At 72.7% G+C, this 97,553-nt stretch carries 91 protein-coding genes, 1 pseudogene and 1 riboswitch (1 of these 93 only partly in view); of the genes and pseudogenes, 30 read left to right on the forward strand and 62 right to left on the reverse strand.

All coding sequences use genetic code 11. The annotated features are described in order from the left end of the window. The 3 genes from Q9250_RS07210 to Q9250_RS07220 form a co-directional block, all read right to left on the reverse strand. Positions 1-235, reverse strand: the start of a protein-coding gene (locus Q9250_RS07210) for an energy-coupling factor transporter transmembrane component T family protein (protein WP_306231184.1). The gene continues 521 nt to the left of window position 1, outside the view; only the first 235 of its 756 coding nucleotides appear in the window; it begins with the start codon at positions 233-235; its stop codon lies beyond the left edge, outside the window. 131 nt (positions 236-366) lie between these two features. Beyond that, the gene (locus Q9250_RS07215; protein ID WP_306231185.1) at positions 367-1,827 is read right to left on the reverse strand and encodes an ABC transporter ATP-binding protein; all 1,461 of its coding nucleotides are present in this window, start codon (positions 1,825-1,827) and stop codon (positions 367-369) included. Further along, positions 1,824-2,492 (reverse strand): ECF transporter S component, encoded by a 669-nt coding sequence (locus tag Q9250_RS07220; RefSeq protein ID WP_306231186.1) that lies wholly within the window; start codon positions 2,490-2,492, stop codon positions 1,824-1,826. Before Q9250_RS07220 ends, Q9250_RS07215 begins: the two co-directional genes overlap by 4 nt. A 22-nt stretch (positions 2,493-2,514) precedes the next feature. Further along, positions 2,515-2,624: riboswitch (TPP riboswitch) on the reverse strand. 45 nt (positions 2,625-2,669) lie between these two features. Between Q9250_RS07220 and Q9250_RS07225 the strand changes: the two genes are divergently transcribed. Further along, on the forward strand, positions 2,670-3,431 hold the full coding sequence (locus Q9250_RS07225) for an SGNH/GDSL hydrolase family protein (protein ID WP_306231187.1): 762 nt from the start codon (positions 2,670-2,672) through the stop codon (positions 3,429-3,431). A gap of 15 nt (positions 3,432-3,446) precedes the next feature. On the opposite strand, the gene Q9250_RS07230 is transcribed toward Q9250_RS07225, so the two are convergent. Beyond that, a complete protein-coding gene (locus tag Q9250_RS07230; protein WP_306233945.1) occupies positions 3,447-4,292 on the reverse strand; it encodes a DUF3097 domain-containing protein in 846 nt (281 codons plus the stop codon). 38 nt (positions 4,293-4,330) lie between these two features. Next, positions 4,331-5,365 (reverse strand): LLM class F420-dependent oxidoreductase, encoded by a 1,035-nt coding sequence (locus tag Q9250_RS07235; protein WP_306231188.1) that lies wholly within the window; start codon positions 5,363-5,365, stop codon positions 4,331-4,333. A gap of 95 nt (positions 5,366-5,460) precedes the next feature. Here Q9250_RS07235 and Q9250_RS07240 point away from each other — a divergent pair, with 95 nt between their 5' ends. Next, on the forward strand, positions 5,461-6,387 hold the full coding sequence (locus tag Q9250_RS07240) for an LLM class F420-dependent oxidoreductase (RefSeq protein ID WP_306231189.1): 927 nt from the start codon (positions 5,461-5,463) through the stop codon (positions 6,385-6,387). 73 nt (positions 6,388-6,460) lie between these two features. On the opposite strand, the gene Q9250_RS07245 is transcribed toward Q9250_RS07240, so the two are convergent. The 5 genes from Q9250_RS07245 to Q9250_RS07265 form a co-directional block, all read right to left on the reverse strand. Next, positions 6,461-6,733, reverse strand: a complete 273-nt coding sequence (locus Q9250_RS07245) for a GlsB/YeaQ/YmgE family stress response membrane protein (protein ID WP_306233946.1) — start codon at positions 6,731-6,733, stop codon at positions 6,461-6,463. A gap of 126 nt (positions 6,734-6,859) precedes the next feature. Then, positions 6,860-8,371 (reverse strand): Asp-tRNA(Asn)/Glu-tRNA(Gln) amidotransferase subunit GatB, encoded by a 1,512-nt coding sequence (gatB, locus tag Q9250_RS07250; RefSeq protein WP_306231190.1) that lies wholly within the window; start codon positions 8,369-8,371, stop codon positions 6,860-6,862. Further along, positions 8,368-9,882, reverse strand: a complete 1,515-nt coding sequence (gene gatA, locus Q9250_RS07255; protein WP_306231191.1) for an Asp-tRNA(Asn)/Glu-tRNA(Gln) amidotransferase subunit GatA — start codon at positions 9,880-9,882, stop codon at positions 8,368-8,370. Before gatA ends, gatB begins: the two co-directional genes overlap by 4 nt. After that, positions 9,879-10,178 (reverse strand): Asp-tRNA(Asn)/Glu-tRNA(Gln) amidotransferase subunit GatC, encoded by a 300-nt coding sequence (gene gatC / locus Q9250_RS07260; RefSeq protein ID WP_306231192.1) that lies wholly within the window; start codon positions 10,176-10,178, stop codon positions 9,879-9,881. Before gatC ends, gatA begins: the two co-directional genes overlap by 4 nt. Positions 10,179-10,213: 35 nt before the next feature. Next, on the reverse strand, positions 10,214-11,146 hold the full coding sequence (locus tag Q9250_RS07265; RefSeq protein WP_306231194.1) for a YdcF family protein: 933 nt from the start codon (positions 11,144-11,146) through the stop codon (positions 10,214-10,216). A gap of 66 nt (positions 11,147-11,212) precedes the next feature. On the opposite strand from Q9250_RS07265, the gene Q9250_RS07270 reads away from it, so the two are divergent. Continuing rightward, positions 11,213-12,259 carry an Rv2578c family radical SAM protein gene (locus tag Q9250_RS07270; protein ID WP_306231195.1) on the forward strand — a complete coding sequence of 349 codons (1,047 nt, stop codon included), beginning with the start codon at positions 11,213-11,215 and terminating at the stop codon, positions 12,257-12,259. A gap of 2 nt (positions 12,260-12,261) precedes the next feature. Here Q9250_RS07270 and Q9250_RS07275 read toward each other — a convergent pair whose 3' ends face one another. The 4 genes from Q9250_RS07275 to ligA are packed head-to-tail and all read right to left on the reverse strand — an operon-like array spanning position 12,262 to position 16,520. After that, positions 12,262-12,648 (reverse strand): type II toxin-antitoxin system VapC family toxin, encoded by a 387-nt coding sequence (locus Q9250_RS07275; RefSeq protein ID WP_306231196.1) that lies wholly within the window; start codon positions 12,646-12,648, stop codon positions 12,262-12,264. A 17-nt stretch (positions 12,649-12,665) separates the two neighbouring features. Next, the gene (locus Q9250_RS07280; RefSeq protein ID WP_306231197.1) at positions 12,666-12,935 is read right to left on the reverse strand and encodes a hypothetical protein; all 270 of its coding nucleotides are present in this window, start codon (positions 12,933-12,935) and stop codon (positions 12,666-12,668) included. Between the two features lie 58 nt (positions 12,936-12,993). Continuing rightward, entirely contained in the window at positions 12,994-14,133 is a 1,140-nt protein-coding gene (locus Q9250_RS07285) for an AAA family ATPase (protein ID WP_306231198.1), read from the reverse strand. Further along, positions 14,130-16,520 carry an NAD-dependent DNA ligase LigA gene (ligA, locus tag Q9250_RS07290; RefSeq protein ID WP_306231199.1) on the reverse strand — a complete coding sequence of 797 codons (2,391 nt, stop codon included), beginning with the start codon at positions 16,518-16,520 and terminating at the stop codon, positions 14,130-14,132. The genes Q9250_RS07285 and ligA overlap by 4 nt, the downstream gene beginning before the upstream one ends. Before the next feature lie 189 nt (positions 16,521-16,709). On the opposite strand from ligA, the gene Q9250_RS07295 reads away from it, so the two are divergent. Both Q9250_RS07295 and Q9250_RS07300 read left to right on the forward strand, forming a co-directional pair. Next, positions 16,710-17,120, forward strand: coding sequence for a DUF4383 domain-containing protein (locus Q9250_RS07295; protein WP_306231200.1), 411 nt, complete (start codon positions 16,710-16,712; stop codon positions 17,118-17,120). An 8-nt stretch (positions 17,121-17,128) separates the two neighbouring features. Next, positions 17,129-17,620, forward strand: a complete 492-nt coding sequence (locus Q9250_RS07300) for a hypothetical protein (RefSeq protein ID WP_306231201.1) — start codon at positions 17,129-17,131, stop codon at positions 17,618-17,620. 15 nt (positions 17,621-17,635) lie between these two features. On the opposite strand, the gene mnmA is transcribed toward Q9250_RS07300, so the two are convergent. Then, positions 17,636-18,757 (reverse strand): tRNA 2-thiouridine(34) synthase MnmA, encoded by a 1,122-nt coding sequence (gene mnmA / locus Q9250_RS07305; RefSeq protein WP_306231202.1) that lies wholly within the window; start codon positions 18,755-18,757, stop codon positions 17,636-17,638. 70 nt (positions 18,758-18,827) lie between these two features. Between mnmA and Q9250_RS07310 the strand changes: the two genes are divergently transcribed. Both Q9250_RS07310 and Q9250_RS07315 read left to right on the forward strand, forming a co-directional pair. Next, positions 18,828-19,610, forward strand: coding sequence for a glycosyltransferase family A protein (locus Q9250_RS07310; protein ID WP_306231203.1), 783 nt, complete (start codon positions 18,828-18,830; stop codon positions 19,608-19,610). Continuing rightward, positions 19,607-20,170, forward strand: a complete 564-nt coding sequence (locus Q9250_RS07315) for a DUF2238 domain-containing protein (protein WP_306231204.1) — start codon at positions 19,607-19,609, stop codon at positions 20,168-20,170. The genes Q9250_RS07310 and Q9250_RS07315 overlap by 4 nt, the downstream gene beginning before the upstream one ends. On the opposite strand, the gene Q9250_RS07320 is transcribed toward Q9250_RS07315, so the two are convergent. After that, complete coding sequence (locus Q9250_RS07320) at positions 20,167-21,294, reverse strand: cysteine desulfurase family protein (RefSeq protein ID WP_306231205.1); 1,128 nt, start codon at positions 21,292-21,294, stop codon at positions 20,167-20,169. The genes Q9250_RS07315 and Q9250_RS07320 overlap by 4 nt on opposite strands. Positions 21,295-21,314: 20 nt before the next feature. Here Q9250_RS07320 and glgX point away from each other — a divergent pair, with 20 nt between their 5' ends. Further along, on the forward strand, positions 21,315-23,423 hold the full coding sequence (gene glgX / locus Q9250_RS07325) for a glycogen debranching protein GlgX (RefSeq protein WP_306231206.1): 2,109 nt from the start codon (positions 21,315-21,317) through the stop codon (positions 23,421-23,423). Positions 23,424-23,456: 33 nt separating this feature from the next. Here glgX and glgP read toward each other — a convergent pair whose 3' ends face one another. Then, positions 23,457-25,997 carry an alpha-glucan family phosphorylase gene (gene glgP, locus Q9250_RS07330; RefSeq protein ID WP_306231207.1) on the reverse strand — a complete coding sequence of 847 codons (2,541 nt, stop codon included), beginning with the start codon at positions 25,995-25,997 and terminating at the stop codon, positions 23,457-23,459. Between the two features lie 119 nt (positions 25,998-26,116). Between glgP and Q9250_RS07335 the strand changes: the two genes are divergently transcribed. Together Q9250_RS07335 and glgB are read left to right on the forward strand one after the other, a co-directional pair. Next, the gene (locus Q9250_RS07335) at positions 26,117-28,108 is read left to right on the forward strand and encodes an alpha-1,4-glucan--maltose-1-phosphate maltosyltransferase (RefSeq protein WP_306233947.1); all 1,992 of its coding nucleotides are present in this window, start codon (positions 26,117-26,119) and stop codon (positions 28,106-28,108) included. Next, positions 28,105-30,288: a 1,4-alpha-glucan branching protein GlgB gene (gene glgB, locus Q9250_RS07340; protein ID WP_306231208.1), complete on the forward strand. Its 2,184-nt coding sequence runs from the start codon at positions 28,105-28,107 to the stop codon at positions 30,286-30,288. Before Q9250_RS07335 ends, glgB begins: the two co-directional genes overlap by 4 nt. Here the strand turns inward: glgB and Q9250_RS07345 are convergent. Further along, complete coding sequence (locus tag Q9250_RS07345; RefSeq protein WP_306231209.1) at positions 30,282-31,226, reverse strand: tetratricopeptide repeat protein; 945 nt, start codon at positions 31,224-31,226, stop codon at positions 30,282-30,284. The genes glgB and Q9250_RS07345 overlap by 7 nt on opposite strands. Next, complete coding sequence (locus Q9250_RS07350) at positions 31,226-33,112, reverse strand: DUF8094 domain-containing protein (protein WP_306231210.1); 1,887 nt, start codon at positions 33,110-33,112, stop codon at positions 31,226-31,228. Before Q9250_RS07350 ends, Q9250_RS07345 begins: the two co-directional genes overlap by 1 nt. 177 nt (positions 33,113-33,289) lie before the next feature. Here Q9250_RS07350 and Q9250_RS07355 point away from each other — a divergent pair, with 177 nt between their 5' ends. Continuing rightward, the gene (locus Q9250_RS07355; RefSeq protein WP_422665028.1) at positions 33,290-34,366 is read left to right on the forward strand and encodes an AI-2E family transporter; all 1,077 of its coding nucleotides are present in this window, start codon (positions 33,290-33,292) and stop codon (positions 34,364-34,366) included. 16 nt (positions 34,367-34,382) lie between these two features. Here the strand turns inward: Q9250_RS07355 and Q9250_RS07360 are convergent, their stop codons facing one another. The 8 genes from Q9250_RS07360 to rpsB form a co-directional block, all read right to left on the reverse strand. Next, positions 34,383-34,667 carry a hypothetical protein gene (locus Q9250_RS07360; protein WP_306231212.1) on the reverse strand — a complete coding sequence of 95 codons (285 nt, stop codon included), beginning with the start codon at positions 34,665-34,667 and terminating at the stop codon, positions 34,383-34,385. After that, positions 34,667-35,341, reverse strand: a complete 675-nt coding sequence (locus Q9250_RS07365; protein WP_306231213.1) for an aggregation-promoting factor C-terminal-like domain-containing protein — start codon at positions 35,339-35,341, stop codon at positions 34,667-34,669. The genes Q9250_RS07360 and Q9250_RS07365 overlap by 1 nt, the downstream gene beginning before the upstream one ends. A 49-nt stretch (positions 35,342-35,390) precedes the next feature. Next, positions 35,391-35,939, reverse strand: coding sequence for a DivIVA domain-containing protein (locus Q9250_RS07370; protein ID WP_306231214.1), 549 nt, complete (start codon positions 35,937-35,939; stop codon positions 35,391-35,393). Between the two features lie 31 nt (positions 35,940-35,970). Next, positions 35,971-36,900, reverse strand: a complete 930-nt coding sequence (locus Q9250_RS07375; protein ID WP_306231215.1) for a phosphatidate cytidylyltransferase — start codon at positions 36,898-36,900, stop codon at positions 35,971-35,973. A gap of 21 nt (positions 36,901-36,921) precedes the next feature. Then, positions 36,922-37,473, reverse strand: coding sequence for a ribosome recycling factor (frr, locus tag Q9250_RS07380; protein ID WP_306231216.1), 552 nt, complete (start codon positions 37,471-37,473; stop codon positions 36,922-36,924). A 34-nt stretch (positions 37,474-37,507) separates the two neighbouring features. Beyond that, the gene (pyrH, locus tag Q9250_RS07385; RefSeq protein ID WP_306231217.1) at positions 37,508-38,221 is read right to left on the reverse strand and encodes a UMP kinase; all 714 of its coding nucleotides are present in this window, start codon (positions 38,219-38,221) and stop codon (positions 37,508-37,510) included. Between the two features lie 121 nt (positions 38,222-38,342). Continuing rightward, entirely contained in the window at positions 38,343-39,170 is an 828-nt protein-coding gene (gene tsf, locus Q9250_RS07390; protein WP_306231218.1) for a translation elongation factor Ts, read from the reverse strand. A 10-nt stretch (positions 39,171-39,180) separates the two neighbouring features. After that, complete coding sequence (gene rpsB, locus Q9250_RS07395) at positions 39,181-40,110, reverse strand: 30S ribosomal protein S2 (protein WP_306231219.1); 930 nt, start codon at positions 40,108-40,110, stop codon at positions 39,181-39,183. A gap of 260 nt (positions 40,111-40,370) precedes the next feature. Between rpsB and Q9250_RS07400 the strand changes: the two genes are divergently transcribed. Continuing rightward, positions 40,371-40,898: a murein hydrolase activator EnvC family protein gene (locus tag Q9250_RS07400; protein WP_306231220.1), complete on the forward strand. Its 528-nt coding sequence runs from the start codon at positions 40,371-40,373 to the stop codon at positions 40,896-40,898. Here the strand turns inward: Q9250_RS07400 and Q9250_RS07405 are convergent. The 6 genes from Q9250_RS07405 to Q9250_RS07430 all read right to left on the reverse strand — a co-directional run bounded on the left by Q9250_RS07405 (position 40,861) and on the right by Q9250_RS07430 (position 46,236). Continuing rightward, the gene (locus Q9250_RS07405; protein WP_306231221.1) at positions 40,861-41,763 is read right to left on the reverse strand and encodes a tyrosine recombinase XerC; all 903 of its coding nucleotides are present in this window, start codon (positions 41,761-41,763) and stop codon (positions 40,861-40,863) included. The genes Q9250_RS07400 and Q9250_RS07405 overlap by 38 nt on opposite strands. Positions 41,764-41,766: 3 nt before the next feature. Beyond that, entirely contained in the window at positions 41,767-42,660 is an 894-nt protein-coding gene (locus tag Q9250_RS07410; protein WP_306231222.1) for a metallophosphoesterase family protein, read from the reverse strand. Between the two features lie 88 nt (positions 42,661-42,748). Then, complete coding sequence (dprA, locus tag Q9250_RS07415) at positions 42,749-43,954, reverse strand: DNA-processing protein DprA (protein ID WP_306231223.1); 1,206 nt, start codon at positions 43,952-43,954, stop codon at positions 42,749-42,751. Then, a complete protein-coding gene (locus tag Q9250_RS07420) occupies positions 43,951-45,435 on the reverse strand; it encodes a YifB family Mg chelatase-like AAA ATPase (RefSeq protein WP_306233949.1) in 1,485 nt (494 codons plus the stop codon). Before Q9250_RS07420 ends, dprA begins: the two co-directional genes overlap by 4 nt. Before the next feature lie 23 nt (positions 45,436-45,458). Then, positions 45,459-45,812, reverse strand: coding sequence for a YraN family protein (locus tag Q9250_RS07425; RefSeq protein ID WP_306231224.1), 354 nt, complete (start codon positions 45,810-45,812; stop codon positions 45,459-45,461). Positions 45,813-45,912: 100 nt separating this feature from the next. After that, complete coding sequence (locus tag Q9250_RS07430) at positions 45,913-46,236, reverse strand: DUF2469 domain-containing protein (RefSeq protein ID WP_306231226.1); 324 nt, start codon at positions 46,234-46,236, stop codon at positions 45,913-45,915. Positions 46,237-46,344: 108 nt separating this feature from the next. Between Q9250_RS07430 and Q9250_RS07435 the strand changes: the two genes are divergently transcribed. After that, on the forward strand, positions 46,345-48,201 hold the full coding sequence (locus Q9250_RS07435) for a VWA domain-containing protein (RefSeq protein ID WP_306231227.1): 1,857 nt from the start codon (positions 46,345-46,347) through the stop codon (positions 48,199-48,201). Between the two features lie 40 nt (positions 48,202-48,241). On the opposite strand, the gene Q9250_RS07440 is transcribed toward Q9250_RS07435, so the two are convergent. From Q9250_RS07440 to rpsP, 8 genes are all read right to left on the reverse strand, one after another. Continuing rightward, a complete protein-coding gene (locus tag Q9250_RS07440) occupies positions 48,242-48,868 on the reverse strand; it encodes a ribonuclease HII (protein WP_306231228.1) in 627 nt (208 codons plus the stop codon). Beyond that, positions 48,865-49,644: a signal peptidase I gene (lepB, locus tag Q9250_RS07445; protein WP_306231229.1), complete on the reverse strand. Its 780-nt coding sequence runs from the start codon at positions 49,642-49,644 to the stop codon at positions 48,865-48,867. The genes Q9250_RS07440 and lepB overlap by 4 nt, the downstream gene beginning before the upstream one ends. 133 nt (positions 49,645-49,777) lie before the next feature. Continuing rightward, entirely contained in the window at positions 49,778-50,128 is a 351-nt protein-coding gene (gene rplS / locus Q9250_RS07450; protein WP_306233950.1) for a 50S ribosomal protein L19, read from the reverse strand. Positions 50,129-50,348: 220 nt separating this feature from the next. Further along, positions 50,349-50,981: a hypothetical protein gene (locus Q9250_RS07455; RefSeq protein WP_306231230.1), complete on the reverse strand. Its 633-nt coding sequence runs from the start codon at positions 50,979-50,981 to the stop codon at positions 50,349-50,351. Positions 50,982-51,032: 51 nt separating this feature from the next. Beyond that, entirely contained in the window at positions 51,033-51,767 is a 735-nt protein-coding gene (gene trmD / locus Q9250_RS07460; protein ID WP_306231231.1) for a tRNA (guanosine(37)-N1)-methyltransferase TrmD, read from the reverse strand. A gap of 3 nt (positions 51,768-51,770) precedes the next feature. Then, complete coding sequence (gene rimM, locus Q9250_RS07465; RefSeq protein WP_306231232.1) at positions 51,771-52,445, reverse strand: ribosome maturation factor RimM; 675 nt, start codon at positions 52,443-52,445, stop codon at positions 51,771-51,773. Between the two features lie 7 nt (positions 52,446-52,452). Further along, the gene (locus Q9250_RS07470) at positions 52,453-52,689 is read right to left on the reverse strand and encodes an RNA-binding protein (protein ID WP_306231233.1); all 237 of its coding nucleotides are present in this window, start codon (positions 52,687-52,689) and stop codon (positions 52,453-52,455) included. 2 nt (positions 52,690-52,691) lie between these two features. Next, positions 52,692-53,117, reverse strand: a complete 426-nt coding sequence (gene rpsP / locus Q9250_RS07475; RefSeq protein ID WP_306231234.1) for a 30S ribosomal protein S16 — start codon at positions 53,115-53,117, stop codon at positions 52,692-52,694. Positions 53,118-53,299: 182 nt separating this feature from the next. Here rpsP and Q9250_RS07480 point away from each other — a divergent pair, with 182 nt between their 5' ends. Next, complete coding sequence (locus Q9250_RS07480; protein WP_306231235.1) at positions 53,300-54,394, forward strand: carboxylate-amine ligase; 1,095 nt, start codon at positions 53,300-53,302, stop codon at positions 54,392-54,394. On the opposite strand, the gene Q9250_RS07485 is transcribed toward Q9250_RS07480, so the two are convergent. Then, complete coding sequence (locus Q9250_RS07485; protein WP_306231237.1) at positions 54,391-55,200, reverse strand: LLM class F420-dependent oxidoreductase; 810 nt, start codon at positions 55,198-55,200, stop codon at positions 54,391-54,393. The two genes, Q9250_RS07480 and Q9250_RS07485, sit on opposite strands and share 4 nt — an antisense overlap. Before the next feature lie 39 nt (positions 55,201-55,239). On the opposite strand from Q9250_RS07485, the gene Q9250_RS07490 reads away from it, so the two are divergent. After that, positions 55,240-56,337: a GNAT family N-acetyltransferase gene (locus Q9250_RS07490; protein ID WP_306231238.1), complete on the forward strand. Its 1,098-nt coding sequence runs from the start codon at positions 55,240-55,242 to the stop codon at positions 56,335-56,337. 1,180 nt (positions 56,338-57,517) lie between these two features. On the opposite strand, the gene Q9250_RS07495 is transcribed toward Q9250_RS07490, so the two are convergent. The 6 genes from Q9250_RS07495 to ffh all read right to left on the reverse strand — a co-directional run bounded on the left by Q9250_RS07495 (position 57,518) and on the right by ffh (position 63,618). Further along, positions 57,518-58,177 carry an NAD(P)H-binding protein gene (locus tag Q9250_RS07495; RefSeq protein WP_306231239.1) on the reverse strand — a complete coding sequence of 220 codons (660 nt, stop codon included), beginning with the start codon at positions 58,175-58,177 and terminating at the stop codon, positions 57,518-57,520. A 47-nt stretch (positions 58,178-58,224) separates the two neighbouring features. After that, complete coding sequence (locus tag Q9250_RS07500; protein ID WP_306231241.1) at positions 58,225-58,983, reverse strand: iron ABC transporter ATP-binding protein; 759 nt, start codon at positions 58,981-58,983, stop codon at positions 58,225-58,227. Then, a complete protein-coding gene (locus tag Q9250_RS07505) occupies positions 58,980-59,996 on the reverse strand; it encodes an iron chelate uptake ABC transporter family permease subunit (RefSeq protein WP_306231242.1) in 1,017 nt (338 codons plus the stop codon). The genes Q9250_RS07500 and Q9250_RS07505 overlap by 4 nt, the downstream gene beginning before the upstream one ends. Next, on the reverse strand, positions 59,989-60,963 hold the full coding sequence (locus Q9250_RS07510) for an ABC transporter permease (RefSeq protein ID WP_306231244.1): 975 nt from the start codon (positions 60,961-60,963) through the stop codon (positions 59,989-59,991). The genes Q9250_RS07505 and Q9250_RS07510 overlap by 8 nt, the downstream gene beginning before the upstream one ends. Before the next feature lie 6 nt (positions 60,964-60,969). Continuing rightward, positions 60,970-61,917: an ABC transporter substrate-binding protein gene (locus Q9250_RS07515; RefSeq protein ID WP_306231246.1), complete on the reverse strand. Its 948-nt coding sequence runs from the start codon at positions 61,915-61,917 to the stop codon at positions 60,970-60,972. A gap of 156 nt (positions 61,918-62,073) precedes the next feature. After that, positions 62,074-63,618, reverse strand: coding sequence for a signal recognition particle protein (ffh, locus tag Q9250_RS07520; protein WP_306231248.1), 1,545 nt, complete (start codon positions 63,616-63,618; stop codon positions 62,074-62,076). Between the two features lie 99 nt (positions 63,619-63,717). On the opposite strand from ffh, the gene Q9250_RS07525 reads away from it, so the two are divergent. Continuing rightward, a complete protein-coding gene (locus Q9250_RS07525; protein WP_306231249.1) occupies positions 63,718-64,881 on the forward strand; it encodes an AMP-binding protein in 1,164 nt (387 codons plus the stop codon). Between the two features lie 18 nt (positions 64,882-64,899). On the opposite strand, the gene ftsY is transcribed toward Q9250_RS07525, so the two are convergent. After that, positions 64,900-65,769, reverse strand: a complete 870-nt coding sequence (gene ftsY / locus Q9250_RS07530; RefSeq protein WP_306231251.1) for a signal recognition particle-docking protein FtsY — start codon at positions 65,767-65,769, stop codon at positions 64,900-64,902. Between the two features lie 170 nt (positions 65,770-65,939). Here ftsY and Q9250_RS07535 point away from each other — a divergent pair, with 170 nt between their 5' ends. Beyond that, positions 65,940-67,226: a TerC family protein gene (locus Q9250_RS07535; protein ID WP_422665029.1), complete on the forward strand. Its 1,287-nt coding sequence runs from the start codon at positions 65,940-65,942 to the stop codon at positions 67,224-67,226. A 7-nt stretch (positions 67,227-67,233) separates the two neighbouring features. Beyond that, complete coding sequence (locus tag Q9250_RS07540) at positions 67,234-68,067, forward strand: DNA glycosylase family protein (RefSeq protein ID WP_306231252.1); 834 nt, start codon at positions 67,234-67,236, stop codon at positions 68,065-68,067. Between the two features lie 3 nt (positions 68,068-68,070). Here the strand turns inward: Q9250_RS07540 and Q9250_RS07545 are convergent, their stop codons facing one another. Beyond that, positions 68,071-69,204 carry a class I SAM-dependent methyltransferase gene (locus Q9250_RS07545; RefSeq protein WP_306231254.1) on the reverse strand — a complete coding sequence of 378 codons (1,134 nt, stop codon included), beginning with the start codon at positions 69,202-69,204 and terminating at the stop codon, positions 68,071-68,073. Positions 69,205-69,357: 153 nt separating this feature from the next. On the opposite strand from Q9250_RS07545, the gene Q9250_RS07550 reads away from it, so the two are divergent. Continuing rightward, on the forward strand, positions 69,358-70,035 hold the full coding sequence (locus Q9250_RS07550; RefSeq protein ID WP_306231257.1) for a hypothetical protein: 678 nt from the start codon (positions 69,358-69,360) through the stop codon (positions 70,033-70,035). Between the two features lie 11 nt (positions 70,036-70,046). Then, the gene (locus Q9250_RS07555; protein ID WP_306231258.1) at positions 70,047-70,718 is read left to right on the forward strand and encodes a hypothetical protein; all 672 of its coding nucleotides are present in this window, start codon (positions 70,047-70,049) and stop codon (positions 70,716-70,718) included. Positions 70,719-70,945: 227 nt separating this feature from the next. Here the strand turns inward: Q9250_RS07555 and Q9250_RS14180 are convergent. Continuing rightward, positions 70,946-74,610, reverse strand: a pseudogene (locus tag Q9250_RS14180) (AAA family ATPase). A gap of 152 nt (positions 74,611-74,762) precedes the next feature. Here Q9250_RS14180 and Q9250_RS07570 point away from each other — a divergent pair. The 3 genes from Q9250_RS07570 to Q9250_RS07580 are packed head-to-tail and all read left to right on the forward strand — an operon-like array spanning position 74,763 to position 78,389. After that, the gene (locus Q9250_RS07570) at positions 74,763-75,839 is read left to right on the forward strand and encodes a hypothetical protein (protein ID WP_306231260.1); all 1,077 of its coding nucleotides are present in this window, start codon (positions 74,763-74,765) and stop codon (positions 75,837-75,839) included. Positions 75,840-75,852: 13 nt separating this feature from the next. Continuing rightward, a complete protein-coding gene (locus Q9250_RS07575; protein ID WP_306231261.1) occupies positions 75,853-76,983 on the forward strand; it encodes a GNAT family N-acetyltransferase in 1,131 nt (376 codons plus the stop codon). Next, positions 76,980-78,389 (forward strand): aldehyde dehydrogenase family protein, encoded by a 1,410-nt coding sequence (locus Q9250_RS07580; RefSeq protein WP_306231262.1) that lies wholly within the window; start codon positions 76,980-76,982, stop codon positions 78,387-78,389. Before Q9250_RS07575 ends, Q9250_RS07580 begins: the two co-directional genes overlap by 4 nt. Before the next feature lie 325 nt (positions 78,390-78,714). Here the strand turns inward: Q9250_RS07580 and Q9250_RS07585 are convergent, their stop codons facing one another. Next, on the reverse strand, positions 78,715-79,347 hold the full coding sequence (locus Q9250_RS07585) for a DUF2461 domain-containing protein (RefSeq protein WP_306231263.1): 633 nt from the start codon (positions 79,345-79,347) through the stop codon (positions 78,715-78,717). A 127-nt stretch (positions 79,348-79,474) separates the two neighbouring features. Between Q9250_RS07585 and Q9250_RS07590 the strand changes: the two genes are divergently transcribed. Further along, entirely contained in the window at positions 79,475-82,075 is a 2,601-nt protein-coding gene (locus tag Q9250_RS07590) for a TrlF family AAA-like ATPase (protein WP_306231264.1), read from the forward strand. 79 nt (positions 82,076-82,154) lie between these two features. Here Q9250_RS07590 and mutM read toward each other — a convergent pair whose 3' ends face one another. From mutM to Q9250_RS07615, 5 genes are read right to left on the reverse strand one after another with little or no spacing between them, the layout of a single operon-like run. After that, positions 82,155-83,075, reverse strand: a complete 921-nt coding sequence (gene mutM, locus Q9250_RS07595) for a bifunctional DNA-formamidopyrimidine glycosylase/DNA-(apurinic or apyrimidinic site) lyase (RefSeq protein ID WP_306231265.1) — start codon at positions 83,073-83,075, stop codon at positions 82,155-82,157. A gap of 1 nt (position 83,076) precedes the next feature. Further along, entirely contained in the window at positions 83,077-83,793 is a 717-nt protein-coding gene (gene rnc, locus Q9250_RS07600; protein ID WP_422665030.1) for a ribonuclease III, read from the reverse strand. Positions 83,794-83,818: 25 nt separating this feature from the next. After that, complete coding sequence (gene rpmF, locus Q9250_RS07605) at positions 83,819-84,022, reverse strand: 50S ribosomal protein L32 (RefSeq protein WP_306231266.1); 204 nt, start codon at positions 84,020-84,022, stop codon at positions 83,819-83,821. A 3-nt stretch (positions 84,023-84,025) separates the two neighbouring features. Next, positions 84,026-84,589 carry a YceD family protein gene (locus tag Q9250_RS07610; protein ID WP_306231267.1) on the reverse strand — a complete coding sequence of 188 codons (564 nt, stop codon included), beginning with the start codon at positions 84,587-84,589 and terminating at the stop codon, positions 84,026-84,028. Between the two features lie 46 nt (positions 84,590-84,635). After that, entirely contained in the window at positions 84,636-85,424 is a 789-nt protein-coding gene (locus Q9250_RS07615; RefSeq protein ID WP_306231268.1) for a ZIP family metal transporter, read from the reverse strand. Positions 85,425-85,579: 155 nt separating this feature from the next. Here Q9250_RS07615 and Q9250_RS07620 point away from each other — a divergent pair, with 155 nt between their 5' ends. The 3 genes from Q9250_RS07620 (at position 85,580) to secA (ending at position 89,967) form a co-directional block, all read left to right on the forward strand. Next, positions 85,580-86,284 carry a ComF family protein gene (locus Q9250_RS07620; protein WP_306231269.1) on the forward strand — a complete coding sequence of 235 codons (705 nt, stop codon included), beginning with the start codon at positions 85,580-85,582 and terminating at the stop codon, positions 86,282-86,284. Between the two features lie 69 nt (positions 86,285-86,353). Beyond that, positions 86,354-87,046: a ribosome hibernation-promoting factor, HPF/YfiA family gene (gene hpf / locus Q9250_RS07625; protein ID WP_306231270.1), complete on the forward strand. Its 693-nt coding sequence runs from the start codon at positions 86,354-86,356 to the stop codon at positions 87,044-87,046. 122 nt (positions 87,047-87,168) lie between these two features. Continuing rightward, a complete protein-coding gene (gene secA, locus Q9250_RS07630) occupies positions 87,169-89,967 on the forward strand; it encodes a preprotein translocase subunit SecA (RefSeq protein WP_306231271.1) in 2,799 nt (932 codons plus the stop codon). Between the two features lie 21 nt (positions 89,968-89,988). Here the strand turns inward: secA and Q9250_RS07635 are convergent, their stop codons facing one another. Both Q9250_RS07635 and trhA read right to left on the reverse strand, forming a co-directional pair. Then, a complete protein-coding gene (locus Q9250_RS07635) occupies positions 89,989-91,062 on the reverse strand; it encodes a trypsin-like serine peptidase (protein ID WP_306231272.1) in 1,074 nt (357 codons plus the stop codon). A 58-nt stretch (positions 91,063-91,120) separates the two neighbouring features. Beyond that, on the reverse strand, positions 91,121-91,876 hold the full coding sequence (gene trhA / locus Q9250_RS07640) for a PAQR family membrane homeostasis protein TrhA (protein ID WP_306231273.1): 756 nt from the start codon (positions 91,874-91,876) through the stop codon (positions 91,121-91,123). Between the two features lie 71 nt (positions 91,877-91,947). On the opposite strand from trhA, the gene uppS reads away from it, so the two are divergent. From uppS to Q9250_RS07655, 3 genes are all read left to right on the forward strand, one after another. Next, on the forward strand, positions 91,948-92,724 hold the full coding sequence (gene uppS / locus Q9250_RS07645) for a polyprenyl diphosphate synthase (RefSeq protein ID WP_306231274.1): 777 nt from the start codon (positions 91,948-91,950) through the stop codon (positions 92,722-92,724). A 191-nt stretch (positions 92,725-92,915) separates the two neighbouring features. Next, positions 92,916-94,253, forward strand: a complete 1,338-nt coding sequence (locus tag Q9250_RS07650; protein WP_306231275.1) for an RNA 5'-3' helicase PhoH2 — start codon at positions 92,916-92,918, stop codon at positions 94,251-94,253. 107 nt (positions 94,254-94,360) lie between these two features. Continuing rightward, a complete protein-coding gene (locus Q9250_RS07655) occupies positions 94,361-95,434 on the forward strand; it encodes a winged helix DNA-binding domain-containing protein (protein ID WP_306231276.1) in 1,074 nt (357 codons plus the stop codon). A 21-nt stretch (positions 95,435-95,455) separates the two neighbouring features. Here Q9250_RS07655 and Q9250_RS07660 read toward each other — a convergent pair whose 3' ends face one another. The 3 genes from Q9250_RS07660 to Q9250_RS07670 all read right to left on the reverse strand — a co-directional run. Then, positions 95,456-96,244 (reverse strand): anti-sigma factor, encoded by a 789-nt coding sequence (locus Q9250_RS07660; protein ID WP_306231277.1) that lies wholly within the window; start codon positions 96,242-96,244, stop codon positions 95,456-95,458. Beyond that, positions 96,228-96,830 carry an RNA polymerase sigma factor gene (locus Q9250_RS07665; protein ID WP_306231278.1) on the reverse strand — a complete coding sequence of 201 codons (603 nt, stop codon included), beginning with the start codon at positions 96,828-96,830 and terminating at the stop codon, positions 96,228-96,230. Before Q9250_RS07665 ends, Q9250_RS07660 begins: the two co-directional genes overlap by 17 nt. After that, a partial coding sequence (locus tag Q9250_RS07670; protein ID WP_306231279.1) for a class F sortase occupies positions 96,827-97,553 on the reverse strand: 727 nt, incomplete at its 5' end. The genes Q9250_RS07670 and Q9250_RS07665, both read right to left, overlap by 4 nt.

Raw genomic sequence — 97,553 nt, forward strand, 5'->3', positions numbered from 1 at the left:
TGCGTCCGCCCGGCTCGGCGTAGAGCAGCATGCTCACCGCCGACAGCGGTGCCGCGATCAGCAGCGGCCACGATCGGCGCAGGACCGTGCGCGGCCCGATGCCGACCGCAGCGAAGACGAGCAGCCAGGCGCCGAGCGCGACCGCCGCGGTGACGACGTCGATCGTCAGCAGCATCGGGATGGAGTACAGCACCGCGGCCGCGATCGGCGTGACGGGATTCAGTCGGTCGATCACGGTGGTGCGACGCTGCGACGTCCCGGGCGCGGCCACGACGGTCGATGGCCGCGAACGTCCTCCGCGCGTGCGATGCGCACGTGCACCAGAGTCGGTCGCGCGCGCCTTCGCGCCGTCGGAAGACGATTGCCTCACGATGCACCGCCCAGCCGCAGCACCCGGTCGCCGAGCACCCGCTCGACATCCGCGTCGTGCGTGACCGCGACCACCGCGCATCCCTGGTCGTCGACCAGCGAGGCGATGAGCCGCACCATCTCCTGCCAGGTGCGGCGATCCTGCCCGAAGGTCGGTTCGTCGAGCACCATCACGCGCGGCGCCGGCGCGAGCACCGTCGCCACGGAGAGCCGGCGCTGCTCGCCGCCCGAGAGCGTGAACGGGTTGGCGTCGGCGAGCGCCTCGAGCCGCAGCGCCGCGAGCAGGGCGCCGACGCGCGCGTCGACCTCAGGCTGCGGCAGCGCCAGCGCCAGCAGGCCCGCTGCGATCTCGTCGCGCACCCGCGCGGCGACGAACTGGTGCTCGGGCTGCTGGAAGACGGTGCCGATGCGCCGCGACAGCTGCTTCGGCCGCCATCGGATCGGCTCCGGCGCCGCCACGTCGCTGCGCAGTGCTTCGGTCGCCACCACCCGGCCCGAGACCGGCGGCAGCAGACCGCCCAGCGTGAGCGCCAGCGTCGACTTGCCGGCGCCGTTCGGGCCGGTCACGACCAGCGCCTCCCCCGCCCGGATCGACAGCTCGACCGCCTCGTGCACCGCGACCCGACCGCGTCCTGAGCGCAGCGCATCCGTCGTCAGGAGCGCATCGCGCGGCGCACCCTGCTCGACCGAGCGGCGCCCGCGCGCGACATCGACCGGCAGGCCCGGCACCCAGACGCCGTCGTGCGCGAGCTGCTCTCGGTGGCGGTCGAGCACCTCGTGCGGCGAGCCGTCGGCCGCTGCTCCCCCGCCTGCCTCGAGCACCACGACGCGGTCGACCACTGGCAGCCAGGTGTCGACGCGGTGCTCGACGACCACGAGCGTCGCGCCGGTGTCGGCGGCGACGCGCGCCACCGCATCCCGCACCTCGACGACCCCGACGGGGTCGAGGTTGGCGGTCGGCTCGTCGAGCAGGATGAGCCCCGGCCGCATCGCGATGACGCCGGCGAGCGCCAGCCGCTGCCGCTGCCCGCCCGAGAGCGCCGCGGTCGATCGGTCGAGGCCGACGTCGAGGCCGACCGCGTCGAGCGCCGCCCGCACCCGCAGCCAGATCTCGTCGCGCGGCACCGCCAGGTTCTCGCAGCCGAAGGCCACGTCGTCGCCGACGCGCGACATGATCGTGTTCGCCTGCGGATCCTGCAGCACCAGCCCGGCGGTGCCGCGCAGCCGCGTCGGGTGCGCGCCGTCGACGGTCAGCTCTCCCGACTCGTCGCCCTCGTCCTCGCCGCCGAGCACGCCGGCGAGCGCGGCGAGCAGGGTCGACTTGCCCGCGCCGGAGGGCCCGAGCAGCAGCACGCGCTCGCCGGGCTCGATGTCGAGGTCGAGCCCGGCGACAGCGGGCGCCTGGCGGCTCGCGTGCCGCCAGCCCCAGCCGCGGGCCCGGATGCGGGAGCCGGTCACCGGGTGCGCGACCGCCCCGACGCGAAGCGGTCGAGCACGCCCGTCGCGGCGAGCGCACGCGTCAGCAGCCAGCCGAGCAGGCCGGCCAGCAGCGCGCCCGAGACGATGAGGCAGGCGAGGTAGATGACGAGGAATTCGCCGCTCATGGCCAGGTTGCCGGAGGTGAAGAGCTCGAGGGTCCAGGCGAAGACGCCCGAGGCGGCGCCCGCGAGCATCGCGACGAGCACGCCGAAGCGGCGGTACGCGAAGAGCAGGAAGATCAACTCGGCGCCGAGTCCCTGCGCGACGCCGGAGTAGACGGTCTCGATCGACCACTGCGCACCGAGCAGCATCGAGACGCTGGCGGCGAGCAGCTCGACGAAGAGCGCGGCGCCGGGCTTGCGGATGATGAGCCCGCCGAGCACGCCGCCGATCAGCCAGATGCCGACGGCGAGGCCGCCGAAGCCGGGCGTCAGCGCGTCCATCGCGCTGAACCAGACGAAGCCGACGCCGTTCCAGACGACGAACAGCAGGCCGGTCGCGACGCCGAGCACGGCGGCGACGACGATGTCGACGACCCGCCAGCGAACCAGTCGACGAGCGGGTGCGGTGGCATCCGACAGGGCGGATGCGGTGGGTGCGGTGCCGTCGACGGTGGCGCCGACGGGCTGGGATGCGTTGTGCATGAGTGCCTTCCTCGAACGAGACGGCACGGGTGATGTGTCCTCCCTGCGCTGGCATGATCCAGATCAGGTTTGACGGTCGAAGACTTCGGTCTTCCTCTCAGCCCGGCGCACCGGACTCCCGTGTCGCAGAGAGTCTAGCCCGGTTGCGCCGCACGCGTCGGCACCTAGGCTGGTCGCGTGCAGGGCATCGGATCGTTCGTGGCCATCGGCGACAGCTTCACGGAGGGCGTCGGCGACGAGCTGCCCGACGGCTCCGTGCGGGGCTGGGCCGACTTCGTCGCCGCGGGCCTCGCGACCGCGCAGGGCGGGCCGGTGCGCTACGCGAACCTCGCGATCCGCGGCCGGAAGCTCGGCGGCATCCTGCACGAGCAGCTCGAGGCCGCCATCGCCCTCGGGCCCGACGCGATCAGCATCAACGGCGGCGGCAACGACATCCTGCGCCCGCGCGTCGCGATCGACCACGTCGGCGAGCGCCTGGCCGAGGCCGCGCACCGCATCGCTGCCGCCGGCATCCGCCCGATCATGCTCTCGGGCGGCAACCCGAGCGCCGTGATGCCGATCGGCGCGGTCATGCAGCGGCGCGGCGACGCGCTCGCCCGGGCGGTGCGGGCGCGCGTCGCCGACCTCGACGCGCCCTACGTCGACAACTGGAGCGACCCCGAGCTGCGCGCGCCGCGCTTCTGGTCGCGCGACCGGCTGCACCTGAACGCCGCCGGCCACGCGCACGTGGCGCGCAACGTGCTGCGCGCGCTCGGCTACGACGCGCCGGAGGGCTGGCGCGACCTCGCGGGCACCTCGACCGCCGAGGGCATGCGCGACATCGGCTACTACCGCGAGTTCGTGCTGCCGTGGCTCGGCCGCCGCTTCACCGGCCGCTCCTCCGGCGACGGCCGCGACCCGAAGCTGCCCGGCTTCGTCGAGGTGCCGCCGATCGGCTGAGCGGTCAGCGGGCGGTCAGGCCGCGGGGGCCGTCACGAAGTCGATCAGCTCCTCGACGCGCCCCAGCAGCTCGGGCTCGAGGTCGTTCCAATCGCGCACGCGGGAGCGCATGCGCTGCCACGCCCTCCCGACGTCCTCCTGGCTGCCATGGGGCATGCCGAGCCGCTGGAGCGTGCCGCGCTTCCAGTCCTCGCCGCGCGGCACCTCTGGCCAGGCCGCGATGCCCAGCCGCGCCGGCTTGATCGCCTGCCAGATGTCGATGAACGGATGCCCGACGATGCGCACGTGCGCACCGTGCGGCCCGCTCGTCACGGCCTCGGCGATGCGGGTCTCCTTCGAGCCGCGCACGAGGTGGTCGAGCAGGATGCCGAGCCGCCGCTCGCGGGTCGGCCGGAACTCCGCCACGATCGCGGCCAGGTCGTCGGCGCCGTGCAGCGGCTCGACCACGACGCCCTCGACGCGCAGGTCGTGGCCCCACACCTGCTCGACCAGCTCAGCGTCGTGCACGCCCTCGACGAGGATGCGGCTCGGCAGCGCCACGCGCGCCTTCAGGTCGGCGACGGCGCGAGAGCCCGATGCGGTGCGGGTGGGACCTGCGGCCGCCTTCGCCGCGGCCGGCACCAGCTCGACCTCGACGCCGTCGACGAAGAAGCCACGGCCGAGCGGGAACGCCCGCACCTTGCCGCGCCGATCCTCGAGGTGCACGTTGCCCGACTCGACGCCGACGACAGCGCCGACGTAGCCGTCGTGCCGCTCGACGACCAGCTCGCGCTCGGCCGGCACCCGCCTGGGCGGAGCGGGCGTGCGTGCCGCCCTCGCCTCCGCGGAGAGCACGTCTCCGCCCCAGGAGCCCCAGTCCATCCCGATGCCGTTCGCCACCGGATGAGCCTACGTCGAGGTCACTCCCGCAGCCGTGCGACGGCCCGGAGCGCCTCGAGATCGCCCTGCACGAGGATGCGCGTGACGACCGACTCCTCCCAGCGCGCGAGCCCGTCGCGCACCCGATCGATCGGCCCGATCAGCGCGATCTCGTCGACGAGCCGCGTCGGCACGGCGGCGATCGCCTCGGCCTTGCGGCCCGCGAGGTAGAGCTCCTGGATCGCGAGGCACTCCGCCTCGAACCCGAGCCGCGCGACCGCGTCGAAGTGGAAGTTCGCGCCCTTCGCCCCCATGCCGCCGACGTAGAGCGCGATCATCGGCCGCAGCCGATCGGCGGCCGCCTCGACGTCGTCGTCGACGACGATCGGCACCGGCACCGACACCTCGAAGGCATCCGCCGGCGGCAGCGCCGCGTCGCGCTTGGCGAAGCCCTCCGCGAGCAGCGCCCGCGCGTCGGCGTCGTTCGCGGGCGAGAACAGGAACGGCAGCCAGCCGTCGGCGATCTCAGCGGCCAGGGCGGTGTTCTTCGGGCCCTCGGCCGCGAGGTGGATCGGGATGTGCGGGCGCACCGGGTGGAGCGTCGACATCAGCGGCTTGCCGAGCCCGGTCGTGCCCTCGCCCGTCAGCGGCAGCGGCAGCTGCGGCCCCGCGGCCGTCACCGGCGCCTCGCGCGCCATGATGCTGCGCAGGATCGCGACGTACTCGCGGGTGCGCGCCAGCGGCTTCGGGAACGGCTGGCCGTACCAGCCCTCCACCACCTGCGGGCCGCTGACGCCGAGCCCCAGGATCACCCGGCCGCCCGAGAGGTGGTCGAGCGTCATCGCGGTCATCGCCGTCGAGGCGGGCGTGCGCGCCGACAGCTGCGCGATGCCGGTGGCGAGACCGATGGTCGTCGTCGACGCTCCCCACCATGCCAGCGGCGTGAACGCATCCGACCCGTAGGCCTCGGCCGTCCACACCGAGTCGAAGCCGAGCCGCTCGGCCTCCTGCACCGCCTCGAGCGCGCCTGCCGGCGGGCCGGCCTTCCAGTAGCCGAGCATGTAGCCGTAGTCCATGCAGCGATCGTGGCATCCCCACGGGCCGCAGCGGCGCCGGTTGTCGGCGATCCACGACGCGGCCGCGATCGGCGCGGGCTCCTTAGGCTGGCCGCATGGACTTCCGCATCTTCACCGAGCCCCAGCAGGGCGCCTCCTACGACGAGCTGCTCGCGGTCGCGCTGCGCACCGAGCAGCTCGGCTTCGACGGCTTCTTCCGCTCCGACCACTACCTGCGCATGGGCGACGGCGACCCGGGTTACGGGCCGACGGATGCGTGGACGACGCTGGCAGGGCTCGCTCGCGACACCGAGCGGGTGCGGCTGGGCACGCTCGTCTCCTCCGTCACCTACCGGCTGCCGGGGATCCTCGCCGTGCAGGCGGCGAACGTCGACCAGATGTCGGGCGGCCGCGTCGAGCTGGGCCTCGGCACCGGCTGGTTCGAGCGGGAGCACACCGCGTTCGGCATCCCCTTCCCCGAGCGGCGCTTCGACCTGCTCGAGGAGCAGCTGGCGATCGTCACCGGGCTGTGGGCGACCCCCGCAGGGGCGCGCTTCACCTTCGAGGGCGACCACTACCGGCTCGAGGACTCCCCGGCCCTGCCGAAGCCGACGCAGGCGCGGCTGCCGGTGATCGTCGGAGGCCTGGGCGAGCGGCGCACTCCGCGACTGGCGGCCGAGTTCGCCGACGAGCACAACCTGCCGTTCCCCGCCTTCGACCGCATCCGTCCGCTGTTCGCCGCGCTCGATCGCGCCGTCGAGCAGGCCGAGCGCAGCCGGCCGATCGTGCGCTCGGCAGCGCTCGTGACGGTGGTCGGCGACGACCCGGCGACATTCGCCCGCCGCGCGGCGGCGATCGGCCGGGAGCCGGCGGAGCTGCGCGAGCACGGCGTCGCGGGCACCCGTGCAGAGGTCGAGGACCGGATCGGAGCGCTCGCCGAGGCGGGCGTCGAGCGGCTCTACCTGCAGGTGCTCGACACGACCGACCTCGACCACCTCGACGAGATCGCGTCCATGGTGGGTGTGCGCGCCGCGGCAGCCTGAGCGCGGACGCCGGAGTCCGGGGACGCGAAAGGGGGCTGCCCGCAGGCAGCCCCCTTCGTGCGTCCGTCGAGCGTCAAGCGCTGGCGCGACCGCGGTTCTTGGTCAGCAGGCCGTAGATCAGCAGCACGATGATCGCACCACCGATGGCCAGCAGCCACGTCGAGATGTCGAAGAAACCCTCGATGCCGGTGTTGAACAGCACCGAGCCGATGAAGCCTCCGAGCAGCGCTCCGACGACACCGAGGATGAGGGTCATGATCCAGCCACCGCCCTGACGGCCGGGGAGGATCAGCTTTGCGATAGCACCGGCGATGAGGCCGAGGACGATCCAACCGAGAATGCCCATGTGTTGTGGTCCCTTCTCTGTGCAGCGGTGCAAGGTGACTCCGCTGGGCCCCGCCGTTGCGGAACCAGGAATACCTTGGCGCAGATTCCTGGTGGATTCCTGCACGGCACCTGAGTGACGCATAGGTCAGCCGGCTGCGCGCTCCAGTACGATCTCGCGCACCCGCGCCGCGTCCGCCTGGCCGCGCATCGCCTTCATGACGGCACCGATGACCGCACCCGCGGCCTGCACCTTGCCGTCGCGGATCTTCGCGAGCACGTCGGGCTGGGCGGCGAGCGCCTGGTCGACGGCCGCCACGAGCGCGGTCTCGTCGGTGACCACCTGCAGGCCGCGCGCGGCGGCCACCTCGCTCGGGCTGCCCTCGCCGGCGATGACGCCCTCGAGCGCCTGGCGCGCCAGTCGGTCGTTGAGCGTGCCCGCGTCGATGAGCTGCTGCAGCTCGGCGACGTGCGCCGGCTCGACCAGCGACTCGGCCTCGACGCCGCGCTCGTTGGCGACGCGGGCGATCTCGCCCGTCCACCACTTGCGCGCCGACTGGGGCGATGCGCCGGCGGCCACCGTGGCCTCGAGCAGGTGCAGCATGTCGCCGTTCACGACGTCCTGGAACTCGAGGTCGGTGAAGCCCCAGTCGCCCTTGAGACGGCGACGACGGGCGACGGGCTGCTCGGGCAGCTCGGCGCGCAGCTCCTCGACCAGCGCTCGGCTCGGCTGCACGGGCAGCAGGTCGGGCTCGGGGAAGTAGCGGTAGTCGTCGGCATCCGACTTGGGGCGTCCCGGGCTGGTGGTGCCGGTGTCCTCGTGCCAGTGGCGCGTCTCTTGCGTGATCGTGCCGCCGGCGTCGAGGATCGCCGCCTGGCGCTGGATCTCGTAGCGCACGGCGCGCTCGACCGAGCGCAGCGAGTTGACGTTCTTCGTCTCGGTGCGGGTGCCGAGCTTCGCGTCGCCGCGCGGGCGCAGGCTCACGTTGGCGTCGCAGCGCAGGTTGCCGCGCTCCATCCGCGCCTCGGAGATGCCGAGCGACAGCACGATGTCGCGGATGGTGGCGACGTAGCGCTTCGCGATCTCCGGTGCGTCGTGCTCGGCGCCGAAGATCATGTTCGTGACGATCTCCACCAGTGGCACGCCCGCCCGGTTGTAGTCGACCAGCGAGTACTCGGCGCCCTGGATCCGGCCGGTCGAGCCGCCCACGTGCGTGAGCTTGCCGGCGTCCTCCTCCATGTGGGCGCGCTCGATCGGGATGGTGACGATGCGGCCGTCGGCCAGCTCGATCTCGACCTGCCCGTCGAAGGCGATGGGCTCGTCGTACTGCGAGATCTGGTAGTTCTTCGGGGTGTCCGGGTAGAAGTAGTTCTTGCGCGCGAAGCGGCTCGACTCGGCGATCTGGCAGCCGAGCGCGAGGCCCAGCGAGATCGACGAGCGCACCGCCTGCTGGTTGACCACCGGCAGACTGCCGGGCAGGCCGAGGCTCAGCGGGTCGATCAGCGTGTTGGGCGCGGCGTCGTGGAACTCCGGATTAGCGGGGTTCGGCGCGGCGGAGAACATCTTCGTGCGGGTGCCGAGCTCGACGTGCACCTCGAAGCCGAGCACGGGCTCGAACAGCTCGAGGGCCTTGTCGAAGTCCATCAGCCTGTCCTTCATCGGGTCGCCTCCGCAAGCTCCGGTGCCTTCGTCGTCAGGATGCCGCCCCAGCGGTCGGCGAGCAGCGCCTCGATGGTGGCGCCGGCGCGGTAGAGCCGCTCGTCCTCGAACATCGGCGCCAGCAGCTGCAGGCCGACGGGCAGGCCGTCGTCGCCGAGCCCCATCGGCAGCCCCATGCCGGGGATGCCGGCGAGGTTGGCCGGGATCGTCGTGATGTCGTTGGCGTACATCGCGAGCGGGTCGTCGAGCTTCTCGCCGAGCTTGAACGCCGTGGTGGGCGCGGCCGGGCTGATGAGGATGTCGGCCTGCTCGAACGCGGCGTCGAAGTCGCGCTGGATGAGCGTGCGCACCTTCTGCGCGGAGCCGTAGTAGGCGTCGTAGTAGCCGGCGGAGAGGGCGTAGGTGCCGAGGATGATGCGGCGCTTCACCTCGGAGCCGAAGCCAGCCTCGCGCGATGCCGCCATGACGTCCTCGACGGTCTGGCCGGGTCGCTCGACGCGCAGGCCGAACCGCACGGAGTCGAAGCGTGCGAGGTTCGACGAGGCCTCCGCCGGGAGGATCAGGTAGTAGGCGGCGACCGAGTACGCGAACGACGGGCACGAGACCTCGACGACGTCAGCACCCGCATCCGTCATGAGCTGCACCGCCTCCTGGAAGCGGGCGTCGACGTCGGCGGCGATGCCGTCGCTGTCGAGCTCCTTGACCACGCCGACCTTCATGCCCTGCAGGCTGCCGGCCGCCGCGCCCTCTCGGGCGGCGGCGGCGAACGACGGCCAGGCGCGGTCGAGGCTGGTGGAGTCGTGCGGGTCGTAGCCGCCGATGACGTCGTGGATGAGCGCCGAGTCGAGCACGGTGCGCGTGACGGGGCCGACCTGGTCGAGGCTCGACGCCAGCGCGATCGAGCCGTAGCGGCTGACGCCGCCGTAGGTGGGCTTGACGCCGACGGTGCCGGTGACGGATGCGGGCTGGCGGATCGAGCCGCCGGTGTCGGACCCGAGCGCGAAGGGCGCCTCGAACGCGGCCACCGCAGCGGCCGAGCCGCCGCCGGAGCCGCCGGGGATGCGGTCGGTGTCCCAGGGGTTGCGAGTGGGGCCGTAGGCGGAGTGCTCGGTCGACGAGCCCATCGCGAACTCGTCCATGTTGGTCTTGCCGAGCGGCACGAGGCCCGCGGCCTTCAGGCGCGCGACGGGCGTGGCGTCGTACGGGGGCACCCAGCCCTCGAGGATGCGCGAGCCCGAGGTCGAGGGCATGCCGATCGTGCAGAGCACATCCTTGATGGCGACCGGCGCTCCGGCGAGCGCGTGCAGCTGCTCGCCCGCGGCGCGGCGCTCGTCGACGGCGCGCGCCTGGTCGAGCGCGCCGGCGTTGATGTGGAGGAAGGCGTGGATCTCGCCGTCGACCGCGGCGATCCGGTCGAGGTGCGCCTGGGTCGCCTCGACGCTCGAGACCTCGCCGCTCGTGAGCAGGCCTGCGAGCTCGTGGCCCGCGAGGCGCGTGAGGTCGCCGCTCACTGCTCCTCCCCCAGGATCGCCGAGACGCGGAAGCGCTCGCCGTCGTGGCTGGGGGCGCCGCGCAGCGCCTGCTCGGTGGTCAGCGTGTCGCCCACGATGTCGTCGCGCATGACGTTGGCCATCGGCACCGGGTGGCTCGTCGCCGGCACGTCGTCGCCGGCGACCCGGTTGACGGTGGCGATCGCGTCGACGATCTTCGCCAGCTCGCTCGTGAGGCTCGTCACCTCGTCGTCGGTGAGCGCGATGCGGGCCAGTCCAGCCAGGTGCTGGACCTCCTCGCGGGTGATCTCGGACATGCGTCTCCTCGTCGGCTGCGGGGGTTCGCTCAATCCTACGGCTGTGCGATCAGGGCCCAGACCGCCAGGGCCTCGAGCAGCACGGCCGCCACGACGCAGCTCCAGCGGTGGTCGGCCGCGATCGCGAGCGCTTCCCGCACGATCGCGCCCGGCCGGTACGAGGGCCGCGTCCAGGCGCCGACGACCGTGCCGTCGATGCCCGCCTCGGCGAGCAGCCAGGCCGTGCGGTAGGCGTGATACTCGCTCGTGACCACCGCGAGCGGCAGCTCGGTGACCAGCGACCTCGAGAGCGCGAGGTTCTCGCGGGTGCTCGTCGACCGCTCCTCGAGATCGATGGCTGCGGCCGGCACACCCAGGTGCTGCTGGAGATGCTCGGCCATCGCCGACGCCTCGGTGCGCACCTCGTCGTTGCCCTGGCCTCCCGAGACCAGGATGCGGGCGCCGGGTCGGGCATCGAGCGCCTCGCGCCAGAGCTCGGCCCCGCGCTCGACCCGACGGCGCAGCAGCGGGCCGACGGCGCGCCCGCGCAGGCCCGCGCCCAGGATCAGCACCGTGCCGGGCGCAGGCTCGGCGCGCGAGCGGCGCGCGTAGAGCGCCATCGCCGTCAGCAGCACGGCGAAGGCGAGGCCCGCGGCCCACAGAGGGAGCGCGAGCAGCAGCAGCGCGCGGGCGACGGCCGGGGCCGGCACAGCCGCGAGCGCGATGCCGGCGGCGAGCAGCAGCATGCCCGCGCCGAGCAGCGCGATGAGCACGTCGGTCGCGCGCACCCGCACCAGCCGGGTCAGCACCAGCGCGTGCCAGAGCGAGCCGCCGCCGAGTCCGGCGGTCGCGATGGCGGCGGCGCTCACCAGCAGCGGCTCGGGCACGGCCGGGGCGAGCACGAGCGCGAGCAGGCAGGTGGCGGCCGTGACGAGCGCGACGGCGCCGAGCGCGGGGCGGAGCACCCGCATCCGCCGCCCGTCTGCCACGCTCAGCACCCTACAAGCGGCGCGTCGCGCTTGCGCCGCGATCGAACGTGTGTTCGAATGTCGGGCATGCGATGGGAAGGCCAGACCGCGACGCACATCGACGCCGACGCCCTGCCCGGTCTCGAGGAGCGCGCGAGCGTGCTCGAGTCGTGGCCGACGCCGGGCTTCGACGGCATGTCGTTCCTCGAGATCACCGCGAAGAGCGCGCTGAACCACGTGCCGGGCGACGGCTTCATGGGCGGCACGTGGACGATCAACCCCTACCGCGGCTGCCAGCACGCGTGCCGCTACTGCTTCGCGCGCAACACCCACACCTATCTCGACCTCGACGCGGGCGCCGACTTCGACTCGCGCATCGTCGTGAAGGCCAACCTGGTCGACGTGCTGGAGCGCGAGCTCGCCGGGCCGCGGCGCGACGTGCAGGCGGTGCAGCTGGGCACGAACACCGACCCGTATCAGCGCGCCGAGGGCCGCTACCGGCTCATGCCCGGCGTGCTGCGGGCGCTCGCTCGGCACGGCGCCTCGATCTCGATCCTCACGAAGGGCACGCTGCTGCGCCGCGACCTGCCGCTCTTGGCCGAGATCGCGAAGGAGGTGCCGGTCTCGGTGGCGATGTCGATCGCGATCTTCGACGACGAGCTGCAGCAGCAGGTGGAGCCGGGCACCCCGACGACGCGCTCACGGCTCGAGACGGTTCGGGCCGTGCGCGAGGCCGGGCTCGACTGCGCCGTCTTCGCGATGCCGATCCTGCCCGGGCTCACCGACACCCGCGCGCATCTCGAGGGCGCGTTCGCGGCGATCGCCGAGGCGGGCGCGACGAGCGCGATCGCCAGCGCCCTGCACCTGCGGCCCGGCGCGCGCGAGTGGTACACGGCCTGGCTGCGGCAGGAGCATCCGGAGCTCGTGCCGCTCTACGGCCGCGTGTACGGGGGCGGCACCTACGCGCATCCGGAGTACCGCGCGTGGTTGCGCGAGCGCATCCGCCCGCTCGTGCGCCGCCACCGGCTCGCGCCCGTGCGCACGACCGCGGGCACCGGGCTCGCCGCTCCCCCGCCGCGCGCGCGGCAGCTGCCGTCGACGAGCGAGCCGCTGCCGGCGACGACGCTGTTCTGAGCTCAGACCTCGTGCGCGCGCAGTCCCCTGTGGCGCGCCGCTCTCGCGACCGCACGGTCGGTCGTCGCGAGCTGGGCACCGAGAAGCTCTGCAGTGTGCACCACGACCGCGTCGGGCATTCGGAGGCCCGTTTCACTGCGGATGGTCGCGATCGCCGCCGCGCCGTCCGCAGAGAGCGCGATTCGTGCCACACCGAGCTGTTCGATAGCCCGCTCGGCGCGGCTCAGGATGCCTCTGCTGGCCGGGTGCGCGAGACATTCAGCGATCGTCAGCACACTCGCAGCCAGCGGCGCGGGCGCGAGACTGTTGAGGAGCTCCTCGGTTCGTGCGTGCAGCGCGTCATCCCCGTCGAGGTGCGCGATGATCACGCCGGCGTCGAGCACGACCACCGCCGGAGAGGCTTGGCTCACGCGGGCCACTCCGCACGCAGACGCTCGCGTTCGCCGGGCTCGTACACGCCGGAGAGCGCGCCCGCAGTCGTACGGATTGCCTCGAGTCGCTCGGCGATCGCCTGCTCGACGGCGCTCTCAGCGTGTTCTGCGCCACGTTCGATGAGCTTGCGCAGCAGCGCCGGCCGGTCGTCGCGCAGTTCGGGCCAGGCGCGAGCCGCGATGTCGAGCGCGTGCTCGATCGCCTCGGTCTCCGTGATGGAATGTCGCGGCCTTGTCGTCGGCATGGCTTGAGTGTAGCACCGGCCACTCGGTGCAGCACTGACCCTGTGGCGCCTGGGCCGGTCAGCGGCTCGGCCAGTGCCAGCCCGGCTGGTCGAGCGGGCCCTCGCGGCCCGCGACGACCGTCTCGCCCGACTGCTTCTCGAGCTCGATCCGCAGGCCCCCGAGCTCCTCGGCCAGCCGCGGGTGGTGGGTCACGACGATCACCTGGGTCGACGCGGCCGCCGAGCGGATGCGCTCGGCGAGGGCAGGCAGCAGATCGGCGTGGAGGCTGCGCTCGGGCTCGTTCAGCACGATGAGGCTCGGCTTCTCGGCCGACAGCATCGCGGCGGTCAGCAGCAGGTACTGCAGCGTGCCGTCCGAGAGCTCCGGCGCCGTCAGCGGCCGCAGCATGCCCGGCTGCGCCAGCGCAACCGTCATGCGCCCGTCGACGACCGGCAGATGCAGGGCCGAGCCCGGGAACGCATCCTCGATCGCCCTCGAGAGCTCGCGGTCCCATCCCAGCTCGACCGCCGTCTGCAGCACCGCCGCGAGGTTGGCGCCGTCGTCGTCGAGCCGCGAGGCGCGCGTCGCGACCTGCGGCTGGCGGGCGGGAGCGGTGAGGTCGGTGCGCAGGGCGTCGTGGAGGCGCCAGCCGCGCAGCATGCGCCGGGCGCCGGCGAGCTCCGCGGCCTCCTGGTGGCCGGCGAGCTCGTCGAGCACCGACGCCCACGGGTGGAGCCCGGCGGCGAGGTCGACCCAGCCCGCGTCGGTGCGCGTGCGAGCGAGTCCGCGCCTGCGCTCGACCAGCACGCCCGCGGGGCGCGGGTCGGCGCCGGCGAAGACGTGCTCCTGCTTGATCTCCGGATCACGATCGAAGGCGCTCTGCAGCGCCACCGGCAGCCCCAGGTCGATCGCGTAGCCCAGCTCGTCGGTGGCGACGCCGAGCCGCAGTGACACCGGGCCGCTGCGCACGGTGCCCTCGGTGGGCTGGCCGCGGCGCGTGCCCCGCTCGGGCCCCGCCCACCGCACCGCATCGAGGCCACCGAGCTCGGCGAGCGAGCCCACGATGCGTCCGTCGCCGCAGTCGGCGAGCAGCCGCAGCGCCCGGTACAGGCTCGACTTGCCCGAGCCGTTCGCGCCCGTGACGACCGTGAGCGGCGCCAGGTCGACCACCAGCGAGCGGATCGAGCGGTAGCCCTCGATCGCGAGGCGCGTGATCACGCTGGGAGCGCAGGCGCGGCGGGCAGCGCGTCGGGCCCCTGCTCGACGAGGACGCGGAAGCCCTCCGCGTCGAGGATGCGGATGCCCAGCTCCTCGGCCTTCGCGAGCTTCGAGCCGGCACCGGGGCCCGCCGCGACGAAGTCGGTCTTCTTCGACACGCTCGACGCCGCCTTGCCGCCGGCGGCGATGATCGCCTCCTGCGCGCCCTCGCGGGTGTAGCCCTCGAGGGTGCCGGTGGCGACGACCGTCAGCCCGGCGAGCACGCCGCCGCGCTCGGCAGCCGCACCGGGACCGGGGTGGCCGGGCGTCGCGAACCGCACCCCGGCATCCCGCCACGCCTGCACGATGTCGCGGTGCCAGTCGACGGCCAGCCACTCGAGCACGGCGTCGGCGATCGTCGGGCCGACGCCCTCGACCTGCGCGAGCTCCTCGGGGCTGGCCGCCTCGATCGCCGACAGCGAGCCGAACCAGTCGGCGAGGGCGCGCGCGGCGACCGGGCCGACGTGGCGGATGTTGAGGGAGACCAGCTGCCGCCAGAGATCCTTGGTCTTCGCGCGCTCGAGCTCGGCGAGCAGCGTCTCGGCCTGCTTCGAGGGGTGGGCGACCCGTGTCTTGGTGATGCCCGCCTTGCGGCGCTCCGCGGCGGTCAGGCCCTCCGCCTCGGCCGGGTACTCGTCGCGCAGCACCTGGAACGGCCGCCGCACCACGGGCGCGCCGTCGTCGTCGAGCTTCGGCTGCCCCGTCTCGGCGTCGCGCACGACCACCTCGATCGGCACGAGCGTGTCGAGCGTGAGCGCGAACAGGCCCGCCTCGGTGGGCAGCGGCGGCTCGGCCGGCACGCTCGGCTGCGTGAGCGCCGCGGCGGTCACCTCGCCGAGCGCCTCGACGTCGAGCGCGCCGCGGCTGCCGATGTGCTCGACCCGCCCGCGCACCTGCGCCGGGCAGTCCTTGGCGTTGGGGCAGCGCAGGTCGACGTCGCCCTCCTTCATCGGCCGCAGCGTCGTGCCGCACTCGGGGCAGGCCTCCGGCATCACGAACGCGCGCTCGCTGCCGTCGCGCAGCTCGACGACGGGCCCCAGCACCTCGGGGATCACGTCGCCGGCCTTGCGCAGCACCACGGTGTCGCCGATCAGCACGCCCTTGACGCGCACCACATCCTGGTTGTGGAGCGTCGCCTGCCGCACCACGGAGCCCGCCACCTGCACGGGCGCCATGTTGGCGTACGGGGTCGCCCTGCCGGTGCGGCCGACGCTGACCACGATGTCGAGCAGCGTCGTGTGCACCTCCTCGGGCGGGTACTTGTAGGCGATCGCCCAGCGGGGCGCGCGGCTCGTCATGCCCAGCTCGGCGTGCAGCGCCAGCTCGTCGACCTTCACGACGATGCCGTCGAGCTGGTGCTCGACCGCGTGCCGCCGCTCGCCGAAGCGCTCGACGTACGCGACCACGTCATCGACGCCCCGCAGCACCTCGACGTGCGGGCTCGTCGGCAGGCCCCAGTCGGCCAGCAGGCCGTAGACCTCGCTCTGCGCAGCCACCGGCGGGTCGGGCCAGGCGCCGAAGCCGTGCACGTACATCGCGAGCGCCGCGATGCGCTCCTCGCCGGCCTCGCGCTCGAGCCCGGTCTTCTTCTCGAGCTGCTGGCGCAGTCCGCCCGAGGCGGCGTTGCGGGGGTTCGCGAACGCCGGGAAGCGTCGGGCGGCACGATCGGCCGCCTTCTCGAGGTCGAACTCGCCGCGCGTGGCCGCCGGCCGCGCGGCCCACCTGGCGCGGTCCTCCTCCACAGAGCGGTCGCGCAGCTGCGCCTGCAGGGCGTTGAGCCGCTCGAACGCCTCGACCGGGATGAAGACCTCGCCGCGCACCTCGACGAGGGGCGGATGCGCGGTGCCGGTCAGGCGCTCGGGGATCCCGGCCACCCGCAGCGCGTTGGCCGTCACCACCTCGCCGACGCGGCCGTCGCCGCGAGTGGCCGCGGAGGTCAGCACGCCGTGCTCGTAGCGCAGCGACAGCGCCAGCCCGTCGATCTTCAGCTCGGTCAGCCACGCCACCGGCCGACCGGCAGCCGCCTCGGCCTTGGCGCACCACTCGCGCAGCTCGTCGATCGAGAACACGTTGTCGAGGCTGAGCATGCGCTCGCGGTGCTCGATCGTCGGCAGACCGCCGGTCGTGCCGCCCTGCACCGCCTGCGTCGGGGAGTCCTGGCTCTGCAGCTCGGGATGCTCGCGCTCCAGCGCGTCGAGCTCGCGCACCAGCGCGTCGTACGCGGCATCGTCCATGATCGCGGCGTCGCGGTCGTAGTAGGCGGCGCTCGCCGCCTCCAGGGTCGCGCGGAGCTCCTGCGCTCGCGCGTTGGCGTCGCTGAGGGAGGCGTCGGCCTCGATTCCCACCATGTCCCCATTGTGCACGGTGCCGCCCACGTGCATCCTGGCGCCAGCGCATCCCTATGCGTGGGCTGTCCGTCCGGCCAGGATTCCCGATCACCGACCCAATCCGTCTCGACCAGGGCTCCGAACCCCGTACGACACCCAAGGCGCCACCCCGGCGCGAGGCCCGCAACGGCCATCACACAAGGAGGAGTCATGACTCAGTCCCCCAACCGGCTCGTCGCCACGATCTTCGGCGCGGTCTACCTGCTGGTCGGCGTGCTCGGCCTCTTCGTCGCCGGCGGCAACTTCGCCGGCCAAGAGGGCGGCCTGCTGCTCGGCATCTTCCAGGTCAACCACCTGCACAACATCGCCCACCTGCTCATCGGCGGCGCCCTGCTCGCCGCCGGCCTGCGCAGCACCCCCGCTGCCAAGAGCGTCAACATCGCCGTCGGCGCCGTCTACCTGCTGCTCGGCATCGTCGGGTTCTTCCTGGTCGGCACCGCGCTGAACATCCTGGCCCTCAACACCCCCGACCACATCCTGCACCTCGCCTCGGCCATCGTGCTGCTCGGCACCGGCCTGGCGCTCGACCGCAGCGCGAGCACGTCGCGCGCTGCGATCTAGGGGGACGCATGGATGCGCTGACGCGGGTCTGGGGGGCCGTGGCAGCGCTCGGCGCGGCGCTCATCGCTCTGGCGGTGGGCGCCGCGGCCACGCCCTGGGTCGCGGTGCCGCTGCTGGCAGCGGGCGTGGCGCAGGCGGTCGTCGGCGTCATCGCCCTGCAGGGACGCCGCTGGCCCTCGGTCGCGGTGCTGACGCCTATGCTCGTGCCCACCGTGGTCTGGCTGGCCGCGCTCCTCGCCGTGCCCGAGACGGCCGCGGCGCTGCCCATGGCGCCGCTGCTGGCCGAGACCGTGCTGGCGCTCGGCGCCGGTGCGCTGCTGCTCCTGCGGCGGCCGAGCGACGCCGAGCCCAAGCCGCTCGCGACCGTGCTCGGCCTGCTGAGCGCTGCGGCGGTCGTGGCGACCGTGGCCACCACGGCCCTCGCCGGCACGAACGCGGGCGCCTTCGCCGTGCCGCACGGCGAGCACGGCCTGACGGTCCAGGAGCACAGCGGGCACTGAGCCCGCGAGCACCGATCAGGCCGCGATCACGTCGGCTACCACCGTGCGGTCGATGGTGCACTGCCCCAGCACGCGCGTGCCGAGGTACAGCACCGCCGACTGGCCGGTCGCGACGCCGGTGAGCGGCTCGTCGGCGTCGATGACGAGCTCGTCGCCCTGCATGCGGGCGCGCGCGGGCACCGGGTCGGCGTGGGCGCGGATCTGCACCTCGACCTCGAGCCCGTCGCCGCTGGCGTCGTCTCCGACGAGGGCCGGATGCGGTGCCCCGGCATGGGAGATGCGGCTGCCGGCGAGGCGCGACACCGCGAGCGCCTCCTTCGGCCCCACCACGATCTCGCGCGTCGCGGGCTTCACCTCGAGCACGAAGCGCGGGCGACCGTCGGGCGACGGCACCCCGAGCGACAGCCCGCGGCGCTGGCCGACCGTGAAGCCGTGCACGCCGTCGTGGCTGCCGACGACGGCGCCGTCGCGGTCGACGATCTCGCCCGGATCGCTGCCCAGCCGCTCGGCCAGGAACCCGCGGGTGTCCCCGTCGGGGATGAAGCAGATGTCGTGGCTGTCGGGCTTCTGCGCCAGCAGGAAGCCGCGCTCGGCCGCCTCGGCGCGCACCTCGGCCTTCGAGGGGGTGTCGGCGAGCGGGAACCAGCAGTGCGCGAGCTGCGACGCGGTGAGCACGCCCAGCACATAGGACTGGTCCTTCGCCCAGTCGGCGGCCCGGTGCAGCTGGGGCCCCTCGGCGGTGTGCTCGACACGCGCGTAGTGGCCGGTGACGACGCGGTCGAAGCCGAGCCCGATGGCCCGGTCGAGCAGCGCCTCGAACTTGATCTTCTCGTTGCACCGCAGGCACGGGTTGGGGGTGCGGCCGGCGGCGTACTCGTCGACGAAGTCCTGCACCACGTCGCCGTGGAAGCGCTCGGAGAAGTCCCAGACGTAGAAGGGGATGCCGAGCCGGTCGGCGACGCGGCGGGCATCCATGGCGTCCTCGACGGTGCAGCAGCCGCGGCTGCCCGTGCGGAGCGTGCCGGGCATGCGGCTGAGCGCCAGGTGCACGCCGACGACCTCGTGCCCGGCGTCGACGGCGCGCGCGGCCGCGACGGCCGAGTCGACGCCCCCCGACATGGCTGCCAGCACCTTCATGCGCACCTCCCGACTGATCAGGGTACCGACTCAGCCCGGATGGCTCAGGCCCGTGTGCGAGGGTGCCGACGTGAGCGCTCGGTCCACGACGCCGCCGCGCGTCTCCGTCGTCATCCCCGTGCGCGATGACGCTCGAGCACTCCGCGCGTGCCTCCGCAGGCTCGCTGCGCAGACCGTCGCCCCGTTCGAGGTGATCGTCGTCGACAACGGCAGCCGCGACGACAGCATCGACGTGGCGCGCGCGGCCGGGGCGACGGTGCTCGAGGAGCCGCGGCCGGGCATCCCGGCGACGGCCGCTCGCGGCTACGACGCGGCGGCCGGCGAGGTGATCGCGCGCTGCGACGCCGACTCGCTGGTGCCGCGCGACTGGATCGAGCGCATCGCGGCCGCGTTCGCGGCCGACGACGCGCTCGACGCCCTGACCGGGCCGGGCAGGTTCCACGACCTGCCGCGGCCCTGGGCAGGGCTCGCGAGCGCCGCCTATGCGCTCGGCGTCTTCGGCGTCGCAGGGGCCGCGGTCGCGAACGTGCCCGTGTGGGGCTCCAACATGGCGCTGCGACGCTCGGCCTGGCTGGCGATCGCCGACCGCGTGCCGCGCGACGACCCGCAGCTGCACGACGACCTCGACGTGTCGATGCGGCTCGGTCCCGACGCTCGCGTGCGCCTCGACCCCAGGCTGCGGGTGCGCGCGCAGGGCCGCATGTTCCGCAGCCGGGCCGACGTGCGCCGCCGCTTCTCGGTCGCCATGCGCACCTTCCGGCGCGGCTGGGCCGACGAGGGCTCGCCGGGCCGCCGCTGGCTGCGCAGGCTCGGGCAGCCGCGGCCGCGGCCGCGGCGGCGGGGCCGGCGATGACCGAGCCGTTCGGGCCTCGGCGCTGGCTGATCGCCGACGCGGTGCGGGTGCTCGGCGCGCTGTCGGTGCCGCTCGCCTGGGCGCTGGTCGACGCCACGGCGGCCGCGGTGCTGCTGCTCGTGCTCGGCGGCGCCGTGGTGGCCCGCACGGCGCGGCTGCCGCAGCCGGTCGACACGGCCGTGCAGCTCGTGCTGCTCGCCGCGGGCTGGTTCGCGGCGCTCGGCGCCTACGACGCCATCCCGGGGCTCGACCTCGCCACCCACGTCGCGGCGGGCGCGGCGCTCGGCCTGCTCGCCCGGGCGCTGCTGCTGCGCGCCCGGCTGCTGCCCGACGGCCGCGGTCGCTGCCGCGCCACCGCCCGCATCCTGCACACGACCACGGCGGTCATCGCGCTGGGCCTCCTCTGGGAGCTCGGCGAGTGGGCGGGCCACATCGGCGTCTCGAGCGCGATCGGCGTCGGCTACGAGGACACGCTGAGCGACCTGGTCGCCGACCTGGTCGGCGCCGCGGTGGCGGTGTCGGCGTGGGAGCTCGTCGCGCGGCGCCGTCGAGCGAGCTAGAGCGAGCGTGCCCGCGCGATCGCCGTCGGCAGCGCGGCGAGCAGCACGTCGACCTCGGCGGCGGTCGTCGTGCGGCCGAGCGAGAGGCGCAGCGGCGCGACGCCCTCGAGGCCGCACGCGCGCACCACGTGCGACTCGCGCGACACCCCGGCCGAGCAGGCCGAGCCGTTCGAGACGGCGAAGCCGCCCTCGTCGAGCAGGAACTGCAGCGCCTCGCCCTGCGCCCCCTCGACCACCAGGTGCGCGATGTGCGGCAGCCGCTCCTCGGCGGCCAGCAGCCGCACCCCCGGAAGGGGTGCGACGGCCGTGCGGATGCGCTCCGTCAAGCCGTGCAGGCGCGTCGCCTCGGTCTCGAGCTCGGCGAGCGCCTCCTCGGCGGCGAGCGCGAACAGCGACGCCCCGAGCGCATCCTGCGTGCCGGAGCGGAGCCCTCGCTGCTGCCCGCCCCCGTGGTGCAGCGCCTCCAGCCGCGCGTCGCGGCGCACGACGAGCGCACCGACGCCATGGGGGCCGCCGATCTTGTGGCTCGCGACGCTCAGGAGCGAGGCGCCGGTCTCGGCGAACCGCAGCGGCAGGTGCCCGAACGCGCCTACGGCGTCGAGGTGCAGGGGCACGCCCGCGCGAGCGGACGCATCCGCCACCGCCTGCACCGGCTGCAGCGACCCGACCTCGTTGCTGGCGACCAGCATCGTCGCGACGGCAGCGCCCGGCAGCGCGGCGGCGAACGCCTCGGCGTCGGTCACGGCGCGGCCGTCGACCGGGATCCAGCGCGGCTCGGCCCCCTGCCGCGCGAGCCACTCGACCGCGTCGAGTGTCGCGTGATGCTCGGCGACCGGCACGACGAGCGCACCGGGGCCGTCGGCGCCGCCGGCTGCGCGCGCCGCCCACCAGGTGCCCTTCAGCGCCAGGTTGATCGACTCGGTGCCGCCGGAGGTGAGCACGATCTCGGTCGGGTGCGCGCCCAGGGCTGCGGCGAGGCGCTCGCGCGCGTCCTCGAGGACGGCGCGGGCACGCTGGCCCTCGCGGTGCGTCGACGCGGGATTGGCCAGCGGCGCCGCCGTCGCGAGCGCGCGGCGCACCGAATCCCGCATGGGGGTCGCCGCGGCGTGATCGAACTGGTGCACGCTCCCCTACCCTAGAGCGCGTGGGGGATTCGAACGTTCGAGAGCGCGGGCTCGAGCCGACCCCCGGCGGCCACCGCCTCACCGTCTGGTCGAAGCACGCCACGGCGATGCAGCTGCGCGTGTTCGACCCGCACGACCCCGACTGGCTGCTGCACACGCTGCCGATGGAGCGGGTCGGCGACGACTTCACGATCGAGACCGAGCTGCTCGAGATCGGCACGCCCTACGCGATCGGCGTCGAGGGCCCCACCGGCGCCGGCCACGCGTTCGACCCGCAGCGCAACGCCGTGCCGCCGCATGCGCGCGGCATCATCCGCACCCCGCACGGCCAGCACCGGGCGACGGTCATCGACCCGACCTTCGACTGGGGCGGCGTCGGCCGGCCCGAGGTGCCCCTCGACCGCCAGGTGATCTACGAGGCGCACGTGAAGGGCCTCACGAAGCTGAGCCCGCACATGCCGACCGAGCTGCGCGGCACCTACGCGGGCCTCGCGCATCCGTCGACGATCGACTACCTGCAGCAGCTCGGCGTCACCACGGTGCAGCTGCTGCCGATCCACCTGTTCGTCTCCGAGCAGCGGCTGCTGCAGCAGGGCCGCGTCAACTACTGGGGCTACAACACGCTCAGCTGGTTCGCCCCGCACGGGGCGTACGCGTCGCGCAACGCCCGCTTCGACGGCACCGGCGGCGTGCTGCGCGAGGTCAAGGGCATGATCCGCCTGCTGCACGAGGCGGGCATCCAGGTGTTCCTCGACGTCGTCTACAACCACACGTCCGAGGAGGGCATGGGCGGGCCGCCGTCGAGCCTGCGCCTGATCGACAACGCCTCGTACTACCGCGTCGGCGGCGACGGCGGGCTGGTCGACTGGACCGGCTGCGGCAACACCGTCGACTTCTCGGTGCCCGCGGCGCAGCAGCTGGTGCTCGACTCGCTGCGGTACTGGCGCAGCGAGTTCCAGATCGACGGCTTCCGCTTCGACCTGGCGACCACGCTCGGCAGGGGCGCCGACGGCGCCTACGACCCCGAGCATCCGCTGCTCGAGCGCATCCTCGACGATCCCGCGCTGCAGGGCGCCACCATGATCGCGGAGCCCTGGGACATCGGGCCCGACGGCTGGAAGACCGGCAGGTTCCCGGGCGGCTACACCGAGTGGAACGACCGCTTCCGCGACACGGTGCGGCAGTTCTGGCTCAGCGACTACCGCTCCTTCCGGCACGGCGGCCAGGGCGCCACCGGCGTCGGACCGCTCGCCCACGCCGTGTCGGGCTCCGAGGGGCTGTTCGACTCCAGCCGCGGACCGCTCGCGAGCCTCAGCTTCATCACCGCGCACGACGGCTTCACGCTCGCCGACCTCGCCCGGTACGACCGCAAGCACAACGAGGCGAACGGCGAGGACAACCGCGACGGCGCCGACGAGAACCGCTCGTACAACCACGGGCTCGAGGGCCGCACCGACGACGTCGGCGTGCAGCTCGACCGGCGCAAGTCGATGCGCAACCTGCTGGGCACGCTGCTGGTGTCGGCCGGCGTGCCGATGCTGACGATGGGCGACGAGTTCGGCCGCACGCAGCGCGGCAACAACAACGCCTACTGCCAGGACTCGGCACTGACATGGATGCGCTGGGAGCGGAAGGACTGGCAGGACGCGTTCCTCGCCCAGACCCGGCGCCTGCTGCAGCTGCGGCGCGAGCACCCGGCGCTGCGGCCGCTCGAGTACGGCCAGGCCGGCCAGCGCATGGCCGGCAGCTCGAGGCTCGATTGGTTCAACGCGGCGGGCGCCGCGATGACGATCGACGACTGGGATCACTCGCACGACCGCACGATGCAGATGCTCGCCGAGTCGACGCCGGCCGAAGAGGACTACTCGCGGGTGCTGGTGGTCTTCCACGGCTCGCCGCGCGACACGATCGTCACGGCCCCGATGGCCGACGGCGCCACCGAGTACGAGCTGCTCTGGGACTCCGCGAGCGACCTGCTCGGCGACGAGCGGGTGACGCCCGGCGCGGGTGTGCTGATGGCCGCCATGAGCATGCGCGTCTACACGGTGCACGGGCTGCCGAGCGGCGGCGAGCCCGAGGCGACCGTGGTGCGGCTGCGGATCCCGCCGTCGCCGCCGACCGCCGAGTAGGCGGCCGGCTGCGGCAGCGCCGGCGGCGCCGGCTCAGGCCTTGGCGTAGGCAACGAGGCCGAGCTCGGCGTCGTTCGCGAGCATCTCGTGCTTCGGCACGACCCGCACGGTGTAGCCGAACGTGCCCGCGATCGGCAGCTCGATGGCGGCCTCGAAGCGCCGCGCGGCGCTGTCGCCGCCCCGATCCTCGAGCGTGAACCGCCGGGTGTGGCGCAGCTCGCCCTCCTCCGACATCGCACCGGCGACCACCTCGACCGTGACGTCGTCGGGCGACAGCGCACCCAGGTCGAGGAAGGCCCGCACGCGCACCTGGTCGCCGACGATCGGCGGCACGTCGACGCCGTCGACCTCGACGTGGTGCACCGACACGCCTCCGAACGCCTGACGCATCCGCCCCGTCCATGCGGCGAAGCCACGGCCGGCCTCAGCGGTGTCGGCACCGGCGATCGACGCCGCGCGCGCCGCCGGCGCGTAGAGCTCGCGCACGTACTCGGCGAGCATCCGCTCGGCCGAGAGCTCGGGGCTCAGCGTCGCCAGCGTGTGGCGGATCGAGGCGATCCACGCCGTCGGCAGCCCGCGCTCGTCGCGGTCGTAGAAGCGCGGCGCCACCTGGTGCTCGATGATCTCGTACATGGCGTTCGCCTCGAACGCGTCGCGCTCGGCCGCATCCATCTGCTCGTGCGCCGAGGGGATCGCCCAGCCGTTCTGGCCGTCGAAGTACTCCTCCCACCAGCCGTCGAGGATCGAGAGGTTGAGCGAGCCGTTCAGCGCGGCCTTCATGCCGGAGGTGCCGCACGCCTCCAGCGGGCGCGGCGGGTTGTTGAGCCACACGTCGCAGCCCGGGTAGAGCGACTTGGCCATCGCGATGTCGTAGTTCTCGAGGAACACCAGCCGGCCGCGGATGTCGGGCTCCTGCGAGAAGCGCACCAGCTCCTGGATCAGCTGCTTGCCCGCCTCGTCGGCCGGGTGCGACTTGCCGGCGATGACCAGCTGCACCGGGCGCTCGGGGTCGGTCAGGATCGACCGCAGCCGCTCGCGGTCATGGAGCATGAGCGTGAGCCGCTTGTAGGTCGGCACGCGGCGGGCGAAGCCGATCGTCAGCACGTCGGGGTCGAGCATCCGGTCGATCCACGAGGGCGCCACGCCCTCGTTGCGCTCGTGCTTGCGGCGCGTGCGGGCGCGGGCCTCGTCGACCAGGTGCGCGCGCATCTCCCGCCGCACCGACCACAGCGTCTCGTCGCTCACCGCGTCGGAGCCCCAGTCGCAGCGGGCGGTGTCGAGCGTGCCGAGCTCGCGCTCGGCCAGGTGCTTGAGCGACGGCGAGGTCCAGGTGGGCGCGTGCACGCCGTTGGTGACCGAGGTGATCGGCACCTCCTCGACGTCGAAGCCCGGCCAGCGGTCCTGGAACATCGCGCGGCTGACAGCGCCGTGCAGCTTCGAGACACCGTTCGCGCGCTGCGCGATCGAGAAGCCCAGCTGCGCCATGTTGAAGATCGAGGGGTCGTCCTCGCGGCCGAGCGCGAGCACCCGCTCGACGTCGACGCCCGGCACGAGGTCGCCCGAGAGGTGCCTGCGCACCAGGTCGAGGTCGAACCGGTCGATGCCGGCGGGCACGGGCGTGTGCGTCGTGAAGACGGTGCCCGCGCGCACGACCGCGAGCGCCTCGTCGAACGTCAGTCCGGCCGAGGCGGAGAGCTGCGCGATGCGCTCGATGCCGAGGAAGCCCGCGTGCCCCTCGTTGGAGTGGAAGACGGTCGGCTCGGGAGCGCCGGTCAGCTCGCTGTAGACGGCCAGCGCCCGCACCCCGCCGATGCCGAGCAGCAGCTCCTGCTGCAGGCGATGCTCGCCGCCGCCGCCATAGAGCCGATCGGCGACGCCGCGCAGCTCGAGCTCGTTCTCGTGGATGTTCGTGTCGAGCAGCAGCAGCGGTACGCGGCCGATCGTCGCCTGCCAGATGCGGGCGTGCAGGGTGCGCGCACCCGGCAGCGCGAGCGCGACGGTCGCGTGCGTGCCGTCGGCGTTGCGCAGGATCGTCAGCGGCAGCCCGTCGGGATCGAGCACCGGGTACGACTCCTGCTGCCAGCCCTCGCGCGAGATGGCCTGCTTGAAGTAGCCGGCCTGGTAGAACAGCCCGACGCCGACGATCGGCACGCCCAGGTCGCTGGCGGCCTTCAGGTGGTCGCCGGCGAGGATGCCGAGGCCGCCGGAGTACTGCGGCAGCGCGCTGGTGATGCCGAACTCGGGAGAGAAGTAGGCGATCGCCTCGGGTGCGTCCTCGAGCGACTGGTACCAGCGCGCCTGCGACAGGTAGTCGTCGAGGTCGTCGGCGAGCGCATCGACACGGCTGACGAACCCCTCGTCGTCCGCGAGCTGCCGCAGCCGCTCGGTGCCGACCCAGCCGAGCAGCTGCACCGGGTCGTGGCCGGTGGCGCGCCAGCCGTCGAGCGAGATCTCGCGGAACAGCTCGCGGGTCGGCTCGTGCCACGACCAGCGGAGGTTCGAGGCAAGCTGCTCGAGCCTGGCCAGGCGCTCGGGGAGGGACGTGCGGACGGTGAATCGGCGGATCGCTCTCACGCGTCCAGAGCCTAGCGGCGCCCGCGCCGCGGCTGTGCACCCCGCGCCCACCGGGGCCTCTGTAGGCCCGCGCCCACCGAGGCCTCTGTAGGTTGGGTGCCGTGGCGAACAAGCGCGAGATGGATGTCCTGTCCGGCCGGATCCCGGTGCTCGACCTGAGCCCCCAGCAGCCCGGCAATCGATTCCCCGCGAAGGCGGTGGTCGGCGACGTGGTGCCCTTCGAGGCGGCGGCGTTCCGTGAGGGCCACGATCGCATCGGCGTGACGCTGGTGCTCCGCTCCCCCTCCGGCGTCCGCGCCCGCGTGCCGATGCATCCGCTCAACGACGGCCTCGACCGCTGGCGCGCGCTCGCGCAGGTCTCCGAGCGGGGCCTCTGGCGCTGGCACGTCGAGGCGTGGGCCGACGAGTGGGCCACCTGGCACCACAACGCAGAGATCAAGATCCCCGCAGGCATCGACACCGAGGTGATGGCGGCGCTCGGCGCGCAGCTGCTCGCCCGCGCCGCGCGCCAGTCGAAGGGCATGGACGCCACCCTGCTCGCGGGCGCCTCGAGCGCCCTCTCCAACCCTGCGGCGCCGATCATGCACCGCTGGGCCTCGGTCAACGACCCCGAGATCCTGGCGGCCGTCGACCGGGCGCGCCCGAGGTCGCTCGTCACCGAGTCCGAGAAGCTGACGCTGCGCGTCGAGCGCACCCGCGCGGGCGTCGGCGCCTGGTACGAGCTCTTCCCCCGCTCGGAGGGCGCCGTGCAGCGCCCCGACGGCAGCTGGCAGTCGGGCACCTTCGCCACCGCCGCGAAGCGGCTTCCCGCCGTCAGGGCGATGGGCTTCGACGTGCTCTACCTGCCGCCCGTGCATCCGATCGGCGAGGTCAACCGCAAGGGCCCCAACAACACCCTGACGCCCCAGCCCGGCGACCCCGGCTCCCCATGGGCGATCGGCTCGAAGGCGGGCGGGCACGACACCATCCACCCCGACCTCGGCACGATCGACGACTTCCGCGCCTTCGTGCGCGCGGCGGCGGATGCGGGGCTCGAGGTGGCCATGGACCTCGCCCTCCAGGCGGCCCCGGACCATCCGTGGGTGACCGAGCACCCGGAGTGGTTCACGACGCTGCCGGACGGCTCGATCGCCTTCGCCGAGAACCCGCCGAAGAAGTACCAGGACATCTACCCCGTCAACTTCGACAACGACCCCGCCGGGATCGTCGAGGAGGTGCTGCGGCTGCTCGACCACTGGATCGGCTGCGGCGTGCGCATCTTCCGCGTCGACAACCCGCACACGAAGCCCCTGTGGTTCTGGGAGCGCGTCATCCGCGACGTGAACAAGGAGCACGGCGACATCGTCTTCCTCGCCGAGGCCTTCACGCGCCCCGCGATGATGCAGGCGCTCGGGAAGGTCGGGTTCCAGCAGTCGTACACGTACTTCGCCTGGCGCAACACGAAGGCCGAGCTCGAGGAGTACCTGCGCGAGGTGACCGGGCCGCAGGCGGCGTGGTTCAAGCCTGCCTTCTGGGTCAACACGCCCGACATCCTCACCGAGTACCTGCAGTTCGGCGGCGTGCCGGCGTTCAAGGTGCGCGCCGCGATCGCCGCCACCGCGGTGCCGACCTGGGGCATGTACGCGGGCTACGAGCTCATCGAGGACGTCGCCCGGCCCGGGGCCGAGGAGGCGATCGACAACGAGAAGTACGAGTACAAGCCGCGCGACTGGGCGCAGGCCGAGCGCAACGGCACCACCATCGCGCCGTACATCGCGCGCCTCAACGAGATCCGTGCCGCCCACCCGGCGATCCGGCAGCTGTGGGCGCTCGACGTGCACTGGTCCGACGACGAGGCCGTGCTCGTCTACTCGAAGCACGTCGACGGCGCCTTCACCGAGTCGGGCGAGAGCGACACGATCATCGTGGTCGCGAACGTCGACCCGCACTCGGCCAGGCAGACGACCGTGCACCTCGACCTGACGAAGCTCGGCATGCGCCCCGGCGACACGTTCGAGGCCCACGACCTCATCTCTGGCGAGACGTGGAGCTGGAGCGACCACAACTTCGTGCGCCTCGATGCCCACATCGAGCCCGCGCACGTCATCCACGTGCGACGATCGGCTGCATGATGCTCGACGAGAACACCCTCCGGCAGCTCGGTGACGGGGAGCACCCCGCACCGCACGATCTGCTCGGCGCGCATCCGGATGCGTCCGGTCACGTCGTGCGGGCGGTGCGCCACCTGGCCGCCTCGGTCGAGGTGATCGGCACCGACCCCGCCGCCGTGCCGACCCCCATGGAGCACCTCGGGCAGGGGGTCTGGGCGGCGACCGTGACCGGACCCATCCGCCCCTATCGCCTGCGCACGACCTACGGCGACGGCGGCAGCTGGGAGGCCGAGGACCCGTATCGCTTCACGCCCACGCTGGGCGAGCTCGACCTCCACCTGTGGAGCGAGGGCCGCCACGAGCAGGTCTGGAAGGTGCTCGGATCGCGCCTGCGCGAGCACGAGGGCGTGCGGGGCGCGACCTTCGCCGTGTGGGCGCCGAACGCGCGCGCCGTGCGCATCATCGGCGACTTCAACGACTGGGTCGGCCGCGCGCACCCGATGCGCAGCATGGGCGGCTCGGGCGTCTGGGAGCTGTTCGTGCCGGGCGAGCTCGAGCACTCCGGCTACAAGTACGAGATCCTCACCGACCACGGGTGGGTGACCCGGGCCGACCCGATGGCGCGCTACACCGAGGTGCCGCCCGCCACCGCGTCGAAGGTCGGCACGAGCCGCTTCGCGTGGAGCGATGACGAGTGGATGGCGTCCCGGGCCGCCAAGGACGTGTACAACTCCCCCATGTCGGTCTACGAGCTGCACTTCGGCTCCTGGCGGCCGGGCCTCGGCTACCGGGAGATGGCGGATGCGCTCATCGAGCACCTCGAGGAGACCGGCTTCACGCACGTCGAGTTCATGCCGCTCGCGGAGCACCCGTTCGGCGGTTCCTGGGGCTACCAGGTGACCGGCTACTACGCCCCCACCAGCCGCTTCGGGCACCCCGACGACCTGCGCTACCTGATCGACCGGCTGCACCGCGCCGGGTACGGCGTGCTCGTCGACTGGGTGCCGGGCCACTTCCCGAAGGACGAGTGGGCGCTCGCCCGCTTCGACGGCCGCGCCCTCTACGAGCACCCCGACCCGCGCCGCGGCGACCAGCCCGACTGGGGCACGCACGTGTTCGACTTCGGCCGCCCCGAGGTGAAGAACTTCCTGGTCGCCAACGCGATCTACTGGTTCGAGGAGTTCCACATCGACGGCCTGCGCGTCGACGCGGTCGCGTCGATGCTCTACCTCGACTACTCGCGCAAGGACGGCGAGTGGCTGCCGAACGTGCACGGCGGGCGCGAGCACCTCGAGGCGATCTCGCTGCTGCAGGAGGTCAACGCGACGGTCTACCGCCGGCACCCGGGCATCGTGATGATCGCGGAGGAGTCGACCTCGTGGCCGGGCGTCACGAAGCCGACCGACCAGGGCGGGCTCGGCTTCGGCATCAAGTGGAACATGGGCTGGATGCACGACACGCTCCAGTACATGGCGGTCGACCCGATGTACCGGTCGCACCACCACAACGACATCACGTTCTCGTTCTTCTACGCGTTCTCGGAGCAGTTCATGCTCCCGATCAGCCACGACGAGGTCGTGCACGGCAAGGGCTCGCTGCTGAGCAAGATGCCCGGCGACCAGTGGCAGAAGCTCGCCTCCGTGCGCGCCTACCTGACCTTCATGTGGGCGCACCCGGGCAAGCAGCTGCTGTTCATGGGCCAGGAGTTCGGGCAGCCGAGCGAGTGGAGCGAGGCGCGCGGGCTCGACTGGTGGATCCTCGACCAGCCGGTGCACCGCGGGCTGATGTCGCTGGTGACGCAGCTGAACCGCGTCTACCGCGACACCGAGGCGCTCTGGCTGCGCGACAACGAGCCGGGCGGCTTCGAGTGGATCGACGGCGGCAACTCGGCCGACAACCTCGTGGCGTTCCTGCGCTGGGGAGCCGAGGGCGACGCGGTCGCCGCGGTCGTCAACTTCTCGGGGCGCCCGGTCGAGGGCTACCGGATCGGGCTCCCGAGCTCTGGCGACTGGGAGGAGGCCGTGAACTCGGACGCGCAGGAGTTCGGCGGCTCCGGCGTCGGCAACCTCGGCGTCGTGCACGCGGTCGACGAGCCGTGGGGCGGTCGCCCGGCGTCAGCGACGATCACCGTGCCGCCGCTGGCGGGGCTGATCCTGCGGCGCAGGGCCCCTGCTCCCGACCGGGCGGTCGAGGCTCAGTAGAGGAGCGTCGTCAGCCGCTTGCGGGCGGCTGCCACGCGCTCGTCGTCGAGGCCGACGATCTCGAACAGGTCGAGCAGGCGCAGTCGGGCGTCCTGCTTCTCGTCGCCCGCGAGCGAGCCGACGAGGTCGAGCATGCGCAGGAACGCGTCCTCGACGTGACCGCCGGAGAGGTCGAGGTCGGCGACGAGCATCTGCGCCTCGGCGTCGGTCGGAGCGGCCGCGGCCGCGGCGCGGATCTCGTCGGCGCCCTTCCCGCGCAGGCGTGCGAGCAGCCGCACCTGCGCGAGCCCGGCGATCGCGTCGGCGTCGCGCGGGTTCTGCGCGATCGCCTTCTCGAACGCGGCGATGCCGGCGTCGAGGTCGCCGGCGTCGATCGCGTCGTAGGCCTCCTGGTGCAGCGGCGGCACCGGTGCCGGCGCGGGCTCTGCGTCGTCGCCAGCCGCGTCGCCGACCGGCACGCTGCCGGTGATGCCCTGCTGCTCGGCGAACGCCAGCACCTGCTCGAGCACGTCCTTCACCTGCTCCTCGGGGATCGCCCCGGTGAACAGCGGCGCGGGGCGGCCGGCGATGATCGCGGCCACGGTGGGGATCGACTGCGCGTTGAACGCCTGCACGAGCTGCGGGTTGGTGTCGGCGTCGACCTTCGCGAGCACGAGGCGGCCGCCGTACCCCTCGATGAGGCGCTCGAGCACCGGCGAGAGCTGCTTGCACGGTCCGCACCACTCGGCCCAGATGTCGATGATGACCGGCACCCGGTTCGACAGCTCGACGATCGTGGCGAGGTCGGCGTCGGTGACGTCGACGATCACGCCCGGCGTGCCGGCCGCAGGTGCGCCCTGCGCGGCCTCGGGCGCTGCTGCGGACTGCTGGTGGCGCGCGGCGAGGGCCGACAGGTCGACCGCCCCTCCCATCGACGCGGGCAGACGTGCCTCGGACATCACTGGACCTCCCTTGCGCTGACGAGTGCCTGGCTGTAGCCGACCACCTGGATCTGGGTGCCCTCCGGAGCGTCGGCGGGCGGCACCGAGAAGAGCACCTGGATCTGGTAGGTGGTCTCGATGCCTCGTGTCGACTGCTGGACGCCTGCGAGGATGCCGGCGCCCGCCTGGGCCTCGATCTCGACGCCCTCGTCGGCCGGCGTGGCGCGCTGGGTCTCGAGGAACGAGCTCGCCATGAGCGCCCCGCCCTCGTTGTTCACCAGCAGGATCGGCGCCTGCTCGTCCTCGGCCGCCGACCACTCGAGGGTCGAGAGCTCGAACTCGGGCAGCGCGCGCTGGGCGTCCTTGGCGGGGCGGCCGATCTCGGCGCGCAGCGCATCGCCCTCCTCGCGGAACCAGGCGTTGAACTGCGACTCCGCGCCGTTCAGCAGCACGTCGGCGTAGGCGGCGGTGATCTCGTTCGGCCGGCGCTGCAGCAGCGGGGTGTCGCCCGGCAGGCTGGCGGCACCGATCGTCGGGCTGGCGACCGCGGGCAGCTGCACGCCGGAGGCGAGCGTCGTGATGTAGACGAGCTTGTAGTCCGAGCGCGCATCGGCCTGCTGGAAGGTCAGCGCCGACTGCGCCTGCGTGCCGTCCTGCCAACCGACGATCGCCATCACGCTGCGCGGCCAGATCTCGGTCTGCTGCGGCAGCAGCAGCTCGACCTCACCGTCGGCGATGCCCGCCACTGCGGCGATCTCACCGTTCTGCGTGCGCACCTGGTAGCTGGTGGTGCGGGCCTCCAGCGCCGGACCAGCGAGGCGCTGCGCGGCGATGTCGGGATTGAGCGCGGCATCGGCCTCGACGACCGCGGCGCGCGTGGCCTCGAGCACCCGGCCGAACTGGTTCTCGGTCAGGGCCACCGGCGGCAGCGTCTCCTCGAGGCTCGTCGGCGTCGGAGCGCCGGTGGGCTGCGCGGTCGGCTCGGCGCTGGGCCAGTACTGCGGGCCGCAGCCGGTCAGGCCGACCACGGCCACGACGGGCAGGGCGAGCAGGCCGAAGCGACGCTTCCGTCGCGGTGCCGCGGAGACGTTCTTGCCCCGCTCCGCCTCGACCTCTGGGCCGGTGTCGCTCGGGGGCGTCGGCGCGGATGAGCCCGACGCGGCGTCATCGCCCTGCGGTGTCGACGCATCCGCCGCCTCGATCTCGCCCTGCGGCTCGCGCGGCTCGACGGCCGCGCGGTCGGGGCGAGGCAGGCCCTGCTGCGCGTCGCGCCGCAGCTGGCGGCGCTCGGCCCGGGTCAGGTCGCGGTGCGAGCGACGCTGCGGGCCGCGACGACGCCGGTGGCTGCGCAGGGCGAGGAGGAAGAACAGCAGCGCGAGCGCGAGGAAGAAGAGCCCTGCGGCGACCAGCGGGCCGAAGAGCGGCGTCTTCGCATCGAACGGCCACTCCACGCGGATGTCGGAGGGAGCCGCCGATCCGGGTGCTCCGGCGATCGCGATCGTGTAGCCGACGGGCAGGTCGATGGTCATCTCGACCGAGCCCTCGCCCTGCTGCTCCTCGATCCACATGTCGCTGCCGGCGAGCTCGGGCAGCGGGGCGTCGTCGCCCGGCTCGAGCTGCAGCGCGAGCGCGTCGCTCGCATCGAGCTGCGCGATCGCGTGCTCCGTCTCGCCCACCCAGCCGAGCACGTCGTGCTCGCGGCCGACCACCGCGGTGATCGGGCCCTCGCCCTCGATGGCGATGCTCTGGACGCCGTCGTGCGTGTTCAGCGCCTCACCGCCGAGCAGCACGATCTGGGCCGATGTCGGCTCCTGGACCTCGGCCACGATCGAGTCGGGCGGGGCCCACAGGGTGCGCTGCCCGATGCCGAGGCCGAGCAGCACGAGCGAGATCACGAGGCTCACAGCCGCGAGGATGTATCGCACGGGTCAGAGGTCCTTTCACGCTCGCCGAGAGCTTCGGCAGGTCGACCAGACGGACGACGCAGAGCGGGCAAGCCTCCAGGGTACCGAGCCGGAGCGCGATCTGCCAAGCCCCATCGGGCGCGCGCCCCCCAGGGTGGGGCTCCCCCGCGCCCTAGGATGCCGAATGTGAACATCAGGAACGGCTTCCTCCTCGGCCTCGTGGGCGGGCTCGGGGTGCTGCTGGCACTGGCCATCGGCGCCGGCATCCAGCAGATCAGCACCGTGCTCGTCTGGGCGTTCGCCGGCATCTTCCTGGCGCTGGGCCTCGAGCCGGTGATCCAGTTCCTGATCCGGCGCAAGGTGCCCCGATGGGCGGCGGTGCTGATCATCTTCGTCGTGATCGTGGCCGTGCTGGTCGGTGCGACCTGGCTGATCGTGCCGACGATCGTCGCCCAGTTCACCGTGCTGGTGCAGTCGATCGTCGAGGAGATCGAGGGCGGCGCGCTCGACAGCGTGCTGACCTGGGTGCGCGAGACGTTCCCGCAGTTCGACATCGACGGCACCGTCGAGCAGATCATGCTCGCCCTGACCGACTTCGAGACCTGGTCGACGCTGCCCCCGTGGGTGGCCGACATCGCGGCGGGCGTGGTCGGCGGCGTCGGCCAGGTCGTGTTCGCCCTCGGCGGCGCCTTCATCGTCATCGTCCTCATGCTGTACTTCACGGGCTCGCTGCCGTCGCTGAAGTCGGGCATGTACCGCCTGGTGCCGGCCTCGTCGCGGCCGAAGTTCATCGAGATCGCCGAGCAGATCATGAAGTCGGTCGGCCGCTTCGTGCTCGGCCAGGGCTCGCTCGGCCTGCTGAACGGCGTGCTCTCCTTCATCGTGCTGTCGATCGCCGGCTCGGAGCTCGCCGGCGTCTACGCGTTCGTGGCGCTCATCGCGTCGACCATCCCGCTCGTCGGCACGATCTCCGCCTCCGTGGTGATCTCGCTGCTGGTGCTCGCGCTCGACGGGCCGCAGACGGCGCTGCCCGTCGCGATCTGGTACCTGCTCTACATGCAGCTCGAGGCCTACGTCATCAGCCCGCAGATCATGAACCGGGCGGTGAAGGTGCCCGGTGTCGTGGTCGTGCTGGCTGCCCTCATCGGCGGCACCCTGCTCGGCATCCTCGGCGCGCTCGTCGCGATCCCGGTGGCGGCGGCGATCCAGCTGATCCTGAAGGAAGTCGTGATCCCGAAGCAGGACGCCAGATAGCGGCAACCGCTGCGCGTCAGCGGGCGCGCCAGCAGCCGGTGTGCCAGTGGCGCCGATCCTCGACCGCGCGCTCGCCGAAGATCGAGTCGGCCCGCCACACGACGACGTGCGCCGTGCCCTGCACGACCGAGGCACCGCATCCGGGGCAGACGTAGTCCTTCACCGCGCTCGCGGCCGACATCGGCTGCACGTGCCACTCGGCGCCCGCGCGCCGTTCGATGCGGGCGGTGCCCTGCATCAGGCGGTCGACGTCGAGCGGCACGTAGGGCTGCGCGCGACGACTGGGCCGCCGCGAGGGCATCAGTACCAGCCCACCTGCTGCGAGTGGCCCCAGGCGCCGCACGGCGTGCCGTAGCGACCGGAGATGTAACCGAGGCCCCAGGTGATCTGCGTCACCGGGTTGGTCTGCCAGTCAGCCGCGACCGTCGCCATCTTGGAGCCGGGGAGCGACTGCGGGATGCCGTACGCGCCGCTGGAGCGGTTCTGCGCGTAGACGTTCCAGTTCGACTCCTTCTGCCACAGCTTGTAGAGGCAGGCGTACTGATCCTCGCCCCAGCCGCGGTTCAGCACCATCTCGCGGGCGATCGCCTGGGCGGTGCCCGGGTCGGGCGCGGCGACCGCGGGGATGGCGACCGTTGCACGGGGGGCGGCGGGCGCGGCGCCGGCGACGGGCGCCGCAGCGGCGACCCGCGTCGGCGTGGGGGTCGGGGTGGGCGTGGGCGTGGGCGTCGGCGTCGGGGTGTGCACCACGATCGTGTCGCGCACGAGCGACGCCTGCGCGCCGGTGATCTCGCCGATCGCCTGGCCGGGGCGGTTCTCGCTCGGCAGCGAGGCGGGATCGGCCATCACCTGCGCGCCGGGGCTGGCTGCCAGCGAGACGGCGACGAAGCCCATCGCGGCGAGCAGCGAGACACCCGAGAGCACGCCGCGAGTGCGCGTCTTGCGCGCGCTGGAGGTGCTGGGTCGAGTGAACACGAGGATCGACGCTATCACGGAACGGTAACGAAGCCCAGGCCCCGATCGTTCAGCGGACCGCCAGCATGAGGCTCACGACCGTGTCGAAGAGGCGGTCGACCTCGTCCTCGTCGTAGCCGCCGAACTGCGCGTCGAACTGGGCGGTGCGCACCTGTCGCGCCGTCATGTCGGGCCCGTCCTCGAGGTAGGAGGCGACGCGCTGCGCGAAGGCGTCGACATCGGCGACGCGGTAGCCGCGGGAGATGCGGCTCACCCGGCGGAAGCGCTCGCCGTCGGGTCGGTGCAGCTGCTCGAGCGTCTGCTGCGCCCGGTCGCGGATCTTCCCGTACCAGGCCTCCTCCCCGTGCTCGGCGATGCCCCGCTCGTGCTCGCGACGGGCGAACGCCTCCTCCAGCCGCTCGAGGGCCGCGTCGACGTGCGCGGGCGAATAGCCGCCCTTCTGCATCGGGAAGCTGGTGCGACGGATGGTCGACGAGTCGATCGCCGTGGCGGCTCGGGCATCGGTCGCGTAGGCACGACGGGCATCCTCGAGGAAGTCCTCGACCTGCTCGATGTCGTACCCGGGCTGCGACCGCCGGGCTCTGGGGAACGTGCTCATCGCCACCATCATGCCAGCGGTCGCGGCGGAGTCAGGCGTGCACCACCTGGAAGAGGGCCATCATCACGACCGAGCTCGGCAGGATCGAGTCGAGCCGGTCGAGGAATCCGCCGTGCCCGGGCAGGAACGAGCCGATGTCCTTGATGCCCAGATCCCGCTTGATGATCGACTCGGCGAGGTCGCCGACGGTCGCCGAGACGACGAGCAGCGCGGCGAGGATGAAGCCGAACCACCATTCCTGCCCCAGCATCCACACCGACAGCGCGATGCCTGCCGCCGTGGCGAGCACGGCACCGCCCGCCAGGCCCTCCCAGGTCTTGCCGGGGCTGATGCGCGGCGCCAGCTTGTGCCTGCCCAGCAGCACGCCCGCCGCCAGCGCGCCGGTGTCGATCACCGTCGTCATGATGATCATCGCGAGCGTCCACCACTGGCCGCCGTCCTGGGCGGTGAGCTGCACGGTGAAGGCGCCCAGCACCGCCACGTAGGCGATGCAGAAGGCGCCCTGCGTGATGTCGGCGAAGACGGCGGATGCGCCGGTCCGGGTGCGTGCGTCGGCCAGCTCGGCCACGCGCACCACGGCGACGCCGGCGATCGCGCCCAGGGTGCCCCACCACATCCCGGCGGCGCCCCAGAACCAGGTGATCGGCAGGATGGCGCTGCCGAGCAGCACCAGCGGGATGCGCGGCACGTCGCGGCCGGCGAAGCGCAGCGCGCTGGCGAGCTCGTAGAGGGCGAAGCCGATGAGCACGGTCGCGAAGACCATGAACAGCACCTTCACCCAGAGCAGGCTCGCCAGCAGCACGCCGCCCAGCAGCAGCGCGATCCCGGTCGCAGCCGCGAGGTCGCGCCCGGTGCGCTTGTTGACGCGCGCTCGCGTCGCCTCGATCTGATCCCTGGCCGCATGGATCTGCGCCTGGATCTGGGCCTCGATCTCGGCGGCGCTGCGGTGCTCCTTGTCCACCGTCGCTTCCCGACTCCTCGCTCAGACCTCGAGGAGCTCGGTCTCCTTCTTCTTCAGCGCGTCGTCGATGCTGTCGACGGTCTGCTTCGTGAGCAGCTCGAGCTCCTTGCCTGCGCGGGCGACCTCGTCCTCGCCCACCTCGTTGAGCTTGTCGAGGTCGGCCAGCGCCTGGCGGCGCACGTTGCGCACGGCCACGCGGGCCTGCTCGGCCTTGTCCTTGACGATCTTCACGTAGTCGCGGCGACGCTCCTCGGTGAGCTCGGGCATGACGATGCGCACCAGGTTGCCGTCGTTCGAGGGGGTCACGCCGAGATGCGGGGCGTTGACGATCGCGCGCTCGATCTCCTTCAGCGCGCTCTTGTCGAACGGCGTGATGACGAGGGTGCGGGCGTCGGGCTGCTGGAACGACGCCAGCTGCAGCATCGGTGTCGGCGTGCCGTAGTACTCCACATTGAGCCGCTGGAACAGCGCGGGGTTCGCCCGGCCGGCGCTCACCGTCTGGAAGTCGTCCTTCGCGACCTCGATCGACTGGGCCATCTTCTCCTTGGCCGAGGCCATAACGTCGCTGATCACGTGCTTCCTTCCGTTGCTGAGGATTGTATGCGGCTCAGGCGCGCACGAGGGTGCCGACCGGCTCGCCGAGGATCGCCTTCGTGAGCGCGGCCTCGCCGTCCATGCCGAAGACGCGCATCGGCATGCGGTTGTCCATGCAGAGGCTGAACGCCGTGGAGTCGACCACCTTGAGACCGCGCACGAGGGCGTCCTGGTAGGTGATCTCGTCGAACCGCGTCGCGGTCGGGTCGAGCTTCGGGTCGGCCGAGTAGACGCCGTCGACGCCGTTCTTGGCGACCAGCACCTGATCGGCCGTGATCTCGAGCGCGCGCTGCGCGGCGACCGTGTCGGTCGAGAAGTAGGGCAGGCCGGCGCCGGCGCCGAAGATGACGACGCGGCCCTTCTCGAGGTGGCGCTCGGCGCGGCGCGGGATGTACGGCTCGGCGACCTGCGTCATCTGGATGGCCGACTGGACGCGTGTCTCGGCGCCGGCCTGCTCGAGGAAGTCCTGCAGCGCGAGGGCGTTCATCACGGTGCCCAGCATGCCCATGTAGTCGGCTCGACCGCGCTCCATGCCGCGCTGGCTCAGCTCTGCGCCGCGGAAGAAGTTGCCGCCGCCCACGACGATCGCGATCTCGACCGTCTCGGCCGCCTCGGCGATCTGGCGGGCGATCGCCGACACCACGTCGGGGTTCACGCCCAAGCTGCCGCCGCCGAACGACTCTCCCGAGAGCTTCAGGAGGACTCTGCGGCGCGGCTGTGCTGGCATGGTGCTCCTCCAGGGGGTTGTCGACCCGGATCCGGGCCGTGCAGAAGCCTACCGCGCCGCCGACGGCGAGACGACGAAGGGCCGGGGTCTCCCCCGGCCCTTCGTCGCATGCTGGTGCTGGCTACGCGCCGACCTTGAAGCGCGCGAAGCCGCTGACCTGGAGGCCTGCGGCCTCGAGGACCTTGCCCACGGTCTGCTTGCTGTCGCGGGCGTAGTCCTGGTCGAGCAGCGCGATCTGCTTGAAGAAGCCGGTCAGGCGGCCCTCGATGATCTTCGGCAGGGCGCCCTCGGGCTTGCCCTCGCCGCGAGCGATCTCGGTGACGAGCTCGCGCTCCTTCTCGACCTGCTCGGCCGGCACCTCGTCGCGCGAGACGTAGGTGGGGTCGAACATGGCGATGTGCTGCGCGACGGCGCGAGCCGTCTCTGCGTCGTCGCCCGAGTAGGCGACCACGACGCCGACCTGCGGGGGCAGGTCCTTCGACGTGCGGTGCAGGTAGACGGCGTGCGACTCGCCCTCGACGCGGCCGACCTTGGTCAGCTCGATCTTCTCGCCGATGACGGCTGCCTCGTCGTCGATGAGCGACTTGACGGTGCCCGACTCGGCCGGCGCGGCGAGCGCCGACTCGAGGTCTGCGGCGCCGGAGGCCGCGACGGCGGAGACGACGCGCTCGGAGAGCGCGATGAAGCGCTCGTTCTTCGCGACGAAGTCGGTCTCGGAGCCGAGCGCGATCATCGTGACGGCACCCTCGCCCTCGGCGACGGCCACGAGGCCCTCGCTCGTCGAGCGGTCGGCGCGCTTCGCGTTGCCCTTGGCGCCCTTGAGGCGCAGGATCTCCGTCGCCTTCTCGATGTCACCGCCGGCCTCCTCGAGGGCTGCCTTGGTGTCGCTCATGCCGGTGCCGAGCTGCTCACGCAGCATCTTCAGGTCGGCGATGCTGATGTTGGCCATCGTCTGCTCCTCAGTTCGACTCGGACGCCGCGGCGTCGTCGGTGGTCTCGGCGGCTGCGGCCTCCTCGGCGACGGGGGCCTCGACGGCCTCCTCTGCGGGAGCCTCAGCTGCTGCTGGGGCCTCGTCGGCTGCGGGAGCCTCGTCGACTGCGGGTGCCTCGTCGACTGCGGGGGCGGCCGGCGCGGCTGCCTGCTCCTCGAGGAGCTCGCGCTCCCACTCGGCCATCGGCTCGGCCGCGGCGTCGCCGCCGCCGCCGTGGCGCTGCATGAGCCCCTCGGCCGCAGCGTCGGCGACGATCTTCGTCAGCAGCGCGACGGAGCGGATCGCGTCGTCGTTGCCCGGGATCGGGAACTGCACGTCGTCCGGGTCGCAGTTCGTGTCGAGGATCGCGATGACCGGGATGCCCAGCTTCTTGGCCTCGTCGACAGCAAGGTGCTCCTTGTTGGTGTCGACGATCCAGAGCGCCGACGGCGTGCGCTGCAGGTTGCGGATGCCACCGAGCGACTTCTGGAGCTTCAGCAGCTCGCGCTTCTTGAGCAGCAGCTCCTTCTTGGTGTAGACCGACGTGTCGTCGAAGTCGAGCTCCTCGAGCTCCTTCATGCGGCTGAGTCGCTTGGAGATCGTGTTGAAGTTCGTGAGCAGACCACCGAGCCAGCGCTGGTTGACGTAGGGCTGGCCCACGCGGGTCGCCTGCTCGGCGATCGACTCCTGCGCCTGCTTCTTGGTGCCGACGAAGAGCACGCTGCCGCCGTGGGCGACCGTCTCCTTGACGAAGTCGTAGGCCTTGTCGATGTAGGCGAGCGACTGCTGCAGGTCGATGATGTAGATGCCGGAGCGCTCCGTGAAGATGAATCGCTTCATCTTGGGGTTCCAGCGTCGGGTCTGGTGCCCGAAGTGCACGCCGCTGTCGAGCAGCTGGCGAGTGGTGACGACGGCCATGGCCGCCTCCTTCTTCTGTTCTGGTTGCCGGCCCCGACCGGTCGGTGGGGCCCCTGGCGCCCTGACGCACTCCCACCAGGCGCACGACGAGTCGAGCAGCTGGACCGAAGGGGGTGTCGTCGCGACGGGCGCGCGAAGTCATCGCACACAGGCGATGCCCTCCCATGCTACATGCTCGGCGGACCGTCGCAGAAGCCGGGCTCTCCACCGGCCGGCCCGCGAGCCGCACCCGCCGAGGCCGCACCGGTGCACCATGCCTCATGCGCATCCTCGCCCTCCTGCTGATTGTGACCGTCGGCGCCTGGGGCTGGCCGGTCGCCTCGCACGAGGTAGCCCGGGCGTTCGATCCCCCGGCGACGCCCTACGGCAGCGGGCACCGCGGCATCGACATCGCCGCGACCGCCGGCGCACCGGTCGTCTCCCCCGACGACGGCACGGTGCGCTTCGCGGGGCCGGTCGCCGGGCGGCCGGTCGTCTCGATCGACCACGGCGGCGGGCTGGTGTCGAGCTTCGAGCCGGTCGAGCCGCTCGTGGCGACGGGCGAGCCGGTCGCGCGGGGCCAGCGCATCGGCACGCTCCTCGCCGGCCACGTCGCCGGTGAGGCGAGGCTGCACCTGGGCGCTCGGCTCCACGGCGCCTACATCGATCCGCTGCCGCTGCTGGGGGTCGAGCGGCCGGTGCTGCTGCCGCGCGGCGCGGGCAAGGCTTCGGCGCGGCGGCTCCTGCCGGGGCCAGCGGCCGCACGCCGGGTCAGGCCCGCGGGTGCGCCGTGCGGTAGGCCTCCGTGAGCCGCTCGAGCGACACGTGCGTGTAGATCTGCGTCGTGCCGAGGCTCGCGTGCCCCAGCATCTCCTGCACCGCGCGCAGGTCGGCGCCGCCGTCGAGCAGGTGCGTGGCGGCCGTGTGCCGCAGGGTGTGCGGACCGTGCGGGCCCGAGCCCGGCACCTCCTCCAGCAGCCCGGTGACCAGCTCGTGCACGCGCCGCTGGCCGAGCCGGCCGCCGCGCGCGCCCAGGAAGAGGGCCGGATGCTGCTTCGCCGGGCTGGCGAGCTGGTCGCGGCCCGTGCGCATCCAGTCGAGCACCGCGTCGAGGGCGGGCCTGCCGAACGGCACCACCCGCTCCTTCGAGCCCTTGCCGACGACCCGCACGGTGAGCCGCTCGAGGTCGATGTCGTCGACGTCGAGGCCGACGAGCTCGCTGACGCGGAGCGCGCTGGCGTAGAGCAGCTCGACCACGGCGAGGTCGCGGAGCGCGACCGGATCGCCCTCGGCCGCGGCGGCGGCGAGTCCCGTCAGCACGCCGTCCATCGCCTGTCGCGACAGCACGCGGGGCAGGTGGCGGTCGCGCTTGGGCGTGCGCAGCCGCCCGGCGACATCCTGGCCGCCGTTCGCGGCGATCCATCGGCTGAGGCCGCGGGCCGCGGCGCTGCGGCGCGCGATGGTCGACTTGCCGCTGCCCTGCTCGGCGCTGGCGTAGAGCCAGTCGCGCAGGACCTCGATGTCGAGGCCGTCGGCGGCGTCGACGCGCTCGCGCTCGCAGTGCTCGGCGAGGCTGCGCAGGTCGCCCCGATAGGCGCGCACCGTGTTCGCCGAGTAGCCGCGCTCGCGCGCGAGGTGGGCGAGGTAGCCGTCGATCGCGTCGTCGAGCCGCATGCGTCAGGCCGGCTTCCTGCTGAACCGGTCGAGCCGCTCGGCGGGCGAGAGCGCGGCGACGCTCTCCGCGAGCTCGGCCGGCACCGTCTCGCGGGAGGGCGACGGGAGCGCGGGCACGACCGAGTGCGCGATCGCGTCGGCGTACACCTCGATGAGGTTGAACGACTGCGTCGCGTCGATGCCGTGCATCGCCGGGGGCGGGCCGGCGAGGTCGTCGGCGTAGCTGGTGGCGCCTGCGAGGATGACCGGGATCTCGGCGAAGGTGCCCGAGCCGTTGATGTGGAGGTGCCCGGAGAGGATGGCCCGGACGTCGGCGCCGTCGAGCACCTCGGCGAGCCGCTGCTCGTCGCGGAACTCGAGCAGCCGCATCAGCCGGGTCCGGTACGGCAGCGGCGGGTGGTGCATGACGAGCACGCTGCCGAGCGGCGGCGCATCGGCGAGCACGCCGGCGAGCCACGCCGCCTGGCCCTCGTCGAAGCCGCCGTGGTGCCAGCCGGGCAGGCTCGAATCGAGCGCGACGAGTCGCAGCCCGTTGACCTCGATCACCGAGTCGATGGGTGCCAGCGACTCGCCCGGCAGCGCGAGGGCCTGCCGCATCGCGGGCCGCTCGTCGTGGTTGCCGGCCGTCCAGACGATCGGGATGCCGAGCCCGTCGGCCACAGGCACGAGCAGGTCGCGCGCCACCCGGTAGGCGTCCGGCTCCCCCAGGTCGGCGACGTCGCCCGAGACGACCAGCACATCGGCGTCGGCGGCGGCCACGCGCAGCCGCGCGGCCGTCTCGCGCAGGTGCGCGGTCGTGTCGACCTGGCCGCCCAGCAGCGCGCCGCCGGCGAGCAGGTGCGTGTCGCTCAGATGGGCGATCACGGCCGTCGCGTCTGGATGCATCCCGTAGCTCACGCGCCCAGGCTATCCACGCCGCGCGGGGCGGCCGCTGAGCCGCCGCCGGACGCGCCGCCGCCTGACGCGCCGCCGCCGCTGCCGCCCGCTACGCGACCGACACCCAGCCGCCGGGCCGCTCCGCCGCGCGCGAGCCCAGCTCGAGCAGCGCCAGCGAGGCGACGATGTCGGCGCGCGACATGCCCGTGCGCACCGCGAGGTCGTCGATCGCCCGCGGGGCGCGAGCGCTCAGCGCGTCGAGCACCCGCACCTCGTCGCTCGTGAGGCCGCCGAGCGGCGCCGACGCGTCGGCCGGCCCGTCGACGAGCTCGACGACGTGCTCGGCTCGCTCGATCACCGCGGCGCCGTAGTCGCGCAGCAGCCGGTGGCAGCCGGCGCTCGCGCCAGAGGTCACCGGGCCCGGGACCGCTCCGAGCGGCCGACCGAGCGCGGCGGCATGCCCCGCGGTGTTGATCGAGCCGGAGCGCGCACCCGCCTCCACTACGACCGTGGCGCTGGCGAGCGCCGCGATCAGTCGATTGCGGGCCAGGAAGCGCCAGCGGGTCGGTGGCACGCCGCTCGGCGCCTCGGCGATGACGCAGCCGGTCGCCGCCACCCGCTGCAGCAGCTCGTCGTGGCCTGCCGGGTAGAAGCGATCGAGCCCTCCCGCGAGCACCGCCACGGTGGTGCCGCCCGCGGCCATCGTGGCGCGGTGCGCGGTGCCGTCGATGCCGTAGGCGCCGCCGGAGACGACCGCGAAGCCACGCGATGCCAGTCCGGCGGCGAGCTGCCCGGTGACGAGCTCGCCGTAGCCGCTGGAGGCGCGGGAGCCGACGAGCGCGACGGAGCGCTCGCATGCGGCGAGCGCCTCGGGTTCGCCGCGCACCCAGAGCGCTGCCGGGGCGTGCGGGCCGAGGTCGTCGAGCTGCTGCGGCCACGCGCGGTCGCCACGGGTGAGCAGTCGCTGGCCGAAGGCGGCGCCCTGCGCGAAGGCGCCCAGGATGCGCTCGGCCTCGAGCCGCGGCTGCCAGCGCGCGAGTCCGGCGGCGACCGCCCGGGCGGCGTCGGCGACGCCCAGCTCTGTCGACCAGGTGGCCGCAGAGGCGCCGTCGACGAGCAGCTGGAGGGCGCGCACGTCGCCGAGCAGCTCGCGGGCGACCCCGGCGGCGCTGTCGCCCGGTTCGGGCAGCACCGTCCAGGCGCCGGCCGCGAACCTGGCGATGACGGCCTCGTCGTCCGGCGCCGCCGCGCCGTCGGGCAGGCAGGGCTCGACCGCGGCGCGGAGCCGCCCGAGCTCGATCCGGAACGGCTTCATGCGGGGATCCCCTTGCGCAGCGCCAGCGCCAGCCCGATGTGGCTGCGTGTGGGCGAGTCGATGCCGTCGAGATGGCTGATGGTCCAGGCGACGCGCAGCGCGCGGTCCATGCCGCGCATCGTGAGCAGCCCTCGCTCCACGGCCTCCTCGAGCGGTCGCAGCAGCGCGGCGTCGAGCGGCAGGTTGCGCCGCAGCCACGGGCCCGGCACGTGCCCCATGGCCGACCACTCGGTGCCCGCGAGCCGGTGCGCCGCCCGGTCGCGCGCCGCGGCGACCCGGCCGGCGGCCTCTGCCGTGGTGCGCCCGGCGCCCTGGGTGCCCGGCGCGACCCGATCGACCCGCACCTGCAGGTCGACGCGGTCGAGCAGCGGCCCGGAGAGCCTGCTGAAGTAGCGGCGGCGCTGCTGCGGCGCGCACGTGCAGTCGCCGGTGCCGAAGCTGCCGCACGGGCAGGGGTTCGCCGCGAGCAGCAGCTGGAACCTGGCCGGGAAGGTCGCGACGCCGACCGCCCGGTGGATCGTGATCGTGCCCGACTCGAGCGGCTGCCGCAGCTGATCGAGCACGGCGCGGGAGAACTCGGGCGCCTCGTCCATGAACAGCACGCCGTGCGTCGCCCGCGCGATGGCCCCTGGGCGGATGACGCCCGAGCCGCCGCCCACGAGCGAGACGCCGGTCGCGGAGTGGTGCGGCTGCTCGAAGGGCGGCAGCAGGTCGAGCGACGATGCGGGGGGCTCGCCCGCGAGCGAGCGCAGCGACGCGACCTCGAGCGCGGCGGCCTCGTCGAGCGGGGGCAGGATGCCGGGCAGCCGCATGGCGAGCATGGTCTTGCCGGCTCCGGGTGGGCCCACCATCATCAGGTGGTGCGCGCCGGCGGCCGCGATCTCGAGCGCGGCGACCGCGTCGCGATTGCCGACCACGTCGGCGAGGTCGAGATCGGTCTGGGTGCGCTCGACGGGCGACGGCGCGGTCACCGCGTCGACGGGCTCCGGGTCGACCTCGGCACCGAGCAGCGCCGCGGCGTGCGCCAGGCTCGGCGCGCCGAGCACCTGCAGCCCGGCGACGAGCGAGGCCTCGTCGACCGACGCGGTGGGCACCACGATGCGGGTCAGCCCCGACGCGGCGGCCGCCCGCGCGAGCGGCAGCGTGCCCGGCACGGGCCGCAGCCTGCCGTCGAGCCCGAGCTCGCCGAACAGGGCGGTGGTGCCGTCGTCGGCGGGCACGACCTGCATCGCGCGCAGCACGGCGATCGCCATCGCCAGGTCGAAGTGGGTGCCGGCCTTCGGCAGCGACGCGGGCGTGAGGTTGATGACCGTCTTGCCGTGCGGGGCCGTGAGCCCGAGCCGGGCGATCGCGCTCCAGGTGCGGTGCTGCGCCTGCTGCACCGCGCGATCGGGCAGGCCGACGATGTGCACGCGCGGCAGGCCGCTCGCGGCGTGCACCTCGATCTGCACCGGCACGCCGGCGAGCCCCTGCAGCGCCATGCACGACGAGCGCCCGAAGCCGCTCACTCGATGCCCCGCAGATGCTCGACCCGCCAGGTGCCCGTGCGCGGGGCGATGATGCCCACGGCATCCATCCTGATCGGGCCCCGGTGGGCGTGCCCGGCCAGCCAGACGCCCGCGAGCGTGCGCAGCCGGCGCACCTTCAGCGGCGTGATCGACTCGAACGGGTGGCCGTAGGCGAGCCCGCGGCGCGTCTTCACCTCGACGAAGACGAGCGTGTCGCCGTCGATCGCGATGATGTCGACCTCGCCGTGCTCGCACCGCCATCGTCGGTCGACGATGCGCATGCCCGCCCGCTCGAGGTGCACGCTCGCGGCGGCTTCGCCGTCGAGCCCCAGCTGATCCTTCGCTCGCATGGCGGCAGGAAAGCGGATGCGCCCGGTCGCCCGGGCGGCGTCGGTGCAGGCCTGTGGAGAACCTCGTCAGCGCGGGCTCAGCCGCCGCCGACGCAGGGGCTCACTCCTCGATCGCGAGGTCCTTCGGCAGCTCGAGGTCGCGGGAGGCGAGCTCCTCGACGTTGACGTCCTTGAAGGTCAGGATGCGGGCCGACTTGATGAAGCGGTCGGAGCGGTAGATGTCCCAGACCCAGACGTCGGTCAGCTCGAGCTCGAAGTAGAAGTCGGTGCCCGCGTCGTGCCGGGTGACCTTGACGTCGTTGGCCAGGTAGAACCGTCGCTCGGTCTCGACGACGTGCTTGAACATGCTGACGACGTCGCGGTACTCCTTGAAGAGGGCCAGCTCGACCTCGCGGTCGTAGTCCTCGATGTCCTCAGGTTCCACGGCTCCATCCTATGGCCCCGCGTCGGCTCAGCCTCCCGCGCCTGGGCTTTCGCAGATGCTGAGCCAGCGAGCCCATGCAGATGCTCCTGACCGCGTAGATTGCAGAAGGTGCACAAGCGCAGGATCGGAGGCGAGATGCGGCGGCTGCTCACGACGCTCGCCCTGGCGGCGATGCTCGCCATGGGCGTCGGCAGCGTCGCGCCCGCGGCCTCGGCCACCTCCCCCGTCGACGGCGGCCTCGAGATCGTGGTGGACGCATCCGGCTCGATGGCGGAGCCCACCTCCGACGGCTCGACGCGCATCGCCGCCGCGCGCTCGGCGCTCGGCACCGTCATCGATGCCCTGCCCGCCGACAACCGGGTGGGGCTGCGCGTCTTCGGGTCGTCGATCGTTGGCCAGGAGGTGCCGGGCGCCTGCACCGACTCGCAGCTGCTCGTGCCGATCGGCATCGGCAACCGGCCGGCGCTGGCGAGCGCCATCGAGCGCATGGCGCCCTTCGGCGAGACGCCGATCGGCTACGCGCTGCAGCAGGCCGGCGCCGACCTCGGCGACTCCGGCCAGCGGTCGATCCTGCTCGTCTCCGACGGCATCGCCAACTGCGAGCCCGACCCCTGCGTGGTCGCCGAGCAGCTCGCGCAGGACGACATCGGCCTGCGCATCGACGTGGTCGGCTTCGACGTCGACGCGGCCGCCCGCCAGCAGCTGCAGTGCGTGGCCGACCGCGGGCGCGGCGACTACGTCGACGTCACCGAGGTCTCGGGGCTGCAGCTCGCGCTCGAGCGGCTCTCGACCAGGGCGTTCCGCCCGTTCAACGTGCTCGGCACGCCGGCGGTCGGCACCGCGGCGCCCGAGGGCGCACCCGCGCTGGTGCCGGGTGAGCAGTACGTCGACGAGGTGGGCGGCGAGGCGGGCGCGGGCCTGCGGCACTACGCGATCCAGCGCAGCTTCCCGGGCTCGGTCGTGCACGTCGGGCTCACCGGCCGGCTGCCGGTCGACGACAGCGTCTCGATCCTCGCGACCCTGTCGGCCGGGGGCCAGGCCTGCGACAGCACCACCATCACCGCGACCGGCAGCGACCGCTTCTCGGTCTTCACCGGCCGTGTCGGCGCCGCCGAGCCCGACCCGGCCGATCCGTGCTCCGCCGCCGAGTCGCTCGACCTGACGCTCGACGTGCGCACGGCGCCGAGCGCGAAGGCACCCTTCGAGATCCGCATCGTCGAGCACGCGTGGCCCGCCAACGCGGCCCTGCTGCCCGAGCCTGAGGACGCCGTGCGCGGCTGGTCGATGGCGACCCCGGCCGACGGCGCCGCCGGCGCACTGCTGGGCGGTTCGAGCCTCAACGACGCACCCGTCATCGCGCCCGGTTCGTACTCCACCGACATGCTCTCGAGCGAGTTCCAGTTCTTCCGCGTCGCGGTCGGCTGGGGCCAGACCGTCAGCGTGCACGCGCAGCTCGCGCCCGGGGTCGCGCCGCCCGGCAACGCCTGGGGCATCGTGCAGATCCTCGACCCGGTGGGCGCCGACGTGTCGTCGATCCTCACCGAGTCGGCCGACGGCCTCAAGTGGTCGGAGCAGCTGCTCGAGCCCGAGTCGGCGATCGCGGTGACCACCGCGCCGGTGCGCTTCGACGACGACCTCGGGCTCGTGAAGCGCCCCGTGGTCGCGGGCGAGTACATCGTGGCCGTCGGCTTCACCGCCGACACCGGCGAGGCGCCGACGCCGCTGATCGTCACGGTCGAGGTGACGGGCGAGACGATCGGCGTGCCCGACGTCTCGAGCACCGCGCCTCCCCCGGCCGACGCGCCGGATCGCCCGCGCGACCCGGATGCGACCGCGGCGGCGATCGATTCGGTGCCGTGGGGCGTCGTGGCGGGGTTCGCCGCCGTCGGCGCCGCGATGATTGCGCTCATCGTGCTGGCCGTGTGGTTCGTGCAGCGACGCGGCAGGCGCTCGTTCGACCGCTGAGGGGCTGGGGCGGCCGCCGCTCAGCGCCGGCGCGACGACGTCAGCGCAGCCAGGTGCGGCGGTGCAGCGCGCTCGGGCCGAGCTCGGCGATCGCCGACATGTGCGCGTTCGAGCCGTATCCCTTGTTCGACGCCCAGCCGTAGCCCGGATGCACCAGGTCGGCCCGCCGCATCCGCTCGTCGCGGTCGACCTTCGCGACCAGCGCGGCGCCGGAGACCGACGCGCAGTCGCGGTCGGCCTTCGCTCGCAGCACCGTGCGCACCGGCGTGCGCAGCGCCGGCGCCAGCCAGTCGTGGGTGCCGTCGAGCAGGATCGCGGCGCCCGGCACGTCGACGCCCGCCTCGTGCAGCAGCACGAGCGCGCGACGGCCCGCGAGGCCGAGCGCCACGGTGATGCCGAACGCGTCGATCTCGTCGTTCGAGGCATGCCCGACCACGCCGACGCCCCACTCGTGCACGTGCGGCGCGGTGGCGGTGCGGCGCGGCTCGGTCATCGACTTCGAGTCGCGCAGGTGCTCGGGCCACGGGCCGCAGTCGGCGGCCAGCGCGAGCGCACCCACGCTGACGGGCCCGGCGAGGGCGCCGCGGCCGACCTCGTCGATCCCGATGACGAGGGATGCATCCGCCCACAGGTCGCGCTCGACGTCGAGCGTCGGCGTGACGATCACGTCGCGGGGACGGCGACCGGCAGCAGCGGTGCAACGGGAGCGCCCTGCGGCTCGACGCCGACGAACGTCGAGGGGTGGTTGTCGAGCCAGGTCCAGCGCTCGATCGGCCAGGAGATGACCACCGCGCGCCCGACGACCGTCTGCATCGGCACGAAGCCGCCGCCCGGGGCGTCCATGTGCGCGCGCGAGTCGCCCGAGTGGTTGCGGTTGTCGCCCATCACCCACAGGTGGCCCTCGGGCACCTCGACGTCGAACGGCATCGTGCTCGCCGGCTCGCTCTGGGTGTCGCGGTGCAGGTAGGGCTCGTCGAGCGGCACGCCGTTGACGGTCAGCTGCCCGAAGTCGTTGCAGCACTGCACGCGGTCGCCGGGCAGGCCGATGACGCGCTTGATGAGGTAGCCGTGGTCATCCTCGGGCGCCAGGCCGACGAAGGTGAGGAACCAGTCGACAGCGCCCGCCAGCCCGGTCTCGTCGGGCTCGCGCGCCGTCTCGGGCAGCCAGCCGCCCGGATCCTCGAAGACCAGCACGTCACCGCGCTCCACCGGGACGACCGTGGGCGTCAGCAGGCTGACGATGATGCGGTCGTCGACCTGGAGCGTGTCGTTCATCGACTCGGACGGGATCCAGAACGGGCGGATCAGGAACGTCTTCACCAGGAACGAGATGAGCAGCGCGACGAGGAAGATCACGACGATGTCGCGCAGGAACAGCAGCGCGCTGCGGCCGCGCGATGCGCCACCGCGGCGGGTCTCGCCGGTCTCGACCGTGTCCGTCATGCCCGCCCTTTCACCTCGGCAAGTCTAGGTGCGAGCCCCATGCCGGATGGCGCCCGCCGCCGCGCAGCAGGTCACGATTGCATGACGAACGCGGAAGCGGGGCCGGCTCGCGCCGACCCCGCTTCCGGGATGCTCAGGAGAAGTCGCGCTTCTCGCGGATCTTCGCAGCCTTGCCGCGCAGGCCGCGCAGGTAGTAGAGCTTCGCGCGGCGCACGTCGCCGCGCGTCACGAGCTCGATGTGGTCGATGACCGGCGAGTGCACCGGGAAGGTGCGCTCGACGCCGACCTGGAACGAGACCTTGCGGACGGTGAACGTCTCGCGCACACCGTGGCCCGAGCGGCCGATGACGACGCCCTGGAAGATCTGGACGCGCGAGCGCGAGCCTTCGATGATGTTGACGTGGACCTTGACGTTGTCGCCGGGGCGGAAGTCGGGGACGTCGGTGCGGAGGCTGGCTGCGTCGACCTTGTCGAGGATGTGCATGGCGGTGTCGCTCTCTGCAGCCGCCACAGGTCGGCCGCGTATGTTTGGGGTTCGAAGGTTCGGTGCCCGATCAGTCGCGTGTTCGTTCCCCTGTGGCAGAGACCGCTCGAGAGCGGGAACAGCGCAGGGCACCAACGGACCATCCTGCCACATGAACGGCACGCACGCCAACGCATCCGCCCGAACGCGCAGGCGTGCGGTGCAGGGCGCACGCCTCGCCTCAGGGGCGCGGGTCGTCGTCGAGATCGATGACACGGCCCGACTGCGGGCCCTCGATGCGCTCGAACGACGCGTCGGCCTCGCGGGCGCGCTGGTCGAGCAGCGGCGCCTGCAGATCCTGCACGACACGCTCGACGCGCGCGCGCGTCTCGCGGCCGAGCTCGACCAGCTGGAGCCAGAACAGCGCGACGCCGCCCACGATCGTCACCATGATGCCGATCGCCGTGAACGACTGCGAGGCGGTCAGCCAGCCGTCGCCGAACCAGGCGGTGAGGGCGCTGCCCGTGCGGCCGCCCGCGGTGTCGACCACGGTGAAGCCGAGCAGCGCGATGATGAGCAGCCACGGGCCGAGCAGCCGCACGTCGCGCCAGCGCACGGTGCGGTTCCTGCGCACCTCCTTGCGGGCGAGCGTCATGCCCACGACGGCGCCGATCAGGATCGCGAGGCCCGGGCCGAGGAAGGCCTGCAGCAGCAGCGCCTCGCCGAGCGGAGCGCCCGTGAGCGCGCGGCCGAACATGATCCACACCGGCAGCACGACGATCGACGCGATCATCACCCAGAAGAAGGCGCGCAGCACCGGGTGCCCGGCGGCACGCGTGTCGCTGCGGTGCGGGGTGCTCGACGTGCTGGCCATGCTCCGAGGCTAACGGCCGCATCTCGGCGGCGCCCGCGTGTTCGCTGAGGGCTAGCGGTCGGCGGCGGCGTCGTCGGGCAGCAGATCGGGGCGCACGCGACGGGTGCGCTCGAGCGCCTGCTCGCGCCGCCATGCGGCGATCGCGGCGTGGTTGCCGCTGCGCAGCACATCGGGCACCTCGAGCCCGCGCCAGGCCTGCGGCTTCGTGTACGTGGGGTGCTCGAGGAGGCCGGCCTCGTGGCTCTCCTCGACCAGCGACTCGGGGTTGCCGACCACGCCGGGCACGAGCCGGCCGATCGCCTCGATCATCGCCATCGCGGCGACCTCGCCGCCGTTCAGCACGTAGTCGCCCAGGCTCACCTCGAGCACGCGCGCGCGGGTGGCGACGTGCTCGGCGACGCGCGAGTCGATGCCCTCGTAGCGGCCGCAGGCGAAGACGATGCGGCGCTCGGTGGCCAGCTCGCGAGCGAGGGCCTGGGTGAACGGCACGCCGGCGGGCGTCGTGAAGACGACCAGCGCATCCGACCTCTCGGGCTCGCCGTGCTCGTCGGCCTGCGCGGGCCCGAGCAGCGCGTCGAACGCCTCGCCCCACGGCTCGGGGCGCATGACCATGCCGGCGCCGCCGCCGTAGGGGGTGTCGTCGACCGTGCGGTGGCGGTCGTGCGTGAAGTCGCGCAGGTCGTGCACGCCGAGCTCGAGCAGCCGCTCGCGGCGCGCCTTGCCCAGCAGCGACACGTCGAGCACGCCGAAGAACTCGGGGAAGATCGTGACGATGTCGATCTGCACGGGCTAGGCGCCCTGCGTCGGCGCTTCGTCTGTCGCCGTGCCGTCGGCCGCGGATGCGTCAGGGTCGGCGGATGCGTCGGGCTCGGCCGCGTCGTCGGGCTCGGCCGCCGCGTCGGGCGCGGCAGGCGCGTCGTCCTCCGGCTCCGGCAGCTCCTCGAGCAGGCCGGGCGGGGGCGTGATCATGATGCGGCCGGCGCGCAGGTCGACCTCTGGCACGATCGCCTTCACGAACGGCACCATCACCTCGTCGCCGTCGCGATCGATGATCAGCATGTCCTGCGCCGGCATGGCGTCGACGCGCACGACGCGGCCGATGCGCTGGTCGTCGCGGAAGACCTCGAGGCCGGCGAGCTGGTGCACGTACCAGGCGTCGGGCTCGACCGGCAGCTCGGTGGCGTCCTGCTCGACCCACAGCACGGCCTTGATGAGCGACTCGGCCTCGGAGCGGTCGGTGATGCCGGCGAAGAAGGCGACCGGGTTGCCGTTGTAGACGCGCAGCTCGAGCAGCTCGAGCGACTTGCCGTGCCACTTCGACGAGGTGGGCACCTGCAGCGCGAAGCGCGCGCCCGGGACGAAGCGTCGACCGGGGTCGTCGGTGTAGAGCTCGACCTTGATCGCGCCCTTGAGCCCGTGGGCTCGAGCGAGCCGTCCGACACGCAGCTGGGTACGTGCGGGCACGGCCGGCCTAGCGATCGGTGTCCACCACGTCCACGCGGACGCGGCGTCCTCCGGGGAGCGCACCGATCACGGTGCGCAGGGCGCCGGCGGTGCGACCGCCGCGCCCGATGACGCGACCGAGGTCCTCGGGGTGCACGCGCACCTCGAGGACCTCGCCGCGCTGCGTGTCGCGCGCGCCGACGCGCACCTCGGCGGGGCGATCGACGATCCCCTTGACCAGGTGCTCGAGAGCATCGCGCAGCATCGTCAGTCCTCGGTCGACTCGGCCGCGGCGGGAGCCTCGGCGTCAGCGGGAGCCTCGGCCGGCTTCTCGGCGGGCTTCTCGGCCTTGGGCTTCAGCACCGGCTTCTTGGCCTCGTCGTGCACGAACGCCTTGCGACGCTCGGGTGCCTTGACCTGGCTCTCGGTCGGGCCCTCGCCCGTGAAGCGACCCCAGTCGCCCGTGAGCTTGAGGAGCGCCGCGACCTGCTCGGTCGGCTGCGCGCCGACGCCGAGCCAGTACTGCGCGCGCTCGCTGTCGATCTCGATGAACGAGGGGTTCTCGGTCGGGTGGTACTTGCCGATCTCCTCGATCACGCGACCATCGCGCTTGGTGCGCGAGTCGGCGACGACGACGCGGTAGTAGGGCGCGCGAATCTTGCCGAAGCGCTTCAGACGGATCTTGACTGCCACAGTTCTCCTGCTTTGTGTGTTGGTGTTGCACCGCGGCCTGCGCACGTGGGATATGCGCGGCTGCAAAGCTCGGTGAGCATCGCGCGACGGAGTAGAGGGTCGGCGCACGTGCTCGACCCCCCATTCTGGCACATGTTGTGGGCTGTGTGCGCGCCACACCGCGTGCGCCCTACGCTCATCCCATGCAATTCGCGCGCTCCGCCCGATCGACGCTCGGGATCGAGTGGGAGCTGGCGGTCGTCGACCCCGGCACCTGCGAGATGGTGCCGCGGGCCCAGGAGCTGCTCGACGCCATCGACGACCGCCGGTTCGATCACGAGTTCCTCACCAGCATGATCGAGCTCATCACCGGGGTGCACGAGACGACCGACGGGGCCGTCGACGAGCTGCGACGGATGCGCGACAAGGCCGTCGAGGCGGCCGACCGGATCGGCGTGGCCCTGGTGGGCACCGGCACGCACCCGACCAGCCTGTGGCGCGACCAGGCGCAGGCCGACGACCCGCGCTACGCGCGCGTGATCGAGAAGGCGGGCGACTGGGGCCGGCGGCTCATCATCTTCGGCGTGCACAACCACGTCGGCATCGAGGATCGCGCCAAGGTGGTGCCGCTGCTGCGCAGCGTGCTCGACCGGCTGCCGCTGATCCTGGCGCTGTCGGCCTCCAGCCCGTTCTGGCAGGGCCGCGACACCGGCTACGCGTCGCACCGCACGATGCTGTTCCAGCAGCTGCCTACGGGCGGCCTGCCCCCGATGCTCGAGGACTGGGCGGAGTACGAGCGCACGCTGGCCGACATGCTGCGGGCCGGGGTGATCGACGACCTCGCCGAGCTGCGCTGGGACGTGCGACCCTCTCCCCTGCTCGGCACCCTGGAGGTGCGCATCGCCGATGGCGCGCCCTCGATCGACGACCTCGCCGCCGTGACCGCGCTCATCCACTGCCTGGTGGAGGAGGCCTCGCGCGCCCTCGACGCCGGCGAGGAGGCGCATCACCTGCCGTCCTGGCTCGTGCGCGAGAACAAGCTGCGCGCGGCGCGCGACGGGCTCGACGCGACGGCGATCGTCGACGACGAGGGCCGGCTGCAGCCGGTGCGCGACGCGCTCGGCGAGGCCGTCGAGCGGCTGGCACCGATCGCGGCCGACCTGGGCGCTTCGTCGTCGCTGGCCGCCGTCACGCGCGTCGTCGAGCGGGGCGGCTCGGCGGCCCTGCAGCGCGCCGCGTTCGCGCGCGGCGGCCAGGAGTCCGTGCTGCGCGAGCTCGTGGAGCAGCTGCGGGCCTAGCCGTTCTTGCGGTCGCGCCATTCGAGGAACGCCGGCAGCCGGTCGAGCGCGTAGCCGTCGGCCGTGTCGTCGCCCGAGAGCGGGATCGTCAGCAGCCGCGTGCCCGCCGCGTGCAGCGCGTCGAGGCGCTCGAAGCCGACCCCGCCGACGCCGTCGCGCACGCTCGCGCCGTTCGAGATCTCGATCTCGGCAATGTCGCGACCGCGCGCCTCGCAGGCGGCGCGCAGCACGTCGAGCTTGTGCGGCAGCTGCTCCGGGCCCACGAACGAGTGCCAGATGTCGGCGTGCTCGGCGACCATCGGCAGCGTCTTCTGCTCGCCCTTGCCGCCGATCAGGATCGGCATCGGTCCGAGGGGCGGCGGGTTGAGCCGCTCCCAGCGCGAGCGGATGCGCGGCAGCGCGTCGGCCAGCGCGTTCAGCCGCTTCCCGACGGTGCCGAAGTCATAGCCGTACTCCTCGTAGTCGCGCTCGAACCAGCCCGAGCCGATGCCGAAGATGAAGCGGCCGCCCGAGATGTGGTCGATGGTGCGGGCGACATCGGCCAGCAGGTCGGGGTTGCGGTAGGAGTTGCAGAACACCAGCGGCCCGATCTGCACGCGCTCGGTCGCCGCTGCCCAGGCCGCCAGCTGCGCCGTCGCCTCGAAGTGCACGCCGTCCGGGTCTCCTGACAGCGGGAAGAAGTGGTCCCAGCCGAAGACGGCGTCGACGCCCATGTCCTCGAGCCGCCGCGCGGCGTCGATCGTGCCCTGCATCGAGATGTGCTGCGGCGCCAGCTGCACGCCGATCCTGGTGGGTCGCTCCGTCATGCCTCGACCCTACGGGGCCTCCGACCGTACGCTGGGCGCGTGCCGGAGAACTCCCCGATCGCAGCGCGCGCCGAGGCGCCAGAGGCCCTGCCCGCCATCACCGCCGGATCGCTCGACTGGCGGCCCGCGACCGTCGACGACGCCGCGGCGGTGCTGGCGCTCAACAACGCGATGGCCGAGGCCGATCAGCTGCCGTTCCGGGAGACGATCGACGAGGTGCAGGACGAGCTGTCGGCGCCGTGGCGCGACCTCGCGCACGACAGCCTGCTGGGCTTCGACGCCGCGGGCGAGCTGCGCGCGAGCGGGCTGGTGGTCTCCTTCCCCGGCGACAGCTCGACCGTGCGAGCCTTCGCGTTCGGAGGCGTGCATCCCGAGCGCCGTGGCGAGGGCATCGGCCGCGAGCTGCTCGGCTGGCAGATCGCCCGCGCCCGTCAGGTGCTCGCCGCCTCGGGCAAGGACCTGCCAGCCCGCATCGGCGCCTACGCCGAGGACACCGACGTCGCCCGGCACCGCCTGTTCGAGCGCGCCGGCCTCGCGCCGCGACGCTTCTTCGCCGACCTGAAGCGCCCCCTGTCCGAGGCGATGCCCGTTCCCGAGGTCGAGCTGACCGGTTCGCTGCGGCTGGTGCCGTGGTCCGACGAGCTCGACGAGCCCACGCGCCTGGCGCACAACGACGCGTTCCGCGACCACTGGGGCAGCGAGCCGCAGCCGCCCGAGCAGTGGCAGAACGGCCGCAGCGAGTTCGCGCCTGCGTGGTCGCACGTCGTCGTCGACGACGCACCGGACGTCGAGGCGCTGCTCGCCGATCCGGCGACGGATGCGTCCACGGCCGCAGCCCTGCGGGCGGGGGCGCCGCTGGTGGTCGCGTATGCGCTGAACAGCCGCTACGAGGCCGACTTCGCGGTGCGCGGCTACTCCTTCGGCTACACCGACGTGCTCGGCACTCGGCGCGCGTATCGCGGCAGGAAGGCGGCGCTCGCGGCGCTCGCAGCCGGCATGCGCTCGTTCGCCGACGACGGCATGGAGGCGGCCGTGCTCGACGTCGACACCGAGAACCCGTCGGGGGCGCACGGCCTCTACGCGAGCCTCGGCTACGTCAAGGTGCACGGCTCGCGCATGCACTCGATCGAGCTGTAGCCGCGCGCCCGCCCACCGACCGGCGGCGCCGGTCGCTGACTGGCGGCTCCCGTCGCTGACTGGCGGCTCCCGTCGCTGACTGGCGGCTCCCGTCGCTGACTGGCGGCTCCCGTCGCTGACTGGCGGCTCCCGTCGCTGACTGGCGGCTCCCGTCGCTGACTGGCGGCTCCCGTCGCTGACTGGCGGCTCCCGTCGCTGACTGGCGGCTCCCGTCGCTGACTGGCGGCTCCCGTCGCTGACTGGCGGCTCCCGTCGCTGACTGGCGGCTCCCGTCGCTGACTGGCGGCTCCCGTCGCTGACTGGCGGCTCCCGTCGCTGACTGGCGGCTCCCGTCGCTGACTGGCGGCTCCCGTCGCTGACTGGCGGCTCCCGTCGCTGACTGGCGGCTCCCGTCGCTGACTGGCGGCTCCCGTCGCTGACTGGCGGCTCCCGTCGCTGACTGGCGGCTCCCGTCGCTGACTGGCGGCTCCCGTCGCTGACTGGCGGCTCCCGTCGCTGACTGGCGGCTCCCGTCGCTGACTGGCGGCTCCCGTCGCTGACTGGCGGCTCCCGTCGCTGACTGGCGGCTCCCGTCGCTGACTGGCGGCTCCCGTCGCTGACTGGCGGCTCCCGTCGCTGACTGGCGGCTCCCGTCGCTGACTGGCGGCTCCCGTCGCTGACTGGCGGCTCCCGTCGCTGACTGGCGGCTCCCGTCGCTGACTGGCGGCTCCCGTCGCTGACTGGCGGCTCCCGTCGCTGACTGGCGGCTCCCGTCGCTGACTGGCGGCTCCCGTCGCTGACTGGCGGCTCCCGTCGCTGACTGGCGGCTCCCGTCGCTGACTGGCGGCTCCCGTCGCTGACTGGCGGCTCCCGTCGCTGACTGGCGGCTCCCGTCGCTGACTGGCGGCTCCCAGCATTGAGTGGCGCCTGCGTCCGAGGGGCGCCACTCACCCGCGCACGCCGCCACGCACCCGCGCGAGCCGCCACTCACACGCGGGAAGCGCCACTCAGGCGCGGGAGCCGCCACTCGATCACCGCGGCCGCCGCTCGATCTCCGCAGGCGCCACTCAGGCGCGGGAGCCGCCACTCGATCGCCGCAGGCGCCACTCAGGCGCGGGAGGCGCCACTCGATCACCGCGGCCGCCACTCAGGGCCGGCCGGGGCGGGAGGGCGCGGCGCGGCGCCGGCGCTGGCGCTGGCGCTAGCTGCGGTCGCGGGCGAGCGCCTCGGCGACCGGGGTGCCACCCTCGTTGCAGCGGATCGTGAGCCCGCGCACGCCGGGGTGCGCGACGACCTCGGCGATCAGCCGCGCTACGGTGGCGCGCGGGATGCTGCCGGAGGCGACGGAGCCGGCGGGCTCGTCGATCTCGATGCCGCCCTCCTCCTCGTCCGTCAGGGTCGAGGGGGCGAGGATCACCCAGTCGGCCCCGGAGGCGCGGATCGCCTCATCGACGAGCGACTTCGCCTCGGCGTAGGCGAAGAAGGGCGCGTCGGGCGCGACGCCGTGGTCGCGGCGGGATCCGAAGTACGAGATCATCACGAGCCGCGCGCCCGAGCGGGTCACCGCATCCAGCACCCTGAGGGCCGCGTCGTGGTCGACGGCGCGGGTGCGCTCGGGGCTGCCTCCCCCGGCCCCCGCCGACCAAACGACCACGTCGTAGCCGGTGAGCAGCTGGTCGACGGCCGCCTGCTCGAGCGTCTCGAGGTCGCTGACGACCGGCTCCGCGCCGGTCTCGGCGACGTCGTCGGCGTGCGCCGGGTTGCGGACGACGCCGTGGACCGTGTGCTGCGCGTCGGCGAGCATGCGCTGCGCGCGCAGCGCGACCCTGCCGTGGGCGCCGAGGACGAGGATGCGTGCCATGGGCACCACCGTACGCGCGGCCACCTGTGGCGAGGGTGGGCCGATGGTCAGGGCGTGAAGACCGCGAACGGCCTGCCGTCGATGCGATGCACCTTCACCGGCGTGTCGAAGACCTCCTCGAGCACGTCGCCCTGCATCACCTCGTCGACGGTGCCCTCGACGCAGATCGTGCCGTCCTTGAGCGCCACGATGCGGTCGGCGAACGCGGCCGCCATGTTGAGGTCGTGCAGCACGATCACCACCGTGCGGCCCAGCTCGTCGGCGGCGGCCCGCAGCTCGCGCATCATCGCGACCGCGTGCTTCGGGTCGAGGCTCGCGAGCGGCTCGTCGAGCAGCACCACCTCGGTGTCCTGCGCGAGCACCATCGCCACGAACGCGCGCTGCCGCTGGCCGCCCGAGAGCGCGTCGAGCTGCCGGTCGGCGAGCTCCTCGAGGTGCAGGAAGCGGATCGCGCGATCGATGTGCTGCTGGTCGCCGAACGTCACCCGCCCCGCCGACCACGGGAAGCGGCCGAACGCGACCAGCTCGCGCACCGTCAGCCGCGCCTCGATGCGGTTCTCCTGGCGCAGGATCGAGACGATGCGGGCGAGGTCCGACGACTTGGTCGCCTGCACGTCCTTGCCGGCGACGCGCACGCTCCCGGCGGAGGGGTCGAGCAGCCGGCCCACGATCGACAGCAGCGTCGACTTGCCGGCGCCGTTCGGGCCGACGAGCGCGGTGATGCCGCCGGCGGGCACCTCGCTGGTGACGGGGCCGAGCACCACGTGCTCGGCGTAGCGCTTCGAGACCTGCTCGATGGTGATCATCTCTGCTTCCTCCCGCCGAGGAGCAGCGCGAGGAAGACCACGCCGCCGACGACTTCGATGATGACGGTGACGAGCCCTGCCGCGTCGAACAGGTGCCGCATCACGAGCTGCGCGCCGGCGAGGGCGAGCACGCCGGTGCCGACCGCCATCGGCAGCACGAAGGCGTGCCGGTGGGTGCCGGCGAGGCGGTACGCGAGCGTCGCGACCAGGAACCCGAAGAACGTCATGGGCCCGGCGAGCGCGGTCGCGAAGGCGATCAGCACCGACACGCAGATGAGCGCGACGATGAGCTCCCTGCGGTGGTCGACCCCCAGTGCGGTCGCCCCGTCGCGCCCGAGGAGGACGACGTCGAGACGTCGCCGACGCATCCACACCACCCCGCCGACGACGGCGCAGACGCCGAACGCGAGCGGCAGGTGGTCGGGCTGCACCGAGCTGAGCCTGCCGAACAGCTCGAGGCTGAGCAGGTCGTAGTCGGTGGGCGACAGGATGCGCTGGATGAACGACGACAGCGAGTCGAACGCGAGCCCGAGCACCACGCCGACGAGCAGCAGGGTGAGCACGCCGCCGCCGGAGCGGTCGAGCAGCCAGGTGTAGAGCGCGGTCGCGGCGACCACCATCAGCACCGTCTGCGCGATGAGCTTCGGCAGCCCGTCGGTGGCGGCGATCGCCGAGCCGCCGAAGGCGAAGACCGTGAGGGTCTGCATCAGCGTGTACATCGAGTCGAACCCGATGATCGACGGGGTGAGGATGCGGTTGCTCGTCACGGTGTGGAAGATCACGGTGGCGACCGCGTGCGCGAAGGAGGCGATGAGGATGCCGCCGACGAGCGTCGCGCGGCGCGGCAGGGCGAGCTCGAGCGGGCCCTGCACGTCGACCGTGAGCACGGCGACGATCGCGGCGAGGGCGAGCGCCCAGACGATCGCGAGGCGGAGGGCCGGGCGGGTGTCGGTCGGCGCCTTGCGGGCGGCAGGTGCGGTGGCGGTGGCGGATGCGTCGACGGCGTCAGGCACGCTGCCTCCCCTTGAGCAGGAAGCCGAGGAACGCGGCGGCGCCGACGGCGCCCATGATGACCGATGCGGGGATCTCCATCGGCGCGACGATCGTGCGGCCGATCAGGTCGCAGGCGAGCAGCAGCGCGACGCCGGCGATGGCGATCCACGGCAGGCTGCGGCGCAGGTCGTCGCCGAGCACGAGGCGCATGACGTTGGGCACGACGAGCCCGAGGAACGGGATGAAGCCGACGACCACGCTGGTGACGCCCGAGCAGAGCGCGACGCCCGCGACCCCGATGAGGGTGATGAGGCGGTAGTCGATGCCGAGGTTGGTGGCGATGCCCTCGCCGAGGCCGGCGATCGTGAAGCGGTCGGCCATCACCCAGACGACGACGGCGACGAGCGCCGCGGCCCAGAGCGGCTCGTAGAAGCCCTGCACGATGCCGCTGAAGCCGCCGGAGCTCCACGCGGCCATCGACTGCAGCAGGTCGGTGCGGGCGGCGAGGAACGAGGTGACGCCGCCGACGATGGCGCCGAGCATGATGCCGACCAGCGGCACGATCAGCGGGCCCTTGGTGCGCACGCGCCGCAGCATCGCCAGGAACAGCAGCGTGCCGATGAACGCGGCGACGGTCGCGAAGGCCATGCGCAGCAGGATCGGCGCCTCGGGGAAGAGGATGAGCACGAGCAGCATGCCGAGTCCCGCCCACTGGGTCGTGCCGGCGGTGGTGGGCTCGACGAAGCGGTTCTGGGTGATGAGCTGCATCACGACGCCGGAGACGCTCATGGCGATGCCGGCGAAGATCAGCGCGAGGGTGCGGGGCACGCGCGAGATGAGGAACATCTCGAGCTGGGCGGGATCGGTGAAGAGGCCGGTGAGCGAGAGCTCGAAGCCGCCGACCAGCAGCGATGCGACGACCAGCAGCGCCGTCACGTCAGCGAGCGCCGGCAGCAGCCGGCGCTCGCGAGCGGTCCTGACGGTCAAGGGGTGCTAGCCCGCCAGCGACTGGGCGATCTGGTCGAAGGCGCGGGTGTAGGCCTGCGCGCCCTCGGTGCGGTAGAAGTCGTCCTCGAGGTAGACGATGCGGCCCTCCTGCACGAAGCCGGTGCCGGCGAGCGCCGGGTTCGACTCGACGACCTGCTTGGCGGGCTGCGCGTCGCCGGCGCCGGCCGCGGCGTCGCGGTCGAGCACGATCGCCCACTCGGGGTCGGCCTGCGCGATCGTCTCGGGCGCGAGGCCCGAGTCCTGGTGGATGTCGCCGGCCTCGCCCGCGAAGACGTCGGTCATGCCGATCTCGTCGGCCATGCGCGACAGGCGCTCGGCGCCGTTGTCGAGCTTGCCACCGTTGACGATGCCGAGGAAGACGCTCTTGCCGGTCGCCGCCTCGGTCGCGGCCTCGACGGCGGCGTCGAGCTCGTCGACGATCGCGGTCGCCTCGTCCTGCTGGTCGAAGATCGTGCCGAGCGATGCGGTCTGCTCGCGCAGCGACGCGACGTAGCCGTCCTCGTGCTCCTCGTTCGCCGCGACGTCGATCGTCGGCGCGATGGCGGCGAGCTCGTCGGTGTACTCGGAGAAGCGGTAGCCGCCGATGATGAGGTCGGGGTCGGCGGCCGCGAGCGCCTCGAAGTCGGGCTCGCGGTGGGTGCCGATGTCGGCGATCGACTCGTCCTGCACCCAGGCCGAGAAGCGGTCGGGCGAGACGAGCTGGGTCGGGATCGCGACCGGCGTGATGCCGAAGGCGAGGAGCGTCTCCATGGCCGTGTTGTCGAGCACTGCGATGCGCTCGGGCAGCAGTGCGACCTCGACCTCGCCGAGGTTCGACGGCACGGTGACGGTCTCGGCGCTGGCGGGCGTCTCAGCGGGCTCGGCGGCGCTGCAGCCGGCGAGCAGCGCGATGGCGGCGGCAGCGGCGATCGACGTGCGGAGGGCACGGGACATGGAGGTGCTCCATTCGAGAGGGGGGATCCGCGGCGCAGCCTCGCGCCCACAGTAAGGCAAGCCTAACCTCGCTGTTTCGGTCAGCGCAATCTGACATCGCTCCGCGCGCCGCGTCGGATCGGGACGAGCGACCGCGTCGGGCGAGGTCGGACCGCGTCAGCGGTTGCCGAGCATGCGCTGCAGCGTCTCCTGGTCGGCGCCCGACAGCTCGCCGAACGCACCCTCGGCCTTGGGCTTGCCGAACGCGCTGCCCTGCGGCGCCGCCTCGACCGGAGCCTCGGGGCGCTTCGCCGGGTTGCCCGAGCGCTTCAGCTGCTTGCCCTGCTGCTTCTGCGCCTTCTTGGGCGGGCGCATGCCGGGAGGCATCGGGCCCATGCCGGGCATGTTCGGCATGCCGCCCTTGGCGACGGTCTTCATCATCTTGGCCGCCTGCTCGAAGCGCGCCATCAGCTGGTTGACCTCGGTGACGGTGACGCCGGCGCCGCGCGCGATGCGCAGGCGTCGCGAGCCGTTGAGGATCTTGGACTGCTTGCGCTCCTGCGGCGTCATCGACTGGATGATCGCCTCGGTGTGCACGAGCTCCTTCTCGTCGAAGGAGTCGATGGCCTCGCGCATGCCCTTCGCGCCCGGCAGCATGCCGAGCATCTGCTTGAAGTTGCCGGCCTTGCGCAGCTGCTGCATCTGCTTCAGGAAGTCCTCGAGCGTGAAGCCGTCGGTGGCGATCGCCTCGGCGAAGCGGTGCGCCTCCTCCTCGTCGAAGGCCTTCTGCGCCTGCTCGATGAGCGTGAGGATGTCGCCGAGGTCGAGGATGCGGCTCGCCATGCGGTCGGGGTGGAAGGCCTCGAAGTCGTCGAGCGTCTCGCCCGTCGACGCGAAGAGGATGGGCTTGCCGGTGACACCGCGGATCGAGAGCGCGGCACCGCCGCGCGCGTCGCCGTCGAGCTTCGTGAGCACCACGCCGGTGAAGTCGACGCCCTCCTGGAAGGCCTTGGCCGTCGCGACCGCGTCCTGACCGATCATCGCGTCGATGACGAACAGCACCTCGTCGGGCTGCACGGCCTTCCGGATGTCGGCGGCCTGCCGCATCATCTCGGCGTCGACGCCGAGGCGGCCCGCCGTGTCGACGATGACGATGTCGTGCTGCTTTCGCCTGCCCTCCGCCACGCCGTCGCGGGCGACGCGCACCGGGTCGCCGACGCCGTTGCCGGGCTCAGGCGCGAAGACGGGCACGCCCGCCTGGCCGCCGACGACCTGCAGCTGCGTGACGGCGTTGGGGCGCTGGAGGTCGCTCGCGACCAGCAGCGGCGTGTGGCCCTGAGCCGCGAGGTGCTTCGCGAGCTTGCCCGCGAGGGTCGTCTTGCCGGCGCCCTGGAGGCCGGCGAGCATGATGACGGTCGGCGGCGTCTTCGCCAGCTCGAGCCGCCGGCTCTCGCCGCCGAGGATCGCGACGAGCTCGTCGTTGACGATCTTGACGACCTGCTGCGCCGGGTTCAGCGCGTCGGAGACCTCGGCGCCCAGCGCACGCTCGCGCACGGCGGCGGTGAACGACTTGACGACCTCGAGCGCGACGTCGGCGTCGAGCAGCGCCCGACGGATCTCGCGGACCGTCCCGTCGACGTCCGCAGCGGAGAGCTTGCCCTTCGTGCGGAGCTTCGCGAGGGTCTCGGTGAGTCGAGTGGAGAGTGAACCGAACGCAGCCATGGTGGGCTGAGTCTACCGTCGTCGGGCGCTGCCCCCTGGCGGGGCTCGACCCACCTGGCATGCTGGATGCGTCACGGCCGCGGAGAGCGAAGGGACCCCATGCGCCTCAGAGGCATGCCGCCGAGCCACACGCGCTCGCTGCTGCGCAGCGTCCGCTCGCACGGCTTCACCATCACGGCGCTGGCCAGCCACGCGGCCGAGGTGCGGCGCGACCAGGTCGGCCTCGTCGTCGACGGCTGGAGCGCCACCTTCGGCGAGCTCTGGGAGGCCGCCGAAGGCGTGGCCGCCGTGCTCTACGTGGGCCCGCTCGAGCGCCGGCCGCTGCCGGTCGCCATCGCCTGCAGCGGACCGGCCATGCCGATCGCGCTGCTAGCGGCCGCGCGGCTCGGGCTCGACGCGATGCCCATCAGCCCGCGCTCGCTCGACGACCACCGCAGCGCCGTGCCGTCCGACGCGCTGCTCATCCACGACGGCGAGGCGCCCGCCTGGCACCGCGGGCCGACGCTCGATGCCGCGCGCATCCTGGAATGGACGCGCACCGACGGCTCGGGCTTGGCCGCGACGCGCAGCCGCGTGCGGATCCTGCTGCCGGCGGTCTCGTCGGCGGGCACCGTGACGACGCACGTGCAGGGTGCGCTCGGCCTGCAGGGGCTGCGGCAGCTCGCCGGCCTGCACGACCGGCTGGGCGTCGAGAGCACCGACGTGCTGCTGACCTGCGCGCCGCTGCAGCGCGGCAAGGGCCTGCAGCTGCTCGGCATGTCGCTGCTGACCGGCGCGACGCTGGTGAGCGCCGCGCACACGGCGTCGGCCGACCGCATCCGCATCATCCGCGACCGCTTCGTCTCGGTGCTCTCGGCGTCGCCGAGCCAGCTGGCGGGCATGCTCGATCATCTCGAGCGCAGCGGAGAGCCCGCGCCGCGCCTGCGCCGGATCCTGGTCGCCGGGCAGGATCTCGACGCCGACCTCGTGCGCCGCCTGCACAGCGTCTGGGGCCCGATCGTGCTGACCGCCTACGGCACCGTGCAGACGGGCACGGTCGCGGTGGCGACGCCCGAGGTGCTCTCGTCGCACCCCGGAACCTCGGGCCGCAGGCTGCCGGGGAGCGACTTCGGCATCGTCGGCCACGCGGGTCGCGGCGATGCGCACGGGCTGCTCTGGGTGCGCGGCGCGCACGCCACGGTGATCACCGAGGACCGCGCGCGCATCACCGACGGCCGGCTGACGATCGTCGGCCCGCTGACCAAGCCCGATACGTCGGACTGAGGCGAAGCCCTGTCGCGCTCAGCCGACGAGCTGCTCGACGAACACGTGCGACGTGAAGCCGGTCAGGTCGTCGATGCCCTCGCCCTGGCCGATGAGCTTGATCGGGATGCCGGTGCGCTCCTGCACGGCGAGGATGAAGCCGCCCTTCGCGCTGCCGTCGAGCTTCGTGACGACGAGGCCGGTGACGCCGGCGTGGTCGATGAACGACTGCGCCTGATTGACGCCGTTCTGACCGGTCGTGGCGTCGAGCACCAGCAGCACCTCGGCGATCGGCGAGAGCTTCTCGACCACCCTCCTGATCTTGCCGAGCTCATCCATCAGGCCGCCCTTGGTGTGCAGGCGGCCGGCGGTGTCGATGATGCACATCGCGTGGCCGTGGGCCTTCGCGGCCTCGACCGTCTGGAAGGCGACGGATGCGGGATCCTGGCCCTCGCGCTCCGGCCGCACGATCGCGCTCCCCGCGCGCTGCGCCCAGGTGCCGAGCTGCTCGACGGCGGCGGCACGGAAGGTGTCGGCGGCGCCGACCACCACCGACTGGCCGTTGCGCACGAGGAAGCGGGCGAGCTTGCCGATCGTCGTCGTCTTGCCGACGCCGTTGACGCCGACCACCAGGATCACGGCCGGGCGCTCCTTGAGCGACAGCGTCGGGTCGTACTGGGCGAAGCGCTCCTCGAGCCGCTCGCGGAGCATGCGCTTGAGGTCCTGCGGGTCGTCGACCATCAGCCGCTCGACATCGGCGCGCAGCGCGTCGATCAGCTGCTCGGTGATGTCGGGCCCGAAGTCGGCGGTGATGAGCGCCGTCTCGAGGTCGTCCCAGGTCTCCTCCGTGATCGTCTCGCGCTGGAACATGCCCCGGAGGGCGCCGGTGAGAGACCACTTCGCTGCCATGCGTCCATGCTAGGCGGGCCACGCGCTAGACTCGTCCCCTGGCGAAGGGGAGTATCCCGTCACGCCGCGATCGTCATCACGGAGTCCTGCGGGCTCCCGGTCGCGGCGGCGCGATCCGCGTGGGAGAGACGTTCGCGCCCCGTTCGCGCACCCTTCCGGAAGGCCTTCGCTTGACCCCGTATCAGATCTTCGAGATCGTCTCGATGGCGCTCCTCGTCGCCGTCCTCATCTTCGACCTGCTCATCGTCGTGAAGCGGCCGCACGTGCCCTCGATGAAGGAGGCGACCAGCTGGGTCGTGTTCTACGTCGCCCTCGCGCTGGTCTTCGCCGGCGTGCTGTGGTTCATGGGCGACGGCGTCAAGGCCGGCGAGTTCGTCACCGGCTGGCTGCTCGAGTACTCGCTGTCGATCGACAACCTCTTCGTCTTCATCATCATCCTCAGCCGCTTCGCGGTGCCGAAGGAGATGCAGCAGCGCGTGCTGATGATCGGCATCCTGATCGCCATCGTGCTGCGCGGCATCTTCATCGTGCTCGGCGTGCAGCTGATCGAGTCGTTCTCGTGGCTCTTCTACTTCTTCGGCGCCTACCTCGTCTACGTCGCGTGGAAGCAGGCGTTCGGCGGCGAGGACGACTCGGGCGAGAAGGACAACCTCGTCGTGCGGATGCTGAAGAAGCGCGTCAACGTCACCGACCGCTGGAACGGCGGCAAGACCACCGTGCAGATCGAGGGCGTCAAGTACTTCACGCCGTTCCTCATGGTGATCCTGGCGCTCGGCACCACCGACCTGCTGTTCGCGATTGACTCCATCCCCGCGATCTTCTCGGTCACGACCGACCCGTTCCTGGTCTTCGCGTGCAACATCTTCGCGCTGATGGGCCTGCGCCAGCTCTACTTCCTGCTCGGTGGCCTGCTCGACCGCCTCGTCTACCTGCACTACGGCATCGCGGCGATCCTCGGCTTCATCGGCATCAAGCTCGTCTTCCACGCCATGGAGGTCAACGAGCTGCCGTTCCTCAACAACGGCGAGCCCATCACCTGGGTGCCGCACATCGAGACCTGGCACTCGCTGGTCGTCATCCTCGCCTCGATGGTCATCGCCACGGTCGCCTCGCTCATCAAGCTGCGCATCGACGCGAAGACGACCGGCGACACGTCGCTGCACCTCGGCCCGTCCGAGGCAGAGCTGGGCGCCGACGGGCACTACCACATCGTCGACGCGACCGGGAAGACGTTCTACCGCCCGCTGCGGGTCGAGCACAACGAGACCGGCACGCTGAAGGTCATCGACGCCAAGGGCACCGAGGCGCCCGCGGCCGACTTCCACGAGGACGTGCTGCGCGAGGCCGCCCGCGAGGACATGGATCCCGAGGCGCTCGACGAGGTGCGCCGCCGCATCGCCAAGGGCGAGAACCTCGACGAGCGCGAGCTCGACGAGCGCGGCGACCGCAACGTCTGATCGACGCATGACCGGGGCGCCCGGCATCCTCGCGTGGCTCGTGCCGCGCGCGGTGCCGGGCGTCGAGGTCGTTGCGACCGACGGCTACCGGCGCGCGCTGCCGGGACCGCGGGTCGCCGGCGCTTCGGTGCGGGGCGGCGTCGCCATCACCGCCGACGCCGACCTGGCGCGGCTGTTCGACCTGCCGGTGCCGGGCGCTGCCGGGCTCTCCGGGGCGGATGCGCGCCTGGCGGCAGACGAGCGGCTCACGTGGGCGGCGGCTCGGCACGCCGCTCCCCTGCTGGCGGCGGCGATCGCGGGTGCCCCCGCGCTCGCGCAGCCCGGCTGCGCCGACGCGCACGAGATGCTCGTGCGCGCGATCGTCGGCCAGCAGATCACCGTCGCGGCCGCGACGCAGCAGCTGCGGCTGCTGGCGGCGCTCGGGGACGCACTGCCGGAGGCGCTCGTCGAGCCGGGGATCGAGCGCTGCTTCCCGTCGATGGCCCAGGTGGCGGAGGGCGGCGAGGTGCTGCGGGGCCCGGCCGCGAAGACCGCCGCCGTGCGACGGGCCGCCGAGGCGGTGGCGACGGGCGCGATCGAGGTGAGCCCCGCATCCGACCTCGTGACGATGCGCGAGCGGCTGCTCGAGCTCAAGGGGATCGGCCCGTGGACGGTCGGCTACCTGTCGCTGCGGATGGGCGACCCCGACGTGCTGCTGCTCGGCGATGTCGCCGTGCGGAAGGGCGCGCTGCGCCTCGGCATCACCGACCTGCCGGCGTTCGCCGCCGACTGCGCGGGGCACCGCTCGGCGCTCATGCTGCGCTGCTGGGCGGCCGCCGCGCCTGCCCCGGCTGCGGCCTGAGGCTCACCGCCGCCGCGTCGCCGTGACCGTGAACTTGGCGTTGCGGCTCACCTGACGGGTCTCGCCGATCGCGTCGAGCTGCTGGCGGTAGCCGAGGTGGCTGTTCCAGACGCACCACAGCTCGCCGCCGCGCTCGAGCGCACGGCCGGCGTCGGCGATGAGCCGCTCAGCAGCGCCGGTGTGCACGGCGGCGCCGATGTGGAACGGCGGGTTGAGCATGATGAGGCCCGCCGAGCCGTCGGGCACGCCCTCGAGCCCGTCGGCCTGCCGCGCCTCGACGCGGTCGCCGACGCCGTTCGCGTCGGCCGTCGCGACGGTCGAGGCGACTGCGGCGGCTGAGGCGTCGGTCGCGAGCACCTGCACGTGCGGCCGGGCTTGCGCGAGCGCGACGGCCAGGACGCCCGTGCCGCAGGCCAGGTCGATCGCGTGCGACGCATCCGGCATCTGGTCGAGGTGCTGCAGCAGCGTCTGCGCGCCGATGTCGATCGACGTGCCGGCGAACGCCTCGCCGTGCGCGACGACCGTCAGCGGGCGGCCGGCGATCTGGTGCGTGCGATTGCGCGGCCAGCTGAGGCCCGGGCGGCGGGGATCCTCGGCGTGCAGCACGCGCGACTTGCGCCACCCGAGGGTCGCGTGGACGCTGCGGAACGAGCGGCCGAGCAGGGCGTTCATGCTCATCGTCATGTGCTTGACGCGGCCGCCGGCGACCACCCGCACGTCGTCGGCCGCGTGCGTGGCGATCAGCTCGGCGATCTCGTCGAGCGCGTCGAGCGCGCGGGGCAGCTGCAGGAGCACGAGCGTCGCTTCTTCGACGAGGGATGCGTCGAGGCCGTGGTGCGCGTAGGTGCCGGTCGCGCCCAGCTCGGCCGTGCCCAGCTCGGCCGCGTTCGCGTCGAGCGCCCGCTCCCCCACGATGGAGTCCTGGTGCACGCGCACCCGCTCGGCGCCGGCCTGCAGGGCGCCCAGCGTGAGCGCCCCGTGGCGGTCGCCGATCACGACCACCTCGGCCGGCATGCGGCGCTGCTTGACGGCCTCGTCGAGGATCAGGGCATCGGATGCGTCGTGGGCCTGGAGCGTCGGATCCTCGACGTCGGGCCTGCGGCGCAGGCGGGCGAAGAGGTCGTCGCGTTCGGTCACCTCTCGATCCTCGCACCCTCGGCGGCCGTTGCCGACCGGCTGCCTTCCCACCCCTGGCGGGCGTGCAGCGGCGCCGCCGCTCGCCGGCCGTGACGTGCGAATCGCGCGGAACGTTGGGCTGTGCTCCGGAGGATGCGCATCTAGCGTGAGGCCATGAGAACCATCGTCGCCGGCGGCATCGTGGCCGCGGCCGTCCTCCTGCTCGCCGGCTGCGCGTCGGCGAGCCCCGGAACGGGCTCCGCCGCGCCCGACGCGAGCGACGCGCCACCCGCACCCACCGCATCCGCCGGTCTCGACGTGCTGACCGGGCCCGAGCAGCGCGCGCGGCTCGCCGACCTGCCGATGCCGAGCGCCGCGGGCGAGGTGATCGCGATCGGCACGGCGCTGCAGAACCCCGACGGCCCCGCGATGCTCTGCTACGTCGTCGCGACGTCGCTGCCGCCGCAGTGCGCCGGGCCGGAGCTGGTCGGCTGGGACTGGGCAGCGGTGCCCCACGAGGAGGCCTCGGGCGTGCGCTGGAGCGACGCCGCGGTCGCCCTGCGCGCGACCTACGACGCGACGGCGTTCGCGATCACGCCCCTCGAGGTGCTCGATCTGGCCGCGCTGAGCATGCCCCAGCGGCCCGCCCCCACCGGCGACCTCGACCAGGCGACGCAGACCGCGGTGCAGGAGGACCTCTGGTCGCTGCAGCGCCCCGACGTGCTGGGCGGTGGCGGCGACGGCGCCGGCATCGCCATCATCGAGGTCGTCCACGACGACGGCTCGATGCAGGCGTTCCTCGACGACATCTACGGGCCGGGCGCCGTCGCCGTGGTGCCGTGGCTGCTGTGAGGAGCCCCGTCATGCATGCACCTATGCGTCGCCTGCTGCGCACCGCGCTGCTCGCGGTCGCCGCTTCGGCCCTCGTCGCCTGTGCGCAGACCGCGCCGGGCTCGCCGGTGTCGCCGGGCTCGAGCGGCTCGCCTGCAGCGCCTGCCGCTCCGATCGCCACCGGGCCGGAGGCGCAGGCCGCGCTCGCCGAGCTGCCCGCGCCGAGCGGGGTCGAGCCTGTGCTGGCGATCGCCACCGTGCTCGAGACGCCCGAGGGCGCGATCCTCTGCCTCGGCGCGGTCGCCGAGTCGGCGCCGCCGCAGTGCGGCGGGCCGCTGCTCGTCGGCTGGGACTGGGCGCCGTTCGAGCACCAGGAGACCGGCGGCGTGCGCTGGGTGCAGGGCGTCGCTGTCGAGGGCACCTACGACGCCGAGGCGCAGACGTTCACGCAGACCGGAGCGCCGATGAGCGCCGCCGCCATCACGATGCCGGCGATCGAGGTGCCGGCAGGCTCGCTCGACGACGCGACGATCGAGGCGGTGCTGGCCGACCTGGCGACGCTGCAGCGGGCGGATGTGCTCGGCAGCTGGAGCGAGCAGGGCACGGTGGTGCTCAACGTCATCGCCGACGACGGCTCGGTGCAGGACGCGGTCGACGCGATCTACGGCGAGGGCGTCGTCTTCGTCATCCCCGCGCTGCGGTAGCCGGCGCTCCGGTAGCCCCGCGCTTCGCTCCGCGTTTCCGCACAACGCAAGCCCGCGCGGCCGATCGCGCGGCGCGGGCGGCCGCCCAGCCCAATCCGCCGCGGATCGCGGGCGACGGGCTTGCGTTGTGCGCTGAGCGCGGCGCGGCAGAGCGCGGCGCGGCAGAGCGACGCTCGGCGGCTGGCCGCGGGGCCGCGGGGCCGCGGGCCGCGGGGCCCGCGGGGCCGCTACGCCTCGACGGCGGCGCGCTCGCGCACCGTGCGCTGGCCGACGACGGCCGAGACGCCGTCCTGCCGCATCGAGACGCCGTAGAGCGCATCCGCGATCTCCATGGTGCGCTTCTGGTGCGTGATGATGATCAGCTGCGAGCTCTCGCGCAGCTGCTCGAACACCGTCAGCAGGCGGCCGAGGTTGGCGTCGTCGAGCGCCGCCTCGACCTCGTCCATGATGTAGAACGGGCTCGGCCGGGCCTTGAAGATCGCCACCATCAGCGCCACCGCGGCCAGCGACCGCTCGCCGCCCGAGAGCAGCGAGATGCGGTCGATCTTCTTGCCCGCCGGGCGCACCGTCACCTCGACGCCCGTCTCGAGCATGTTGTCGGGATCGGTGAGCGTGAGCGCGCCCGAGCCGCCCGGGAAGAGGATCGGGAACACCTCGATGAACGCGGCCCGGGTGTCCTCGAACGCGGCCGCGAAGATCGTCTCCATCGTCACGTCGAGGTCGGCGATGATCTGCTCGAGGTCCTTGCGGGTCTTCGCGAGGTCGGCGAGCTGCTCGGTGAGGAACGTGTGGCGCTGCTCGAGCGCCGCGAACTCCTCGAGCGCGAGCGGGTTGACGCGGCCGAGGCGCGACAGCTTGCCCTCGGCCTCCTTGAGCCGCGCCTGCTCGGCCTTGCGGTTCCAGTCGTCGGCGGGCGTGTACTCGGCGACCAGCACGGCCTCGTCGAGCCCCAGCTCGCTGCCGGCGCGCTCGAGCAGGTTGGAGAGGTGCAGACGCTGCTCGTACGCCTCCATCTCGGCGACGTGCACGTGCTCGGTGAGCTCCTGCAGCCGCTCGCGCAGCGTCGCCTCGTCGCGGCGCAGCCTGCCGAGCTCCTCGCTGCGGTCACGGCGGGCGGCCTCGCGCTCGGCCAGCACGCCGCGCGCCTCGGCCACCGAGCGCTCGGCGACGCCCAGCACGGGCGGGATCGCCTCGAGCACGCGCGACGCCTGCTGGCGCTGCCGCTCGCGCAGCACGGCGCGGCGCGCGGCCTCCTCGGCCCGGGCCCGCTGCGCCTCGACATCGCGGGCGAGCGCATCGGCGCGGGCGAGCTCGGCGCGCACCCGTTCGCGGGCGGTCTCCAGCTCGATGCGCAGGTCGGTCTCGGCACCGCGGGCGGCCTCGAGCTCGGCCAGCATGCCGTCGCGCGCCGACGCGTCGAGCATCGGGCGCGGCTTGGCGTGGAAGCGCTCGAGCGCTTGCTTCGCGGCCTCGACCGCCAGCTGGGCGTCGCGGATGCCCGCCCGCGCCTCGCCGATCGCCGCCTCGGCGCGCTCGTGCTCGCCGGTCGCCGACTCGAGGCGTGCCCGGGCGCGCGATCGCTGCTCGCCGCGCGCCGCCGACGCCGCGTCGTGCGCGCGCAGCCGCTCGAGGGCCTCGGCCGCGGCGCGCTTGGCCTGCTGGTGCGCCTGGCGGGCGTCCTCGAGGGCGCCGGCCTCGCGCTCGATGGCGGTCGACAGCTCGTCGAGCCGCTCGGTCGCCGCGTCGCGCTCGGCGAGCAGCTCGAGCCGCGACTGGCTGTCGTCGNCAGCCGCTCGAGGGCCTCGGCCGCGGCGCGCTTGGCCTGCTGGTGCGCCTGGCGGGCGTCCTCGAGGGCGCCGGCCTCGCGCTCGATGGCGGTCGACAGCTCGTCGAGCCGCTCGGTCGCCGCGTCGCGCTCGGCGAGCAGCTCGAGCCGCGACTGGCTGTCGTCGCTGCCGCCGCGCAGCAGGTGCTCGGTCACGAAGTCGCCGCGCTTCGTCACCAGCGTGATCGGCCCGCCGAGCTCGAGGTCGGCCAGGCGCGGCGCGAGCTCCTGCGCTGCGGCCAGGTCGTCGACGATGAAGGTCCAGGCGAGGATGCCGAGCACGCCCTCGGGCGCGTCGACGACCGAGGGCGCGTGCACGGCGCCGCGAAGGCCCTCCGCCGCGACGTCCGCGATGCGCGGCTGCATGCGGCCGGCGTTCGCGACGACCGCCTCGATGCGGCCGAGGCCGGCGTCGTACGCGTGCTCGATCGCGGCGGCGGCGGCCTCGCGGGTGTCGGCGAGCACCGCCTCGCCGAGGGTGCCGAGGGCAGCGGCGATGGCTGCCTCGAAGCCCTTCTTGACCTTCACGCGCTCGGCGACGAGGCCGGTGACGCCGGCGACGCCGGCGTCGAGCAGGCCCGCGGATGCGTTGGCCTGCGAGAGCGCGAGGCCCAGTGCCGAGGTGCGTGCGGCGAGCGCATCCCGCTCGCGCTCCACCGCGTGCAGCGCCGAGCGAGCGTCGTCGAGGGCGCCCGAGAGGCGGGCCTGCGCCTCGTCGGCGTCGCGGTACGCGCCGGCCAGGGACTCCGCGTCGGTGGCCTCCTCGTCGTCGCCCAGCCCGGCGGCGGCCGCGCGGGCGTCGGCGAGCCGCTGCTCGGCGTTCGCGAGCGCCGCCTCGCGCCTGGCCACCTCGGCCTCGCGGGCGGCGAGCGTCGACTGCGCGACCTCGACCTTCGAGCGGTGGGCGGCCGCCTCCAGGTCGTGCTTGGAGACGAGCGCGGCCTGCGCGGCGATCTCCTCGTCGAGCGAGTCGAGCCCGGCGCGGGCGAGCGCGGTGGCCGAGGCCGCCTTCCCGAGGCGACCCTCGGCATCCGCCACCCTCTCGCGCAGCGCCATGGCCTCGTCGCGCACCGCCTGCACCATGTCGGTCGTCACGAGCGGCGCCGCGTCGCCGATCTCGGGCGCCTCCTCGAGCAGCGCGAGCCGCTGGCCGGCGAGCGCGTGCAGCGACTGCAGCCGCGACAGCTCGCGCTCCAGGCCGTGCGCCACGTTGCGGGCCCGGTCGACGTCGTCGCCGACCATCGACTCCTCGATGCGGCCGGCGCGCAGCTTGGCCTGCTCGAGCTGCTCCTGCAGCACGATGCGCTCCGACTTGCGCTCCGACTCCGAGCGGGCGGCGGCCTCGAGGTGCGAGCGCAGGCCGATGACCTCGTCGGCGATCAGCCGCGCACGGGCGTCGCGCACGGTCGACTGGATCGTGGCGGCCTCCTTGGCGATCTCGGCCTGCTGCCCGAGCGGCTTCAGCTGCCGCCGGATCTCGCCCGTCAGATCCTGCAGGCGCGTGAGGTTGGCCTGCATCGCGTCGAGCTTGCGGAGCGTCTTCTCCTTGCGGCGGCGGTGCTTGAGGATGCCGGCGGCCTCCTCGATGTAGCCGCGGCGGTCGATGGGCGTCGCCTGCAGCACGTTGTCGAGCTGCCCCTGCCCGACGATCACGTGCATCTCGCGGCCGAGTCCGGAGTCGCTCAGCAGCTCCTGCACGTCGAGCAGCCGCACGCCCTCGCCGTTGATCGCGTACTCCGAGCCGCCGTTGCGGAACAGCGTGCGCGAGATCTGCACCTCCGCGTACTCGATCGGCAGCGCACCGTCGCTGTTGTCGATCACGAGCTCGACGTGCGCGCGGCCGAGCGGGCCGGTGGTGGCCGTGCCGGCGAAGATGACGTCCTCCATCTTGCCGCCGCGCAGCGTCTTCGCGCCCTGCTCGCCCATCACCCAGGCGAGCGCGTCGACGACGTTCGACTTGCCAGAGCCGTTCGGCCCCACGACGCACGTGACGCCGGGCTCGAACTGGAACGTGGTCGCGCGCGCGAACGACTTGAACCCCTTGACGGTGAGGGTCTTGAGGTGCATGCGGCTCCCGGATCGTGGCTGAGAACACCGTAGTGGGGCGGATGCGTCTGGTGCAGACGGCGCGCGCGGGCGCGTGTTGCGCCGATGGCCCGCTGGGCCTAGTCTGCAAGGCTGCCCACCCGCACGGTGCCGGTGCGAGCGGCAGAGCACCCATGCAGATCGACATCCGTCCCCTGGCGCTGCCCGAGCGCGTCGACGAGCGCGGCGCCGTCGGCGACGAGCTGCGCGCCTCGCACGACTTCAACGAGCGCGCCAACGCGGCCCGCTACGGCGGCGGCATCTACGTGAACACCCTCGTCGAGCACCTCGCGTCGCTGCGGTCGACGCGCGACGGCCGGGTCGACCGCCTGCTGGCCTGGCGCGGCGAGCGCCTCGTGGGCGTGCTCACGCTCTACTCCCCGCTGCTCGACTCGACCGACATGACCGAGGTGACCATCGAGCCGGCGCTCGAGCTGGGCGACGCCGAGCAGCACGAGATCGCCGAGGCGCTGGTCGCGAGGGCGCACGAGGAGGCCGCGCGCGACGGCCGCTCGACGATCGTGGCCTCCACCGTCGGTGCGGCGACCGGCCCCGTGACCGCCCGTACCGGCTTCGGCGCGGGCGACCCTGCGCATCCCGACACCGCACCGCTCGTCGCCCGCGGCTACGAGCTCGAGCAGGTCTACCGGGTCAGCGTCGCCGACCTCGCGGCCCTGCCCGACCTCGAGCAGCGGCACGCGGCGGCGCTCGCCCGCGCCGACGGCTACGAGCTGCTGCGCTGGGCTGGCGAGACGCCCGACGGGCATCGCGAGGCCATGCGCGGGCTGCACGAGCGCATGTCGACCGACGCGCCGGTCGCCGGCCTCGGGTGGGAGCCGGAGGTCTGGGACGACGCCCGGCTGGCCGAGTTCGAGCGCTCGAAGCAGGAGGGCGGCCGGGTGCTGCTCACCGTCGCCGCCCGCGAGCGCGCGACCGGCGAGCTGGCGGGCTTCACGACGCTGATCCTGCCGCTCACCGGCGCGACCGCGCGGCAGCACGACACCCTGGTGACGAAGCCGCACCGCGGGCACGGGCTCGGCATGCTCATGAAGCTCGACAACCTGCTGCGGCTGCGCGAGCTGCGGCCCGAGCTGGTGCGCGTGGTCACCTGGAACGCGGAGGAGAATCGGCCCATGCTGCGCGTGAACGAGGCGTCCGGCTTCCTGCCGGTGGCGTACGAGGCGCAGTGGCAGTGGAAGGCGGCGACATGACCGAGACGCCCGCATGACCGAGATGCCACGGCTCGAGTGGCTCGAGCTCACCGAACCGGCAGACGCCTTCGACGAGCCGGCGCTCGCACTGATCGCGCGCTACGTCGCGGTCGCGAACCGCGTCACGCAGCACTTCTGGGGCGACGACTCCTACGACACGACGGTCGACGAGATCGTCGCGTCGCTGCGCCGCCGCGAGGACGAGATCAGCCGGCGCTTCCTCGTGACCGAGGGCGGCGCCGACGTGGGCCGCGCGATCGCCTCCATCAACGGCGAGGAGGGCTCGCACGTCGCCTACCTGTCGGCGTGGGTCGTGCCCGAGGAGCGCAGCCGCGGCATCGGCCGCGCCATGGCCGAGCGTGTCGAGCAGGTCGGCATCGAGCTGGGCGCAACCACCCTGCAGGCCTGGGCCGACCACCGGGCGCCCGCCGAGGGCGAGGCGGGCGTGGCCGCCGTGAGCGGGCACGGCTCGATCGCCGCCGACCCGCCGGCGCAGCTGCTCGTGTCGATGGGCTACGCGCTCGAGCAGGTCGAGCGGATCTCCGAGCTCGACGTCGAGGCTGCGCGGGCATCGCTCGAGGCGCATCGGGCGGATGCGCTCGCGCACGCAGGCGAGGCCTACACCCTGCGCTCGTGGCAGGGCCCGACGCCGCCGGAGCTGCTCGACGCGATGGCGCTGCTGCACTCGCGGATGACCACGGATGCGCCCGCTGCCGCCATGGACCTCGATGACGAGCACTGGGATGCGGCCCGGCTGCAGCGGCTCGAGGCGCAGAACGCCGACTCCGGCCAGACGATGCTGCAGGCGGTGGCGCTCCACGCCGCCAGCGGCGAGGCGGTCGCCTACACGATCCTCCTGCTGCCCGACGACGGCCGGCCCGCCTTCCAGGAGGACACCCTGGTGCACGCCGATCACCGCGGCCACCGCCTCGGCATGCTCGTGAAGACCGAGAACCTCCTGCAGCTCGGCCGCCTGCACCCCGACCGCACGCGCATCATCACCTGGAACGCCGAGGAGAACAGCCCGATGCTGCGTGTGAACGAGGCGCTCGGATTCGTCCCCGTCGGCGCCGAGGGCGGGTGGCAGCGGCGCGTCGGCGGTGCTGGGGCCTCCACAGGCGCGCCTGCAACCATGAGCGCATGACCGACGCTGAAGCGCCCGCGCTGCCCGACGCATCCGCCCCCATCGACGACCTCGCGAGCGAGCTGCGCGAGGCGGTCACCGGCGGGCTGACGCGGCCGCGCGCATACCGCGAGCAGCAGCTCGACGGGCTGGTGCGGATGCTGCTGCAGCACACGTCGCTGTGGGAGGCGGCGCTCAAGGCCGATCTCGGCAAGAGCGAGATCGAGGCGCACCTGACCGAGATCGGGTTCGTCGTGTCGGAGGCGCGCGCGGCGAAGCGCTCGCTGCGCCGCTGGATGGCGCCGACCCTCGTGCCGGCGCCGCTCGCGCTGCAGCCGGCGGTGGCCAAGACGATCGCGGAGCCGCTCGGGGTGTCGCTCATCATCGCGCCGTGGAACTACCCGCTGCACCTCGCGCTCGCGCCGCTCGTCGGCGCCATCGCCGCCGGCTGCGCGGCCGTCGTGAAGCCGAGCGAGGTGGCACCGGCGACGTCGCGGCTGCTGGCGGAGCTCGCGCCCGCCTACCTCGACCCCCGCTCGGTGCGGGTCGTCGAGGGCGGGGTCGCCGAGACGACGGCGCTGCTCGCGCAGCGCTGGGACCTCGTCTTCTACACCGGCAACGCCACCGTGGCGCGCGTCGTGGCCGCCGCTGCCGCGAAGCACCTCACCCCGACGGTGCTCGAGCTCGGCGGCAAGAGCCCCGTCTACGTGCATCGCTCCGCCGACATCCCCGCCGCCGCGCGCCGCATCGCCTGGGGCAAGTGGCTGAACGCCGGCCAGACGTGCGTCGCGCCCGACCACATCCGGGTCGACCGCGAGGTCGCGGGCCAGCTCGTCGACGAGCTGCGCCGCGCGACCGCCGAGCAGCTCGGCGACCCGCGCACCTCGCCCGACTTCGCGCGCATCGTCAACGCGCGCCACCTCGAGCGGCTGCAGGGCCTGCTCGGCAGCGGCACCGCCGTCACCGGCGGCGACAGCGACGCGGCCGAGCGCTACCTGGCGCCGACGATCCTCGTCGACGTCGACGACGCATCCCCCGTCATGCAGCAGGAGATCTTCGGGCCGATCCTGCCCGTGCTGCCGGTCGACGGGGTCGACGGCTTCATCGCTGCGATGCACGGTCGCGAGAAGCCGCTCGCGCTCTACGTGTTCGCACGGGATCGGGATGCGGTGCGTCGCGTCGAGCGCGACACCTCGTCTGGGTCGATGGGGGTGAACGTCGCGGTGGCGCAGGTGGGCGCGGCGAGCCTGCCGTTCGGCGGAGTCGGCGAGAGCGGCTCGGGCGCCTATCACGGCAAGCACTCGTTCGACGCGTTCAGTCACCGCAAGCCCGTGCTGTCGAAGCCGACCGGGGTCGACACGCTGCGCGTGATCTACCCGCCGTTCAGCGACTGGCGGGGCCGGCTCGCGAAGCGCATCCTCGGCTGAGGCCGCCCGCCGCTGAACGAGGACCACGGCGCCGCCCGGCCCCGCATCTCGACGCACCACAATTCCGTTTTGCAGGTGATCCGGCCCTCTCAAGGGCAATCTTCCCTCGCGGCGCGAAGATCACCTGCAGAACGGGAACCGGCGGCGAAGGGGCGCGGCCCCACCACCTAGGGACCATTCCGTTTTGCAGGTGATCCGGCCCTCTCGAGGGCAATGCTCCCTCGACCTGCCGAGATCACCTGCAGAACGAAAACTGGCGAGGGTCGCGGCGGCGAGAGCGAGGAGGCGAGGCGGCGGAGCGGCGTGGGACCAGCGCGGCGCCCGGTCAGCGCTTCGGCGCCACGTGCGCGACCGCCCAGCCCACCAGCGGCTGCAGGTGCTCGACCGTGTCGAACAGGGCGTCCAGCAGGTCTGGGCCGTACGCATCCGCCTCGTCGAGCTCGCGGCGTGCGGTGAGGAAGCGGTAGCGCAGCAGCGCGATGCGCGGGTGCTGCGGGTCGACGCCGCGCGGCGCCGTCTTCACCTGCTCGCCGCCGAGCGTGTAGCCGGCCTCCTCGAGGTCAGCGACGATCCCCTCCAGCTCGGCGCCGGGCGCGGCCGCCTCGACCGCGGCGCGATACGACTTCGTGAACGACGCGTCGCCGAAGAACCCGCCGCCCATCGAGACGCCCGTCGCGTCGAGGTTGAGGTACCAGCCGATGCCGGGCGCCCGCTGCGCGAACATGCCCTGGCGCGTCTTGTAGGGCGTCTTGTCGTGGCTGAAGCGCACGTCGCGGTAGGGCCGGTAGATCTTCACCGTGCTGGCGATCGGCTCGAGCTCCTCGGCGAGCGCCTCGAACGGGGCCTTCACCTGGCTCTCGTAGCGGTGCTTGTTGTCGAGCCACCAGGGCCGCTCGTTGTGCACCTCGAGCTCGCGGTAGAAGGCGAACGCGTCGGGGCTGAATCCTGCGAAGACCATCCTTCGAGCCTACGCGGCGACACTGTCCGGCCCGGGACGGCAGTCAGAGATGTCGGAGGCTCCCGATAGCCTCTGTTCAAGGCAATTTCCCTCACTTTGAGCGGACGCACTACAGATGAGGGGTGTCATGAGCGTTGGGGCACATTGGGTTCGAGCCGCGCTGCAGGTGAATCCGTACAGTTACGAGGGCCGCAACGCTCCGAAGAACCACTTCGACAATGAGGAGCACTACAACGCAAAACTCTTGGATGAGTGCGAGGCTCTAGGGATCACGTTGATCGCAATTACCGATCACTGGCGCGTGGAGTCGGCCGCGGGTCTTATCGACGCGGCCGAGACCCGCGGCATCGTGGCACTTCCCGGTTTCGAGGCCAACTCCTCGGAGGGCATCCACATCCTTGTCCTGTTCGAAGCGAAAACGCCGTTCACAACGATCAACGCGGCGATCGGGCGCTGCGGAGTGACACCGGGCTGCGCTAACGGCACCGTCGGAGACTCGTACGCGCTGATCATGGACCGGATGACTGCGGACGGCGCCCTGCCCATCCCCGCCCACGCCAACGTCAGCCCTGCCGGCATGCTCGCCACTCGGTCTGGACAGCCGCTCGCGACGATGATCAAGCACGCGGGACTGCACGCCATTGGAATCACCCCAAGCGTCGACAACACCAAGGACCAGCAGTCAATCGTGGAAGGAACCGGGCTCTTCGAACGCGTCCACCCGTTGGCCGTGATCCACGCCGACGACGTTATGGGCCCCCGGCAGCTCCGGACTGCCGGTGCTAGCTCCTGGTACAAGGTCAGCGCGCCCTCGCTCGAAAGCCTGAAGCTCGCGGTCCGTACGCCGCAGACGCGTGTGTCGCTCAACGACCCCGTGGCCAAGCCACGACCTCGCATCAAGAGCGTGTCCTGGGTCGGCGGTTACCTCGACGGCGTGAGCGTTCCCGTGTCTTCCGACCTCACAGCCCTCATCGGGGGCAGAGGCGCTGGCAAGTCCACGGTGATCGAGAGCATCCGCTACGCCCTCGACATCGAGCCGATCTCCACGCAGATGAAGAAGGACCACAAGAGCATCGTGGGCCAGGTGCTCAACGCCGGCACGATCGTCCGCATCGAAGTGGAAAGCGTGTCGCCGACGGTCCAGAGCTTCACCATCGAGCGCGAAGTTCCCCACCCACCGGTAGTCTTCGACGCATCCCGTGCGCGCACCAAGCAGACACCGGCCGACGCCATTGGCCAGGTCGAGGTGTTCGGGCAGCATGAACTGGCGGAACTCGCGAGCGATTCAGGGAGCATTGCCGAGCTCGTAAGGCGATTCGACGGATCGGACGGAGAGAATCCGGGACTCGCGGCGCTGCGCGTAGCGCTTCGCGATAGCCGGGCAGATCTCAAGCGCGCCGAGGAAGCCAAGTCGAAACTGGAGTCAGACCTCGAACTTGCGGATCGCCTAGAAGAGCAGGTGAGCCACTACGAGCAGACAGATGTGCCCGCAAAGCTCGCGGGCAAGCAACGACTTACCGAAGACGAGGCGGTGTTCAAGGAAGGATCGACCCGTCTGGCCACGGCCCACGCCAGCCATGAATCCTATCTGCGATCGGCTGCCGTGACCGATCTTGCGGCTCCACTGGACAACGTCGAAGGCGTGCCGCAGGCGGAGAGGCTCCAACGGGTGAGCGTAGCCCTGACAACGCTGCACAGCACTCTCGCAGACTTGGGCGCTCAGGCTGCTGCGGCTTTCCAGGCCGCGAAGGCGGAAATCGAAGCCGCCAAGACCGGATGGCAAGAAGCCACAGTCGAGGAGCAGGCCAGCTACGGGCAAGTGCTGCGCGAACTCACAGAAAAGGGGCTGGATCCCGGAAAGTTCGTCTCTACGAAGGCCGAGTTGACGAATCTTAAGGCGTCGAAGCCTCGTCTCACCGCGCAGAAGAACGAAATTAAGGATTTGAAGAAGCAGCGCGACAACTTGCTTGGCGAGCTTCGAAAGCACGAAACGAACGCAACGGAGCACCTGCACACGGCCGTTCGTTCGGCTAACGCTGCGACCGACGGCGTGGTCGTCGTCCGACCGGTCCCCGCACCTGATCGGACTCACATCCTCGATCTGATTAAGAGCCATACCAGCGGGCAGCGAACCCAGATCACGACTGCGGTGCTGTCGCCCGACTTCTCTCCCCGGGTACTGGCCGAAGCGATCCGTGGAGGCATCGACGAGCTGGATAAGCTCGACATCAAGGGTGCACAAGCTGTGAACCTGGTTGCGGCGGGAGAAGACCTAGCGCGCGAGCTTGAGGAACTCTCCGTCGGCCTCGCCGTGGAGGTGCTCCTTAAAGTCGATGGTGCAACTGCTCTGCGCACCATGGATCAGCTGTCGAAGGGCCAACGTGCAACAGCGCTCTTGCTGTTGCTTCTCGGCGCATCGGAAGCGCCGCTGATCATAGATCAGCCGGAAGACGACCTAGATAACAACTTCGTCTACAAGGGCGTCGTTAAACACCTTCGATCCTTGAAGGGCAAGCGACAGGTCATTGCCAGCACCCATAACGCTAACGTGCCTGTGTTGGGTGATGCGGAGTTGATCGTCGTGTTGGAGAGCGATGGCACCCATGGCAAGCCAGCGGATGGGGGCATCGGTTCACTTGACGATCGAACCATCCGATCCCTGGCTGAGAACATCCTCGAAGGTGGCCCGGCCGCCTTCAATGCCCGACATCACCTCTACGGCTTCTGATCGTGGAGTCAGTGAAGGACAGGCGTTCAGTCCGAGTTCCGCACCGCAGGCACGGCTGACCGTAACGCGTTTGCACCTCTCACCTGTCGGTGGAAGGAATGCCTCGGGGCCGCCGCTGGCAGCGCGGGCACCGCGTCGACGAGCGGTTCGCCCACGGCTCCCGCACCATCGTCGTGCCGCAGCGCGGGCAGGGCTGGCCGCCGCGGCCGTAGGCGTTCAGGCTGTGCTCGAAGTAGCCGGCCCGGCCGTTGACGTTGACGTACTGCGCGTCGAACGAGGTGCCGCCCTCGGCGAGCGCCTGCTCGAGCACGTCGCGCACGTCGGCGAGCAGCGCGAGCGCCCGCGCCTGCGTGAGCCGCTCGCCCGGCGTCGCGTAGTGCAGGCGGCTGCGCCACAGCGCCTCGTCCGCATAGATGTTGCCGATGCCCGACACGAGCGTCTGGTCGAGCAGCGCCGCCTTCACGCCCTGACGGCGCCTGCGCAGCAGGCGGGCGACGGCGGATGCGTCGAAGCGCGCATCCATCGGATCGAGCGCGATGTGCACGGCCTGGTCGGGCACCGCCTGCGCGACGCCCGTCGCGACGAGCGGCCGCACCGCGAGCCCGCCGAAGATGCGCTGGTCGGCGAAGCGCAGCTCGAGCGGTCCCCGACCGCCCGCGTGCAGCGACGGCTGGTCGAGGCTGATGCGGATCCGCGTGTGGCGGTCGGCGGCAGCGCCCGGCTCCCGCACCAGCATCTGACCGGACATCCCCAGGTGCGCGAGCAGCGCATCCGTCGGCCTTGCGCGGTCAGCGGGTGCGAGCGGGATCCAGAGGAACTTGCCGCGCCGCTCGGGCGCTGCGAAGGTGCGCCCGACGAGCGCGCGCTCGAAGTCGGCGGCGTCGCCGCCGTGGCGGGCGATCGAGCGGTGGTCGAGCACCTCGACGCCGTCGACGCGCGCGCCGGTGACCGCGGGCTCGAGGCCGGCGCGCACCACCTCGACCTCGGGCAGCTCGGGCACGTCAGCGGCCGGCGTCGAGCCGCTGGTGCGCGGCGAGCGCGGCAGCCATCTCGGCGACCTTCTTGCTGGTGCCTGCGCCCTCGGCGACCGCGACGTCGTCGAGCAGCACGGTGGCGGTGAAGCTGCGGGCGTGGTCGGGCCCTGCGGCCTCGACGACGTAGACGGGCGCTCCCCTGCCCTGCGCGGCGGCGAGCTCCTGCAGCGCCGTCTTCGGGTCGAGCGCGGCCCCGGCGCGGCCCGGGTCGTCGAGCAGCGGCCCGACGAGCCGCAGCACGAGGTCGGCGGATGCGGTGTGCCCGGCAGAGAGGAACGCCGCGCCGAAGATCGCCTCGAGCGTGTCAGCGAGGATCGACGCCTTCGCGGCGCCGCCGGAGGCCGCTTCGCCCTTGCCGAGCAGGATGTGCTGGCCGAGGCCGATGGTGCGGGCGACCTCGGCGAGCGCGACCGTCGAGACGACGCCGGCGCGGCGCTTGGCGAGCTCGCCCTCGGTCGCGTCGGGCAGTCGCCGGTAGAGCTCGATCGTGATCGCCTGGCCGAGGATCGAGTCGCCGAGGAACTCGAGGCGCTCGTTGTGCGGCACGCCGCCGTGCTCGTAGGCCCACGAGCGGTGGGTCAGCGCCAACACGAGGAGCTCGGGGTCGATGTCGACCCCGAGCTGCTCGAGCAGTCGGCTCATGACCGCGGGTGCCGAGCGATGCTGCTCCGTGCGGTCCGTCATGCGACGGCGATCCTCGTCAGAGGGATCAGACGTCAGCGACCTTGCGGCCCTTGTACTCCATGTACAGCGGGGTGCCGGCGGCGTCCTCGACGACCTTCGCGCGGTGCGGCAGGCTGTAGACGGTCTTGCCGCCCTCGACGGTCTTGACGAGCTTGGGCGCTTCGGCCTTCCACTGCGAACGGCGTGCACGGGTGTTCGACCGCGACATCTTCCTCTTGGGAACAGCCATTGCTCACTCCTTCTTCGACGCCTGGGCGTCATCATCCGACTCATCGTCGGCTAGTTCTTGTGCGAATCCCTGGAGGCCTGCCCATCGCGGATCGATGGACTCCTCCGGCACATGATCGGTGCCCGGCTCGAGCCGTTCCCCTGTCTCAGGATCGAGCCCTGAGCAGTCCGGTCGGTCGACCGGCTGGAACGGCAGCGCCAGCACGACCGCGTCCCTGACCACTGGAAGCAGGTCGACGTTCTCGTCGGCCACAAAGTAGTCGGATTCCGACGCACCATCATACGCGAACAGCTCGAGGAAGTCGACCTCGACGTCGAGGTCGAACTCGGTGAGGCAGCGCGCGCAGGTCGCGAGGGCCGTCGCGCTCGCCTGGCCGGTGACCAGGATGCCCTCGTGCACGCTCTCGAGCCGCACGTCGAGCTCGACGGGCTGCTCGGGCAGCACGGTGGCGAGGCCCTCGCCGACCTTCTCGCCGAACGGCGCCGTCGCCTCGACGTCGCGCATCCGCCCGGGCTTGTGCACGATGTCGCGCACGCTCAGCGTGAACGGGTGGAAGGAGGTGGCCATGCCTCCAGTCTAGATGGCGACGCGGATGCGTCGTGGCCGCGGGCGGTCAGGCGAGGGAGAGCACGAACGAGAGCACGAAGCCCGCGGCGGTGCTCATCGCGACGGCGGGCCCTCCGTGCTCGTAGGCCTCGGGCATGAGCGTGTCGGCGAGCGACGCGATGACGGCTCCCGCCGCGAAGGCCAGCGGGAGCGAGATCGTCTGCGGATCGGCTCCCGCCAGCGGGCCCGCACCCACCACGACCGCGACGACCAGCAGCACCGCGCACGCCGACCAGAGCGCGAGGATCCGCCCTCTCGGCATGCCCTGCGCGCGCATCGACGACGCGCCGACCAGCGCCTCGGGGAGGTTGGAGACGAAGATCGCCGCCAGCAGCGCGAGGCCGCCGGAGCCCTCGCCGAGCGCGATGCCCAGCGCCAGGTTCTCAGGCACGCCGTCGAGCGTGACGGCGGCGAGCAGCGCCATGCCCGCGGCCCCGCGCTTGCTCGCCTGGCTCGCTCGCGCGTCGGAGGCCGCCGCATCGGTGTCGAGCTTCGCGCTGCCGTTGTGCTCGTCGGCGGGAACGCCGGCGCCGGGCTGGGCCGCACGGTCGAGGAGGGCGCTCAGCACCGTGAAGACGAGCGCGCCCGCGAGCAGCCCGAGCGCGGCGCGCCAGATCCCGCCCATCTCGTACGCGTCCTCGAAGAGCTCGAACGAGAGGGCGGTGATGAGCGCACCGGCCGAGAACGACAGCAGGATCGCCAGCACGCGCTTGGGCAGCTCGAAGCGCACGCCGATCAGGGCGCCGACGATGAGCGCGCTCGAGGCGATGATGCCGAAGAGCAGCGGCTGGCCCATGCGGTCAGGGTAGGACCGCCCCGGCGCTTGCCGGCAGGTGGGTTCTTGGTCCTCGGCGCTCGCCGTCGGATTGGAGCGCCCGCGCGAATCGACCCCTGGGCTCGGCTTCTCCACAGCCCCGATTCCGTGTCAGTGGCCCGTGGTTGTCTTGCTGCATGGACGGTTGGGGCATCGATGGCGAGGAGTACATCGCCGCCGTGCGGGCTGGCGCGGTCGACCCGCACGGCAAGACGGCCTCGGAGCTGCAGGACGAGCTGGATGCGTTCGATGCCGACTGGTCGGCGCGTCTGGCGGCGCTGACGGAGGCGGAGCTCGACGAGGTGGTCGCGGGCCGCAGGGAAGTGCCCCCGCTCGCCCCGCCGGTCGAGTCGCCGGTCATCGCGGCGCTGCGGGCGGAGACGGCGTTCGCCGGCCGGGTGAAGTCGCTGCACGCGCAGCGGGCGCGGCTGGAGGCCGAGGAGCGTGAGCTCATGGCTGCGCGGTTCCAGGCGATGCTCGACGACCGCGGCGACTCGGCGATGGCGCTCAAGGAGACGGCGTCGATCCTCGCGGTCGAGCGCGCGACCGCGCTGCGGCGGGCGCCCGGCGGGGCATGGGGCGGCGGCGCGCAGAAGGAGCGCTCGGCCGAGGAGCGCGCCCTCGCCGCGCGAGGCACGCTCGTGCTGCCCTCGCGCGCTGCCGACGCGCTCACGGGGCAGGCGGTGGTGCTCGTCGACGACGTGATCACGAGCGGCGCGACAGGGCGCGAGGGCCTGCGGGCGCTGCGCTCGGCGGGCTGCGAGCCGGTCGCCCTGGTGGCCCTGGCGAGGACGCCGAAGCTGATCGTCGACCCATCGGCGCGGCCCCTGCCGTGGGGGTAGGGTGAGCGTCACGCAAGACGGCGCCGCAAAGCCGCTGGCGCCGAAGCCATACCAATTCGGGAGGCCAAGATGGACATCACATTCGGCGCCAAGGGCGCAGACATCACCGATCGGTTCCGCGCCTACGCGCAGGAGAAGCTCACGAAGGTCACGCAGCTGCTCCCGCGAGCCACCGCCCTCGATGTCAAGCTCACCCGTCACGCCGAAGCCCATTCCGCCACGGTCGGAGGTCGGGTGGAGATCACCGTGCACGGCCCCGGCTCCATCATCCGCGCCGAGTCCGACGGGCCCGACAAGTACATGGCGTTCGACTCCGCGTTCCACCGCATCATGGAGCGAGCGCGCCGCGTCCACGACAAGCGCCACGACCACAGCGCCCGCCGCCGCACCCCGCTGCGCGAGGCCGCGGCCAACGGCTTCGAGCAGGTCGCGATCACGCCCGCCGACCCCGCCGTCGTCGAGGCCGTCAGCACGGGGGCCATCCCCACCGTCGAGTCGGGCCCCGAGCACGAGGCCGAGACCTCCTGGTCGCCCGTGGTGATCCGCCAGAAGCGGTTCCCCTCGAAGAAGATGAGCGTCCGCGACGCCGTCGACCAGATGGAGCTCGTCGGCCACCCCTTCTACCTGTTCGTCGACGAGGCGACCGGCGACTGCGCCGTCGTCTACCGCCGCAAGGGCTGGTCCTACGGCGTGATCACGCTCGACGACACCATCTCGCAGCCCACCGAGGTCGACACCGGTGAGGAGCGCGCGGCCTCCTGAGCATCGCAGAGCGGCGTCCCGGGCTCGCCTGGGGCGCCGCTCGGCTGTCATTGCTACGATGGGCAGTCGGTTATCGAACCGTTATCTTTGACCGTTCCCCCAGTGCACGGGAGGCACCCTTCGTGGCCAACTTCTTCGAGAACATGCTGCGCGCCGGCGAGGGCCGGCTGCGACGCCGCCTCGAGCGCATCGCCGCCGACGTCGCGAAGCTCGAGGACGCGTTCGAGGAGCTCACCGACGAGGAGCTGGCAGGCGAGACCGCCGAGTTCCGACAGCGCTACGCCGATGGCGAGCCGCTCGACGTCATGCTGCCCGAGGCCTTCGCGGCCGTCCGCGAGGCCGCGAAGCGCACGCTGGGCATGCGCCCCTACGACGTGCAGGTGATGGGCGCAGCAGCGCTGCACCTGGGCAACATCGCCGAGATGAAGACGGGTGAGGGCAAGACGCTCGTCGCCCCGATCGCCGCCTACCTGAACGCGATCGCCGGCAAGGGCGTGCACGTCGTCACGGTCAACGACTACCTGGCGAGCTACCAGTCGGAGCTCATGGGCCGCGTCTTCCGGGCGCTCGGCATGACCACCGGCTGCATCATCGCCGGCCAGACGCCCGAGGTGCGCCGCGAGCAGTACGCCGCTGACGTCACCTACGGCACGAACAACGAGTTCGGCTTCGACTACCTGCGCGACAACATGGCCCACTCGAAGGAGGCCATGGTGCAGCGCGACCACGGCTTCGCGATCGTCGACGAGGTCGACTCGATCCTCATCGACGAGGCCCGCACACCGCTCATCATCTCCGGCCCCGCCGCCGGCGAGGCGAACCGCTGGTTCGGCGAGTTCGCGCGCATCGCCAAGCGGCTGCGGCCCGATGTCGACTACGAGGTCGACGAGAAGAAGCGCACCGTCGGCGTGCTGGAGCCCGGCATCGAGCGGGTCGAGGACCTGCTCGGCATCGACAGCCTCTACGAGTCGGCGAACACGCCGCTCATCTCCTTCCTGAACACCGCGCTCAAGGCCAAGGCGCTGTTCAAGCGCGACTCCGACTACGTCGTGATGAACGGCGAGGTGCTCATCGTCGACGAGCACACCGGCCGCATCATGCAGGGGCGCCGCTTCAACGAGGGCATCCACCAGGCGATCGAGGCGAAGGAAGGGGTGCAGATCAAGGCCGAGAACCAGACGGTCGCGACGGTCACCCTGCAGAACTACTTCCGCCTCTACGAGAAGCTCGCCGGCATGACCGGCACCGCCGACACCGAGGCCGCCGAGTTCATGGCGACCTACAAGCTGGGCGTCGTGCCGATCCCGACGAACAAGCCGGTCAAGCGCGACGACCGCCCCGACCTCGTCTACGCGACGGTGGAGGGCAAGTTCAAGCACGTCGTCGACGACATCGTCGAGCGCCACGCGGCCGGCCAGCCCGTGCTCGTCGGCACGACCAGCGTCGAGAAGAGCGAGTACCTCGCGAACCTGCTGTCGAAGGCCGGCGTCGCGCACGAGGTGCTGAACGCCAAGAACCACGCCCGCGAGGCGGCGATCATCGCGCAGGCAGGCCGCGTGGCCGCGGTCACCGTCGCCACCAACATGGCGGGACGCGGCACCGACATCATGCTCGGCGGCAACGCCGAGCACCTCGCCGTCACCCGCATGCAGGAGCTGGGCCTCAGCCCGTCGGAAACCCCGGACGAGTACGAGGAGCGCTGGGACGAGGTCTTCGCCGAGGTGAAGGCCGAGGTCGCCGCCGAGGCCTCGAAGGTCGTCGAGGCCGGCGGCCTCTACGTGCTCGGCACCGAGCGCCACGAGTCGCGCCGCATCGACAACCAGCTGCGAGGGCGCTCCGGCCGTCAGGGCGACCCGGGCGAGAGCCGCTTCTACCTGTCGATGCAGGACGACCTGCTGCGCCTGTTCGGCGGCTCGGTGGCGCAGCGCTTCCTGGCGGTCGACGCCGGCGAGGACGAGATCCCGCTGGAGTCGAAGATCTTCACCCGCACCATCCGCTCCGCGCAGGGCCAGATCGAGTCGCGCAACGCCGAGATGCGCAAGAACGTGCTGAAGTACGACGACGTGATGAACCGCCAGCGCGAGGCGATCTACTCCGACCGCCGCCACATCCTCGACGGCGACGACCTGGCCGGCCGGGTGCAGGGCTTCATCGAGGGCACCATCCGCGACCTCGTCGCCACGCATGCCGTGGGCGGCGACAGCGACGAGTGGAACCTCGAGGCGCTCTGGAGCGAGGCCAAGACGATCTACCCCGTGAGCATCGGCATCGACGAGGTGGTGGCGGAGGCGCCGCGCCTGACCGCCGACTTCCTCTACGAGCAGCTCGTCTCGGACGCCAGGATCGCCTACGAGCGGCGCGAGGAGTCGCTCGGCTCGCCCGCGATGCGTCTGCTCGAGCGGCGCGTCGTGCTGTCGGTCATCGACCGCAAGTGGCGCGACCACCTGTACGAGATGGACTACCTGCGCGAGGGCATCGGCCTGCGCACGATGGCGCAGCGCGACCCGGTCGTCGAGTACCAGAACGAGGGCTTCGCGCTCTACCAGCAGATGATGGCAGCGATCCGCGAGGAGTCGGTGCAGTTCTTGTTCAACCTCGAGGTGAAGGTGCAGCAGGGCCAGAGCCCCGAGGCGCCCGCCATCGAGGGCGGCGGGCTCGAGGTGCCCGAGGACGACACCACGGCGCTCACCTACTCGGCGCCCGACGAGGACGGCGAGGCGTCGGTGCTCGACGCCAAGGGCAAGGAGCTCGGCGCCGCGACCGCGAAGGCGCGCACGAAGAGCGGCAACCCCGCGGTCGCCGCGGCCGCGCAGCCCGGCGGCGGCAACCGCCAGCAGCGCCGCGCCGCCGACAAGCAGGCGAAGGCGGCCCCGAAGAAGGTGGGCGCGTTCGGCCAGGTGGAGGACGACGAGCAGCGCTGATCGAGGGCGGGCGCCTCGCCGCTAGTCGTCGAGGCGCTGCAGGCCGTTCCAGGCGGTGACGCCGAGCGGCGGGCCGAAGGCGCCCGAGTCGCCCGCGTTCGAGTAGACCGCGGTGATGTGCCCCGCGCCGGTCGCCGCGTCGAGGTTCGAGACGAACGCGGCGCCCGAGGCGCCGTCGCCCATGCCGCACTCGGTGCCGTAGTTGGGGTCGCCGCCGCGGCCGTAGTCGAGGCGCGCGTCGGCGCAGTAGCGCAGCACCTCGGCGTCGAACGGCGCGTTGCCCGGGTACCCGGCCAGCAGCACGCCGTTCGTCTCCGCGGTGAAGCTCACGCCCTGCCCGCCCACGGCATCCTCGAGCGTCTGGCTGTCGCGCGGCGCGAAGCGGATGAAGCCGAAGTCGAAGCCCATCCAGCCGTTGTCGTCGGCGCCGTCGAGCCAGCGCTCGTTCGACTCGAGGTACTGCTGGGGCACCCACCACGACTCGGCGACCCAGGTGCCGAACGGCGCCTCGCCCCGCTCGTAGCCGGGCGAGAAGGCGATGCGGTCGTACCAGTCGCGCGTCTCGTCGTCGAAGATGCAGTGGGCTGCCGTCAGCACCACGAGGCCCGAGTCGCTGTTGATGACCGTGCCGCTGCAGCTGAACGTCGCCGCGGCGCTCGCGAGGTCGAGCCGGCCGGAGGTGGTCAGCAGCAGGTTGTCGCTGCCGCGGTGGTCGACGCCGGGCAGCAGCTCGTCGCCCGCATCGCTCTCCGGCACGGCGATGCCGCGCGCGACCACGGGTGCGCCATCGGTGGGCGGCAGCACGCGGTCGACGGCCGCGTCCGGCAGCAGCCCGGTGCCCGTGCGACCGTCGAAGCCGGCGTACATCGCGCCGGTGTCGGCGGCCGTCTCGTCGCCCTCGGTGATCGGCTGGTCGGGCTCGACGGCGCCCGCGCCGCCCGGCCGCGGGTCGCTCGTCGGCGCGGGCGGCGGCATCGGCGTGACGGGCGGCAGCGTGATGCGGCCCGGCAGCGGCGGCGGCAGCAGGATGCAGCCGCCGACGCTCAGCGCTGCAGCCGCGACGGCGACGACGGCCCAGGCTCGGGCGAGGCGCATCGCACCACGGTAGGCGGATGCGTCGGGTGACGGCTGAGAGCGCACCCCGCGTCTGCGCTCAGGCGGGCGGGTCGACCGCGACGAGCAGGATCGCCGTCCAGTGGCAGGCGAAGGCGATGAGCGTGCAGGCGTGGAAGATCTCGTGGAACCCGAAGCGGCCGGGGAAGGGGTTGGGCTTCTTCAGGCCGTAGGCGACCGCGCCGACGGTGTAGGCGAGGCCGCCGGCGATGACGAGCGCCGCGGTGACCGCGTTCGCCGCCCAGATCTGGCCGAGGAACGCCACCGCGGCCCAGCCGAGCGCCAGGTAGATGGGCACGTACAGCCAGCGCGGCGCGTGCAGCCAGAAGATGCGGAAGGCGATGCCGAGCAGCGCGCCGCCCCAGATGACGGTCAGCAGGATCCAGTCGGTCGGGGAGGGCAGGGTCAGCAGCGCGATCGGCGTGTAGGAGCCGGCGATCAGCAGGAAGATGTTGGCGTGGTCGAGCCGCTTGAGCACCACGCGGGTGCGCTCCTGCCAGTGGAAGCGGTGGTAGACGGCCGAGACGCCGAACATCAGCACGCACGAGGCGGCGTACACCGCCGTCGACACCGTGGCGACCGCGCCGTCGGCGACCGTCACGAGCACGATGCCGAGGATCAGGGCGAGCGGCGCCGTGACGGCGTGGATCCAGCCGCGCCAGCTGGGCTTCTGCTCGACCTCGGCCTCCGCGATCTCGTCGCCGGCCGCCTCGATGAGCGGCAGGTGCGGCACGGCGTCGTCGTCGGCCGGATGCGCTGCGTCGGCGGCGGAGGAGGGCTCGGGCTGGGCGGGCATGGGTACAGCGTACGGCGTACGCAGTGCCGTGCCCAGCATGCGCTCCGCTCGACTGGCGATAGATTCGTCGGGTGCGACTGCGCAGCGCCCCGGGTTCCAGGCTCGTCTACCGCTACTACGAGCGGCGGCTGAAGCGCGACCTCGAGGCGGGCGCCACGCCCCGCCACATCGCCATGATCATCGACGGCAACCGCCGCTGGGCGCGCGAGCAGAAGCTCGCCAGCGTCGGGCACGGCCACCGCGCCGGCGCGGCGAAGCTGCACGAGTTCGTCGACTGGAACGCCGAGATCGGCGTCGAGGTCGTCACCCTCTACCTGCTCTCGCGCGACAACCTCACGGGCCGCAGCGGCGACGAGCTCCACGAGCTGTGCGAGATCATCGCCGACCTCACCGACGACCTCTCCCGGAAGCCGGGCCGACGCATCCGCCATGTCGGTGACACGCGGGGCCTGCCCGAGCCGCTGATCGCGACGCTCGAGGGCGCGGTCGCCCGCACCGCCGACCAGCAGGGCATCGTGGTCAACCTGGCCGTCGGCTACGGCGGCCGGCACGAGGTGGTCGAGGCCGTCAAGCGGATCCTCGTCGAGGCCGACGGCGAGTCGCCCGCCGCGATCGCCGAGCGCCTCACGCCCGACCTGCTCGCCGACCACCTGTCGACCGCCGGCCAGCCCGATCCCGACCTGGTGATCCGCACCTCCGGCGAGCAGCGGCTCAGCGACTTCATGCTGTGGCAGAGCGCGCACAGCGAGTTCTACTTCGTCGAGGCGCTCGGCCCCGACCTGCGCGAGGTCGACTTCCTCCGCGCGGTGCGCGCCTACGGGCAGCGCGAGCGCCGCTTCGGGCGCTGACAACCTTCAAGGTCTCCTCCAGGTGAACACTGGATGCACTCGGTGTGTCTTCCGGTGCCGGCCATAGGGCTCGCGGCTACATTCGGCCTTGTCGGGCAGTTCCGCCCGGCGAGCGAGCGGCCATCGCGCCAGCGAGCGACACGAGGAGGCGACGGCCGCGTGATCCGACTTCGGTCGGAGAGGAGCGTCACGTGCCTGAACTCGCCACCACCCCCGTCAGCGGATCCGCCGAGGCCACCGGCCTCGAGACCCGCCAGCGCACGTACGTGCTCGACACGAGCGTGCTGCTGTCCGACCCGGGGGCGATCCACCGCTTCGCCGAGCACTCGGTCGTGATCCCCGTGATCGTGATCGCCGAGCTCGAGAAGAAGCGGCACGATCCCGAGATCGGCTACTTCGCGCGGAAGGCGCTGCGCAACCTCGACGACCTGCGCGTCGCCCACCAGCGGCTCGACTTCCCCGTGCCCACCGAGGGCGGCGGCTCGCTGCGCGTCGAGCTGAACCACACGAACCAGCAGGTGCTGCCGAGCGGCCTGCAGCTGGGCGACAACGACTCGCGCATCCTGGCGGTCGCCTCGAACCTCGCCGGCGACGGACTCGACGTCTGCGTCGTCTCGAAGGACATGCCGATGCGCGTCAAGGCCGCGTCGATCGGGCTCTCGGCCGAGGAGTACCTGGCCGAGCAGGCGGTCGACTCGGGCTGGACCGGCACCGAGACGCTGGCGCTGTCGGGCGAGCAGATCAACCGGCTCTACGAGGACGAGCGGCTGTCGACCGCGCTGGTCGAGCGGATGCCGCTCAACACCTGCCTGGTGATCTCGTCGGAGCGCGGCTCGGCGCTCGGCCGCGTGACGCGCAAGGGCGAGATCTCGCTGGTGCGCGGCGACCGCGACGTGTTCGGCGTGCACGGCCGCTCGGCCGAGCAGCGGCTCGCGATCGACCTGCTGCTCGACAACGAGGTCGGGATCGTCTCGCTCGGCGGCTCGGCCGGCACCGGCAAGTCGGCGCTCGCGCTGGCCGCGGGGCTCGAGGCCGTGCTCGAGCGTCGCCTGCACAAGAAGGTCATCGTCTTCCGCCCGCTCTACGCGGTCGGCGGCCAGGAGCTCGGCTACCTGCCCGGCGACAAGGACGAGAAGATGAACCCCTGGGGGCAGGCGATCTACGACACGCTCGGCGCGCTGGTGAGCGAGAACGTGCTCGACGAGGTGGCGGCGCGGGGCATGCTCGAGGTGCTGCCGCTCACGCACATCCGGGGCCGCTCGCTGCACGACGCGTTCGTGATCGTCGACGAGGCGCAGTCGCTCGAGCGCAACGTGCTGCTGACGGTGCTCAGCCGCATCGGACAGAACTCGCGGGTGGTGCTCACGCACGACGTCGCGCAGCGCGACAACCTGCGCGTGGGTCGGCACGACGGCGTCGCGAGCGTCATCGAGACGCTGAAGGGCAACGACCTCTTCGGCCACATCACGCTGATGCGCTCGGAGCGCTCGCGCATCGCGGCGCTGGTGACGAGCCTGCTGGAGGGCTGAGCCGGGCGGCACACTCCGCGCGGACCCGTTCCCGCCCTCGGCCTGGGCCCAGGACGAGCCGGCTGGACGGGTCCGTCCGCGTGGGCGGCCGGCACTACGGTGAGCGCATGCGCTCGATCACCGCTGCCTCGATCACCGCTGCAGAGGCGAGGCGGATGCGGCTGGTCGCGCACGCGTTCGGCGCACCCGGGCGCACCCCCGCGCAGGCGGTCGCGCGCATGGTCGCCGTGCAGGGGCAGGATCTGCCGGCCGTGCTGCGGGCCATCGCGATCCGCTCGGCGCCCGGCACGACGCTCGACGACGTGCGGGCGGCGTTCGACCGCGGCGAGCTCGTGCGCTCTTGGGCGATGCGCGGCACGCTCTTCGTGGCGACGCCCGCCGACCTGGCCGTGCTGCACGCCGCGACCGCCGGGCGGATGCGGCCGCAGGAGTGGCGCATGTGCGCGGTGCGCGGCATCGACGAGGCCCTCGCCGACCGTGCCGCCGAGGTGCTCGTGGGGCTGCTCGACGCCGGGCCGACCGCGCGGCCGGCGGTGCTCGACGCGTGGCAGGCCGCCGGCATCGACACCGGCGGGGGCCGCGGCTACCACCTGCTGGCGCTGCTCGCCTACGACGGGCTCGTGCGCTTCGGGCCGTTCGACGGCGCCGCGCAGCTGCTCGTCGGCGGCGCGGCGCCGGCCGTGCCCGATCCGCAGGCGGCGCTCGACGAGGCGCTGCTGCGCTTCGCGCTCGCGCGCGCCCCGGTGCGGCCCGACGACGCCGCCTGGTGGCTGGGGCTGCCGAAGCGCGCGATCCGCGCCTCGCTGGAGCGCGCGACCGGGAGCGACGGCAGCGGCGCGCTGGAGCGGGTGCTGGTCGGCGACGAGCCGATGCTGGTGGCGGCGGGCAGCGAGCCCGGCAGGCGCGCGGGCGTCACGCTGGTTCCCGGCTTCGACGAGTGGCTGCTGGGCTACCAGGATCGCTCGCTCGTCGCGAGCCCGGCGGCGCTGGCCGCGATCGTGCCCGGCGGCAACGGCGTCTTCCGGCCCGCGGTGCTCGTCGACGGTCGCGTCGTGGGCAGCTGGCGCTGGCCCGCCGGCGCCGGCCGCGACGGCCAGCCGCTGCTCGAGCTGGTCGAGCCGGTCGCGGCGGGCACCGCGGCCGCCATCGAGCGGGCGCTGCGGCGCTGGCCGCACCGCTGACGCGGCGGGGCGCTCGCGGCCTCAGCCCTCGAGCGCTCCGCGCCAGATGCTCGCGCCGCTGTGGGTCGGATCGCCGTCGTAGGGCTCGATCGACACGTCGACGATGGGGTAGGCGGCGAGGTCGAGGTCGGCCGGCAGCGCGAGCCGCGTCTGGGCGCGATCCATCACGCCCAGGCTCACCATCTGCTGCGCCTGCGCATCCAGCAGCCAGACGTCGAGGTACCCGTCGACCTGCGGCAGCGCATCCGCGTCGACGATCAGCAGCCGCTGGCCGTCCTGCTCGACGACCTCGGCGCGGGCGCTCGTGACGGTGGGCGCGAGCGGGCCGAGCGGGTCAAGCACGGCCTGCGCGACGTTCGCCGACGGGGCCGGGCCGTTCAGCTGCGCGACGACGAGCACCGCTGCGGTCGCCGCGACGGCGGCCGAGGCGGCGCACGCGGCGATGAGCGCGCCGGCGCTGAAGCGGCGGCGACGGCGGCGTGCGACGTCGATCGACGTCACGGGCGCATCGGCCGGCCGAGGCTCGCCGGCAGCGGCGTCGCCCGCCGCCGCACCCACTCCCGCGTCCACGGCCGCGGCGGCGCCAGCGAGGCCGGGCTCCGCGGCGATCTCGGCGGCGATCCGCTCCCACACGCCGGCGGGCGTCGGCAGGGGAGCGACGTCGACGTGCCGGTAGTGCGCGGCCGCCGCGCGCAGCGACGCGACCTCGTCGTGGCAGGCGAGGCACGCCTTCAGGTGGGCGGCCTCGTCGGGCGCGGGCTGCTCGCCGAGGGCGAGCGCGGCCAGCGCGTCATCAGGCAGATGCTGCATGCGTCTCCTCCCATCGGTCTCGCAGTCGGCGCAGCGCGCGCGACAGGTGGCTCTTCACGGTGCCGACCGGCATCGACAGCGTCTCAGCGATCCAGGCGGTCGACCGGTCCTCGATGACGGCGAGCCGCACGATGGTGCGCTGGGGCTCGCCGATGTGCTCGAGCTCCTGCTGCACCGTCATGGCATCCTCCACCGCATCCATCACCGGATCCCCCTCACCGCGCTCGAGCGCCCCGGCGAGCGTCTCCGGATCGACGGCGAGCTCGCTCGCCGAGCGCAGCCTCCAGTGGTCGGCGATGCGGCGCCGGGCGATCGTGACGATCCAGGCGCCCAGCGGCGCGACCGCCGGGTCGTAGGCGTCGCGCGAGCGCCACACCGACACGAAGGTCTGCTGCACGACGTCCTCCGCGTCGTGCGCCGGCATCGCCCGGCAGGCCAGCGCATAGACGAGCCCGCCCCAGCGCTCGTAGACGAGTCGCAGCATCTCGGGCGAAGGGTCGGCGGCGAAGGCGCGCGAGAGCCGGTCGACCTCGCCAGCATCCTCGCCCGACACGGCCGAAACGTACCACTCGCGCTGCTGGGTCACGGCGCATCGGGCACGGCCGTCACGACGATGTTGTCCTCATAGGCGCCGGCGGCGGCATCCCACTCCCCGCCGCACGTGATGAGCCGGAGCACGTGCTCGCCGTCGCGCGCGAAGATCGCGTCGAGCGGCAGCTCGTCCTTCGAGAACTGCTCGACCGCGGTGATCCGGAAGCCCAGCAGCCGCCCGGAGGCGGTCTCGATCTCGACGACCTCGCCGGCCTCGGCGCTCAGCAGCTCGGCCATCGGCGCGCGGCCGCGGTCGCTGTCGACATGCGCTGCCAGCACCGACGATCCCTCCTCGGCCCCGGGCTCCGGCCCGAAGCGGTACCAGCCGACCTCGCGCACCAGCTCGGGCACATCCATCTGCCCGTCGTCGCGCACGCCCACGGGCACGACGTCGAGGCCGATGCCGACCGAGGGCACCCGCACCCGCGTGGGGGCATCGATGGCTGCCGAGGCGGTGACGGATGCGTCCTGGCGGCCGACGCTCGTGGGCACCGGCACCGCCGTGCTCACCGGAGCAGTCGCGCCCTCTGCGGTCGCGGCCGGCGCCGTCGGCTCGGCGCTCCACGACGGCTGCACGACGCTGCCGCTGGTCGGCGCCTCGGCCCGCAGCGACTGCGGGATCAGCTGCCAGACGCCGATCGCGGCTGCGCCGAGCGCTGCGGCGGCGGCGAGCAGTGCGACGGTGCGCCGCCGGGCCGCGCGCCGAGCGGGGGGGGGG

It is taken from the genome of Agrococcus beijingensis (assembly GCF_030758955.1).
Classification (GTDB): Bacteria; Actinomycetota; Actinomycetes; order Actinomycetales; family Microbacteriaceae; genus Agrococcus; species Agrococcus beijingensis.

Excerpts from the sequence above, each read along its gene's own strand:
- Q9250_RS07220 (WP_306231186.1), bottom strand. The coding sequence starts at position 2,492 with ATGCACAACGCATCCCAGCCCGTCGGCGCCACCGTCGACGGCACCGCA.
- Q9250_RS07230 (WP_306233945.1), bottom strand. The coding sequence starts at position 4,292 with ATGGACTGGGGCTCCTGGGGCGGAGACGTGCTCTCCGCGGAGGCGAGG.
- Q9250_RS07235 (WP_306231188.1), bottom strand. The coding sequence starts at position 5,365 with ATGGACTACGGCTACATGCTCGGCTACTGGAAGGCCGGCCCGCCGGCA.
- Q9250_RS07240 (WP_306231189.1), top strand. The coding sequence starts at position 5,461 with ATGGACTTCCGCATCTTCACCGAGCCCCAGCAGGGCGCCTCCTACGAC.
- Q9250_RS07245 (WP_306233946.1), bottom strand. The coding sequence starts at position 6,733 with ATGGGCATTCTCGGTTGGATCGTCCTCGGCCTCATCGCCGGTGCTATC.
- gatB (WP_306231190.1), bottom strand. The coding sequence starts at position 8,371 with ATGAAGGACAGGCTGATGGACTTCGACAAGGCCCTCGAGCTGTTCGAG.
- gatC (WP_306231192.1), bottom strand. The coding sequence starts at position 10,178 with ATGTCCGAGATCACCCGCGAGGAGGTCCAGCACCTGGCTGGACTGGCC.
- Q9250_RS07270 (WP_306231195.1), top strand. The coding sequence starts at position 11,213 with ATGCGATGGGAAGGCCAGACCGCGACGCACATCGACGCCGACGCCCTG.
- Q9250_RS07280 (WP_306231197.1), bottom strand. The coding sequence starts at position 12,935 with ATGCCGACGACAAGGCCGCGACATTCCATCACGGAGACCGAGGCGATC.
- ligA (WP_306231199.1), bottom strand. The coding sequence starts at position 16,520 with ATGGTGGGAATCGAGGCCGACGCCTCCCTCAGCGACGCCAACGCGCGA.
- Q9250_RS07295 (WP_306231200.1), top strand. The coding sequence starts at position 16,710 with ATGACTCAGTCCCCCAACCGGCTCGTCGCCACGATCTTCGGCGCGGTC.
- Q9250_RS07300 (WP_306231201.1), top strand. The coding sequence starts at position 17,129 with ATGGATGCGCTGACGCGGGTCTGGGGGGCCGTGGCAGCGCTCGGCGCG.
- mnmA (WP_306231202.1), bottom strand. The coding sequence starts at position 18,757 with ATGAAGGTGCTGGCAGCCATGTCGGGGGGCGTCGACTCGGCCGTCGCG.
- Q9250_RS07315 (WP_306231204.1), top strand. The coding sequence starts at position 19,607 with ATGACCGAGCCGTTCGGGCCTCGGCGCTGGCTGATCGCCGACGCGGTG.
- Q9250_RS07335 (WP_306233947.1), top strand. The coding sequence starts at position 26,117 with ATGGATGTCCTGTCCGGCCGGATCCCGGTGCTCGACCTGAGCCCCCAG.
- glgB (WP_306231208.1), top strand. The coding sequence starts at position 28,105 with ATGATGCTCGACGAGAACACCCTCCGGCAGCTCGGTGACGGGGAGCAC.
- Q9250_RS07345 (WP_306231209.1), bottom strand. The coding sequence starts at position 31,226 with ATGTCCGAGGCACGTCTGCCCGCGTCGATGGGAGGGGCGGTCGACCTG.
- Q9250_RS07355 (WP_422665028.1), top strand. The coding sequence starts at position 33,290 with ATGCCGAATGTGAACATCAGGAACGGCTTCCTCCTCGGCCTCGTGGGC.
- Q9250_RS07360 (WP_306231212.1), bottom strand. The coding sequence starts at position 34,667 with ATGCCCTCGCGGCGGCCCAGTCGTCGCGCGCAGCCCTACGTGCCGCTC.
- Q9250_RS07370 (WP_306231214.1), bottom strand. The coding sequence starts at position 35,939 with ATGAGCACGTTCCCCAGAGCCCGGCGGTCGCAGCCCGGGTACGACATC.
- pyrH (WP_306231217.1), bottom strand. The coding sequence starts at position 38,221 with ATGCCAGCACAGCCGCGCCGCAGAGTCCTCCTGAAGCTCTCGGGAGAG.
- tsf (WP_306231218.1), bottom strand. The coding sequence starts at position 39,170 with ATGGCCAACATCAGCATCGCCGACCTGAAGATGCTGCGTGAGCAGCTC.
- rpsB (WP_306231219.1), bottom strand. The coding sequence starts at position 40,110 with ATGGCCGTCGTCACCACTCGCCAGCTGCTCGACAGCGGCGTGCACTTC.
- Q9250_RS07400 (WP_306231220.1), top strand. The coding sequence starts at position 40,371 with ATGCGCATCCTCGCCCTCCTGCTGATTGTGACCGTCGGCGCCTGGGGC.
- Q9250_RS07405 (WP_306231221.1), bottom strand. The coding sequence starts at position 41,763 with ATGCGGCTCGACGACGCGATCGACGGCTACCTCGCCCACCTCGCGCGC.
- dprA (WP_306231223.1), bottom strand. The coding sequence starts at position 43,954 with ATGAAGCCGTTCCGGATCGAGCTCGGGCGGCTCCGCGCCGCGGTCGAG.
- Q9250_RS07420 (WP_306233949.1), bottom strand. The coding sequence starts at position 45,435 with ATGGCGCTGCAGGGGCTCGCCGGCGTGCCGGTGCAGATCGAGGTGCAC.
- Q9250_RS07425 (WP_306231224.1), bottom strand. The coding sequence starts at position 45,812 with ATGCGAGCGAAGGATCAGCTGGGGCTCGACGGCGAAGCCGCCGCGAGC.
- lepB (WP_306231229.1), bottom strand. The coding sequence starts at position 49,644 with ATGACGGACACGGTCGAGACCGGCGAGACCCGCCGCGGTGGCGCATCG.
- rplS (WP_306233950.1), bottom strand. The coding sequence starts at position 50,128 with ATGCACATCCTCGACAAGGTCGACGCAGCCAGCCTCCGCACCGACGTC.
- Q9250_RS07455 (WP_306231230.1), bottom strand. The coding sequence starts at position 50,981 with ATGGCCAGCACGTCGAGCACCCCGCACCGCAGCGACACGCGTGCCGCC.
- Q9250_RS07470 (WP_306231233.1), bottom strand. The coding sequence starts at position 52,689 with ATGCTGCGCGATGCTCTCGAGCACCTGGTCAAGGGGATCGTCGATCGC.
- Q9250_RS07480 (WP_306231235.1), top strand. The coding sequence starts at position 53,300 with ATGCAATTCGCGCGCTCCGCCCGATCGACGCTCGGGATCGAGTGGGAG.
- Q9250_RS07485 (WP_306231237.1), bottom strand. The coding sequence starts at position 55,200 with ATGACGGAGCGACCCACCAGGATCGGCGTGCAGCTGGCGCCGCAGCAC.
- Q9250_RS07495 (WP_306231239.1), bottom strand. The coding sequence starts at position 58,177 with ATGGCACGCATCCTCGTCCTCGGCGCCCACGGCAGGGTCGCGCTGCGC.
- Q9250_RS07500 (WP_306231241.1), bottom strand. The coding sequence starts at position 58,983 with ATGATCACCATCGAGCAGGTCTCGAAGCGCTACGCCGAGCACGTGGTG.
- Q9250_RS07515 (WP_306231246.1), bottom strand. The coding sequence starts at position 61,917 with ATGTCCCGTGCCCTCCGCACGTCGATCGCCGCTGCCGCCGCCATCGCG.
- ffh (WP_306231248.1), bottom strand. The coding sequence starts at position 63,618 with ATGGCTGCGTTCGGTTCACTCTCCACTCGACTCACCGAGACCCTCGCG.
- Q9250_RS07525 (WP_306231249.1), top strand. The coding sequence starts at position 63,718 with ATGCGCCTCAGAGGCATGCCGCCGAGCCACACGCGCTCGCTGCTGCGC.
- ftsY (WP_306231251.1), bottom strand. The coding sequence starts at position 65,769 with ATGGCAGCGAAGTGGTCTCTCACCGGCGCCCTCCGGGGCATGTTCCAG.
- Q9250_RS07540 (WP_306231252.1), top strand. The coding sequence starts at position 67,234 with ATGACCGGGGCGCCCGGCATCCTCGCGTGGCTCGTGCCGCGCGCGGTG.
- Q9250_RS07550 (WP_306231257.1), top strand. The coding sequence starts at position 69,358 with ATGAGAACCATCGTCGCCGGCGGCATCGTGGCCGCGGCCGTCCTCCTG.
- Q9250_RS07555 (WP_306231258.1), top strand. The coding sequence starts at position 70,047 with ATGCATGCACCTATGCGTCGCCTGCTGCGCACCGCGCTGCTCGCGGTC.
- Q9250_RS07570 (WP_306231260.1), top strand. The coding sequence starts at position 74,763 with ATGCAGATCGACATCCGTCCCCTGGCGCTGCCCGAGCGCGTCGACGAG.
- Q9250_RS07575 (WP_306231261.1), top strand. The coding sequence starts at position 75,853 with ATGACCGAGATGCCACGGCTCGAGTGGCTCGAGCTCACCGAACCGGCA.
- Q9250_RS07580 (WP_306231262.1), top strand. The coding sequence starts at position 76,980 with ATGACCGACGCTGAAGCGCCCGCGCTGCCCGACGCATCCGCCCCCATC.
- Q9250_RS07585 (WP_306231263.1), bottom strand. The coding sequence starts at position 79,347 with ATGGTCTTCGCAGGATTCAGCCCCGACGCGTTCGCCTTCTACCGCGAG.
- Q9250_RS07590 (WP_306231264.1), top strand. The coding sequence starts at position 79,475 with ATGAGCGTTGGGGCACATTGGGTTCGAGCCGCGCTGCAGGTGAATCCG.
- rnc (WP_422665030.1), bottom strand. The coding sequence starts at position 83,793 with ATGACGGACCGCACGGAGCAGCATCGCTCGGCACCCGCGGTCATGAGC.
- rpmF (WP_306231266.1), bottom strand. The coding sequence starts at position 84,022 with ATGGCTGTTCCCAAGAGGAAGATGTCGCGGTCGAACACCCGTGCACGC.
- Q9250_RS07610 (WP_306231267.1), bottom strand. The coding sequence starts at position 84,589 with ATGGCCACCTCCTTCCACCCGTTCACGCTGAGCGTGCGCGACATCGTG.
- Q9250_RS07615 (WP_306231268.1), bottom strand. The coding sequence starts at position 85,424 with ATGGGCCAGCCGCTGCTCTTCGGCATCATCGCCTCGAGCGCGCTCATC.
- Q9250_RS07620 (WP_306231269.1), top strand. The coding sequence starts at position 85,580 with ATGGACGGTTGGGGCATCGATGGCGAGGAGTACATCGCCGCCGTGCGG.
- hpf (WP_306231270.1), top strand. The coding sequence starts at position 86,354 with ATGGACATCACATTCGGCGCCAAGGGCGCAGACATCACCGATCGGTTC.
- Q9250_RS07635 (WP_306231272.1), bottom strand. The coding sequence starts at position 91,062 with ATGCGCCTCGCCCGAGCCTGGGCCGTCGTCGCCGTCGCGGCTGCAGCG.
- trhA (WP_306231273.1), bottom strand. The coding sequence starts at position 91,876 with ATGCCCGCCCAGCCCGAGCCCTCCTCCGCCGCCGACGCAGCGCATCCG.
- Q9250_RS07655 (WP_306231276.1), top strand. The coding sequence starts at position 94,361 with ATGCGCTCGATCACCGCTGCCTCGATCACCGCTGCAGAGGCGAGGCGG.
- Q9250_RS07660 (WP_306231277.1), bottom strand. The coding sequence starts at position 96,244 with ATGCAGCATCTGCCTGATGACGCGCTGGCCGCGCTCGCCCTCGGCGAG.